The sequence below is a fragment of the Rhizobium sp. CB3171 genome, from assembly GCF_029714265.1.
Taxonomy (GTDB): Bacteria; Pseudomonadota; Alphaproteobacteria; order Rhizobiales; family Rhizobiaceae; genus Rhizobium.
In genome coordinates this window covers 345,038-460,380 of sequence record NZ_CP121654.1, presented here as the reverse complement: position 1 = coordinate 460,380, position 115,343 = coordinate 345,038, and the positions used below count along the sequence as shown (strand labels likewise).

At 57.5% G+C, this 115,343-nt stretch carries 80 protein-coding genes and 14 pseudogenes (2 of these 94 running past the window's edge); 40 read left to right on the top strand and 54 right to left on the bottom strand.

Annotated elements, in window-relative coordinates; translation table 11 throughout:
* Positions 1–603: the 5' portion of a hypothetical protein gene (locus QA648_RS34085; RefSeq protein WP_283054465.1), read on the bottom strand. The gene continues 276 nt to the left of window position 1, outside the view; only the first 603 of its 879 coding nucleotides appear in the window; it begins with the start codon at positions 601–603; its stop codon lies beyond the left edge, outside the window.
* 253 nt (positions 604–856) lie between these two features.
* Here QA648_RS34085 and QA648_RS34080 point away from each other — a divergent pair, with 253 nt between their 5' ends.
* The 3 genes from QA648_RS34080 to QA648_RS34070 all read left to right on the top strand — a co-directional run bounded on the left by QA648_RS34080 (position 857) and on the right by QA648_RS34070 (position 2,361).
* On the top strand, positions 857–1,114 hold the full coding sequence (locus tag QA648_RS34080) for a hypothetical protein (RefSeq protein WP_283054464.1): 258 nt from the start codon (positions 857–859) through the stop codon (positions 1,112–1,114).
* 59 nt (positions 1,115–1,173) lie between these two features.
* Positions 1,174–1,356 (top strand): hypothetical protein, encoded by a 183-nt coding sequence (locus QA648_RS34075; RefSeq protein ID WP_283054463.1) that lies wholly within the window; start codon positions 1,174–1,176, stop codon positions 1,354–1,356.
* 564 nt (positions 1,357–1,920) lie between these two features.
* Complete coding sequence (locus QA648_RS34070) at positions 1,921–2,361, top strand: hypothetical protein (RefSeq protein ID WP_283054462.1); 441 nt, start codon at positions 1,921–1,923, stop codon at positions 2,359–2,361.
* Positions 2,362–2,414: 53 nt separating this feature from the next.
* Here QA648_RS34070 and QA648_RS37100 read toward each other — a convergent pair whose 3' ends face one another.
* Complete coding sequence (locus QA648_RS37100; protein ID WP_349254331.1) at positions 2,415–3,059, bottom strand: hypothetical protein; 645 nt, start codon at positions 3,057–3,059, stop codon at positions 2,415–2,417.
* A 21-nt stretch (positions 3,060–3,080) separates the two neighbouring features.
* Here QA648_RS37100 and QA648_RS37095 point away from each other — a divergent pair, with 21 nt between their 5' ends.
* Both QA648_RS37095 and QA648_RS34060 read left to right on the top strand, forming a co-directional pair.
* Positions 3,081–3,677 (top strand): ImmA/IrrE family metallo-endopeptidase, encoded by a 597-nt coding sequence (locus tag QA648_RS37095; RefSeq protein WP_349254330.1) that lies wholly within the window; start codon positions 3,081–3,083, stop codon positions 3,675–3,677.
* A gap of 9 nt (positions 3,678–3,686) precedes the next feature.
* A complete protein-coding gene (locus QA648_RS34060) occupies positions 3,687–4,184 on the top strand; it encodes a DUF4411 family protein (RefSeq protein WP_283054460.1) in 498 nt (165 codons plus the stop codon).
* A 622-nt stretch (positions 4,185–4,806) separates the two neighbouring features.
* Here the strand turns inward: QA648_RS34060 and QA648_RS34055 are convergent.
* Positions 4,807–5,019 (bottom strand): annotated as a pseudogene (locus QA648_RS34055) (CopG family transcriptional regulator); the annotation flags it as partial.
* 405 nt (positions 5,020–5,424) lie between these two features.
* Between QA648_RS34055 and QA648_RS34050 the strand changes: the two are divergent.
* Positions 5,425–5,769, top strand: coding sequence for a hypothetical protein (locus tag QA648_RS34050; RefSeq protein ID WP_283054459.1), 345 nt, complete (start codon positions 5,425–5,427; stop codon positions 5,767–5,769).
* A 501-nt stretch (positions 5,770–6,270) separates the two neighbouring features.
* Here QA648_RS34050 and QA648_RS34040 read toward each other — a convergent pair.
* The 4 genes from QA648_RS34040 to QA648_RS34025 all read right to left on the bottom strand — a co-directional run bounded on the left by QA648_RS34040 (position 6,271) and on the right by QA648_RS34025 (position 8,295).
* The gene (locus QA648_RS34040; RefSeq protein ID WP_283054458.1) at positions 6,271–6,762 is read right to left on the bottom strand and encodes a hypothetical protein; all 492 of its coding nucleotides are present in this window, start codon (positions 6,760–6,762) and stop codon (positions 6,271–6,273) included.
* A gap of 388 nt (positions 6,763–7,150) precedes the next feature.
* On the bottom strand, positions 7,151–7,468 hold the full coding sequence (locus QA648_RS34035) for a signal recognition particle (protein ID WP_283054457.1): 318 nt from the start codon (positions 7,466–7,468) through the stop codon (positions 7,151–7,153).
* Positions 7,469–7,524: 56 nt separating this feature from the next.
* Complete coding sequence (locus tag QA648_RS34030; protein ID WP_349254329.1) at positions 7,525–7,800, bottom strand: hypothetical protein; 276 nt, start codon at positions 7,798–7,800, stop codon at positions 7,525–7,527.
* Between the two features lie 90 nt (positions 7,801–7,890).
* Complete coding sequence (locus QA648_RS34025) at positions 7,891–8,295, bottom strand: hypothetical protein (protein WP_283054456.1); 405 nt, start codon at positions 8,293–8,295, stop codon at positions 7,891–7,893.
* Positions 8,296–8,885: 590 nt separating this feature from the next.
* Between QA648_RS34025 and QA648_RS34020 the strand changes: the two genes are divergently transcribed.
* On the top strand, positions 8,886–9,101 hold the full coding sequence (locus QA648_RS34020) for a 4-oxalocrotonate tautomerase family protein (protein ID WP_283054455.1): 216 nt from the start codon (positions 8,886–8,888) through the stop codon (positions 9,099–9,101).
* 36 nt (positions 9,102–9,137) lie between these two features.
* On the opposite strand, the gene QA648_RS34015 is transcribed toward QA648_RS34020, so the two are convergent.
* Positions 9,138–10,694: an IS66 family transposase gene (locus QA648_RS34015; RefSeq protein ID WP_283054454.1), complete on the bottom strand. Its 1,557-nt coding sequence runs from the start codon at positions 10,692–10,694 to the stop codon at positions 9,138–9,140.
* Between the two features lie 69 nt (positions 10,695–10,763).
* Complete coding sequence (gene tnpB / locus QA648_RS34010; protein WP_283054453.1) at positions 10,764–10,997, bottom strand: IS66 family insertion sequence element accessory protein TnpB; 234 nt, start codon at positions 10,995–10,997, stop codon at positions 10,764–10,766.
* A gap of 498 nt (positions 10,998–11,495) precedes the next feature.
* Between tnpB (QA648_RS34010) and QA648_RS34005 the strand changes: the two genes are divergently transcribed.
* Together QA648_RS34005 and QA648_RS34000 are read left to right on the top strand one after the other, a co-directional pair.
* The gene (locus tag QA648_RS34005; protein WP_283054452.1) at positions 11,496–12,170 is read left to right on the top strand and encodes a helix-turn-helix domain-containing protein; all 675 of its coding nucleotides are present in this window, start codon (positions 11,496–11,498) and stop codon (positions 12,168–12,170) included.
* Positions 12,167–14,284, top strand: coding sequence for a recombinase family protein (locus tag QA648_RS34000; protein WP_283047264.1), 2,118 nt, complete (start codon positions 12,167–12,169; stop codon positions 14,282–14,284). The genes QA648_RS34005 and QA648_RS34000 overlap by 4 nt, the downstream gene beginning before the upstream one ends.
* Positions 14,285–14,302: 18 nt before the next feature.
* Here QA648_RS34000 and tnpB (QA648_RS33995) read toward each other — a convergent pair.
* Together tnpB (QA648_RS33995) and QA648_RS33990 are read right to left on the bottom strand one after the other, a co-directional pair.
* Positions 14,303–14,500 (bottom strand): annotated as a pseudogene (tnpB, locus tag QA648_RS33995) (IS66 family insertion sequence element accessory protein TnpB); the annotation flags it as partial.
* On the bottom strand, positions 14,497–14,886 hold the full coding sequence (locus QA648_RS33990; protein WP_283054451.1) for a transposase: 390 nt from the start codon (positions 14,884–14,886) through the stop codon (positions 14,497–14,499). The pseudogene tnpB (QA648_RS33995) and the gene QA648_RS33990, both read right to left, overlap by 4 nt.
* Before the next feature lie 1,072 nt (positions 14,887–15,958).
* Between QA648_RS33990 and QA648_RS33985 the strand changes: the two genes are divergently transcribed.
* A complete protein-coding gene (locus tag QA648_RS33985; protein ID WP_283054450.1) occupies positions 15,959–16,129 on the top strand; it encodes a hypothetical protein in 171 nt (56 codons plus the stop codon).
* A gap of 345 nt (positions 16,130–16,474) precedes the next feature.
* Here QA648_RS33985 and QA648_RS33980 read toward each other — a convergent pair whose 3' ends face one another.
* Together QA648_RS33980 and QA648_RS33975 are read right to left on the bottom strand one after the other, a co-directional pair.
* On the bottom strand, positions 16,475–18,310 hold the full coding sequence (locus QA648_RS33980) for a heme peroxidase family protein (RefSeq protein ID WP_283054449.1): 1,836 nt from the start codon (positions 18,308–18,310) through the stop codon (positions 16,475–16,477).
* A 242-nt stretch (positions 18,311–18,552) separates the two neighbouring features.
* Entirely contained in the window at positions 18,553–22,371 is a 3,819-nt protein-coding gene (locus tag QA648_RS33975; RefSeq protein WP_283054448.1) for an adenylate/guanylate cyclase domain-containing protein, read from the bottom strand.
* A gap of 198 nt (positions 22,372–22,569) precedes the next feature.
* Here QA648_RS33975 and QA648_RS33970 point away from each other — a divergent pair, with 198 nt between their 5' ends.
* The 4 genes from QA648_RS33970 (at position 22,570) to QA648_RS33955 (ending at position 27,963) form a co-directional block, all read left to right on the top strand.
* Complete coding sequence (locus QA648_RS33970) at positions 22,570–24,171, top strand: ABC transporter substrate-binding protein (RefSeq protein ID WP_283054447.1); 1,602 nt, start codon at positions 22,570–22,572, stop codon at positions 24,169–24,171.
* 140 nt (positions 24,172–24,311) lie between these two features.
* Entirely contained in the window at positions 24,312–25,277 is a 966-nt protein-coding gene (locus QA648_RS33965; protein WP_283054446.1) for an ABC transporter permease, read from the top strand.
* Positions 25,274–26,116, top strand: coding sequence for an ABC transporter permease (locus tag QA648_RS33960; RefSeq protein ID WP_283054445.1), 843 nt, complete (start codon positions 25,274–25,276; stop codon positions 26,114–26,116). Before QA648_RS33965 ends, QA648_RS33960 begins: the two co-directional genes overlap by 4 nt.
* Complete coding sequence (locus tag QA648_RS33955) at positions 26,113–27,963, top strand: ABC transporter ATP-binding protein (RefSeq protein ID WP_283054444.1); 1,851 nt, start codon at positions 26,113–26,115, stop codon at positions 27,961–27,963. The genes QA648_RS33960 and QA648_RS33955 overlap by 4 nt, the downstream gene beginning before the upstream one ends.
* A 307-nt stretch (positions 27,964–28,270) precedes the next feature.
* Here the strand turns inward: QA648_RS33955 and QA648_RS33950 are convergent, their stop codons facing one another.
* The 5 genes and pseudogenes from QA648_RS33950 to QA648_RS33930 form a co-directional block, all read right to left on the bottom strand.
* The gene (locus tag QA648_RS33950; RefSeq protein ID WP_283054443.1) at positions 28,271–29,479 is read right to left on the bottom strand and encodes a hypothetical protein; all 1,209 of its coding nucleotides are present in this window, start codon (positions 29,477–29,479) and stop codon (positions 28,271–28,273) included.
* Between the two features lie 825 nt (positions 29,480–30,304).
* Positions 30,305–31,666: a radical SAM protein gene (locus tag QA648_RS33945; protein ID WP_283054442.1), complete on the bottom strand. Its 1,362-nt coding sequence runs from the start codon at positions 31,664–31,666 to the stop codon at positions 30,305–30,307.
* Positions 31,667–31,682: 16 nt separating this feature from the next.
* On the bottom strand, positions 31,683–33,185 hold the full coding sequence (locus QA648_RS33940; protein WP_283054441.1) for a radical SAM protein: 1,503 nt from the start codon (positions 33,183–33,185) through the stop codon (positions 31,683–31,685).
* A 93-nt stretch (positions 33,186–33,278) separates the two neighbouring features.
* Positions 33,279–33,512 carry a hypothetical protein gene (locus QA648_RS33935; RefSeq protein WP_283054440.1) on the bottom strand — a complete coding sequence of 78 codons (234 nt, stop codon included), beginning with the start codon at positions 33,510–33,512 and terminating at the stop codon, positions 33,279–33,281.
* Positions 33,513–33,930: 418 nt separating this feature from the next.
* A pseudogene (locus tag QA648_RS33930) lies at positions 33,931–34,310 on the bottom strand (ISL3 family transposase); the annotation flags it as partial.
* Positions 34,311–35,285: 975 nt separating this feature from the next.
* Between QA648_RS33930 and QA648_RS33925 the strand changes: the two are divergent.
* Complete coding sequence (locus tag QA648_RS33925) at positions 35,286–36,662, top strand: radical SAM protein (protein ID WP_283054439.1); 1,377 nt, start codon at positions 35,286–35,288, stop codon at positions 36,660–36,662.
* Between the two features lie 34 nt (positions 36,663–36,696).
* On the opposite strand, the gene QA648_RS33920 is transcribed toward QA648_RS33925, so the two are convergent.
* Positions 36,697–36,849 (bottom strand): hypothetical protein, encoded by a 153-nt coding sequence (locus QA648_RS33920; RefSeq protein ID WP_283054438.1) that lies wholly within the window; start codon positions 36,847–36,849, stop codon positions 36,697–36,699.
* Positions 36,850–36,903: 54 nt separating this feature from the next.
* Positions 36,904–37,617: pseudogene (locus QA648_RS33915) on the bottom strand (IS6 family transposase).
* Between the two features lie 838 nt (positions 37,618–38,455).
* Here QA648_RS33915 and QA648_RS33910 point away from each other — a divergent pair.
* Complete coding sequence (locus QA648_RS33910; RefSeq protein WP_283054436.1) at positions 38,456–39,025, top strand: hypothetical protein; 570 nt, start codon at positions 38,456–38,458, stop codon at positions 39,023–39,025.
* Positions 39,026–39,086: 61 nt separating this feature from the next.
* Positions 39,087–40,043, top strand: coding sequence for a S8/S53 family peptidase (locus tag QA648_RS33905; protein ID WP_283054435.1), 957 nt, complete (start codon positions 39,087–39,089; stop codon positions 40,041–40,043).
* A 366-nt stretch (positions 40,044–40,409) separates the two neighbouring features.
* On the opposite strand, the gene istB is transcribed toward QA648_RS33905, so the two are convergent.
* A complete protein-coding gene (gene istB / locus QA648_RS33900; protein ID WP_283052121.1) occupies positions 40,410–41,186 on the bottom strand; it encodes an IS21-like element ISRsp2 family helper ATPase IstB in 777 nt (258 codons plus the stop codon).
* Positions 41,187–41,197: 11 nt separating this feature from the next.
* Positions 41,198–42,750, bottom strand: a pseudogene (gene istA / locus QA648_RS33895) (IS21 family transposase).
* A 161-nt stretch (positions 42,751–42,911) separates the two neighbouring features.
* On the opposite strand from istA, the pseudogene QA648_RS33890 reads away from it, so the two are divergent.
* Positions 42,912–43,118: pseudogene (locus QA648_RS33890) on the top strand (IS6 family transposase); the annotation flags it as partial.
* A 306-nt stretch (positions 43,119–43,424) separates the two neighbouring features.
* Positions 43,425–43,604 (top strand): annotated as a pseudogene (locus QA648_RS33885) (isopentenyl transferase family protein); the annotation flags it as partial.
* Between the two features lie 157 nt (positions 43,605–43,761).
* On the opposite strand, the pseudogene QA648_RS33880 reads toward QA648_RS33885, so the two are convergent.
* The 8 genes and pseudogenes from QA648_RS33880 to QA648_RS33845 all read right to left on the bottom strand — a co-directional run.
* Positions 43,762–43,968: pseudogene (locus QA648_RS33880) on the bottom strand (MbtH family protein); the annotation flags it as partial.
* Positions 43,969–43,978: 10 nt separating this feature from the next.
* A complete protein-coding gene (locus QA648_RS33875) occupies positions 43,979–52,315 on the bottom strand; it encodes a non-ribosomal peptide synthetase (RefSeq protein ID WP_283054434.1) in 8,337 nt (2,778 codons plus the stop codon).
* Entirely contained in the window at positions 52,312–54,387 is a 2,076-nt protein-coding gene (locus tag QA648_RS33870) for a condensation domain-containing protein (RefSeq protein WP_283054433.1), read from the bottom strand. Before QA648_RS33870 ends, QA648_RS33875 begins: the two co-directional genes overlap by 4 nt.
* A 599-nt stretch (positions 54,388–54,986) precedes the next feature.
* Positions 54,987–55,448 (bottom strand): annotated as a pseudogene (locus tag QA648_RS33865) (DDE-type integrase/transposase/recombinase); the annotation flags it as partial.
* A pseudogene (locus tag QA648_RS33860) lies at positions 55,447–55,672 on the bottom strand (ATP-binding protein); the annotation flags it as partial. The pseudogenes QA648_RS33860 and QA648_RS33865, both read right to left, overlap by 2 nt.
* A gap of 143 nt (positions 55,673–55,815) precedes the next feature.
* Positions 55,816–56,517, bottom strand: coding sequence for a 4'-phosphopantetheinyl transferase superfamily protein (locus QA648_RS33855; RefSeq protein ID WP_283054432.1), 702 nt, complete (start codon positions 56,515–56,517; stop codon positions 55,816–55,818).
* Positions 56,518–56,689: 172 nt separating this feature from the next.
* Positions 56,690–58,099, bottom strand: coding sequence for an MATE family efflux transporter (locus tag QA648_RS33850; RefSeq protein WP_283054431.1), 1,410 nt, complete (start codon positions 58,097–58,099; stop codon positions 56,690–56,692).
* Entirely contained in the window at positions 58,096–64,560 is a 6,465-nt protein-coding gene (locus tag QA648_RS33845) for a non-ribosomal peptide synthetase (RefSeq protein ID WP_283054430.1), read from the bottom strand. The genes QA648_RS33850 and QA648_RS33845 overlap by 4 nt, the downstream gene beginning before the upstream one ends.
* A 421-nt stretch (positions 64,561–64,981) precedes the next feature.
* On the opposite strand from QA648_RS33845, the gene QA648_RS33840 reads away from it, so the two are divergent.
* On the top strand, positions 64,982–67,099 hold the full coding sequence (locus QA648_RS33840) for a recombinase family protein (protein ID WP_283054429.1): 2,118 nt from the start codon (positions 64,982–64,984) through the stop codon (positions 67,097–67,099).
* Here the strand turns inward: QA648_RS33840 and tnpB (QA648_RS33835) are convergent.
* The 3 genes and pseudogenes from tnpB (QA648_RS33835) to QA648_RS33825 all read right to left on the bottom strand — a co-directional run.
* Complete coding sequence (gene tnpB, locus QA648_RS33835; protein WP_283054428.1) at positions 67,070–67,315, bottom strand: IS66 family insertion sequence element accessory protein TnpB; 246 nt, start codon at positions 67,313–67,315, stop codon at positions 67,070–67,072. The two genes, QA648_RS33840 and tnpB (QA648_RS33835), sit on opposite strands and share 30 nt — an antisense overlap.
* Positions 67,312–67,701, bottom strand: coding sequence for a transposase (locus tag QA648_RS33830; protein ID WP_283054427.1), 390 nt, complete (start codon positions 67,699–67,701; stop codon positions 67,312–67,314). Before QA648_RS33830 ends, tnpB (QA648_RS33835) begins: the two co-directional genes overlap by 4 nt.
* A 279-nt stretch (positions 67,702–67,980) precedes the next feature.
* Positions 67,981–68,080 (bottom strand): annotated as a pseudogene (locus QA648_RS33825) (IS5/IS1182 family transposase); the annotation flags it as partial.
* Between the two features lie 448 nt (positions 68,081–68,528).
* On the opposite strand from QA648_RS33825, the gene QA648_RS33820 reads away from it, so the two are divergent.
* Positions 68,529–68,732 carry a cold-shock protein gene (locus QA648_RS33820; RefSeq protein WP_120709063.1) on the top strand — a complete coding sequence of 68 codons (204 nt, stop codon included), beginning with the start codon at positions 68,529–68,531 and terminating at the stop codon, positions 68,730–68,732.
* Positions 68,733–68,930: 198 nt separating this feature from the next.
* Here QA648_RS33820 and QA648_RS33815 read toward each other — a convergent pair whose 3' ends face one another.
* The 12 genes from QA648_RS33815 to QA648_RS33760 all read right to left on the bottom strand — a co-directional run bounded on the left by QA648_RS33815 (position 68,931) and on the right by QA648_RS33760 (position 81,637).
* Positions 68,931–69,368: a RidA family protein gene (locus QA648_RS33815; protein ID WP_120709062.1), complete on the bottom strand. Its 438-nt coding sequence runs from the start codon at positions 69,366–69,368 to the stop codon at positions 68,931–68,933.
* Positions 69,369–69,479: 111 nt separating this feature from the next.
* Positions 69,480–70,415: a bifunctional methylenetetrahydrofolate dehydrogenase/methenyltetrahydrofolate cyclohydrolase gene (locus QA648_RS33810; protein ID WP_283054426.1), complete on the bottom strand. Its 936-nt coding sequence runs from the start codon at positions 70,413–70,415 to the stop codon at positions 69,480–69,482.
* Positions 70,412–71,296 (bottom strand): formyltetrahydrofolate deformylase, encoded by an 885-nt coding sequence (gene purU, locus QA648_RS33805; protein ID WP_283054425.1) that lies wholly within the window; start codon positions 71,294–71,296, stop codon positions 70,412–70,414. Before purU ends, QA648_RS33810 begins: the two co-directional genes overlap by 4 nt.
* 135 nt (positions 71,297–71,431) lie before the next feature.
* Positions 71,432–72,397 carry a threonine/serine dehydratase gene (locus tag QA648_RS33800; RefSeq protein ID WP_283054424.1) on the bottom strand — a complete coding sequence of 322 codons (966 nt, stop codon included), beginning with the start codon at positions 72,395–72,397 and terminating at the stop codon, positions 71,432–71,434.
* A 49-nt stretch (positions 72,398–72,446) separates the two neighbouring features.
* A complete protein-coding gene (locus QA648_RS33795) occupies positions 72,447–73,568 on the bottom strand; it encodes a beta-eliminating lyase-related protein (protein ID WP_283054423.1) in 1,122 nt (373 codons plus the stop codon).
* Complete coding sequence (locus QA648_RS33790; protein ID WP_283054422.1) at positions 73,540–74,163, bottom strand: hypothetical protein; 624 nt, start codon at positions 74,161–74,163, stop codon at positions 73,540–73,542. Before QA648_RS33790 ends, QA648_RS33795 begins: the two co-directional genes overlap by 29 nt.
* A gap of 2 nt (positions 74,164–74,165) precedes the next feature.
* A complete protein-coding gene (locus QA648_RS33785) occupies positions 74,166–77,051 on the bottom strand; it encodes a 2Fe-2S iron-sulfur cluster-binding protein (RefSeq protein WP_283054421.1) in 2,886 nt (961 codons plus the stop codon).
* Positions 77,048–77,323: a sarcosine oxidase subunit delta gene (locus QA648_RS33780; RefSeq protein ID WP_283054420.1), complete on the bottom strand. Its 276-nt coding sequence runs from the start codon at positions 77,321–77,323 to the stop codon at positions 77,048–77,050. The genes QA648_RS33785 and QA648_RS33780 overlap by 4 nt, the downstream gene beginning before the upstream one ends.
* A gap of 11 nt (positions 77,324–77,334) precedes the next feature.
* Entirely contained in the window at positions 77,335–78,573 is a 1,239-nt protein-coding gene (locus QA648_RS33775) for an FAD-dependent oxidoreductase (RefSeq protein WP_283054419.1), read from the bottom strand.
* A 225-nt stretch (positions 78,574–78,798) separates the two neighbouring features.
* Positions 78,799–80,205, bottom strand: coding sequence for an amidase (locus QA648_RS33770; RefSeq protein ID WP_283054418.1), 1,407 nt, complete (start codon positions 80,203–80,205; stop codon positions 78,799–78,801).
* Positions 80,198–80,413, bottom strand: coding sequence for a hypothetical protein (locus tag QA648_RS33765; protein WP_283054417.1), 216 nt, complete (start codon positions 80,411–80,413; stop codon positions 80,198–80,200). The genes QA648_RS33770 and QA648_RS33765 overlap by 8 nt, the downstream gene beginning before the upstream one ends.
* A gap of 66 nt (positions 80,414–80,479) precedes the next feature.
* Entirely contained in the window at positions 80,480–81,637 is a 1,158-nt protein-coding gene (locus QA648_RS33760; protein WP_283054416.1) for a Xaa-Pro peptidase family protein, read from the bottom strand.
* Positions 81,638–81,854: 217 nt separating this feature from the next.
* On the opposite strand from QA648_RS33760, the gene ehuB reads away from it, so the two are divergent.
* From ehuB to QA648_RS33710, 10 genes are all read left to right on the top strand, one after another.
* Entirely contained in the window at positions 81,855–82,700 is an 846-nt protein-coding gene (gene ehuB / locus QA648_RS33755; protein WP_349254328.1) for an ectoine/hydroxyectoine ABC transporter substrate-binding protein EhuB, read from the top strand.
* Between the two features lie 62 nt (positions 82,701–82,762).
* Positions 82,763–83,428, top strand: a complete 666-nt coding sequence (gene ehuC, locus QA648_RS33750; RefSeq protein ID WP_283054415.1) for an ectoine/hydroxyectoine ABC transporter permease subunit EhuC — start codon at positions 82,763–82,765, stop codon at positions 83,426–83,428.
* Positions 83,429–83,431: 3 nt separating this feature from the next.
* Positions 83,432–84,097, top strand: a complete 666-nt coding sequence (gene ehuD, locus QA648_RS33745) for an ectoine/hydroxyectoine ABC transporter permease subunit EhuD (RefSeq protein ID WP_283054414.1) — start codon at positions 83,432–83,434, stop codon at positions 84,095–84,097.
* On the top strand, positions 84,097–84,912 hold the full coding sequence (ehuA, locus tag QA648_RS33740; protein ID WP_283054413.1) for an ectoine/hydroxyectoine ABC transporter ATP-binding protein EhuA: 816 nt from the start codon (positions 84,097–84,099) through the stop codon (positions 84,910–84,912). Before ehuD ends, ehuA begins: the two co-directional genes overlap by 1 nt.
* A 13-nt stretch (positions 84,913–84,925) precedes the next feature.
* A complete protein-coding gene (locus tag QA648_RS33735) occupies positions 84,926–85,729 on the top strand; it encodes an aspartate dehydrogenase (RefSeq protein WP_283054412.1) in 804 nt (267 codons plus the stop codon).
* Between the two features lie 40 nt (positions 85,730–85,769).
* Entirely contained in the window at positions 85,770–86,519 is a 750-nt protein-coding gene (locus QA648_RS33730; RefSeq protein WP_283054411.1) for a GntR family transcriptional regulator, read from the top strand.
* 109 nt (positions 86,520–86,628) lie between these two features.
* Positions 86,629–87,444, top strand: coding sequence for an NAD(P)-binding domain-containing protein (locus QA648_RS33725; protein WP_283054410.1), 816 nt, complete (start codon positions 86,629–86,631; stop codon positions 87,442–87,444).
* 328 nt (positions 87,445–87,772) lie between these two features.
* On the top strand, positions 87,773–87,925 hold the full coding sequence (locus tag QA648_RS33720; RefSeq protein ID WP_283054409.1) for a hypothetical protein: 153 nt from the start codon (positions 87,773–87,775) through the stop codon (positions 87,923–87,925).
* Positions 87,926–88,096: 171 nt separating this feature from the next.
* Positions 88,097–88,444, top strand: coding sequence for a helix-turn-helix transcriptional regulator (locus tag QA648_RS33715; protein WP_104825811.1), 348 nt, complete (start codon positions 88,097–88,099; stop codon positions 88,442–88,444).
* Positions 88,444–89,733: a type II toxin-antitoxin system HipA family toxin gene (locus tag QA648_RS33710; RefSeq protein ID WP_283054408.1), complete on the top strand. Its 1,290-nt coding sequence runs from the start codon at positions 88,444–88,446 to the stop codon at positions 89,731–89,733. Before QA648_RS33715 ends, QA648_RS33710 begins: the two co-directional genes overlap by 1 nt.
* Before the next feature lie 170 nt (positions 89,734–89,903).
* On the opposite strand, the gene QA648_RS33705 is transcribed toward QA648_RS33710, so the two are convergent.
* Entirely contained in the window at positions 89,904–90,905 is a 1,002-nt protein-coding gene (locus QA648_RS33705) for an IS30 family transposase (RefSeq protein WP_283051097.1), read from the bottom strand.
* Positions 90,906–92,344: 1,439 nt separating this feature from the next.
* On the opposite strand from QA648_RS33705, the gene QA648_RS33700 reads away from it, so the two are divergent.
* From QA648_RS33700 to QA648_RS33690, 3 genes are read left to right on the top strand one after another with little or no spacing between them, the layout of a single operon-like run.
* Positions 92,345–93,025: a VWA domain-containing protein gene (locus tag QA648_RS33700; RefSeq protein WP_104825809.1), complete on the top strand. Its 681-nt coding sequence runs from the start codon at positions 92,345–92,347 to the stop codon at positions 93,023–93,025.
* Complete coding sequence (locus QA648_RS33695) at positions 93,022–93,792, top strand: PP2C family serine/threonine-protein phosphatase (RefSeq protein WP_283054406.1); 771 nt, start codon at positions 93,022–93,024, stop codon at positions 93,790–93,792. The genes QA648_RS33700 and QA648_RS33695 overlap by 4 nt, the downstream gene beginning before the upstream one ends.
* Entirely contained in the window at positions 93,789–95,699 is a 1,911-nt protein-coding gene (locus QA648_RS33690; RefSeq protein ID WP_283054405.1) for a protein kinase domain-containing protein, read from the top strand. The genes QA648_RS33695 and QA648_RS33690 overlap by 4 nt, the downstream gene beginning before the upstream one ends.
* A gap of 762 nt (positions 95,700–96,461) precedes the next feature.
* Here QA648_RS33690 and QA648_RS33685 read toward each other — a convergent pair.
* Genes QA648_RS33685 through hxsB form a run of 4 tightly spaced genes read right to left on the bottom strand, consistent with a single transcriptional unit; the run spans position 96,462 to position 100,761 of the window.
* Positions 96,462–97,613: a hypothetical protein gene (locus tag QA648_RS33685; protein ID WP_283054404.1), complete on the bottom strand. Its 1,152-nt coding sequence runs from the start codon at positions 97,611–97,613 to the stop codon at positions 96,462–96,464.
* A gap of 39 nt (positions 97,614–97,652) precedes the next feature.
* Positions 97,653–98,279: a His-Xaa-Ser repeat protein HxsA gene (gene hxsA / locus QA648_RS33680; protein ID WP_283054403.1), complete on the bottom strand. Its 627-nt coding sequence runs from the start codon at positions 98,277–98,279 to the stop codon at positions 97,653–97,655.
* Entirely contained in the window at positions 98,276–99,358 is a 1,083-nt protein-coding gene (gene hxsC / locus QA648_RS33675) for a His-Xaa-Ser system radical SAM maturase HxsC (RefSeq protein ID WP_283054402.1), read from the bottom strand. The genes hxsA and hxsC overlap by 4 nt, the downstream gene beginning before the upstream one ends.
* Entirely contained in the window at positions 99,355–100,761 is a 1,407-nt protein-coding gene (gene hxsB, locus QA648_RS33670) for a His-Xaa-Ser system radical SAM maturase HxsB (protein ID WP_283054401.1), read from the bottom strand. Before hxsB ends, hxsC begins: the two co-directional genes overlap by 4 nt.
* 363 nt (positions 100,762–101,124) lie before the next feature.
* On the opposite strand from hxsB, the pseudogene QA648_RS33665 reads away from it, so the two are divergent.
* The 3 genes and pseudogenes from QA648_RS33665 to QA648_RS33655 all read left to right on the top strand — a co-directional run bounded on the left by QA648_RS33665 (position 101,125) and on the right by QA648_RS33655 (position 103,630).
* Positions 101,125–101,567, top strand: a pseudogene (locus QA648_RS33665) (transposase).
* Positions 101,564–101,917: an IS66 family insertion sequence element accessory protein TnpB gene (gene tnpB / locus QA648_RS33660; RefSeq protein WP_283054400.1), complete on the top strand. Its 354-nt coding sequence runs from the start codon at positions 101,564–101,566 to the stop codon at positions 101,915–101,917. Before QA648_RS33665 ends, tnpB (QA648_RS33660) begins: the two are co-directional and overlap by 4 nt.
* A gap of 62 nt (positions 101,918–101,979) precedes the next feature.
* A pseudogene (locus QA648_RS33655) lies at positions 101,980–103,630 on the top strand (IS66 family transposase).
* Between the two features lie 1,044 nt (positions 103,631–104,674).
* Here QA648_RS33655 and QA648_RS33650 read toward each other — a convergent pair.
* The 4 genes and pseudogenes from QA648_RS33650 to QA648_RS33635 form a co-directional block, all read right to left on the bottom strand.
* Positions 104,675–104,845, bottom strand: coding sequence for an entericidin (locus QA648_RS33650; RefSeq protein WP_283054399.1), 171 nt, complete (start codon positions 104,843–104,845; stop codon positions 104,675–104,677).
* Between the two features lie 122 nt (positions 104,846–104,967).
* Positions 104,968–108,786 (bottom strand): AAA family ATPase, encoded by a 3,819-nt coding sequence (locus QA648_RS33645; protein ID WP_283054398.1) that lies wholly within the window; start codon positions 108,784–108,786, stop codon positions 104,968–104,970.
* A gap of 288 nt (positions 108,787–109,074) precedes the next feature.
* Positions 109,075–110,718 carry an MFS transporter gene (locus tag QA648_RS33640; protein WP_283054397.1) on the bottom strand — a complete coding sequence of 548 codons (1,644 nt, stop codon included), beginning with the start codon at positions 110,716–110,718 and terminating at the stop codon, positions 109,075–109,077.
* A 517-nt stretch (positions 110,719–111,235) separates the two neighbouring features.
* Positions 111,236–112,634, bottom strand: a pseudogene (locus tag QA648_RS33635) (short-chain fatty acyl-CoA regulator family protein).
* A gap of 124 nt (positions 112,635–112,758) precedes the next feature.
* On the opposite strand from QA648_RS33635, the gene QA648_RS33630 reads away from it, so the two are divergent.
* The 3 genes from QA648_RS33630 to gltA form a co-directional block, all read left to right on the top strand.
* Positions 112,759–114,351: an isocitrate lyase gene (locus QA648_RS33630; RefSeq protein WP_283054396.1), complete on the top strand. Its 1,593-nt coding sequence runs from the start codon at positions 112,759–112,761 to the stop codon at positions 114,349–114,351.
* A 64-nt stretch (positions 114,352–114,415) separates the two neighbouring features.
* On the top strand, positions 114,416–114,595 hold the full coding sequence (locus QA648_RS33625) for a hypothetical protein (RefSeq protein WP_104825794.1): 180 nt from the start codon (positions 114,416–114,418) through the stop codon (positions 114,593–114,595).
* Between the two features lie 144 nt (positions 114,596–114,739).
* On the top strand, positions 114,740–115,343 hold the 5' portion of the coding sequence (gltA, locus tag QA648_RS33620; RefSeq protein WP_283054395.1) for a citrate synthase. It continues 686 nt past the right edge of the window; only the first 604 of its 1,290 coding nucleotides appear in the window; its start codon is at positions 114,740–114,742; its stop codon lies off the right edge, out of view.

Genomic DNA, 115,343 nt, shown 5'->3' with positions numbered 1-115,343 from the left:
TATGTTGCTGCCGGATTCCGACTTGACGAAGAGCGTGATGCTTTCGGGAGGGCTATACCAGTCTGGGTGATGGAAGAGGCGACGCGCGATTTGCGGTTGGGCGCGAAATAGTATCGTTGGATCGGCTTTGGACCATTGATATCGATTGCCTGCATCTATGCTGTCAAGCGAGCGCAGATGTCCGTCGAGCCATTGCCGGATCAGCTGTTCCGTATGGGCTGCAGCCTGCATGGCGTTGGTGCGCCGGTCCGCATTTTCTGCCGGCTCGAATAGCTTATAGTGCGCCATCTCCTTCAGATGCGCGATCGCTGTATTGTGACTGGCAACATGGTTCTCGACCAAGAATTTTCTCAGATTGGAGACCGTCACTGGCGGGCAGCTCGGATTGAGCTTGTGCTCAAAATGCATTGCCAAGGTCGCCTGGCTGAGCAGCCACTTCTGCAGATCGGCGACATAACGCACCACTCTCGGGGCCGTGCGATGGATTGCCAGCAACTCCAATGCGGCATCGCGAAGAGCGGCGGCAAAAGAGGTATTCGCCAGCAGATCGTCGACGCTGAAAGAGCGGCACCCGTCTCGCAATTCGGCTGAATTTGCTTGCATTGGCATTTTGATGGGCGCGAATCTTTATAAAAATGCGAGGAGTCATAGGGAAGGAAATATAGAAACTATCCAGATGGATAGGCGCTGTCGGCATGTTTGGCAACTCTCTCCTCGAATACAGATACCGCCAAGCGAACTGTGAAGGCGAGTTTTGTATCCTGGTGATGAACCTCGTTCCGCTGGGAGGCGTCGAGGCGTCGGCGGGAACCGACCGATGTCCTGCGGGTTACCTCGTCAACGAAAGGAGCCGACCATGCCGTTTCCATCACCACGATCCCAGGATTTGCAGCAGCGCTTCGAGGAATTGAAGGCGGCGGCCAGATATTCTCTGGAAGAAGTTATCGCTTCAGCCAACGAAGCGGGGTGGGGCACGCGAGAGGTACTCGGCGCCCTCGTCGAGGCGGCCCACTCTCTCGAGGACGCCAACAGTGCGGACCCGGACCCAGCGGATGATCCGCCAATTGGCGATGCGGTTCGCGAACAGATCGGCCACGGTGAACAATTCGATTGAGGGGCGGCGCCGACAATCATTGTTCTTTTAGGCAGATGCCAAGTTTGATGGAGAAGACGATGAGCACCAACGATACGAATGCGACGCCCGAGCAGCGACGCCCCAAGGACGTAAATCCGGTACCGGAAAAGCCTGAAAAGGCTGACAAAGAATCACTCGCGCCGTCAACGGTCCAGCCTGCGGGCAGCAAGGACGAGAGTGAGCGACCAATCGTCAATCCGATAACTGGCGTGGCCCTCTGACTTTTCGGAATGATTGAGGTGACGAACTCCGGCGGCAAGGCGATTTCCTCGCTGCGGCGTCCGAAGCCGATCCGAAGACTACAGACCTCAAGTCGTTGGCGGTGCAACTCTGGGCGAACTTCTTTGAAGTCAGCGGCGGAGAAATGGAGGGACAAGCTAAAGGACGGCAACCGCGGACCGCCGTTTCGACAATAAGCTGAATGCCGACCGTTGGCCTAGCCGTTGTTCCGACGGCTCCCCATCTCCTTGACCGACCTTGAACTGGAGCCTCGAATGGACGACCCGCCGGCCGAAGCGCTTTCCTTTCAATCCAATCGAAATCCTGCCACCCGAGCGATGCGATAGGGTAGGCGAGGGAGCAACGCTATGCCTCTCCTGCGGCCAACCGGTTACATCAGTGGATGGATGATGACGGCTGCGGGATATGTGGCGACGGTTCTTCGACGTATCATCAGACTTCTCCGGGCTTGCCAATGGTGAGGGAGACCTCAAGCTGTTCACATTGGCGATGAGGCGGTGCTATCAATCTCGACATGCTTTACTCTGGAACAAAAGGATTTCGAGATGACCCAGGAGCAATTTGACTATGCGGATTTGTTGTTGCCGCATAATTATCTGGGACGTGCGCACGATTTCTATGCTGCGAGCAGGATGCTTCCGAATTTTCATCCCGGTTTTATGCCTATGTGGCCGCAGCTTGCGCTATTTGGGCTCGCGATTGAACTCGTCCTCAAGGGTTTTCTGCTTTCAAAGGGAGAGACTGCCGAGAAATTAAAAAAAAGCTACGGACACAATCTTCAAAAGCTGCACTCGCAATCGATCGAACTCGGTTTGCCGGAGAACCCACGCAGCGAGCGGATGATCTCTTTTATTAATGATACGTATGCGATTCACATGCCACGTCATCCGGATCCGCAAACAAGGCATCGCCCTGTCGCTACGGTGCCGCAGTTCTTTGAGGATTATGATCGTTTGGTACAGAGCGTCACGGAGATGATTGCGTAAAGTGGTAGTTCGCGCAGTCCGCTGCCAAAACGAGAGTTTGACGACCTTAATCTTCATGCATACCTATATGTTGGTAACGATTGCATGCTCAAATCAAACCGAGTATCGGCTTGTCCGAACAGAGGTGTGGAGTGCCCAAGGTTAACCCAGTGATCCTGCGTTGGGCTCGCGAGACGGCGGGACTGAACGTAGAGGAAGCCGCTGAGAAAATCGGCCTCAACGCTGCCCGTGGAGTGGCGGGCAGCGATCGGTTGACCATGCTCGAAGCTGGCAAGGTTGAGCCCTCGCGGCCGCTTCTTCTGAAAATGGCTGGCCTCTATCGCCGGCCTATATTGACATTTTACCTCGCCAATCCGCCTGTCGCGGCAGCTCGCGGGGAAGATTTTCGGACCCTCCCGGCTGGATTCGCTCAGCGTGATGCGGCTTTGGTCGATACACTTCTTCGCGAGGTGCGAGCGCGTCAAGACATGGTTCGAGCTGTACTTGAAGCGGAAGATGAGGCTGACCGGCTGGGCTTTGTCGGATCCCTTGAAGGGCAGCGCGATCCTCAGGTAATCGCAGCCGCGATCCAGCGGGCGCTTGGGTTCGATCTGCAGACATTTCGCCATGGCAATCAGCGCAAGGGCTTCGCGTACCTTAGGGGCTGCGCGGAAGCAGCCGGGATCTTCGTCCTTTTGATAGGCAACCTTGGCAGCCATCACAGCGCACTGAATGTGGAATTGTTCAGGGGATTTGCTCTCGCCGATCCCATCGCGCCCTTCGTCGTGATCAATGACCAGGACAGCGAGCAAGCGTGGTCGTTCACGTTGTTGCATGAGCTGGCCCACATATGGCTCGGACAAACAGGCCTGAGCGGCGGTCGGCTGAATAACGCGATCGAGACCCTCTGCAACGACGTCGCGGGGCGTATTCTGCTGCCCACAGGCGAGATAACCACCGAAACTTCACTCGTAGGTGCTTCGCAAGACCGCGTCGTCGCTCGCATTTCCGCCATCGCGGAAACGCGGCAGGTCAGCCATTCTATGGTTGCCTACAAGCTATACCGAGAGGGCATTATCGATGAGAACATGTGGTCCTCGGTCACCGCGCTCTTCCGCCAGCAATGGCTGAGGAGCAAGGCTGTGCAGCGCGATCGCGCTCGTGAAGCCGAGGGCGGTCCCAGCTATTATGTCGTGCGGCGTCACAAGCTTGGAAATCGCTTGGTCGAACTCGCAAAACGCATGCTTGCCGATGGTGCGCTATCGCCCTCAAAGGCGGCCGCCATTCTTGGGGTTAAGCCGAGCAACGTCTATCCCCTTACCAACAGCGCGGCCTGAGGACATATTGTGCATCTTCTCGACGCAAACGTCCTGATTACAGCGCACAATCTATACTATCCGATCAATCGGGTGCCCGAGTTCTGGGAATGGTTAGTCCATATGGGCAGCATGGGTCGCCTGAAGATCCCTGTTGAAATTCTGGAGGAGATCACCGAGAAGTCTCCGATTGGCCAATGGTTGAAGGAGGGGGACAATGGCGCCAGCCTTCAGCTGGATGAAGATGTCGATCCCGAACTGGTGCAAGCTGTGATTGCGGCCTATGCTACAGATCTCAACGATGCCGAAATAATCGAAATCGGTCGTGATCCCTTCTTGATCGCATACGCGATGGCCAATCCGACGGAGCGCGTCGTCGTGACCGTCGAAGCATCCAAGCCAAAGACCCAGCGGGCAAATCGACGAGTTCCGGATGTGTGCAACGATCTTGGGGTCACCTGGTGTGATAGTTTCCAGATGATGTCTTCTCTGGATTTTACAACGGCCTGGCGCTCGGCGCTCAGCTAGAGCGACTACCCTGCGCTTCCAGCAGCAGCTCATATTTCGGTGCCTGGGACAAACGGCCATTTCGACACCAAATCGCCATCGGACTACACGAAAGACGAAATCGCGGATGTAATGCAATAACGGTCATTGATTAGCCCGCGATGATAGTGCCGAGTAAGCTTAACATCGTGCTGCCCTTCCATGATCCTTTTGCGCGCGCGCCTGGCATGGCAGATCGAAGTAGCCGTTCCAGACACCGCGATCAGCGGCCATCACCTCATAATGAGCTTCCAGATAGCGGCCGTGCGAATTTTGGGCCAATCCACCGCGTAGCCGTTCCGCACCAACCAGAGGTTCACTTCGGCGCCGTCGGCGCGAAAGCAAGTGGCAACGGCGCGCCGATAGGGGTCATGGCCTGTAACCACGCACCTGGTAGGTCGAGATTGCGCACCATGCGTCCAGGGCGACGGCAACCGCGGCTCGCCCCTATCGAGTATTTTGTCCAATTCTCGCGCGATTTGACGCGCCGTCGACCACTGCTCTCCTTCAATCGTGCGAGCCCACGATGGTGTTCGATTTTGAAATCGTTTTGGCAAGGGGAGGCGTTCAGTGAAATCGCTAGCGGAAAAACGTCCTCCATTTATCGGTTGATGTAGCGGATCATGTCGTTGCGCGTCTTGCCGAGTTCGTCGGCGATGCTGTCTATCGCTTCCTCGACCTGTTCATCAAGGGCGATCGAACCCGCATTCCGGAGCATCAGTGCGGCCCGGCGCAACATGATCTGCAAGTCGGGTTACGGGACGTCCGCGATCCGGTCCGCGGCGTCTTCAAGGAAGCTGACATAATCAGTTTTCATTCCAATCCTCGCGGTTAGACCTATCGCTCGTCTCTTCGATCACTGCGGCTTCTCCCTCTTCGTCCTCCGGAGGTCTCGCCCAATCGCGCAGCATCCTTAAGCCCGCCCACATGGGAACGGCAAAAGCCAAAATTCCGAAGTAGCAGGCGTAATAGACGTGGGAAAATGGGCCCTGAACCCGCATGATCATTTCGCCGTTCATACACCTGTGAGCATCACTCAATGTTCTAAGGTCCTGACAGCGGGTATGATAAAATATCAGCGTCAAACCATCCCAGAGAACCAGCAAAGCCGTCCCGCCCAAGAGCCCCCTTGCGGAGTGACTGAAGATCGATTTGTGACCGAATTTCCACGTTGCGGATAGGATCCATACCGATTTGGACCTTTCGCAGGAAGAAAACCAGCATGATGCATATGATTGCTGACGACAGTTGCGCAAGCAAGAGCGTCAACAGTGGCCCAGTCGGAGGCGCCCAGAAATATACCGTCCCCGCAACGACAAAGGCCGCAAGACCCACGCAACTGAACAACGATCCCGCTGTGAGCCCTCTGCGTGTGACCAGGGAGCGCAGGAAAGAAATCGTCGCCGCGATTGTCGCCAACCAGGCCGCCGGGCCGATTACCCAAGGCAAAGACAGATCATTCGCCCAATGGCTGGGAATTAGGAATATCGCCAGCGCGAGGGGAACAATAAATGGAAAGATATCTCTCCAGGTGATCGGTGCTTGGCGTACTGCGTTCTTTTTGTGAGGTTTGCTGTGCGGCTTCCGCGTTTTGGACCTTGTTGGGCGCGGCATGCTTATTGCACAATCCTATTGTGAAGAGCGGTATCTATAAACGCTTTCATTTGGCTCTCTTGTACCGTTGCAATGCATTTATTTGCGAAGATAGCTTTTTCGACCGTCGTCGGTAAGGCAGAAGTGACCGCCGCGTGGCCCGACACAATACGATCCGCCGCGGCACGAGCAATCTGACGAGGCCGTCGGCTCCATGTCCGCTGGCGTCGAGCCGAGCAGCGCCGCGCCACCCATATACGCATCGCATGACTTCTTGCTGGCGCTAACAGATCCGTCGTTGCAGATGAAGGTCGATCCTTGGCAACGGTCGATGCCGCCTTTATGCCCGCTGCAAGGAGTGTTGGTCGCCCAGCATGCCGTCGGCATCAATATCAACACCATTCCGACGATAGCCGCCCAAGCTTTCATCAATCTAGCCCTCATGCACCACAGATTAGCCGTTGCGGGTGAAGCATCAGTTTATTCTCAGACCAAGCTTTTGCTGTGGGGAAATTACGAACATCGGCTTACGACGAAGGGCAACGGCGGAGTTACACCAACCCTTCAGCCATCTTTTCACGCTTTCCTCAGGCAACTCGTTGGCGATGACGTCGATCGATCTCCCAAGGATATCGATCCTCCTTCCCATGAAGCCAATGTCATCCGGGCTTCTACCGAACTTGGAGGGACCAAAGTCCGCTGTCCATCGCACACGATGCGGAAATGGGCGATCAGGCCCATTTGCAAAGAAAGCCCAGACGTCGATGTCCTTGAGGCCGTTGGTGCCGTTTTCAAAGTGCAGCGCGCCACCCTGCGCAAGAACGAGCAGCAGAAGTCTCTCACGATAAAGCGATGCAACAGGAGCTCTGTCGAAGACTTCGGTCAACTTTGACCAAGATGCTTCCGCAAAAAGCTTTAGATCTTCCCTTTGTATCGGCGCAAATGATCTCCGTGCGATCTCTTCCATAGGCGTCTCCGCGACATCATCTCACTCCTCAAACTTGAGGTCCTAGAGCTGCCTACCGTAGCGAGAGCGGGATGTCGCGTGACAGGTAGCGTGATACTTGTTTTTTGGGTTCGCGGTCACTAGCTCAGTAAGGTTGCAGAACGAGGAAGCGCCATGCACTCGGAATTTACAGTGACGATCGATCCATTTCATGGAAACTGGAACGGACAGGGCGATCGCCCTATCTGGCATTCGCTTGTATGGGCGTCATCCTCGAGCGAAGCGGTAGCGATCGGAAAACTCGCTCGGGATGCGATGGGGCGCCCGTTACCACATACAGCGAAAGTAACTGCCTAACCTCGATTCATGTGAGCGTCGGGAAATCGGCATACGCTAAGAGTAGGCGGAATCACTGAACAAATCCCAGCTTTTTAGCCGCGCGCCGCTGCTGGATGCAGAATGCCGATTTTGAGCTATCAGACATTTGTTCTATTTGGACTTGCTGGCCTTTGACCATCAGGGGCAGCATGCTCGCAAAGTTCAAATCGTCCGCAGCGACTTTTTTCTCAATGTAGCGTTGGATAGCGTCCTTGTCATAACTCATGCTACACGCGTCCTCCGCAGCGAGGAGCGCCCCTAGTTGCGTCGTCACGATCATACTATCTTCAGCATAGGAACTGCATGGGAAAAAGGCGGCTAGCGCCATAGCCCAAATGATAGATTTCATAGGCACTCTCCAAGCATGAGATCTAAACGGGTCGAATATACTTTCGCCATCTCTGTTTATTCATCGTCGATCTCATCGCCATTATCATCAGAGTCAGCACCGCGGGACGGCTCCTGGACATATTTCTGGCAACCCTCATCGAAGGACGTTGAATTTCCAGAACAGTCAGACTCATCCGTCACACCGTTTCTCTCTGCCCATTCGTAGCCCGCTTTATGCCCCGAGCAATCATCAGTGCAATCATTGTCGCCGAATGTCCGGGCGTCGGCGACATGCATATCAGAGCACAAGGCCGCCACCAGGAAGGTGGCTGCTGCCAACCAATTTCGCATCCGTCTCTCCCAATAGCGTCTTAACAACCATCAATTGCCGCAATAATTATCGCAAAACTCTAGAATGTCGATGATTGATTCATCCTTAGGTTACTTCGTTTCTCGTCCAATTTGCGCGGCGCTATGCAGGCGCCGTAGTCGGCCTCGGGGCATTCGCGTTTTGTGGCTATCGGCGTTGCTCGCGCGACTAACAATCGCTTTGACGCTTTGAACTTTGCTCTTTGAGCTTCCGCTTTTCCCTGATCGCCTGACGTAACTTTTCTCCCATGCTCTGAGGGCTTCAGTTGTTCCGAGTTTAATCGCTCGGTCCAGGTCATCACGATACCAGAACTTGCGGCGCGTCGTATCGACCACCCACGGTGCCGGATACGTCCTTCCGACGCGCTCTAGGAAATCTTCGACGTGCTTTTCACCGCAATATCCCGCCGCCATGTCTGCCATCATGCGGGGCGGCCAACTGCCAGCAGGGATGGCTACCGGACGTCGCTGCGTCATGCAATTCTCCTGAAGTGGTTTTATCGGGCCACCAAGGATTGATTGACATATTCGCAAGGGAAGGGCGACTCATTTGCCATCATGATCCGGCGGATGCCTTTTGAGGGACAGGGCCACCCCTTGTTCTGCCTCTCAGCAAGATAGGTTGCGGGATCGATCCGTCGTACTTCCGACGCGGCGCCAAATGTCCCAAATTGTACTCGCGATAGGCGCGGTTTCCGGCGGGGGTCGAATTTGGCGGACGCGATATCCCTGACCCATTCTGGCGCCTTGCTTGCGTTGCGCTTCATCTGCTTTTTGGAGCTGCATCCTGATTTACTTTTCACCAAGTGGCACCTTGTCGATCGTACGTGTTTTTAGAGCGTTCTCGGAGCGGTCGGATCGTTCGAACTTCGCGGTGATCTGATAAATGTTTTCGATTGCCGCGCGTCGAATTAGTGTAAGCGATGTGCCGCTTCCACCTTGACGTAGCGGCCTCTGCTGTGACGATTGCCAGACCTGTAAGGGTGTGGCGGCTTTCGGCCAAAACGGCCATGATCAGAACCTCACTTGAGATAACAGAACAGGTCAGAGAACACGGAGGTTAGCCAGTGCCGTACGTCAAGGTTGAGATCGCAAAAGGAATCGCCACCGTCGATCAAAAGCGCGCCGTCATCAAAAGAATGACGGAAGTGCTTGTCGAAGAGTTGGGTCGCAATCCCGAATATGTCTTTGTGGTGATTGATGAGGTAGATACCGACAATTGGGGTAGAAAGGGTGTGACGCTGACTGATCTTTGGCAGCAGGCAAAGACGGACACGCCTTAGCTCTTGATTTTTCGGCCAAGGCAGCCGCCAGAACCGTTAGCTGGCGTGGCAATTCCAAGGCAGCAACTCACCGATCCGGCTCTGCTTATGGCCGTTGACGATGGCGGTGAGCGTGACGGTCAAATAGGCCAGCGGATGGACGGTATTAAGTTTGCAGGTTTCGATCAGTGAGGCGATGGTAGCCCAGTTCTCTGCTCCGGCATCGTGTCCGGCGAAGAGAGCATTCTTACGATTGAGGGCTATCGGCCGGATGGTGCGTTCGACGCTGTTGTTGTCGATCTCGATGCGACCGTCGGTCAGGAAGAGCCTCAGGCCATCCCAGTATTTGGCGATGTAGGCCAAGGCCTCGCCGAGTGGGGACTTCGTCGCGACACGGGCACGGTGATGGACCAGCCAGGTCTGCATGTCGGCGATCAGTGGCGCTGACCGTTCCTGTCGACCGGCAAGACGAGCCTGCGGATCAAGGCCGCGCAGTGCGGCTTCGATCCGGTACAGTTCACCGATCCGTTTGACGCCATCTTCGGCAATCGGCGCTGTTCCGTTGCGCGCGATCTCGATCAGCTTTCGGCGAGCGTGGGCCCAACAATAGGCAAGCCGAATGTCCGGACCAGCACGATCAGGCGCAATCAGTCTGTTGTATCCGGCATAGCCATCGACTTGCAGGATTCCGGAGAAGCCCTGCAATATCTGTTCGGCATGGAGCCCGCCGCGGCCGGGCGCATAGGTGAAAGCTACGCCGGGCGGAGCACCTCCGCCCCATGGGCGATCATCCCGCGCCAGCGCCCAGAAGTATCCCGTCTTGGTTTTACGGGAGCCAGGATCGAGAACCGGTGCACGGGTCTCATCCATGAAGAGCTTGGTAGACCGCTTCAGATCGGCCATCAGCGCGTCGAAGACGGGACGCAGCTCATGGGCTGCGCGTCCGACCCAGTCTGCGAGCGTGGAGCGGTCGAGATCAACGCCCTGGCGGCTCATGATCTGGGCCTGCCGATAGAGCGGAAGATGATCGGCATATTTGGAAACCAGCACATGGGCGACAGTCGCTTCGGTCGGCAGCCCTGCCTGGATCAACCGAGCGGGAGCCGGGGCCTGAACGACGCCGTCGGTGCAGGCGCGACAAGCATATTTGGGGCGACGGGTGACAATCACGCGGAACTGCGCCGGGACCACGTCCAACCTCTCGGAGATATCCTCGCCAATGCAATGCAGGCAACCGCCGCAGGCACAGATCAGGCTTTCCGGCTCAATCACCTCTTCGACACGAGGAAGATGTTTTGGAAGGGAGCCGCGATTGGTCGCGCGGGGCTTGGTGACCCTGTTCCCGGCATGAGCGTCCGCCTCATCCTCGGCATGGATTGCGGCCATGGCCGTTTCCAGGTCTTCCAGCGCGAGATCGAATTGATCGGGATCGGCCTTCTCGGACTTGCGCCCGAAGGCCGCTTGCTTGAAGGCCGCGACCAGCTTCTCAAGCCGTTCGATCCGTTCATCCTTGCGGGCGATCTGAGCAACCTTATCCGCTTCGCGTGCCTGCGCCGCAATCAGCATAGCCTTCAGGGCGGCAACATCATCGGGTAGATCGGCGGCGTCCAACATCGTTGGAACCTAGCAAAATCCGGCCCGCGTTGCGTTCGGAATATGTCGTGCTGAGTCATCGTGCCGCAGCTATTCGATGGTCTCCGGCACTCTCGTCTCGACAGAACGAACTCGCCGCCAATCGAGGCCCGCAAACAAGGCTTCGAACTGAGCGTGGGTCAGTGTCATCAGGCCATCCTTGATCCCGGGCCAGGTGAACGTGTGCTCTTCCAGCCTCTTGTACCTCACAACAGAATGCAGCCACTGCCAACGCAGATACGCAGTTAGTGCGGGTGACGCATCCGTTTCATCCTTTATTCCCACGGCAGTTGCCGTGCGTCGGCAAGCGCTACAACCGGCATGGTGAACGCCTTTTGCTGCAGACCGAGGACACCACTGTTTGGTCGGTTCCTCCGCAATGGACTGATCTTGTGAGCTTGGATCCTGAGGTCGTCATGAGCAACGGGCGATCGCTCTTGCGGGTAGTCGACTTAATGGAGTTGGCCACTCTGGTGAAGCGCCTTTCGAGCAAATCGGGGCCGGGCTGACGTGCGGAAGTGTAAGGATAAATATGCCGCATTTGTAAAGTGGATTATGCCGCAAGAGGTCGCTTTTATGAGAGGTTACGCCTGCAAATACAAGATATCTCGTCAAATAGACCATAAGCATCGTCTTGACGAGGCAGCAAAATGCGTCATAATTAGCATTACGCTAACACCGCTTCATGTCCTCGGAGCCATCGATGTCTGCGAAGTACGACAGCAAGCGCACAAAGACGGATGGCCTCATCGAAGAGGGCACGTTCAATCCCACCCCGAGAAGGTGCGCGATCCAAAGTTTCGGGGCAGCGAGTTCTTCGATCCGCACGACGCCGTGCAGGTCAAATACGAGATGCTGCGTCGCGTCTCCATCGACAAGGTGTCGGTGACGGAGGCCTCCGACGAGTACGGTGTTTCCAGGCCAACCTACTACCAGGCCAAGGTGAACTTCGATATGGCCGGCATTGCCGGACTGGTGCCGACGAAGCCGGGGCCCCGCGGTCCCCACAAGATCGACGACAAAGTCCTGGCATTTCTGCAGGCGCAGCTCGCCCCAGGAGAACCCGTTCGCGCCCGGGAACTGGCCAAGCTGCTCCGCCAGGAACTCGATATCGAGCTTCATCCCAGATCGATCGAGCGGGTTCTAAAAAAGCGGCACGTAAACATTGCCGCGACGGCGGCATGCCCGATCCAACCGTCGACCATCGCGTCCCAGTACGAGGTATTGCGCAAGGCAGCCCTCGGCGCAGCGCTGCCGCTTATGGCCCGTAGCGGCCTGATGCTCTTTCTGCGCCGGGGGATGTGGGGATGGGTTCAGGCGCTGACCGCAGCAGCAAGCACTCCGCGAGAGCAGAATTACCCATCGTCATTTGCTTGTCCGCTGCACGGCGGACACAGCGCCGTCGTTCACGTCCTTGCGACAATCGCCATGAGCACCAACGATCGGAGGTCACCATGAATGTACATCTCAAAGTCCAGCCTCATCACCTCGAACGCGGCGCCTACCTCTACATCCGCCAGTCTTCCATGCGGCAAGTCGTTGAGAACGTTGAGAGCGCCAGGCGGCAATATGCGCTTCGGGGACGCGCTGTCGCCCTCGGCTGGCGCGACGAGCAGATTATCGTCATCGACAACGATCAAGGAGAGTCCGGTGCATCGGCGGCGTGGCGCGAGGGGTTTCAGCGGCTGGTCAGCGATGTCGGCATGGGGCATGCCGGGATCGTCATGGGCCTGGAGGTCTCCCGTCTGGCGCGCAACAATGCCGACTGGCAGCGTCTGCTGGAGATCTGTGCCCTTGCCGACACCCTGATCCTCGACGAGGACGGCGTCTATGATCCGGCAAGTTTCAACGACCGGCTCCTGCTCGGCCTGAAGGGAACAATGAGTGAGGCCGAGCTGCATGTGATCAAAGCCCGGCTGCGCGGCGGCATTCTCAATAAGGTGCGGCGCGGCGAGTTTCGTTGCCTCCTACCGACCGGGCTGGTCTATGACCATTTCGGCAATGTGACTCTTGATCCAGACATGCAAGTCAGAGAAACGATCATTCATTTCTTTGAGATGTTCTCTCGCCTCGGGTCCGCCTCCCAGACCGTCAAGGTCTTTCGCAATGAAGGCCTATTGTTTCCATCGCGCCTACACAACGGCGGCACGCTATTTCGGCCGCTGACCGCATCGACGGCGATGCGTGTCCTGAACAATCCGCGCTACGCTGGCGCCTATACCTATGGCCGACGACAGTTTCGACGCACCATCGACGGCAAAAAGACTCTGCGTGCGCGCGACATTGATGACTGGCCGGCCTGCATTCCCGATGCTCATCCCGGCTATATCAGCTGGGAGCGACATCAGGAGAATCTGAAGATCCTCAAGGCGAATGGCCGTGGATTTGAAGCGGCACGAGCTTCAATCCCAAGGGAGGGACCGGCACTGCTGCAAGGCCGGGCCGTGTGTGGGCAGTGCGGCAGCCATCTTAGGGTTCGCTATGCGGCGCGACGTGGCCGGCAGGAAGCCTGGTACATTTGTAATCGTGCCCGCATTTATCGTGCGGAGCCTATGTGTCAGTCGATCGCTGGGCCTCCCGTCGATGAAGCCATCGGTATGCTGATTGCCGAGCAGATGACGCCGGCGGCCGTCGAACTCGCTCTCGAAGTCCGCAAGGAGATCCAAGCCCGGCATGAAGAAGCAGACCGGCTGCGCTGTCGCGCAATCGAACGCGCCCAAACGGAAGCCGAGCTCGCTCAGCGCCGCTTCATGCTTGTCGATCCTAGTAACCGCCTCGTCGCCGACACGCTCGAAGGTGAATGGAACGAGAAGCTTCGCACGCTGGCCAGTGCCCGCGAAGAGCGCGAACGTGGCCGAGAGCACGATCAATTCATCCTCGATAAAGCTGTCCACGAACGGTTAGTCGCGATGACGGCCGACTTCAACCAGCTCTGGAAAGATCCGGATACCCCAAGCCGCGAACGCAAGCGATTGCTGGCCCACATCATTGAGGATGTCACTCTCTTAAAGTTGCCAGCGGAAGGAACCACTAAGCTTCACGTTCGCTTCAAGGGCGGCAAAATCCAGACGCTCACCACCATGAACCCAAAATCCTCTCCTCAGCAGATCAAGACAAAGCCCAGCATCATTGAACTGGTCGATAGGCTTCTCGACGATTACATTTATCCCGAGATCGCCGAGATTCTAAACGAGCAGGGGCATCGCCCAGGTGGAACCGCACGTCGCGGCTGCCAGGACGCCCGCTTTACACCCCTCAAAGTCGCCTATCTCATCCACGAATATAAGCTGCGATCACGATATGATCGACTGCGACAGCGGGGAATGCTGACAAGACAGGAAGCGGCAGTGCATCTCAATATCAGCGAGCAAACCGTCGCCAGATGGGCCAAATTTGGCCTCATCACCAGACATGCCTATAACGGGCACTATAGCCTGTACGAAATCGCCGATGGAGACCTGCCGCAAAAGCAATGCAGTCGATGGAATCCACTCGAAGATCGCGCTGCTGCGTATCGACAAATGCAAACCGAGCCAAGAACATCAACTGGCGAGGAAAGAGGTGTAGTATGAACGCCGATCGTTGTAAGCCAGCACGATCCCGCTCCCATCCCAGTAGATCAGCTTCAACCGGTCGGCCTTGCGTGACCGGAACACGAAGACCGTGCCGGTGAACGGGTCCTTATGCAGCTCGTTCTTCACCAGTGCCGCCAATCCGTCATGACCCTTACGGAAGTCTACCGGTTTGGTCGCCACCATGATCCGGACGCGGTTCGATGGAAAGATCATGTCGCCGCCGCCAAGGCGCGTGCGATGGCGGCGATCCGGGCCGTTGACGCCCCTTCCTCAAGGCGGATTGTGACTGGACCGATGACAATCTCGGCGCGGGAAATTGCTTTGACAGTCGGCAGCTCCGATTCGGGCGTCTCGACAACCATGGCAGCAAATTCGACGGCGTCCTCCGGCGCAGGCAAAACCAGCTTCCCCTGCCGCGCCAGTGTTCGCCAGGACGACAGGTGGTTGGCCTTCAGCCCGTAGCGCCCCGCGACCTCGTTCACCGTCACGCCCGGTCGCAAGCTCTCCGACACGATCCGTGCCTTGACCTCGTCCGGCCATTGGCGATTGACGTCACGACGCCCGCGACGTGTTGTGAGAACCTCCAACGTAGTCTCCATGGAGAACCTCCTTGCCGCTCATCCATGGAACTGGATCACAGGTCAGGCGACTGCGGGCAACGTGGGGGCAGAACACCGGTTACGAATTAGTGAGGGAAGCGCATGTGATGTTCGACGGCTGTTGTCTGCCCAAATGAAAAGATTCTGCTGAGTCATGCCGCAAACACCTTGATGGCGTCTGGAGTGAGACGCTGCTCCGCAAGCAAGCGCGGTGCTTCCGCAACACGTGATTTGTCGGCGCGGGCAAGGCTGTCAGCATCGTCTTTCCATTTGGGATGACCCAGCATTCACGACGGTAATGGACGAGCTCTGCCTTCAGCACCAGGTCGCGAACGTAGAAGCTTCTGTATCCCTTGAAGCGCGATCCGGCCGGAGCATCGACGCGCAGGATCTCCTGTCGGCTCACCCGCTTGACATCCAACTTTGCGCCGCGCGGCTTCTTCTTGCTCGCCGGCAAGATATCGGCCGCACCGCGACACCTACTATTGGTTAAATTGTCTCACCTTTTAAAATGGGCTATGCCATTTCCATCGAAGGGGGAACCATCGGATACTATCCACACAAGGTTTATCCTTGTCGTTTTTTAGAGAAAATAGGATCCGGCAAGTTCCGTTTCATCTCTTGTTCATGGTTGCGGGCGAGGCGAGCCCCGCCGGCAACGATTGGAGATATGTGTCATGCCGGCAAATTGGGCACCATTTCAGAAGCTTTCGAACGGTCGAGTCGAGTGGCCGACGGGTCCGATGACAGGCCTTCACGCAAACTTTGAGCCCACATGGGTCGAGGCCTGGGTTGTGCAGGGGACCGGCACGAACCAAGCTGATATGATTTGGAGTGGCCCCAGTCAAAGCACCACCCAGAGTTCTTGGACAGGCTTCGTGTTGGGCCAGTGGACTGCAGCCGAGCCTGGGTGGAAAAGCGGAACCTTCTATGCCGGCCCGGCATTGGGGATCACGCTCCTAGCAATGCGCAATAAAGTCACAGGGGATCATGAGTTCGATTGGTGGTTTGATCCAATCATTCTATTTTAGAGCTCGGTAACCGTCGAGCGACGCATAGATTGGAGGATGAAATGGTCATCGATGAAGCGTTTGTCAAAAAATTCGAGATGCAGATCGAAGTCCTCAAGACTTTGCAAAAGAGGGTCGGGGAGGCGATCGACAGTGCGCAATCAAAAATTGAAAGGCTGAAGCAGGGGATGACCGAAGGGAAATCCGTAGAGGAGGTGTTGAAGGAAAAGTAATATGCGACTGTTCAGAACCGGTGGTTAGAATCGGTCGGTAGAAGGGCCCCGAAGACATTAGCTCCGACGGGAGCGCCGCGGTTGGGCTCGGGACTACCAATTTGGGTACTGCACAGACATGGTGCACCGCTGTTGTGGAAAGCAGCGGGACTTGAATTCATAACGCTAGCCGTCTCGTTTGATGCCCGATGTTACCGGTTTCTGCCGCTGGCATGGTCGGAGCGCAGGACCGTGAAGTTGCGGCGATACTTACTTGAGGGGCAGGAGAGGTAAACTGGTTTGGGACCGGAGCGAAGCTGAGTTAACGCTGCTGAAGGTCACTGCATTGGCGTTCGCACGCAATCTCTACGGTTGTGTCACCCCGGCGAAGGCCAACAAATCCGCCACCGTGAAGTCCCCAGCAGTGGACGAAGGCAGGATAGGCGTGAACCCGCCGGCAACGTTGAGGTATGATGAGGCGTCGCGCTTCAGAATCCTCACAAACGTCTCTGCCACGATCCTGCCGCCGACCGGACCCAACTGATTTCCACTGTGGAGGACCGCAGCCTCGCGCAGGGTGTAATACCACAGGGGCGTCTTGGTCAGAAGTATACCGCCGCTGGAATTCAGCACAGCCACTTCGGCCGCCGGCAACCCAGATGTCAATTGCTCCGTGGTCATGGGTGCGATGCCGAATGCGTTGGCCATGCCTTGTCCGCTCGGCAGGCCGAGAGCTAAGGCGCGCCGGAGGTTTCGCGTTGCCAGGATCGCCATCATTCCTGAGAAGCCGGGTAGCGATTCCAATCCGTTCGCCATGAAACTATCGATTTTCCGAGCCTTGTTGTGAACCGGCACTGGTACTCCAGTATCAAAGAAGGCGTTGAAGTCGACGACCCAGTTTGAAAAGACCGGCAGCCGTGGATTGCGATTGAACTCGAACACCTTTCCGAGTGTGGCATTCGGGAAGTTGAAATTTACCCAATATGTATCGCGGACCATGCTGTGGCCGAACCTAAATGCTGCCACCGCGAACTCGACTGGCATTTGGAACGGACTGCCGGTGGGAGCGGTAATGCTCGTCATCGCGTTGTTCACAGCAGCCGATCCGCAGATTCTTTCCAGAAAGTCATGCACCACGACCCATTGGTAGTGATGAGTCACGATTCGCTTGGCCTCTGCGAAGATGTCCCCCGCGAATGCAACAGCCAGCAGGAGGTCAACGACGGCATTGTGGAAGCGCAGCATAGCGTGCTGGAACTGTACGATGATCAGATTTTCGTCATTGCGCGGATCACCAATTACGGCAGTGTTCGTACCCTGCATGCGGGGCACATCCCAGCTCGCCTGCGGGACCATGCCCGATGGGTTACCGTTGTTGCTAGGACCGCCTGACCCATTAGGAGTGTTCGTGCCCCTGTGCAGCTTGATTGCGGTCGCTGGACCGGACGCAGGAAAATCGTAGAGAAACGGATCCAAGCCAGGCCCGCGGCCGTAAACAGAATCTAAATCGAGTGCCGGGCTGCGCATGTTATTGATCGTATTCGCATCAGTATCGGCGTCGAGAGTCGACGAGACGTCGAACGTGATATCATGGTCCACAAACTGACCAAAATAAGTGAAGCCTGCCGGTATCGAAGATACGCCCGCGTCAGCAGGATTGTCAGACGCAGGATTGGGATCACGGCCGGCGTCTCCCATCATGATACCGAGCTGGCCGAGGAGTGCTTGCGTCGCGACATTGAATGGCAACTTCGTCGCCGCACGGGTGGCTGGTGACGACATGTACCCAAAACGATCTGCACAGGGAGAACTCAGCCACGGGAACGGGAACCAGTAGAGCGGAATTTTAACTCCGTGAAGACGTCGAATTCCCGGCTTGAGCGCAGGGATAGACTCTTTGATGTCTTCCGGAAAATTCTTCACAGGAAGGGTCGCCGGCTCGATGCGGTTTGCGCTGGCCAAGAGTTGCTCTATCGAAACGGTTGGCCTCAGATCCAGTTCGATCAGGCGCTTTTGCAACTCGGCCTGCGCTATCGGCTTAGTGCTAACGTATCCCTTGGAAATTGATGTTTGTTTGAGAAAGTCGCGGACTGGTTCGGGAATTTGGGACGTTGCCGCGGCGTTAGCTTCTTCGAGTTTCTGTCTCGTGGCTTTCGTCGCTTTGGAAACCTGTTTCGGTGGGGCATTCTTTTTCGTGACCATACTTGACCTCTTCGAAAGTAATTTCAAGAAGTAGCATCCCACGCGGTGGGAAAGGGATTCAATAAGTCGGATTATCCGTACCTGCTAGATATGAGAGAGGGGACGAAAACGTTCGGAGAGTTGCCGGCGGGTAAGGTTAGCGACTTACCAGCTTAGAATTTGCGGGCGCTGACGAAACGCACTGAGCGAAGATTTCCAGCAGCCCCCTCTGCCACCTTCCTTCTTGCCGCCTCCCTAGAGTGTCACTTTTTGATGAGTTTGCCTAGCCGGAGCCGTGTCGCGGCCGCAGCGACCACGTTTCCCTTCAGCTCGTACAGACGCCGCGCCTCGGACGCCGCGGCGACCGCGTCGTCGCGGCGGCCCGAAGTTTCGAGCACATGAGATAGGTCGACGAGTGCGTCCGCATGGTCGTTGACGAAGTCGGTCGATTCGGCGATCGCCAATGCCTCCCGCGCCAGCGCCTCGGCGGCGTGGATATCCGCCCGCCGTGCGAGCACGCGCGCGCTCACGCGGCGCCAACGGACCTGCGTAACCAAGTCCCCGCTCGAAGCCAGCTGTGAACTGAGCCTAGCAAATTCCTCGGCCTCCTCGTCGCGTCCCTGTTCTAGGACTATGACGGCAAGGGATGCGGCCATCGTCGAGCGGAATGCCCGTTCGCCCATCTCCTCAAGCGCGTGATAAGCCGCGTGCGCGCTTTTCTCGGCTGCAGCTGGATTCCCGGCGAGCAGTTCGACTACGGCCTCGTGCTCGGATGAAGCCACGTAGAGCGTTAGGCCGAGGTCGGCGTAGGTAGCATTGCTCATAGCGATCAGCGCTCGGGCTTCCGCAAAGCGGCCGACAATCGCGTTGAGACATGCGAGTTGGCGGAGGATCGCTGCCTCGGACTGGGGGCTTTCGCACACTTCCGAGCGCATCGCCTCACAACGGCGGATGCCTTCGGAGGCCGGGGTAGGCCCAAACCAGAGCGAGGACGCAATCCATGTGAGAATCTCGTAATATTCATGTTGATCGCTTGCCCGTCGCGCATGGGTCGCCGCACGCTCCCACGCCGCCGCGGCCGCCTCGCCGCGTGCCCCGTTAAAACATAGCCACGCCTCGAGCCTTCTAGCGCGACACAAGCCGAGGTTATCTTCTAGGCGCTCAAAAACTGGAATTGCAGAGGCCACAGCTTGTGTCGCCTTCTCCACCGCGCCCTCCTCTCCGCGGAGAAGCTGCAGGAACTGTCGCTGGACCAGGATACGTGCCACCAAGCGCTGTTCTTCGGCAATGGCCGCCAGCCGCTCCGCCTCGTCTAGCATGTCCCCAGCGTCCTCCAGCCGGCCACTTTCGATCAGAGCGCCGCTCAGCTCTCCGAGCAGCGCAATCCGATGTGAATCATCTGTGGGAAGCATCCGGGAAACCCGATCGAGCAGACCAATTGCCGTTGGAAGATCGCCGCGGACAAGCGCTCGCCGCCCGGCTGCCTCGAGCCGTTCACTAGCCCGGGCGGCAAGCGAAGTCGCGTGCACGTCGCGCGGGCCGAGCGAGATTCGGTACTGAAATGCCTGTTCGAGGTGATAGCCGACAAACTCCTCGAACTCCCGCAACCGGTCCGCTGCCGTTAGTTCAAGCCAGGCCGCGAAGCGCTCATGCAAGTCAGCACGCGAGTTCTTCGGCAGGGAGCGGTATGCGGCATCACGTATCAGGACGTGACGGAAACGATACGCCTTCTCTCCTGCGAATGTCGGCGTCTCCGGGCGGATTAGATCGCGGCGGACGAGCGCGAGTAAGCTATTGTCTAGTGTGTCAAGCACAGGGCAGGCGAGTTCTCTGATGGCACTTCGATGGAATGATGAGCCCTCGACCGCCGCTGCCGTCAGGATGACTCGCTCGAGGGCTGGTAGGCCTTCAAGACGTGCAGCGAGAAGCGCATTGATCGACGAAGGAACCGGTATCTCCGCGAGGTCCGACACAGGGACCCAGCCATCGGGCTCGCGGCGGATCACCGCGTCATCTACGAGCATCGCGACTAATTCCTCGGCGAAGAGTGCATTGCCCTCGGCCGCGTTTGTGATTCTCGACTCGGCCGCCGCCGGCAGAGGTGCGCGGCCAAGTAGGTTGTAGATCAGCTCGCGGCATTCCGTATCGCTGAGCGGCTCCAGAAAGATCGATGTCGCGTTGCGCTTGCCCGCCCCCCATCCGGCATGCTCATCGAGAAGCTCCGGCCGCGCGATGCAGATGAGCAGGATTGGCAAATCGCGCGAGAATTCGGCGACGTGCTCGATTAATTCGAGGAACGTCGACTCCGCCCAATGTACATCGTCCACTACAATAACGAGCGGATGCTCTCGCGCGATTGCCTCAAACAGCTTGCGGGCGGCCCAGGCGGTCTCTTCGGTCGTCCCTTGTACCGCGCCGCCAAGTCCGATCGCGCCGGCCACGCGCTCGGCAATCAGCCCGGCTTTCTCTTCCCCTATCAGCTGATCTCCAATCGCAGCTGCGAGTTGGTCACCGGAGTCTAATCTCTCCGCGCGCGTGAGCTCTCTGATGATCTCGGCCAGGGGCCAATAGGTGATTCCCTCGCCATAGGCCGGACAACTGCCGTGCAAAACCGTGACCTCTTCGGAAAGGTCGTTTTCAAACTCCCGCACGAGCCGCGACTTTCCCACGCCCGCGTCGCCAAGAATGCTGACCAGATGGCAGGTCCTGTCGCCTACCGCATTCCGGAAGACGGTTTCAAGCAAGGCTCGTTGGCGTTGCCGCCCGACGAAAGGTGAGTCGAAGCGGCGCGCAAGACCGGGTGCGTTAGCGAGGACTTCTACCACGACAAGAGCGGAGATGGTTTCTCCATGCTTGAGCTCGCGCGGTCCGCTCGGCCCAACAATAACCGCATCGCGCACGAGCCTATGCGTTGGCTCTCCTATTAAGATCTCATTCGGGGCCGCTGCCTCCTCAAGGCGCTTTGCGACATTGACGACATCTCCGGCGACTGACAAGTATCCCTGCATGTTGTTGCGGGCTATCACCTCGCCAGTGTTGATGCCGGATCGGTTCACAAGGCGGACACCCCAACCGGCTGCAAGTTCCTTGTTGAGGACGGCAAGTCTTTCGCGCATCTCCGATGCCGCCCGCACCGCGCGTAGCGCGTCGTCTTCGTGGAGCGGCACGCCAAACACAGCCATGATTGCGTCCCCGCTGTATCTTTCTACGATTCCACCGTGCCGTTGAACAATAGCGTCCAGCTCGCCGAAGTAGCGGGTGAACACATTCCTGAGCGCTTCCGGATCGAGCGAGAGGCCAAGTCGTGAGGAATCGACAATGTCAGTAAAGAGTACCGTAACCGTCTTGCGGACGTCCGGGCTCCACTCCGGCGCTTTAGGCTTGGCCGGAGCCGAGGACCCGACCATCTGATAGAGTTTCACGGGCCGGGCGATGTTCTTGAGCTTCTGTTCGCTCACATACTTGAAATGGACGTCGATTTTTCCCACAAGTTGCTCGTAAGCGGAGCCTGTGATCAAGACGCTTCCTGGCGGGCAGAGTTGTTCTAGACGAGCCGCTACGTTGATGCTATCGCCCAGCAGATCTTCGCCGTCGACCACCACGTCTCCGAGGTTCACGCCAATACGCAAGACGATCCGGCGTTCGGAACTCACGGGTTTCTGCCAGTCGGAAACCTGTTCTTGCATCGCCGCGGCGCAGGCTACCGCATCGACGATGGAGCCGAACTCTGCGAATAGACCATCACCCATAAGGTTGACGATCCGGCCGCGGTGTTCTGCAAGCAGAGGCTCCACGAAAAATTGCCGCAGATGTTTCAGGGCCGCGATCGTCCCGGCTTCGTCGGCCTCGACGAGGCCCGAGTAACCCACGACATCCGCAACCAGTATTGCCGCGAGTTTTCGCCCAACCCGAGCCAATGTCATGTATCGGCCTCCGCGCGGGAACCTTTCCCTGTCACCAGTCATTCCCGAATGAAATGATAACTCATTGCCGCGAATGCGACGACCAGAATCGGACTCGAGCAACGGTTCGTCATCTGAACGTCGCGTCGCTATCAACAATGTGCGGATGATGACTGACAACAGGGCTTCTCATATGTCAAAGCCATTTGCCCAATCATGCCGCCGAGACCCTCTCAAAATCACGTCCGCCCGACCCATGCCCGGGGTCACAAATGCCGTTCAGCCCACGCGGCTACGGACAATCTCTTGAGGCTCGACTTGTAGGAGCGTACATTAGATCAACCTTGCATCTATATTTTGCAAACAATGGGGGAGCAAATGGACAAGGGGTTGACGCGACGTCTCGCTATGCGCAACGGGTTGGTGCTCACCGCTGCCGTCGTCACGATGGGGCCACTCTCAATAGCATCTGCCGCCACGGCAGAGGAGCAAATTGAATCGATCACGTGGGCTTTGCCAAGCCTCCCAGAAAGGCTGTTCGTTCCGCGTGACTGGACGACCTATGTCGGCGCGATCATGTCACTTGTCCAGGAAGGACTGCTAACTTTCGGAGACAAATTTTCGCTTGAACCGGCATTGGCTGATCGACGGGAGCAGATGAATCCGACGACACTCCAGTATCACCTGCGGAGCGGGGTCAAATTCGGCGACGGTAGCCCGCTGACGGCTGACGATGTTGTCGCCACATTCAAATATCACATGAGCCCGGGTTCCCAGTCACTGCTTGCCAGCTTCTATAATTCAGTGGAGAGCATCGACGCGACTGCTCCCGATGAGGTGACCGTAAAATTGAAGGCCCCTAATGTACAGTTCGCCTTTACGCCCGCCCACATGGCCGGTTTCGTGTTCAAGAAGGAACAGTTCCTGGACAGGAACATCGGAACGCCCCAGGCTCTGCCACTAGGAACCGGCCCGTACAAGCTTGTCGAATTCGCTCCGACAGAGAAGGTCATCCTCGAGGCGCGCGACGACTACTGGGGACCGAAGCCAGTCGTCAAAAGGATCATCTTGAAGGCGATCTCAGACCGCCCGGCTCGACTTCTCGCCATGCAGCAAGGCGAGATCGACGGTGCCTTCGATCTTGCCATCTCCGACATCGAGCAGTGGAAAAAGCTAGGCAACGTCGACATCAAGACCGCGCCATCGCTGGGAGTCTACACGCTAACTCTCGACCATTCGAGGTCGCCGTTCGACGATATCCATGTGCGTCGTGCGGTTGCCTATTCGGTGGATCGGAAAGGGCTGGTCAAGGCCCTCCTCAAAGGTTATGGCGAGCCGGCGACAGCGTTGAACCCGCCTGAAATGTGGTCAGGAGTGCTGCCTGCTGCCGAGGTTCGCGCATTCTACGCTACGTTGTCGAACTATCCGTTCGATTTGGGCAAGGCGAAAGCGGAGCTTGCACAATCAAGCCATCCGGACGGCTTTGAAGTCACGATCCCCACACCGAACGCCGATCCATATATGACTGACATCATGCAGTCAGTGGTGGAGAACCTGAAGCAGATAGGTATACGGGCAAGCATCAAGCCGATCGACAACAACGCCTGGATTACGAACTACACCGACCACGGCGAACTAGGCATGCAAATAATGGCGTACTATCCGGATTTCGCCGATGCGGCAAACTATCCATCGCTTTTTTTCTCGGGAGATCAGGCCAAGAAGGGTGGCATGAACGGGTCGAACTTCAAGAACGACCAGGTCGATGCGTCACTGAAGATCGCCAACGAGAACGCCGAGCCGACGACGCGTGCCCGTGAGCTCAAGAGCGTGTTCGAGATAGCCGACAAGGAAGTCGCCGTTGTGCCGATCTTCTGGCCAGACACGGCAATGGCGATCAATAACAAGTACGAGTTCAACGGCTACACCGCATTCTGGTATAGTGTCCCGTGGGCGATCCGGGGTTTCGGTCGAAAATAAGTGGTTCCCGCGCTGGTTGGCCACGGTAATTTTCATAGCTTCGTCCGCATGAACCGCCCCCGATTATCCCAAAGGTGTCTACAAATGGGCCTTTTTGAAGCGAATCTCCGCCGGTTCGACCGCTATATCGGATCGCCCCGGTGACGGGCTTGAGTCTCATCGTCTTCGTCACGCGACGAATCGCCGTGGTGGTCCCACTGCTCCTCGTAATCTCCTTCGGCTGCTTCGCGCTGGTCCACATCGCGCCAGGCGATCCGGTGCGCTCCCTAATAGGCGCACACGCATCAGACCCGGTAGCGCTCGCGGCCATCCGCGCGCATTACCACCTGGACGATCCGTTCCTCGTCCAGTACTGGAAGTGGTTGTCGCAAGTCGTCCGAGGTGATCTCGGCGTGTCCATCCAGGGTAACCAAGCGGTGACAAGCGTCATCGCGGATCGCCTCGGCGTCACGGTCTTCCTCAGCTTGATGAGCATTGTTCTTGTTCTCGGCTTCGGCATCTTGCTCGGCGCGGTCGCGGCCTTCCACCATGACACCTGGCTCGACCGGCTGGTCGTCGCGTTCGGTATTTTCGGCGTTAGCGCCCCCACCTTCGTCACGGGCATATTCCTTCTCTATGTCTTCGGCGTCATGCTGCACTGGTTTCCGATCTTCGGTCCCGGAAGCGGCTTCCTCGACCGTGCCTGGCACCTGACGCTTCCGGCATTTGCGCTCGCCATATCGGTCATGGCCATTGTCGTTAAAATCACACGCGCGGCGATGATTGAGGAGCTGTCCCGAGACTACGTCATGTTTGCGCGGGCGCGCGGACTGAGTTCGCGTCGTATTTTGTTTGCCTATGTGCTCAGGAACTCTCTCATTCCCGTGGTCACGGCCGCCGGGCTTATCGTCGTCGGCATCGTCGCCGGCGCGATCTATGTCGAGGTCACCTTTTCGCTGCCAGGTCTCGGTGCCTTGGCGATCGATGCAATCCTGAAACGCGACATTCCGACGATTCAAGGGACCACCTTGCTTTTCTCTGCCTTCGTGGTGCTGACCAACCTCGTGGTCGACGTGATCTATGCGCTGATCGACCCGCGCATCCATTTCGGTAGGGTAGGGTCATGAGCATCCCAGCCGTCGGCGAGATACGAGGGAGGAATCGACCATTGCGCGTCCCAATTGTGATTCTCATTGCTGCGCTAATTGTCGCGGCGGTGACGGTCTGCGCCATCCTTGGGGAGAGGATTGCACCCGAATCGCCCTTCCTTCAACGTCTCGGGGTCGCCGATACGCTGCCTTCCCCAGTTCACATTGCCGGGACGGATTTACTTGGCCGCGATGTGCTGTCGCGGGTGATCTACGGTGCGCGAACGGCCTTGGTCGGCCCGGTTGTTATCGCGACCGGCGCTTTCGCGATTGCGACCTTGCTTGGTCTTCTTTCGGGTTATCTCGGAGGGCTGGTCGATTCGGCGATCACACGCTGGGTGGACCTCATGTTAGCGTTGCCGGCACCGCTCGTAGCGATCGTCATCGTCGGCGTAGTGGGAGGCGGATACTGGACCGCCACCCTCGTCTTGATCGTCCTTTTTACTGCCCCCGATACACGGATTGTACGGAGCGCGGTCCTTGAGCAACGACCGCGTCCCTATATCGACGCCGCGCGTTCCCTCGGTATCTCGAAGACACGCATTCTGTTCGTGCACATTCTTCCCAACATTGCGCCGATCATTCTCGCGTATGTAGTCCTCGACTTTGGCTTCGCGCTGGTCAATCTCGTCGGTCTGTCTTTCCTTGGCCTCGGTGTGGAGCCCGGAACCCCTGACTGGGGTAGAATGCTTTTCGAGAACCGCAATATCCTCTTCTCCAATCCAGTTGCGCTGCTCTTGCCTGCAGGAATGATCATTCTTACCGCGGTCAGCATGAACCTCATCGGCGACTGGCTGTTAGAATGGTTTGTAAAGTGAATACGGGCAAGGCGCGCGAAATTCAGGACCGTCCGCTCCTCGAGGTCAGGGGGCTAGCGATCTCACATGGAGCAATGCCTATTACGACGCCCCTGGACATCGTGTTGGGGCGCGGCGAAACCATCGCGATCGTCGGCGAATCTGGGTCTGGCAAGTCGCTGACGGCACGGGCAATTGCCGCCATATTGCCGCCTGGCATAAGCGCCACAGGCGCCATAGTACTCGACGGCATGCCCCTAGCGCGTCTTGCCGAGAGGGAACTCCAAAAAATTCGTGGCTTTCGCGTGTCGATGCTTATGCAAGATCCGTTTACGATGCTGAATCCACTCATGCGAGGCAGCGACCACATTGACGAAATGCTGCGCCACCGGCGCGAATTTGCGTCTCGCGCTGCAAGAGCGGAAGAGGTGAAAAGACGCCTCGCAGAAGTCGGCATAGTGAATGAGGATGCAGCTCGCCGCATGCCATTCCAGCTGTCGGGGGGCATGTGCCAGCGCATTGCACTTGCCGCCGCCCTTGCTCGCGATCCGGAACTGCTTATTGCCGATGAGCCCTCGACTGCGCTCGACGTAACGACTCAGGCAGAGATCATCAAGCTCCTTCGGCGTGTCCAGCGCGAGCGACATATGAGCCTCATTCTCATTACGCACAACCTGCGGCTCGCGTTCTCGATTTGCCAGCGGATCTATGTGCTGTACGCCGGCTCAATGCTCGAACTTGGTGACGCCGCAGCTGTCGAGAGTCAGCCGTTTCATCCATACACTTTGGGACTTCTGCTCTCGGAACCGCCCGTTAACGTTCGCGTGCCTCGGCTTCTCGCGATCCGGGGCTCAGTGCCGCGCGCTGGCGATGTTGTCTCTAGTTGTGCCTTCGCAGAGCGGTGCGACTGGGTAAAGCAGATTTGCCGGGCCGGTAAGCCGCCGCTCGCCGCTCGCGGTGCGGGCCGGTTCACAGCGTGCATCCGCCAGCACGAGATTCAGGGCGAACTCGACGTTATACGCACGGCGGCGGCCCTCTCGGAGACGCAGATGACACCGCCTCGAGGAGAAACCGCGGGCGCGCTCGTTCGCGTCGACTCGCTCGTCAAAACATTCCCGGGCGGACGGTGCCGTCCGATCTACGCTGTAAAGGATGTATCGCTACACGTTTTGACTGGGGAAAGCGTCGGCCTTGTCGGCGAATCTGGCTCGGGCAAGAGCACGCTGGGGCGCTGCCTCGTCGGCCTCGAAACCCCGACTGCTGGCAAGATTCTCATTGACGGAATTGCGGCAGCAGATTTCGGCGCCTTGGCGAAGGCCGACCGCGCCCGCGTTCGGCGGACAATTCAGATGGTCTTCCAAGACCCGTATTCGACACTAAATCCCATGCATAGTGTCGGGCAAGTCCTCAGGGAGGCGCTCGGGGCGTCGGCGAATGGTACGAGCGCAGCGACATCGGAACGGGTCGCGTCGCTGCTGGCCGAGGTCGGCTTGTCTCCCGTGTATGCCACCCGCCGTCCAGTGTCGCTTTCGGGTGGCGAGCGCCAGCGAGTCGCCATCGCACGCGCACTTGCCGTCAATCCGGCAATCCTCGTTTGTGACGAACCAGTATCTGCGCTCGACGTCTCGGTGCAGGCACAGATGCTCAACCTATTCAGGCGCCTGCAAGTTGAGCACCAGCTCTCATATCTCTTCATCACACACGACCTCGCTGTCGTCCGCCAGATCACTGAGCGCATTTATGTCCTCTATCTCGGCGAGATCGTCGAGGAGGGGCCGACGGAGAGGGTCATCGGAAACCCGCAGCACCCATATACACGTCGGCTCGTTGAATCGATCCCGCGCTCGGCTATACAACTTGGCCCCTGACGCAACTCTCCGGGAGGGAAAGCGAAAGCAAAGATGGCTTCGACGTCCATGGAGAAGCTCACCCAAGTGCATGACGCCGGCGTTTAGACCAGATGAGCGATTTGCGGCGAAAACGCCGGTAGGTTTTCCTTGTCGAACATATTCAGTTTGGAAAGGAAAATGATCATGGAGAGAGTGATTTACGTTGGGCTGGATGTTCATGCCGAGACGATTGCTGTTGCGACAGCTGATAACAGGCGGAGCGGAGAATTTCGGTTTGCTCGGCAAACTGGTCACGCGCGACATGCAGCTCCGCTGCGTTGCTCTTTCACTCCGGCGAGCGCCGGCTGGCTGGAGGGGGGAAGTCCAAGAGCAACATAGTGTCATGCGCGCGGAGGCCATGCAAAAAGTACGCTCTGCGAACCGACCGTTGGTACCCGTGATCCAGATCCAGCCGGTGGCCACCTCGAACCAATAAGAATCGTGCTTTGGGATAGGCTGAAGCGATAGCTTTGCCCATCGCCGGAGAAAATATGACATCGTCCCCCGCTGCGATAACCAACATCTCCCCCTGATAACGGCTCCGATCCAACTGAAGATTCGGTAGCGGCGCACGCTGACCTAAAAAATCCTTTAAGACTTCAGCGGACCACACATAGAGTGGGAGGTTATATCCGAAAGAGGGCCCCGCGCTTTGCAAATCGTTTCCAAACAATTCATACATCCGCACTTTGGCGGCATCGGCGCTAGGTTGACTTAGCAGTGTGCGGTCGAGCGTCCATCTCAGGTTCAGGCGCAGTTCGTACCAAGCATATAGCAAGGGATTGTGGGTTAGCATTCCTCGAACGATCTTACGAATCGTTGCCAACCCCGATTCTCCCTGCCGGCCCAGTTGAAAGAGCATATAGGCCAAGCTTGGCCGACTGCCATTTTCGACACTTGCAATCTTGGACAGGTCGGCAGCGGTCCCTGGATCGACCTCAGCGAAGTTCCTGGTGCCCGTCCAGCCATATAGACACGCTAAGTCCGGCGCCCCTGTCGTGACAAGCAACGTTCGGATTACGTGTTCTCCATATCGGTGCAGGTACTGTTGAGCAAGCATGCCCGCGCCTGAAGCTGCAAAGATCATGATGCGCCCGTCTGGTGGCAGCAGATTTGCGGAAACCATGTCCTGTCGCACGCGTTCTATGTCTTCAACGCGCTGCCAGGAGCCATAAAGGTTCATTGCTTGGCGCAGTTCCAGTTTGCCGCCAGGGTACACTTCTGGAAAAAGCGTGGGGCTATGACCGCGATGGCCGATCAGAACATAAGACATCCCCGGAAGCTGCTCATCAAAGAATGAGAAATCTATCCCGGGAGATACCAATTCCATTTGCCCGTCAGTCAGAAAGAAAATCACAGGACCTTTGGGTCTAAAACCAGGGCTGAGCAAATAGAACGCGCGATAGGACTCGCTGCTTTCGTCTGCATAGTCTATCGGGAGGTTAAGATATCGATGGTGTGCGTCCGGCGGCATCTTTGGGTAGTGCGCATCCAACGCAAGCCGCCCATTCGGTACTCCTCGTGCGTCGAAACCTCGTTTCCTAATTCCCGCGCCAGCCACCAAAAGTGTGATAAATGCGGTCCAAATCCTTAGACGCGAATTTCTCATGGTCGAACATGGCTCTGGTGAGATCAGGGGAGTACAGTTCCATCTTTAGTTGTCCAGCTAACAATGTACCATGATGGAAATCAATAAGAGCGCGCTTTAGCTCCGAATGGGCCAGCCAACTGCCAACTTTTCTGACGCCAAGTCTGATTTATGGCGAAATCTATTCAGCGGTGGCTCTGCGTGCGGGTCTGCTATGGGCGGTAATATTCGTCTTTGTCTGCCAGCTTAATTCTAAAATCCCGAGGGATTCGTGCATATTTGCGCCGGCGATCGCGTCACTTCCGGCAGACCGGAAATTCGCATTCCATTTCCGTTCGCGCTGCAAGCTTGGCCACCTCGAAGCTACCAAAATGCCTATGTGCTGTGGCGAAGTGACACCAGGCTGAGCGAGGTTGAACTATCGGAAGCGCAACCATCATCGTCGTGCGGCGATGTGATGCTGGCCGTTTAGCGCTATACGTTTGAGGTTCCTCCCAGGCCGCAGCTGTCAGTCGTGCGTGCCCGCGCCTCGTAAAAGGCCAGATGGCCGCGATCACCCGGCGCGATGGAATGCCACCTTAAGAGCTGCACCTAGCGAGCGTCGAACTTGATCGCCTCAGTCGTCTCAGGCATCGCCTGCATGCTCTCCGACACATTCGCAGCTCAACGACACGTCTTGAAGAACGTAAACCCACACGATGGCCGGCAATACCACTTCCTGTTATCTTCGCACTAGGCTTGGGCTTGATTATCGAGCCCTCGATGAAAGCTATGATAAAAGGCAATCTTGTCAGCGAGGCCCTCTTGCATGCTGCAGGCCATGACGCGTCTCCCTTCGGCATGGTGCTTGGGGCACGAGCCCAAGCATGCTGGCAGCATGCGGCAGCCGCGGCATCCTTCGCTACTGAACGGATTGAAGCGCTCAAATGGCATCTCTGCTGTCTCTACGTCTCGCATTGTTCTATCCATATCGTCTGGCAGAATGAGCGCGAAACTTGATTGCGGAGTGCCCATAGTGGGGACACACTTACCGAGATTGCCATTTGGATCAATCGTAAACGAGTTGCGCACGACTGCGGTGCATGGGTAGAGTTTTCGACGTGGCATGCCGTATACCATGCAGCCTTCAGACTCAAGAAATCGGCGGAATGCCACCTCCTGCTGAGCGAACTCAGTGTTCGTGAAACAGTCGTGCGGCACGCAATCCACCAGACCTCGGCTGGTGTTAATGAAACCGAGACGGAAATCGATGCGGCGATCGACGAAGCCGTGCCTCTTGAAACGGCGAACAACGTATTTGGCCTCTTCGATGTTCTCCCGATCCACGTTGATGCGTATGGTCACAGACCCTGTCGCCTCGACAATATCCTGCAAGTGTTCAGTCAGGTAGTGGTAGTGGGCCTCCGCCTTCGTAATTGGGACTTGGCGCCGCGCAGAATAGGTCTCGGGCGTGCCGTCGAGAGAAATCTGCAGCGCTTTGACGCAGAGCTGGGATAAGGCAGCCACCCTTTTCGGGGTCAGCAGAACGCCATTGGTCAGCATCTCTGCATAGTAGTGAACGCCGAGTTCGGCGCAGATTGCCTTGAAGGCACGCGTCATGAAGGTTATCGCAGCGTAGGCGACCAGTGGCTCGCCGCCGAACCACTGAACGACTAGGTGACGGCTATTACCGATCTTGCGACGGACGAACTCGATGGTTGCCTGCTGCATACGTGCCGACATGATCCTCGTCTTGGGGGTATTTTGCTGGAAGCAGTAACTGCAGTGCTGGTTGCAGGCCATCGTCGGCGCAATGGTTATAAAAAGACGTGAATCATCCAACTTGCTGTGATGCAGCCGCTCCTCCTCTTCCCTGAACTCGTCCAGGTCGGCGGGGACGACGAAGCCAAGCGTCGCAAGACAGCTCACTAGCTCGCGATCCGGCGCGGGGTCCTTATGTTCAAGGCTGTCAAAACATCTTTGGATGGCGGCCCACTCAGTCCTATCAAATTCAAGCGTCTGGCCACTTCTCGTGTTAAACAGCAGCGTCATGTTGTTGGATCGTCCGAGGGGCACATTGAAGCTCGACTGCTTCCAATTTCGCGTCAAAGTCATAAGCGTGGCGCTCCCCTTAACTGAGCCGTATGCCTGGGTTGTCGTTAGAAGGACAAAGGGGCGGCGTTGTGTGAACGGAGCCATAGGAGAAATAAGCGTCTCGGTAACACCGGCCCTTCTCCCACATGCACTTTTCGAAGGACGGGCAAGTCTCGCAAGAGGACCCGGTAAACTGCCGGCGGCTGGGATGGATAAAATCCAGCAGTCTGGACCCGTCCCAAATTTCGCGCAATGATTGCCAGCGGGCGTCGCCTACGAGGTAAGGCTTCTCGTAGGCCATCTGTTCGCAGAGGAAGGCCCCCCCATCTGGGCCAATACCGAGCGCGTGCCACCCTCCGCCACAGCCAATTCGCTGGCTCCAGATCTGCCGTCTACGCTCAGGCGTTAGCTCTTCAGCCCGCGCGGGAGCCTTCGACAGATTTTCAATTAGCTTGATGTCGGGATACTTGGCTCGGATTGCCTCGAACTGATTGGCAAGCGTTGCACTATGTGCTTTGGTAATAAAAAGGTCGTCATTGTGGCGGTGGAATGAGCGGGCATAGCGCACGAAGCTGAAAGTTCGAGCACCACAAGGATAAAACAGATCAACGATTTTTTTCGGCTGATCAACGTTTAATCCGGTAATTACGGCCTTGATGATAGGCTGTATGTCGAAAGCCATAAAGCTCTCAAAAGTTCGAGTTGCCATTTCCGTGCGGGGCTTCTTGACGTTTAGGACGCGCATATTAACGTCCTCGTCGGCAGCGTCGAAACTCAGCTGCACGGGCCGCTCTATCACACCGTTGATCTTCTTCTTGAAACCAGCGTCGACTAGCCGCTCTACCGCCTCGCGATCGAGAAACGCTTTCGTCGACAGGAGAAACAGCATCTCGTGCTCGACCAAGAGATTGAGAAAGTCGATTCCATCCCGCCGAACGAAGGTGTCACCATTGTCAGGTGAGCACATCCGCACCCCCATGCCGGCTGCCTCTTCTATGAGCTCGCGCCAACGTTCAAGCCCCATTTCCTGGTTCCTTTTTATGGGTCGATCAGCGTAGCAATAAAGGCAATCGGTTTGACAACGATGCGTGAATACCGTGTAGAGGTTGATTGGCGCCTCTAGACGGAATCGCGTTTTGACGCCCTGCACCATGCGAGAATAGGCCCGCGGGTCAATGACAAAGCAACGCGGGTCAAAACGGATCGCTTCGGAGATTGGGGCGTCGGCTATTTCCACAATGCCGTGGGCACCAAGACCCGCCGGCGATACCGTCGCCCGCACCAGAGCATCGACGCTGGAGAGCGTTTCGAGGAGGCTGCCGGCTGCGGCCTCCGGGAAGAGGCGATGGAAGAAGATGTCGATCTCGGAAAAGGGCGAGACACCATCCATTAGCGACAGCGCCAATCCCTGGATCGGCGTTAAAAAATGGATGTGCGTGTTAATATAGTCGAGGGGGTACAGAATTGGCCGATCGCCGTCTTTAGCGAAGACAAATTCGCGGCGCAATGCGACAAACTGATTTGGTTCTATGGACAACATCCTCGTCATCCCGCTACCACGCTTGCACACGAAGCTGATGGGGTGCCATCCGATCGCAACGGCGTCCGGACGGCACCTAACTCCTAGCTCGGGCTACCAACAGATCATGCAGGGACAGACGGTGCAGCTGTCGCAACCCGCCGCAGTCAAAGGCTCAGCCAACGCGCGCCCATCCTGCGGGATCAGGTCGATTTTGAGCCCCTTTTTCTTAATCAAAGTCTGCATTTCCTGGATCAACTTTGCCGATTCATACTGCTTAAGCAGCGCTGCCGGATCAGCATTTTCGCTCTTGCCGCCAAAAGCTTGGGGCGCTTCGATCGTTTTCACTTCCACATCCTCCATTAGAATATGTGAATGAACTACGTCTGCGGAACAAACTATAATAATAATTCGGCTGAGAAGCTTTGATACAGAACAATTTTTTCAATTATTGTTCTAGGCGCGCCCAAGCCGATGATGAGCTTCCTGAATCAGATCATGTGATCAATGAATCGATCATAGGTATTCAACATCCACGTTAAAGAGGTGGATGATGGCACGAGCACTGAGCGATTCTCTTCGATTGTGTATATTGAAAGCGTCTACGGCGGGAAGTTTGCGCAGAAAGCTGCTGCCCGTTCGGAACGGCAGCTCGCGCCACTACTTTGGCGCTTCGAACTGGCGCGAACTTACGGCATTATTCTCTGGGAACACTCTTGGGTGAGGCAATACGAATTTCACCTTGTTTGTCGCCGCGCAGACGTTCTTGTAGCCATGCTTTTGCGCTCTCGACGCTACGGTCCTCCAGAACCTCGACCACCGAATGATGCTCGAGATCAACCATGATCGTGCCGTAGCGCGAGGAATGCGGCCAGCTCCAATCATCAATGCCCAGAATTCGAATAGTGTCTTTTTGCACGGACGCCGGATTCTTGCGCTTCAATGTCCGCAAGATCGTGTCGTCGCTGACCGGCATGCGGAGCCGATGCATCAAATATTCACCCGGGCGACCGCCCATCTTGTGGCCAATCAAGCCTACATCTCAGCCATCCGTTCAGTTCGTCGCATGTAAGGTGAAGCAACCTCGGGCAACCAGTCGGTGAAGGTTCGTCGCGCGCATTTCCTGTGTCTACACTGCCACCGATTCCCGCGTTCCTTCGCATTTTGAGCAACTGATGATTAATGGCGATCGCGTCGGCACCATCATGCACTGCCCCCACATTTAACTCGGCAGGGACGAGATCAGAAATCCGAAACTGGGCTCGCATGGTGCTGTTTCTCCTTCGAGAACAAGGCCAGTCGAATCCAAAATATCAGCGAGACTGAGTCAGCCTCCTTATTCCATGCCTAATCACAGGTCATCGGGCGGCAGCGTGAGCTTTTGTTTGGTGGGGTGCCTTCTCCAGGCCATGATCGTGCCGGCACGTCTCGCCGGGGCCTGCTCATACGTCCCCGAGATCTCGATAAGACTCGATCAGACAAAGCTGTCGCCCATCCGACAAATTCTACCCCGGTCGAACAATCCGAAACTCCGACATATAAGGATGCCAGTGTACCCACTTGAAAAAAGGTGAGCAAATGCCGGACATTCACGGCGTGGAGCCGCACTTGCGGCCGACGCGGCATGACGCTTGCTTCCCGTTTTTTGCAAACTTTATGGCACACTTCAACTCAGGAGATTGACTAATGACGGACCACCAAACCTCGGGATACGTGCACACACCAGATACCCTAAAGATCCTGGTTGCGCAGCTCCGTGAAGAGGCTATTCGAACAGAGATACGGGCGCTACCCGTGCAAGGGGCAGCCGAAATCGCAGTCCGCCGGCCAGACTGGCCGGGCTGCTGGAATACCAAACCTATCTCGATCAACTGCACTGAACATTGATCCTCGATCGACGTCCACCGGGTAACATAGCTCAAATCCGGATCGGCACTTTACCAGCGTCGGCATCTTTTGGGGTGCAGAGCGGGGCAGAGTGGAGGATTTGAGGAGTGCGGCTATCGCCGCGCGAGCTTTTGGAGAGGCCCGGCCCCCTCTTCAGAGCAATGGAGCTGGCTGCGGTCGTGGCCAGCTTCCAGCTCGTCGGCGTACCTTGATCGGAAATCCGGATTAACGACCATGGACCATACCAAGTTGTTCCCTCAGCTCAAGGAAACGGTTTGCCTAAAGCCGATGGCGGGGTACGCCTTGGCTCATGGTCACCATCCTTCCCAGATCCAAATGCTTGACCCTTCTCACGCGTTCTTTCTGTCGCTGTGTGACAAAGGTCTCCTCCCTTCACAAATCGCCTTTATCTATGGCCAAACTTTCGACCTTGAGGGTGTTGATGCTCACTCACAAGTTGATCAGTTGTTGAGCAAGTATCAGCATTTTCTTAATTTCGACACGACGGCAAACCCAAGAGAGCGATTTAGTCCGCAAAAATTCCTCTACCGGGTTGATTCCTCCGCGCTTGACCTCGCAACTTTTGGCAAATGGCCCGTTCCTGCGGGTATCAGCATCACTCTTACGTTCAATTGCAACTTCAGCTGTTCCTACTGCTATCAAGATAGTCGCCAGAGGAGCGACCCGCGCTGGAGCTCGAGCAAGTGCCTTGCGTTGCTGGATGAGGCGGCGGACTGGGGCGTGGTGTTTGCAGGATTCACTGGTGGCGAGCCTACCATCTTTGATGGTTGGCTCGAGTTGCTAGAGCGAACGCTCACACGGGGTATGATCCCGGTCTTCACTAGCAACGGAACGGTAATCGGGACTGATCCTGACATTGCCGTCCGGTTGAAAGATGCAGGCATGAAAGAAGTGACGATCAGTTTGGACGCCTGCTCGCCGCAGCTGCATGATCAGGTGACCCGGACCAGCGGGCATTTTCCCAAGGTGGTCGATGCGATTCGTTTTTTACGCGCAGCCGGAATCCGAGTGCGTGTCAAGAGCGTGCTGACGCCAATGACCCAGCATGCGGTGGAGGAAACCATAGACTTTCTGGTCGATTTGGGAGTTGAAGGTATCGACATTTCCTATATGGAGAGCGGGGCAATCAACTCCGCCGCCAATGGTGCTCCGAACGTTACTGCGGAAGAGCTGTCACGTGCCCGAGATCGGATCATACAAAAACGTGAACAGTATTCACATCTCTGTAATATAGAACCGCCCGACGATACCAACAAATTGTGGATAGAGACGGACTGGCATCCCTGTGGCGGCATGCAGTCTGGCATGTCGATATTTCCGAGCGGCGACGTGTCCGTATGCGACAAGATGCACGGGGTGAAGGCTTTTACTTTTGGCAATGTTTTCGATGCTGGCCTCAAAGAGATTTGGAACAGTGATACATTCGCGCTACTTTGTAAGCGAGCGACAGATCCAGAGGTCGTTGATTCGGCCTGCGCCATCTGCAGCAAGCTGCACCTTTGCCGGACGTCCTGTTTTGTGGATTCTTTCAACGTGACGGGCTGCTACTTCGGCAAAGATCCGTCTTGCGGCGGTCCGTTCTTGAACTAGCGGCATTCAGCACCACGCCGAGCCGAATTCCGCATCAATTCCTCTCGGCGCCATCTATCCGAGCATCTTTACCGCCATCGACAGCAAGCGCCAGTTCTTCCTCAAGCTTGAAGACACGCTGCGCAAGAGCGTCTCTCTCAGCCTTCAGCGCGGCGTTCTCGGCAGCATTCGCCGCCAGAAGCGCCATCGGTAGCATCGCCTTAACGGCATTTGGTTTGGGAGCAGGGCTCCGAGATGAATTTCAAGCCTCGATCGACGAGGCGATTTCACGCCAGGTCACCATGGCGCGTGCTCGAAGCTGGTGATGATCGGCGGCAGTCAGGTTTTTCGGTGAAGAAGAAAAAGATTGGCGATCTGGCCATGGACTGAGACGAAGCGCTGGCATTGCCGTGCCGACTTGAAGCGCATCATACGTCGCTCCCGTCGTCGCACGGAAAGGTGCGAATTCTCGGCCCGGTTGTTGAGCACTTTGTGCGAGCGATGCTCGACACCGGGCATCAATTCCGCCTTTGCGGCAGAGTAGGAAACGCAGTTTGTCGGTCACCACTACCCGCGGGATGGTGCCCTGGCCCCTGAGCAGCTTGCGCATCAGACGCAGAGCTGCTCCCTTGTTCCTGTAGCTTTGCAGCAGGGTATCGAGGACACAACCGTTTGCGTCGACGGCGCGCCACAGCCCGTATTTCTTTCCCTTGATCGTCACCACCATCTCATCGAGATGCCACTTGTCGGCGAAGTGGCCGCGCGAGCGCCGCCGGAGCTGATCAGCGAACTTCAGGCCGAATTTCGCCACCCATTCCGAGACCATCTGGAACGAGACGTCAATGCCGCGCTCGGCCAGCAGGTCTTCGACGTCGCGGAAGCTCAGCGGAAACCGATAATAGAGCCATATCGTATGGGCAATGACCTCAGCTGGAAAGCGATGGCGTTTGTAGCGGGTCTGCGGCTCGGCGGTCATGCCCGTCGCTTATCATTTCTCTCTGCGCAATTCGTTAAGGCGACGCCACCGCGGCAAGTTCTGGAACGCTCCCACCGAGCCATTCAGAATGAGATTCTGAATGTTCAGCGTAAGCTGCTGCGCTGAAGCAACTTAACCGTGCACAGGGTCCGCATCTTGCACTTTTCTGTGAAGATGCCGTCGTGGGGTATTCTCGATTGTCGCCGACGACGAGCCGCATCTTCTATCCGATATCTATCCTCATATTATGAACGGGAAGGCGTGGCCCCGCTCACCGGAAATTTATGTGTGGACCCGATGCGTCGCGAGGGCGCTGTTCTTATTAATCAGATGCCCGCCTCACTCGTCTTGATGACCAGAGTGATGGAGTTCTGCATCTTCCGCAATACAACAGCCTAGGTAGAATCGGGTCGCGCATTTTCATCTCGAAGGAGGGGATCAATGAAAAAACCGGCTGACGGACGTTGCACAAAATAGAGTTCGCTCGCGCTCAACATCATCGACACCAATTATGTCGGTTTGTCGACTTTACGACAGAACTTCGTTTAGCAGGTCCTTGCCGTTCTTTGCTAAGCTACTGAAAGAAAAACAGAAGCTTCCTGAACTAATGTCCCCATTCAAATTTGGCATGATTTTTGATGCTAATCACCGAGACGCAGCGAGACCCGTTTGCTTGGGAAGCGCCGCGAGATGTCTCAATAAGACTGAACGACTGGAGATAAGCGATTTTGCCGAGAATGATTGCGTTGCCCGTTTCCGCCCATGTTTTGGCGGATATTGCCCTTGAGCGTTTGTCAAAGAAGTGCCATCCAACAACAGTGCACCTATCGATCGTGCAATGAATTCGTGGTGCCAAAATTATCTGTTGTGGGCGGGTTTGACACCGTTGGCGATGGCATTTTTCGCAGTGACTGCGAATGGACAAGAAACCAGCCTTGTCGGCATTAACCGGGGTTCAGAACTAACCACCATCGCCCGTCGCCTTGAACGCGGCGGATACGAGCTGACGAATGGCACGTGGGTGCCGTTAAGCAAGATGTATCATAGCAACTGGGTCGACATGCAATTCGCAATGTTGACACAGCTGTCCGACGATTTCGGTCTGCTGTGGGGCGCAGGTACCGGTCAGCGTGCCGAAAAAGCCCGAATCGACCCAAATGTGCAACTCGGCTTCATTCTGCAAAAGCGTCCGACGCCGTCTACGACGCTTACTTTCACGGTCAATTCGATCTTGGGCGGTGACCTGACGGAGCAACCTTGCACTGCCAGCTACCGCCTTGGCGGCGTTCAGAAGGTAAATTGCCGCTTGGCGGCATCGGAACTACCGGTAGCGGACACCCTCAAATTTCTAGTGAAAGTCCATCCGAGCCGACTGAAACTCAGTCTCTGGTTCAGAGGTCAATTCTAGCCATGATGAAAGGTGCGGGCGGCACATTGGCAACGAAGAACAATGCAGACAGGAGGTTAGTATGCAGAAAACACAATTGTTCCCGATAGCGATCCTTAGCGGTCTCGTCATGTGCCTGTTGGCGGCAACAGGTTTTGCGGGCGAGCATGGTGCGCATGTCAAAGGAAGCGCCGATGCACCAACAATGGAAAGCAGCGCCTCGAGGTGCGCACAAAATGCCGACGACACCTTTTGCTGGATGGGTCCGGATATCGGGCAAGCTTGGGCGTCAGGCTATACCGGTTCAGGCGTATCGATAACGATCGTAGATGATTTCAGATCCTCGGAAGTGATAGATGGTGATCTCGGCCTAGGCCCACAAAGGCAACGGCATGGCGAATGGGTCTTTGACGCAGCCGGCATGGTGGCACCTGGTGCAAACATGTTCCGGAATGAATACGCCCAACCGACTTCGATCGCGCTGCAGGATGGACTCAATGTCTTTAACTTGAGCTACGCCCATCTAGAGCCAGTAGCCCGGTCTTCACTTCAGCAGTCGATTGTCGATGCAGCTCTGGCCGGCGACGCGGTCTTCACAAAGGCCGCCGGCAACGACGCGGCTCCAGTCGGTACCGTAAACAGCGCAGGGGATTTTGATTATCTAGCTGCCAGCCTGATGGGGGCGCCATCAACGATCTTTGTGGGTGCCCTCGAACACAATGGCACTCCGGAGAATAAGGCATCACTGGCCTCCTATTCGAATTACCCCGGCTCGAATAGGGAGGTACAGAACCAGTTTCTGACGGTGGGTGTCGAAGGTGACAAAACTGGACTGTTCGGAACATCTCTTGGAGCACCGGTGATTTCGGGTTATTCCGCTATCCTTGGCAGCAAGTTCCCGTCGGCGACACCGACACAGATCGCCAATCAGTTGCTTGATACAGCCAGGACCGACACACTCGTCAACTATAACTCAAGGACCTACGGCCGCGGCGAGGCTAGCCTTTCGAGGGCACTGGCACCCGACTGGATCAGGTAAACAAAGAGCTAAAGTTGCCTGCGAGGCGTCAAGTGCCATCAAATCGCCTCGCAAACTTCACCTTAGAAACTAGGCAGCTCGTATTGTTCCAATTGCGGGTCAAAGAAATGTCCACCATGGCCTTGAATATTTCAGCGATCGATCGCCCAAAAAATTCTTGGCAGGCGCTTGAGACAGGGCGGCCCTGTTACAAAAATTCTGGCGATGCCCGAGAGAGCGCAGAAGATTTTCGGCGAGATTTTTGATGAGCGATTTCAAGTTGCGCGCTTCGCAAAAGGTGGACAGGATTTCCGCCAATTCCCGGACAGCAGTTTCACTAAAGTCCGGACAGTTTGACGAGGTTGGTCCTCGGCAGCCTGGTTTCTGTCAGGGCTGATTGATTTCGCCGTTTTCGGCACCCGTCAAGAGGGGCGCGCTTTTTTGCTTTCGCATACTCTCGCCCCGCAGCGTGATGCGATGGGCATTGTGCACGATGCGGTCGAGTATGGCGTCGGCAACCGTGCTGTCGGCAATTAGGTCATGCCAGCTTGCCACGGGGACTTGGGCTGTGATCAGGGTGGACTTTCTCTGATAGCGTTCCTCGACGATTTCGAAGAGGTGGAAGCGCTGCTGATCGGAGAGCGTATGGGTTCCAAAATCGTCAAGGATGAGGAGCTGGACGCGGGTGAGCTTGTCGATGAGGCGGGGAAAAGAGCCATCGAGGCGAGCAAGGGCGAGATCCTCAAACATACGCGGCACGCGCACGTAGAGCACGGAGTGACCGAGCCTTGCCGCTTGCCTGCCGAAGGCACAGGCCAACCATGATTTGCCGGTGCCGGTGTGGCCGGTGATGATCAGTCCCTCATGGGCGGTGAGCCATTGTCCTTGGGCCAGCGCCATGGTGTTGCGCCGGTCGAGACCACGGGCAGCGGCGAAGTCGATATCTTCAATGCAGGCCTGGGCGAAGCGCAGCTTGGCGGAGGCGAGCCGGTTGCGGATGCGCTTGTCGGCACGCAGGGTAACTTCGCGATCGAGCATCAGGCCGAGCCACTCATCGCGGCTAAGTTCATTGGTGCTGGACTGCTCGGTCAATTCGCGCCAGGCGGCGGCCATGCCGGTGAGCCCGAGGGCCTGCATCTGGTCGAGGGTGGGGTTTGTCAGCATTCTTGCTTCCTTCACTGATAGTAGGATCGGCCACGGATATTGGTATGCGCAGGGGCGTGGCGGCCGCGTGTTCAGCCTGCGGTCTTTCCCGGTCGAGGCCGGATTTGAGGATGGAGGCGACGGAGGAATAGGTGATTGCATTGATGGTGAGCGCCCGCTCACAGGCCGCATCGAGGCGCTGCGATCCATAGCGCGGCGCCAGCGACAGAATGCCCATGGCCGAGCGGTATCCCTGTTCCGGATGGGGCCTGTCGCGCATCATGCGTTCGACCAGGATGGCGGCATTGGGGCCGATCTGGGTCGCACGGCCGATCAGATTGGCTGGCGTGGTGTTGGCATAGCGCTGGTGCGCCTTCGGCATATGGTCGTTGACAGTGACGTGGCCGGAACGCTGGGAGCGGCGAACATGGCTGGCGACACGCTGATGATCGTGGAAGATCTCGACCACCCGGTGGGTGAGCCGCACCTGCAGGGTGCATCCGATCAACCGATGCGGCACCGAGTAGAAGGTCTTGTCGACCTCGACATGATAGTCCGGATGAACCTTCGCCGACTTCCATTCCGCATATTCGAACGGCATCACCGGCAGGGGCTTCAAGGTTGGCCGCTCGATCTCCTCAAACAGTTCGCGGCGGCTTTTGCCGACATGGCGCATCGGCCGGTTGTTCAGGTCTTCGAGCAAATCGGCAATCGCCGTGTTGAGGGCGGCAAGCGAGAAGAAGGTACGGTTCCGGAGCCGAGCCAGGATCCAACGCTCAACAATCAATACCGCTCCTTCGACCCGGCCTTTGTCACGCGGTTTCCTGCTGCGGGTCGGCAGAATCGTGGTGTCGTAATGCTCCGCCATGGCGGCGAACGTCGCAGTCAACGTCGGTTCGAACCAAAGGGCCTTGGCCACCCCTGATTTGAGGTTGTCGCACACGATTGCCTTGGTGACCCCACCATAGAAGGTCAGAGCACGCACTTGGCCGTCGATCCAGTCCGGCAACTGCTGGCTAAAGCTGGCATGGGCGAAGGTCAGGTTGGAGGCGCCCAGCACCGCGACAAAGATCTGGGCTGGATGAATGATGCCGGTCGCCGGATCAATCACCGGCACCGTCGGCCCGGCATAGTCGGTCTGCATCACGGCGCCCGCCGCGTGCCGATTGCGGAACGCTACACTCGCGCGCTGCCGAAAGGTGGCGACCTTCTCGCAAAACCACGTGAAGCCGTAGCCATCGGGATGACTGGCGCGGTATTCCTGCCATAGAAGCGTCAGCGTCACGCCTTTGCGCTTCAGCTCCCGAACCACCAGCGCCCAGTCCGGCTCACTGAGATCCCGCGGTGGTCGACCGGCGCGGCCGAACAGCCGCCGCTCCAGTTTTGCATCCTCGTCCGAGCCGATCGGCAAGGGCCACGAAAGCCCGGCTTCCCGAGCTCGCAGCAAATAGGTCGATACCGAGCTCTTGCCGATCTTCAGCCGCTCGGCAATCTCGCGCACCGAAAGACCCTCTTCATGGGTCAGGCGCAGAATTGTCCGGATATCCCTCACGGTCGTTCGTCTTGCTTGCTTCCGTCTCGGCATCGGCCCCTCTCAACGTTGTCGTGAGAAGCCTAATGGTCAAAACGGCGCTGCTCGAACCAACCCTCAAACCGCCGCCGGAAACTGTCCGGGATTTAGCGGAATCACTGTCCGGGAATTACTGAAAACTTTGTCCGGAGATTACCGGAAACCCTGTCCGGACTTTGCCGAAACCCGCATTCAAGTGGCGTCATTTTCAGGGCGAAGTGATTTTGTGGGCGGTGCGTTGGTACTGCCGCTATGGTGTTAGCTATCGCGATCTTGAGCAAATGATGGGAGAGCGGGGCGTGCTCGTGGATCATTCCACGATTTATCGCTGGGTTCAGAAGTACGCGCCGGAGATCGAAAAGCGGCTGCGTTGGCACTGGCGCCGGCCGCAGCCGCTGGCACACGAAGTCGGCGTGGGCAGCTAGCTTGCCGCCGGCGGTGCCATGGCCTTGCCGTCGCGGCTCGAGCGAACCCCTTTCGGCGCAGCTTCATCAGATCGTTCACGAACTTTGGCGAAACCCGGAAATCGACGCCTCACGGTTGCTGTTGCCCTCGGCCACAAACGCCGCAACACGCTTACGCAACGCCATCGGTAACGGCTTGCCCATCAGGGTTCTCCCTTCCACCGCAATGAATCATCAAACCGTCTTTCAGGGAATCCCGAATCCTTTAAAGGGCGACGTGCTTTTAGGATCAACGAGTTGTTGCAACTCGATCCGGAGCGGGAACGGGAACTCATAGTGTCGATTGCCGAGGAATACCTTGAACACATGCGCTGGCAGGAGCGCGACTTTCCTGACTGGCAGGAAGGTGAGTATGTTGGCCTCTCTTCGCCGCTGATCGGCAACAGACGACCTAATGGCCGCTAGATTGCTGGTGGCTTCAGGCCGGTCGCGCTCGCCTTCGACGCGATGGAGTGGAAGTGGCGACGTTGCCAAACAGCGCCACGCGCCATTGGTGGCGCCGCACCGTATTCTCCGTTCCGATCTCCGCAACCACCGATGTGATGGCCCCATACGGGGCCTCTGCTTCGATGGCAGCCTTAAGGCTGTTGGGCCGCATGTCGGTCCAGCGCGTCTCGATTTGATCGAGGCACGCGTGGCGGGTGGCGGGTCCGAAGCCGGTGTGCCAGCCAGCAGGGACGTCTACAAATTCGGGCCACAGAGAGTGCTGACCCTCGTCATTGACCAGCACCAGGAAGGTAGCATGGGGATCGTCGAAGGGGTTAGTCATGGTGGATCCTTTATAGGGAGGCAGATCGTGTTTGCGATGCTCGCTCAAGGGCCCTGGCTAAGAGCGGGCCGATGGCAGCAAGCGTGGCAGGGCGCATCATTTTCTCGTGCCGGCAGACAATGTCGTGGATACTGATGCGGCCGGTGACATAGCGCTGCCAGTCCTCCGGCTGCGATTCCTTGGCGGTCAGCGTCGCCCGGAAGAACAACAGATCCCCTTGGAAGGTTCTTGGTCTGAATTCTCGCATTAAGCGCGGGGCGTCACGAAAATTCCTGAAGATACTCTCAACAAGTCGGTCGTCGAGGGTGGCCAACGCGTCAGTCTTTGCAAGGAGCCCCCGGATTTGCGCGGGAGATGGCACCGCATCCCCGAACTCGACCGGTCGGTCCGAGAACACATCGAGCAGCACCTCCATCAAATCCCGAATAGTCGGTTCAGGAGCAACTGCATCGGGCGCGTTACGCATCGGGTAGCCGTCGAGGTATGCGAGCAGGGAGACCTGCTCCCCCTTGTCCTGCAGGCGATTTGCGATTGCGTGGGCGACATGACAGCCGAAGGACCAGCCGAGCAAGTGATAGGGGCCACAAGGTTGCACTGAGTGTATCTCGTGGAGATAGTCTTCGGCCATTGCCTCAATCGATAATTCCGAAGTCTCCCCGTCGACGAAACCCAAGGCCTGCACGCCGTAGAGGGGGCGGCCCTTTAGGTGCTGTAAGAGACCGGCATACGGCCAAGCGAGGCCGCCGGCAGGGTGGATGCAGAAAAGCGGTGGACGGCTACCTTGGGTGCGCAACGGCAGGAGCACATGGAGGGAGGCGGAGGCGGCCGCCTGCTCGTGATCGGCCTCGGCGAGACCAGCGGCGAGCTGGGCGGGGGTGGGCGCGTCGAATAGGGCCCGGATCGGCAGCTCGACGGCGAGGGCGGCGCGGATGCGGCCAACCAGGCGAGTGGCGAGCAGCGAGTGACCGCCGAGCTCAAAGAAGTTGTCCTCGGGGCCGACACGTTCCAGCCCCAGCAGATCGGCGTAGAGCTTGCATAGCAGCGCCTCCTCTGGCGTCTGCGGCGCCCGCGTGCTGCGGCCCGCCATGACGGGCGCCGGCAGCGCCTTGCGGTCGAGCTTGCCGTTCGGGGTGAGGGGCAGGGCTTCGAGCCCGACGATCGCCGACGGCACCATGTGTTCGGGCAGCCGCGCCGCCGCATGCGCTCGTAGCGCCTGGGCGTCGAGGTCTTGGCCTGCCACCGCCACGACATAGCCGACCAGCTGCTGGCCCCCTGGGCCGTCCGCGCGCGCCACCACCGCTGCCTGTGCGACCGCCGGATGGGCGCTCAGTGCCGCCGCCACCTCTGCCGGCTCGATCCGAACGCCGCGTATTTTGACCTGGTCGTCGACCCGGCCGAGAAAGTCGAGCATGCCGTCCGCCCGCCATCGCGCCAGATCGCCGGTGCGATACATCCGCTCTCCCGGCTCGCCGAACGGGCATGCCACGAACCGTTCCGCCGTCAGGCTCGGGCGCCCGCAATACCCTCGCGCCAGACCCGTCCCCGCAATGTACAGCTCACCCGCCACACCTGCCGGCACCGGACGCAGACTGCCGTCGAGCACGTACACACGAGTGTTCCAGATCGGTCGGCCGATCGGAGGAGGTTCCGGCGCCGTCAGCGGACCACTCATTGTCGCGAAGACCGTCGTCTCGGTCGGACCGTAGACGTTGATCATCCGGCGCTCAGCCGACCATCGCGCCACGAGGTCCGGCGAACAAGCCTCGCCTCCGACCAACAGAGTGGGCAAGACGGTCGAGACGTTGGCATCGCTGCTGGCCAGCGCGGACGGCGGAATCAGGGCATGGGTGATAGAACGGCGGCGCAAGGTGGCGGCGAGTTGGCTGCCGAGCAGTGGGCCGGGGGGCGGCAGCACCAGGCAGGCACCCCCTGCGAAGGCTGTCAATAGCTCCCAAACAGCGGCATCGAAGCTCACCGAGGCGAATTGTAGCACGCGGGAGGCGCTCGTGACGCCTAAGCGCTCGATCTGGCTTTCCGCCAAGCCGGCGAGGCCGCAATGCGAAACGGCGACGCCCTTGGGTGTTCCGGTGGAGCCTGAGGTGTAGATGACGTAGGCGAGGTCGCGAATATCGAGCCGGCGGACGCGGTCGGCGTCAGTGGGAGCGGTGGCAGGAGCAGCGGCGATGGTGGCCCGCAACTGCGGCTCGTCGAGCAGCAGGCGGACGGGGCCGGCCGCAGGCAGGCGGGCGGCCAGTGCGGAGGTGGTGACCAGCGCCGCCGGGCCGGCGTCGTCGAGCATGAAGCTCAGTCGAGCCTCGGGATAGCCGGGATCGAGCGGCAGGTAGGCCGCTCCCGCCTTGAGGATGGCCAGCAGCGCAACGACCATCTCCGGCGAGCGCTCCAGGCAGATCGCCACCACCTGATCGGGCCCGATTCCCAGCCCGATCAGGTGATGCGCCAGCCGGTTAGCGCGGGCGTCAAGTTCGGCATAGCTGAGTTCCTGATCCTCGAAGATGAGCGCCGTGGCCGCAGGACTGCGGCACACCTGCTGCTCGAACAGCGCCGGCAAGGTGGTCTCAGGCACCGGCCGGGCAGTGGCATTCCACTCCTCCACGATCTGCCGGCGCTCGGCGGGTGAAATAATTTCAAAGCGCTGTATCGGTATATCGGGCCATACCTCCAAAGCTTCTACCAGTTGTTCTAGTGCATTGGTCATATAGGTGCAGATCCGATCGACTTCGCTCGTCGACGCCATCTGCACCGTGAGGCGGAAAGTGTCTCCCAGATCGTCCACCGAGAAAGTGAGGGGATAGTTGGACCGCTCCTCAAAACCGAGAAACTCAATTCCCTGCTCGGCGCGATCCAATTCACCAGAAATCTGTGGTTGGTCGCGTTGCTGACGGTAGTTCAGCAGGGCACTGAACAATGGCGCCGGCGCCAAGACCCGGCTACAACGCTGCGCTAAGAGGAGCGGCGCGTGCTCATGGCTCACCAACCGTGCTAGCAGGCCATGCGTCAGCCTTACGCCATCTCGCGGGCTCAGACCGCCAATCCTGATGCGGATCGGTAGCGTGTTGATGAATGGTCCCTGTGCTCGATCCGCGCCAATGCCGGCTTGGAGGCGGCCGGTCAGCACGGTCCCGAACACGACGTCATCTCGTCCTGACACTGCTGCCAGCACGTGCGCCCACGCTAGGTGAAACAGGCTGGCCGCACCGGCTCCGACTGCTTGCGCGGCTGCCTGCAGCCGCCCAGCGAAACGGGAATCCAGCGTCCGGCTTGCCTCCACGATCGCCGTCCCATCCTGTTGGACATCGAGCAAACCGAACGGCGCCGTCGGCTCATCGACATCACCCAGCATTTCCCGGAAAAACATTTCGTGCTTCTCGTCGGTCAGGCCGAGCCGAGCTCGTGCCACGAACTCACGGAACGGCTGCGCCACTGGAAGATGGTCGGCCCGGTTCGCTAGATGCGCCCGGATTTCCCCAAACAGCAGCCTCAAGGACGTAGCATCGTCCACCATATGATGGAAGAGCAACTGCAGGACCCAGCGATTGTTAGACGGATCCTGTGCTATATGGGCCCTTAGCAGCGGCGCCTGTGTGAGATCCAAGCGAAAATGTCGGGGGTTGAACTGCACGCGGAGCTGGTCCGCGATATCACCTGCATGCGGATCGAGACTGATCTCTTCGACCGCGAGATGCGCCTGTCGCCATACCACCTGCACCGGCTCTACCAAGTCCTGCCAAAGCACGGCGGAACGCAGGACATCATTTCGGTGGATCGCTGCCCGTAGTGCTTGCAACAAGTTGTCCACGCGCGGCCGGCTGTCAACGCCCACCGTCACCTGCGACAGGTAGGGATCGCCCGCAGTTGTCGTCAGATGATGGAACAGCATTCCCTCTTGCAGGGGTGTCAGTGGGTAGATGTCCTGGATATTCGCCGCTCCGCCGGGCACATGTTCGACGATCCGAGCGATCTCCCGCTCGCTCAGCTGCACCAGCGGCAGCATGGCTGGCGTTATCACTTCGCACTGCGGCGGAATGCGGTTTTCAGGAACCTCGATGAGGTTACTGCGGCAAGATGTCACTGCTGCCGCTAAGGCAGCCAGTGTGGGTGCTTCAAAAATCGTGCGCACATCGGCGTGAAAGCCTGCCTGGCCTGAGAGTGCAATCAACTTTGGTACCAGCAGCGAATGGCCGCCTAGCGCAAAGAAATTGTCGTGTCGACCGACACGCTCAAGCTGCAGCACCTCAGCCCAGATCGCTGCCAGGAGCTGTTCTGTATACCCCTCAGGCGGCACATAGTCATCTTTGGCCGTCGCCATGACGGGCGCCGGCAGCGCCTTGCGGTCGAGCTTGCCGTTCGGGGTGAGGGGCAGGGCTTCGAGCCCGACGATCGCCGACGGCACCATGTGTTCGGGCAGCCGCGCCGCCGCATGCGCTCGTAGCGCCTGGGCGTCGAGGTCTTGGCCTGCCACCGCCACGACATAGCCGACCAGCTGCTGGCCCCCTGGGCCGTCCGCGCGCGCCACCACCGCTGCCTGTGCGACCGCCGGATGGGCGCTCAGTGCCGCCGCCACCTCTGCCGGCTCGATCCGAACGCCGCGTATTTTGACCTGGTCGTCGACCCGGCCGAGAAAGTCGAGCATGCCGTCCGCCCGCCATCGCGCCAGATCGCCGGTGCGATACATCCGCTCTCCCGGCTCGCCGAACGGGCATGCCACGAACCGTTCCGCCGTCAGGCTCGGGCGCCCGCAATACCCTCGCGCCAGACCCGTCCCCGCAATGTACAGCTCACCCGCCACACCTGCCGGCACCGGACGCAGACTGCCGTCGAGCACGTACACACGAGTGTTCCAGATCGGTCGGCCGATCGACACGGAGGCCTTGTCGCGGTCGCGGCTACACTCCGACGCTGTGACGTCGATAGCGGCTTCCGTAGGCCCGTAGAGATTGTGTAGCGCTACATCCAAACTGGCGAAGAAGAGGGCCTGCAACGTCGCCGGCAGCGCCTCGCCGCTGCAGATCACGCGCCGTAGACCCCGATAGTCACCGGATGCTTGCTCCTGTATAAAAGCCCGAAGCATGGAGGGCACGAAGTGCACCGTGGTAACGCCGTAGCCAGCGATGGTCGCGGCCAGATAGGCCGGATCCTGGTGCCCGCCTGGCCGGGCAAGCACCAGCGCGGCGCCTCCGATTAGCGGCCAGAAGAACTCCCACACCGAGACGTCGAAGCCGGACGGGGTCTTCTGCAGGACTCTGTCGCTGCCGTCGAGGCAATATTCGGCCTGCATCCACAGCAGGCGATTGACGATCGCCTGATCGGAAACGGCGACGCCCTTGGGTGTTCCGGTGGAGCCTGAGGTGTAGATGACGTAGGCGAGGTCGCGAATATCGAGCCGGCGGACGCGGTCGGCGTCAGTGGGAGCGGTGGCAGGAGCAGCGGCGATGGTGGCCCGCAACTGCGGCTCGTCGAGCAGCAGGCGGACGGGGCCGGCCGCAGGCAGGCGGGCGGCCAGTGCGGAGGTGGTGACCAGCGCCGCCGGGCCGGCGTCGTCGAGCATGAAGCTCAGTCGAGCCTCGGGATAGCCGGGATCGAGCGGCAGGTAGGCCGCTCCCGCCTTGAGGATGGCCAGCAGTGCAACGACCATCTCCGGCGAGCGCTCCAGGCAGATCGCCACCACCTGATCGGGCCCGATTCCCAGCCCGATCAGGTGATGCGCCAGCCGGTTAGCGCGGGCGTCAAGTTCGGCATAGCTGAGTTCCTGATCCTCGAAGATGAGCGCCGTGGCCGCAGGGCTGCGGCACACCTGCTGCTCGAACAGCGCCGGCAAGGTGGTCTCAGGCACCGGCCGGGCAGTGGCATTCCACTCCTCCACGATCTGCCGGCGCTCGGCGGGCGCGAGCAGCTCAAACGAACTGATCGGCCGCCCGGGCGCCGCCGCGGCCTCCGCGAGCAGCCGGGTCAGGCGCTCGGCTAGTGCTTCTGCGGTCGCCCCATCGTAGAGGTCAGAGGCGTATTCGAGGGCGGCATCCAGCCCCTGGCACACACCGGTGGCCCCGCTCCGCTCAGCAAAGCTGAAGGTCAGGTCGAACTTGGTGGTGCGCGTGGCGATCGTTTCTGGCGTGACGCTCAGGCCGGCGAGCGCGATGGATGGCGCCGCGGTGTTTTGCAGCACCAGCATGACCTGGAATAGCGGATGGCGTGCCAGGGAGCGCGCTGGATTGAGCTGCTCGATCAGGCGCTCAAATGGCACGTCCTGATGCTGATAAGCGGCGAGGTCGGTCTCGCGTGCCTGGGCCAGGAGATCGGCGAAACTTGGGTCGCCGCGGGTGTCGGTCCTGAGAACCAGGGTATTGACGAAGAAACCCACCAGTCGGTCCAGAGCGGCGTCACCGCGGCCGGCAATAGGAGTACCCAGCGGGATGTCGTCTCCGGCACCCAGGCGCGAGAGGAGCGCCGCCACACCGGCATGCAACACCATGAACAGGCTGGCGCCGTGAGTGCGTGCCAGCTCTAGGAGCTGTGCGTGCAGCACCGCGTTGAGGGAGAAGGCAATCTGGTTGCCGCGGCCGCTCTGCACCGGTGGACGCGGCCGGTCGGCCGGAAGAGCGAGCTCCTCGGGCAGATCGGCCAATGCCGCTTGCCAATAGGCGAGCTGGTTGCCCAGCGGACTGTCGGCGTCGGCCTCGGCACCCAGGAGCTCGTGCTGCCACAACGTGTAGTCGGCATATTGCACCGGCAAGGGCAACCATGCCGGGGCCTCCCCCCCACGGCGGGAGGCATAGGCTTGGCTGAGATCCTCCAGAAGTGGCGCGAGCGACCAGCCATCACAGGCGCTATGATGCAACACTAGCAGCAGCACCTGCCGCTCTGGGGCGAGGCGGAACAAGGTGGCGCGTAGCGGCGGCTCACCCGCGAGATCGAAAGGTTGCGCCGCCGCTTGCTCAAGGGTGAGTGCAAGCTCCTGCTCTTCGATCGCGGCGACGGCGAGGGCAGGTCGGGCAGCTTCGGTCTCGAGGATGTGCTGTGCCGGCACGCCATCGGCCTCCACCAGCAGCGTGCGTAGACACTCGTGCCGCGCCACCACATCTGCGAGCGCGGCCTCCAGCGCCGCGACATCGAGTCGACCCTCGAGCCGCAGCGCCAGCGGGATGGTGTAAGCTGAGCTCGACCCTTCCAGGCGGTCGAGTAACCACAGCCGGGCCTGGGCGAAGGACATCGGGATCACCGCTGGCCGTTGTCGCGGTGAAAGGGCGGGGCGCGGTACCCCCGACCGGCGGGCCTCGGCGAGACCAGCGGCGAGCTGGGCGGGGGTGGGCGCGTCGAATAGGGCCCGGATCGGCAGCTCGACGGCGAGGGCGGCGCGGATGCGGCCAACCAGGCGAGTGGCGAGCAGCGAGTGACCGCCGAGCTCAAAGAAGTTGTCCTCGGGGCCGACACGTTCCAGCCCCAGCAGATCGGCGTAGAGCTTGCATAGCAGCGCCTCCTCTGGCGTCTGCGGCGCCCGCGTGCTGCGGCCCGCCATGACGGGCGCCGGCAGCGCCTTGCGGTCGAGCTTGCCGTTCGGGGTGAGGGGCAGGGCTTCGAGCCCGACGATCGCCGACGGCACCATGTGTTCGGGCAGCCGCGCCGCCGCATGCGCTCGTAGCGCCTGGGCGTCGAGGTCTTGGCCTGCCACCGCCACGACATAGCCGACCAGCTGCTGGCCCCCTGGGCCGTCCGCGCGCGCCACCACCGCTGCCTGTGCGACCGCCGGATGGGCGCTCAGCGCCGCCGCCACCTCTGCCGGCTCGATCCGAACGCCACGTATTTTGACCTGGTCGTCGACCCGGCCGAGAAAGTCGAGCATGCCGTCCGCCCGCCATCGCGCCAGATCGCCGGTGCGATACATCCGCTCCCCCGGCTCGCCGAACGGGCATGCCACGAACCGTTCCGCCGTCAGGCTCGGGCGCCCGCAATACCCTCGCGCCAGACCCGTCCCCGCAATGTACAGCTCACCCGCCACACCTGCCGGCACCGGACGCAGACTGCCGTCGAGCACGTACACACGAGTGTTCCAGATCGGTCGGCCGATCGGAGGAGGTTTGTGCCGATCGTGTTCATCGAGCGTGCATAATGCATATAAGCTGTCGCCGGTGGCTTCCGATGCGCCATAGAAGTTGAAGAACCGCGCCTCCGGCAGGCGCGCATTCAGAGCGGCGACATGGCTTCCGAGCAGCGCTTCACCGCTGGCCAGCCAAGCTCTGCACGAGATCAGGCTGTGCAAACCGGTCTGATCGAGCACGGCATTGAGCAAGCTCGGTACAAGGGTGACCCCAGAGACGCCTCGCAACTCGATCAAGTTTGCGATCTTGGCAGGGTCCCTAGCATAGCACATGGTGCCAGCACGACCGAACTCTTATGGACCAGTGCCCCAAGGAGTTCGGTTGAGCCGTCAATGAAGCTGATGGAGCTTTTCGCAAGCACCGGCCCCTGTCCGTAGACCTGCAGCTCTCCAATCCAGCTCAAACGATTGACAAGGCCGGCATGAAGTCCGGCGACGCCCTTGGGTGTTCCGGTGGAGCCTGAGGTGTAGATGACGTAGGCGAGGTCGCGAATATCGAGCCGGCGGACGCGGTCGGCGTCAGTGGGAGCGGTGGCAGGAGCAGCGGCGATGGTGGCCCGCAACTGCGGCTCGTCGAGCAGCAGGCGGACGGGGCCGGCCGCAGGCAGGCGGGCGGCCAGTGCGGAGGTGGTGACCAGCGCCGCCGGGCCGGCGTCGTCGAGCATGAAGCTCAGTCGAGCCTCGGGATAGCCGGGATCGAGCGGCAGGTAGGCCGCTCCCGCCTTGAGGATGGCCAGCAGCGCAACGACCATCTCCGGCGAGCGCTCCAGGCAGATCGCCACCACCTGATCGGGCCCGATTCCCAGCCCGATCAGGTGATGCGCCAGCCGGTTAGCGCGGGCGTCAAGTTCGGCATAGCTGAGTTCCTGATCCTCGAAGATGAGCGCCGTGGCCGCAGGGCTGCGGCACACCTGCTGCTCGAACAGCGCCGGCAAGGTGGTCTCAGGCACCGGCCGGGCAGTGGCATTCCACTCCTCCACGATCTGCCGGCGCTCGGCGGGTGCGAGCAGCTCAAACGAACTGATCGGCCGCCCGGGCGCGGCAAGCACAGCCTCAAACAACAGCTCCAGTCGCGCCTGGTATGCGGCCAGATCGGCGGACGCGTAGACCGTCGCATTGGCATCGAGAGCAATCTCCAAGGGCGCGTCGGCACCGCGATCGAAGACGTAAAGGTCGAGGTCCCGGACCGGGCCGTTGGCCAAGTTTCGCGCCGCCGCAACATGACCCCCAAAGCTGAGCGCGTAGTCGAACGGCTCAATGTTGATCGCGGTGGTGAACAGATGCTGCCGATTGGCCGCGAGGCCGAGGTCACGGCGCAGGTCCTCATACCGATACCTCTGATGGCGCAGCGCTTGGCGTACCTCCCGGCCAACCTGGCCGATCAGGTCCATGAGGCTTGTGCCTGGCGTCACCGCCAAGCGCAGCGGCACCACATTCGAGACCATGCTCGGAATTTGCCGCAACGTCCGGCCCGCGCGCGCCGTGACCGGGCAGCCGATGACCAGGTCCGCTTGGTCGTGCATTCGATGGAGATAAGCGACCCCCAGCGCGATCATCAGTTGTGGCAGGGTGGCGCCGGCCCTCCGTGCCAGATCCCGCAACGCTTCTCCTGTCTCAACCGGTAGATGTGCCCGATGACGCAGGACGTCGCCGCCCGTCGATCGCCACCCAAGGGCACCCGCCGGTTCAGGCCGGTCTGCAAAGCGCTTGGTCCAATACGCTCGATCCCGCAGGAAAGCTTCTGTCTGGCGGTACTCGGCATCCGACGCAAGCAATTCCGCAAATGTGGGGAACGGGGAACGCTCCGGCACCCGGCCTGCGGCCAACGCCGTGTACACATCGGCCAAACGGCGCGCCAGCAGCGCCGCGCCGTAACCGTCCATGACTATGTGGTGATAATGTTGGAACCAGAAGGCACGGTCGGGCCCCGCCTGGAACAGGGCGTAGGCGAAGAGCGGCCCGTGCACCAGATCGGCCGGCCGGGCGAGGTCCGCCTGCATCCAGGCCTCTGCCGCAGCGCGTGGATCGGCTTCGGCACTGACGTCGATCACCGGGAAGGACCAGTCGGTCCGGCGGCGACGGATTTGCCGCGGCCCCTCGTCACCATCGAAGAAACTAACGTGCAAGCTCTCTGCCTCGCACACCGTCTGGCGTAGCGCCCTCTCGAACAAAATTTGATCGACCGGCCCCTGGATTTCCAGATATTCGGCGATGTTATAGCGCGCGGTCCCCGGCGTGAGTTGCTCGGCCAGCCAGATTTCCGTCTGCGGCGCAGTGAGCCGATGAACGTTCTGCTGCATGCCATTCATGGCTCGCCGCTCCCTGGCTCAACACGGTACGGTGCAGAGGCCATCGGTGAGCTTGCATCGATTCTCTGCCAGCGGAGGTAACTGTCGCAGATCGGCTGCGGCACGGCATCCTGAAGCCGCCGGCCGATCAGAGCCTGCAGGGAAACCTGGAGCATTCTGCTCATTTGTTGCAAGGCGATCAGAATCGGCCGGACAGTCATGCTAGCGTGGCGCATACACCCACGATGACCCGTCGACTGGCAGGGCACCTCCGAGACAGCGGGAAGCCTTCCGGCCCTGCGCGAGACGAACCAGGTGGCGAGCGCCTGTTCAGCGAACCTGTTCACAGTGAGCTTCCTTGTCGGTTCGTGCCGCAGCGTGGTTGCTGATGGCTAAGCAACCGTCGTACCAAGTCAGAAAACTCCTCAAAACAATGCTACTCTGGAGACCGAGCTGCGCTTTATGTCCGACATTGTCAGCAATACGACATTACGGGGAGAACAAGCCTCAAGCAGGTGTCATGCTCCGACGTCGATTCCCATAATATATGGCGATATCCTCGAGGGGGGCTCTGTTGCAAAAACTCCGGTGGGTTGGATAGATCCTTGTCTTGCCTGCCGTTACGCGGCCGGAGCGTCGAGATTTGAGGTGAGCAGAGTTATGGCTTCCGTCAAGGCGCTCGGTCCGATACCGAAAGCCCGCTCGACAATGCGGGCTTCTCCGCGGATGTCGCGCGTCAGGTTGAAAACAGCAGCCTGTCCTTTGCGTAGAGCCCGCATGACCTCGAAACCCTTGATCGTTGCGTAGGCGGTTTTCAACGTGTCGAACCCTTTCACCGGTCTGATCAACTGTTTTAGCTTGCCATGATCGGCCTCAACGACATTGTTCAAATATTTGACCTGCCGATGCACGAGATTTCCTCGGCATTTGCGTTCGGCCTTCAGTTCCGAAATCGCGATCCCGTAAGTCGGCGCCTTGTCGGTGTTGATGACCGTTGGCTTTTCCCAATCCTTCAGACCGTTCAAAGCCTTGCCGAGGAAGCGCTTGGCCGCTTTGCCATTCCGTGTCGGAGACAGATAGAAGCCTTGGAAGGCGGTGATAGGCGACGGAGAAGTCCTCGCGGCATGCCTTGTTTCCGAGCGCGCAGGCAAGCCAGCTCTTTCCGACGCCGGCGGGTCCGATCAACAGCAGGCTATGGCGCTGAGAGATCCAGTCGCAACCGGCGAGCTTCATGAATAGATTGCGGTCCAGGCCTCGGGGGGGCGCGGAAGTCAGCGTTCTCGATCTGGGCGTCATGACGCAGCTTTCCACCCCAGGCGCCTGAAGATAAGGAATCCTTGCCGGTCCGGGCATTGATTGGCTCTTGTAGATTTGGAGCGGAATGCCAAGGCATCACGAAATTGCCGGACCATTCACGATCGCTTTAAATGCAAATCAAAACCTCGTGCTTCACGAAGAAAGGGTTTCGGATGATACAGATCGCCGTTGACACGCCTCAATAAATACTGCCGTTAGTATTAGGCCATTTGAAATAGTGAAGCGGCCGCGAAGCTCTCGTGGACAATCGGCTGCCGGCACACACGTGTGTGGAAGCTGAACAATAAATGAGCCATCTTCTGGAATGATAGTCACCACGGCATCCTGGAAGCCCAGCCATTCACGCGTGAGCGGAAACCACGCCTTGAAGATACTCTCCTTAGCGCTGAAGAGCAGCCGTTCCCAATTGATATGCTCGGATGCGTTCGCGATCCAACGGCGTTCCTCATGGCTCGATATGAGCGACAACACGCCTGAGGGCAGCTCCTCGTCAACTTCGGCATCGATTCCAAGCGCAATGTAGTCCTTCTGCATGGCCACCGCCGCAGCATAGAATCCGGCGCAATGTGTTATGCTGCCAACGATGCCAGACGGCCAAAGCGGTTCCCTGTTAGGTCCGCTTGGGATCGGACAAGACGGAAAGCCAAGTTTGCACAATGCCGCCCTGGCACAGGCCCGCCCGATCGAAAATTCATGCCTTCTGCTCTTGACCGCTGTCGCAATTGCACTCTCTTCTCCGGCCATCACTTGGATTTCGGGGACTTCATTTGCTCGAGATGTTTGCACGGCAACGTTCGGTGGGAGCAGCTTTTCTAGCATCAGATTTCCGCTCATTCGAGCACGTCCTATTTGATCGGGAACTCGTGCAAGATCACGCTGGATCGGTGCATTCTCGCTCGGCGTTAAAATCAATTGCCATGCGTAAGTATGACCTCGTTTTTTTGGATTGGCTGGTCAATCCCAAGCGAATCCGTAATCATCGCCACGTTCGCATCAACTCTCAGTCTTAACCAGCCGCTCGCGGAGAAACGAGCATTCCTTTGAGATCGCCGAACTGCCTGACTATTACAAATACAGCAAGCAGCCCGGCCAGAAGCTCAGCAGTTGCCTGGCTGATTAATAGTCCTTTGAAGCCCCAAATGTCGGGCAACAGCAGTATCGTTGGTACGAATAGATATCCTTGCCTCGCGAATGAAACGACTGCACTCAGACGGGCCTTCCCGAATGACTGAAGCATTGTGATCGCTACATACTGAACACCAAAAAGCCCGAAAAAGAGATGAAACATGATGCAAGTGGAGACAGCGATTTCAGTCATGTCCTCGCTGTCGCTGAAAAGTCGGACGATTGGCCGGGCGAAAATCACAACCACAGCAGAAAAGCTGGCTGAAAATGCAACGGCTATAGAGAGCATGAATTTGGCGGCCCTCTGTACCCGAGCGAAATCCTGTGCTCCCCAGCTGAAACCGAGAACCGCCTGGGAGCCTATGCATAGGCCAGTGATTGGGAGTGCCCCGATCGTCAACAATCGTGCAGCTATGCCCACCGCGGCAACGGAATTGTCGCCGAATTGCGCAGCGGCCCTGTTCAAGAGCACGAACGCAACAGCAGACAAAATGCCAGTGATGGTTGCAGGGGCTCCAATGGCGGCGAGTTGCTGTACGCGCTCACCCCTCCAAGTTATGTAAGAGGGCCGGACACGGACAATTCCCCATTGCTTCACGAAATATAGAAGGTAGAGGCTGGCGGCGGCGAGCTGCGCCGAAAAGGTTGCGAGCGCCGCCCCGCGAATTCCGAGGTGCAGGGAAAAAATCAGAATCGGATCGAGCACGGCATTCAGCACAAAAGCCGTGATCATGGTCCACATGCTGAAGCGTGTATTACCCTCAGCCCTCACTATAAACCCGTTGACCATATTCAATAACATCAGAGTGTAACCAAATAGGAGCGTCGATGCGTAGTCGAGTGCGGCTGGCATTATGGTCGGACTGGCGCCGAGCAACGCGAGAACGTCGCGCAAACCGAAAAGCAGAGCGCCGGTAAGTGCCACTCCGATCGGAGCCGCTAGAGCGAGCGCCAAGCTCGCGCCTCGATTCGCCTCCAAAGAGTTGCCAGCGCCAAGATTGCGCGACACGAACGACGCCGCGCCGACGCCAACCCCCTGCCCAACTGCCGTGAGCAGGACGATCAAGGGTAACGTTATGCTGACTGCTGCGATAGCCTGTGCGCCGAGCCTGCCAACAAAGATTGCATTCACGAACTGTTGAAGCGCATTGATTGACAAACCGATCACGGAGGGAATGGCAAGCCGTATGACGAGGCCGGAAACCTTCCCCTTCAACAAACTGGTATGCTCCGCCGGTGAAGCCATGCGCTCATCTATGCCCTTCATCATCAGTTGCTGTGCCGGTCTCATGCGTAATTGACCCGCTGTGCAGCCTCGCCAAATGCATCGACAGTCCGCAGGAGTTCCTCGCGGAACATCGTACAGAGATTGCGGGTGGTTTCGTAGCCGACTTGTCGTGGATCATATCTCACTTCGATACGCAGTTCGCCCGATTCGCATCCGATGCGAAACCAGAAAAGGTAGTTCATAACGGACTGATCCATATCTTCGCCGATCCACAATCGGTGTGGATCTCTGCATAGCAGACGGCGCGGATAATGATGTTGGAGTCTAGCTCGATAGTTTAGCCCGATGCGGGGTAACGGCAGACGATCGATCCGCTCGCGCACAGCGGGATTCTGGTTCAAGAACTTCAGAGCACGGAAACCTATGCCTTGGCGCGGCAGCGAGCTGCGCTGCCGATATATGGAGCGGGCGCGGTCCAGACGAGACTCCGTTCCGGTAAGGAATAACGGAAGCGGCACCAGTTCACCGACATAACCGATGATTTGAGACGGGTCGATATCGTCGAATAGATGTCCCCTCGTCGAGGTGAGGCTGTCAATCCAGAGGGAGTAATTTCCAAAAGCGCGGCCAAATGCCCCCGAAATAGCCGCGAGCATGAGATCAAAATCCTCGCAATGCGCAGACCTCGCCGCAACCTTGAGAAGTTTCCCGGTTGTCTCCTCATCGATCCTTAAATGATATGTTGCCTGGTCTTTCCAGAGTGGCGCGCAGAATTCTTCATCGATCTGCTTCTCAGAGCCAATGTGGTGGAGCCGTTTGGCCGTTTCGGTTGAAAAACCGGCCGCAGACGAGCCGGCGTCGCTTACCCGCATGTCAAACCGTTCATATGGAAGGCCTTCCCAGTGCTCGAGCTCCGTTTCGGCTTCGCCATTCGCGTATCCGTCCAAACGCTTCAGCCATTGGGTCAGGGTCGTGGTCTCTGTAACCGCTGCGGTTTGGCCCGCAGCGAACGAATTGTAAGCTGCGTCCAGTGCATTCAGGAACAATCTGTATCCGACCCCGTCTGCTACAAAATGATGCAGCAGAAGGAGCAAATAGTAATCGCCGCTTTCCGACGTCCGGAAAGCTGAGACCCTGATAAGAGATGTCAGACCGTCAAATCGAAACGAGCGCTGACGCTCCGCACAGGAGCGCTCAATGACTGCGAGTTGTTCCGATGTGTCTAGACCGACGAGGTCTATTTCCTCTATGAGGGGATGGGGTATCGATCCGATTACCTGCGAGAGGCCGCCCTTAGTTTGCACAATGCGGAGCCTAAGTCCTTCCTCCCGGCCGGCGACATGCGCAAGCGCATGTTCAAGAGTAGAGACGTTTAAGAGGCCGCCGGGCATGAAGAAGAGATCGCCGATATTGTAGTGCTCGCCGATTCCGACACGACTATTCCAATGTGAGACCGCAGGGGTCATTTTCAGCGGTTCATCGGAAATGGGCTCGGCACAGGTCATGGCCGAGGTCTGGTGCGTTGCCAGCGCGCGGATTGTTGGTGTCCGATGCAGTTGGCTAACTGTCAAGTTCAGTCCCGCCTTACGAGCCAGTGTAACGCACCGCACGCTGAGGAGCGAATTTCCACCGATATCAAAGAAGCTATCATCGATGCCGACAGATTTGGCATCCAACAGCTTGTGCCAGATATCGGCAAGGAGCCGCTCGCTCTCCGTCCGCGGCCTAGCGGATTTGGTCCTTCGCATCTTGCGGGACGAGACGGAAGAGAGACGAGCCCGATCTATCTTCCCGCTTGCAGTGAGCGGTATACGGTGCACGATCCGAACATCTGACGGAATCATGTAGGAGGGCAGTGTCTGCCGCAGATGGTTCACAATGGCTCCAGAGGTCAGGCCGTCGAGAGCTGGGACCACAAGCGAAACCAGTCGCCGATCATCGTCTTCGCCCTGAACAAATGCGGCGGCCTGCGCAACACTGGAATGAGCGACGAGCGCCGCTTCAAGTTCCTCCAGCTCAATTCGGAATCCCCGAAGCTGAATTTGGTTATCTGCTCGACCGCAAATTTCCAGAAGGCCTTTGGCGGAGATGCGGGCAATATCACCGCTGCGATAGAGGATGCTGTATTGACCTTCGCCGTACGAATTTGGAACGAAATGGTGCTTTGTTCGCTCTGGGTCCTTCCAATACCTGGTGCTCACGCAGCGTCCGGCAACGCAGAGCTCACCTGCGACTCCGGCAGGAACCTGCTTCAATTGTGTGTCAAGGACGTAAACTTTTACATTGTCGATCGGGCGCCCGACCGGCACAGCTGAAGAGCCGTCGTCGGCGATCGATGTTTGGTACACGGCTGCATTAGACGCGCACTCGGTCGTGCCGTAAAAATTCCATAGCGGCACATCTGGAAAGCACTCTCGCCAGCGAATGGGAAGCGACGGCGGCATCAGTTCAGCGCTGCTTGTGACCAGTCGCAAGTTGGTTGTTTCCGGATGTCGCTTTTGAGAAGCGATTAAACCGGACAGAATGGGCGGAGAGGCAAACAACCGCGTGACGCGATGTCGTCCCAATGCCCTCAATAAGAGGTCGGGGTCGAGCACCTGCTCCTGCGTCAGGATCAGCGTGGGCACTCCCTTCAGCAACCCTCCAAAATACTCCCATACCGCGGCAACGAGTGTTGCTGACTTCTGTGCCACCATCACGTCGACGCCATCGAAGGGGAAGCATCGCCACATCCAGTTCAGTCGGTTGAGTATCGCAGATTCGGGTATGAGTACGCCCTTCGCCTTCCCCGTTGAGGATGAAGTGTAAATTAGGCTGGCCGCGTCCTGAGTGGGCAACTCGACAGTTCGGTGGCAGATCCGGCCAGGGCCGGATCCAGCTTGGAGGACAGCCAGGTCGACGCACGGCACGCCGAAATCGGCCTCTGCGTCCATGCCGGTATGAATAAGGAGCCTCGCGCCGCTATTTCTTACGATGTGGCTGACCCGTTCCCTTGGGTAATCAGGCGAGATCGGCACAATCGTTGCCTGCAAATCCCTGATTGCCAAACTTGTTGCCGCTACATCCGGCGACCGGTCGACCAGCATGGCAACGATGTCGCCCGCTCCCACCCCGCAAGTTCGCAGAAGCGACTGGATTGTAGCCATTCGGTCGCGCAGTTGGCCGAAGGTGATTTCTCCGAACTCGCCGAAGTACGCCACCCGATCGCTGTTTGAAGCGCTTACCTGATTGAACGCCTCCGTAAGCGAAGGCTGGTCCTCATACGACTGCTCGTCGCCCTTGAGCGAGTTTAGGATGGCGATTTCCGACGGGCTGGGGGCGCTCAGGGCGACAATCGACTCGTCAGACCTCTCAACACAGACAGTAATGAGGTGGCGAAGATTATCGGCCATGCGAGCGATCACATCGCTTGAGAATGTGTCTTGCGCATAAGCCAGCTGCATTGCAATTTCATCGCCTTCATCTTGTGCATAAAGGGTAAGGTCGAACTTCACATAACCCGTGTCGTATTCGCGAAATGTCAGTTGCAGATCGCGTTTGCCCGATGGCTCCGGCGGCTCGGAGTACATGTTGAACATGACTTGGAAGATCGGCGATCGACCATGCTCGCGCAGGAACCTGGTATCTCTGACCATCCAGCTGAATGGATAGTCCGAATTCGCGATGGCATCGCTCATGAGGTCCTGCACATGAGCCGCGTGAGCCGCGAAAGACTGATTGATGTCGATCTTCGTTCGGATTGGCAGCATGTTGAGGAAAAAGCCTACGATTTCCTCGGTGCCTGGTTGGCTACGCACGACGTGCGGCATACCAACGACAACGTCGTCTTGGCCGCTATACATACGCAACAGCAGCTTGAAGCATGCCAAGAGGACAGCCGAAGTCGTGCACCTGTGCCGGCGCGCAAAATTTCGCACGTGGTCAGACAGCTCGCCGCCAAGAAGAACCGCATGCGAGTTCCCGCGGTAGGAGCCCACTTTCGGCCGCACTCGATCGCTCCCGAGCGAAAGTACGGGAGGATTGTCGCCTATTTGCCGGCGCCAATAGTGGCGCTGGCCCTCCAGCGACTCCGGCGTAACATTTTCATTTTCCCAGAGCGCATAAGTCGAGAGTGATGGGCGATCCGTCGGAGAGACGGCAGCGTCTTGGGAGTATCTCGTTTGCAAATTTCTGAGCAGGATCGAAACTGACCATGCATCTATGATAATTTCGTGCGCGGTTATCAGCATGAGATGATCGTCCGCGCCAAGACGGATCAGCCGTGGTCGAAACAAATGCCCTTGGCTGAGATCAAAAGGGCTGGCGAGCTCCTTCAGTCGCAGTTCCGTCACAAGTTCCTCGGCCTGCTGTTCACTTAGATCGGTGGCATCTATCAACTCCAGATCGGCGCTAGGCGGATCATCAAAAATCTGAACCGGCCAGTCTTCGTCGATGAAGCGCGCGCAAAGCGCGTCATGCGCCTGAACAACGTCGCGCCAGGCTTTATTGAACGCGATCAGATCGATAGCACCCCGGATACGCACGCCGCCCTGAATCATGTAGTTTTTCGCGGTCGGATCAAGCTGCCAGAGAAACCAAAGGTGTTCTTGCACCCGCGTCAGGGGTGATCGCCTGAGGTTCCCGCAGGCTGGCAGTATCGTCTGCATCGTGTCGGATGGGCTCGATATTGACGCAGCAAGCGACCTGACGGTCCCATTCAGGACAATCCTGAAGTCCACCTTAGTCCCGAGCTGCCTTTGAACCTGAACCAATATAAGCATCGCTCGGAGCGAGTCGCCACCGAGGTCGATAAATTGGTCGCTGACGCCGATATCCTTGATCCGAAGAACGCTTGACCAAATATCCCGTAGCGTCCGTTCGAGTTCGGTCTTTGGTTCCTCGAATGGATTCGGCAGCTCGGGTCGAATGGTCGTCGAATCCGGCAAGGCGGTAAGATCCACTTTTCCGTTTCGGGTAACCGGAAGCCGGTCGACGCGAATGATGCGTTCCGGCAGCATGTAGGCAGGAAGCGCTTCGGCAACGAAGCTTCTGAGTTCTCGTTCTGAAAGTTCGGCAGGAGCCGACACATAGGCGACAATTCGCCGTGGTCCTGTTTGCCGGTCGGTGTTGTTTATGTCCCGAGCCGTGAGCTTCACGCTCTCGGCGACGGGTGCAACCGCGGCGGCGGCATTTACCAGAGGGTGAGCGCAGAGGCGAGACTCGATCTCTCCAAGTTCGATCCGATGCCCGCGGATCTTGATCTGACGATCTCGTCGGCCAAGACATACCAGCAGGCCATCCGCCCCGAGGCGTCCGAGATCGCCCGTTTTGTAGAGCTGCCGATAAGATGAATGGTCCGAAAAGGGATTTGACGAAAAGGATTCCTCGGTCCGCGCCTTATCGTTGACGTAACCGTCAGCGACACCTGCTCCACTAACACAAATTTCCCCAACTTCTCCCGTCTTGCACAGACGCAACCCGTTAGCGACGTAAACCTTAAGGTTGGCAATCGGCTTACCGATGGGGACATAGGCGTCAGCTGTGCTGGGCGGGAGAGATATCAAATGATGCGTAACTCCATCCGCACATTCAGTCGGGCCGTAGTGATTGAGAATTGGTATTTGAGGATAGAGTGTCAGCCAGCTGCGCGCCAATGCGGGCGTCAGCGGCTCGCCGACCGTGGACACCATGCGTAGGGCGCCGAGAAGCCGCCCGTCGGCCGAAAGGGCCTGCAGATATTCGACGAATACCGCAAGCACCGATGGGACGAATTGGACGATTGTTGCGCGATGTGCGTGCAAGGCCTCAAGAAGGGCCATCGGAGATTTCACGGTCGCATCATCTATGAGCGCGACGCAACTGCCGACACATAACCCTGCCAAAAGCTGCCACAGTGAGATATCAAAGCCGTGCGAAGCAGTTTGTGCGACACAGTCCCTATCGCTGAGCTCGAGTGCATCTATCTTGGCCATCAAATGGTTGTTTAAGCCAGCGCGCTTGACCATCACTCCTTTAGGTTTGCCCGTCGAGCCGGACGTAAAAAGAATGTAGGCAAGACGGCTTTCAATCGAAGTAGGCACTGCAGCAGAGGCACGGCCGCCGAGTAGCGCCGTCTGCACCGTCAAAAATTCTGGGCTGCAGTTGCCGCTTTCCTGAAACAGACCAAGCGCTTTCGGTCTTTCCGGCCCAATGATCAGGGTGCATTCACTCTGCTCAATCATGAAAGAAATGCGGGAGGCCGGCAAGGATGGATCAAGCGGCAAATAAGTTGAGCCGCTTTTTAGAATCGCGATTACAGTGGTTGCCCAATGAAGGTTTCGTTCACCACAATAGCCAACGACCATGCCCTGCGCCTTGCGCTCTCGCAGCGCTCTCGCAATTCGATCCGACTGCACTCGCAGGTCACCATATGTGAGTTCTTCCGCGCCATGCTTAATCGCTATCTTGTCCGGGAACGACACCGCGATTTCATCTATAGCGGCGACTAAATCGATAGGCTGACTTCCGACAAATTCGGACTTCGCAGTCTGGCCTTCGTTGAGCATAAGTTTCCTCGTAGGTTGGGGCGGTTAGTAGGTCCCAGCTGCCAATTTTTCCCTGTCGGATCCAGTAAGCTCCAAAAGTCATGCCAGTTACGCGAAGAGCGCTACCGCAAATTATACCGTTACGTTTCAGTAGTTTAACGGCGCGCCAGCAGATTGCGTCGGACCGGCGCGTGTCGCGAAATCGACGAACCCGACAATAGAGGAGCCCACTTGTGTTTTCTTGGGATATGGCCCGTAGCGGCCTGCTGCTCTTTTTGCGCCGGGGCATGTGGGGATGGGCTCAGGTGCTGGCCGAACCAGCAATCACCCCGCGAGAGCAGAATTACCCATCATCAATTGCTTGTCCGCTGCACGGCGGACACAGCGCCGTCGTTCACGTCCTTGCGACAATCGCCATGAGCACCAACGATCGGAGGTCACCATGAATGTACATCTCAAAGTCCAGCCTCATCACCTCGAACGCGGCGCCTACCTCTACATCCGCCAGTCTTCCATGCGGCAAGTCGTTGAGAACGTTGAGAGCGCCAGGCGGCAATATGCGCTTCGGGGACGCGCTGTCGCCCTCGGCTGGCGCGACGAGCAGATTATCGTCATCGACAACGATCAAGGAGAGTCCGGTGCATCGGCGGCGTGGCGCGAGGGGTTTCAGCGGCTGGTCAGCGATGTCGGCATGGGGCATGCCGGGATCGTCATGGGCCTGGAGGTCTCCCGTCTGGCGCGCAACAATGCCGACTGGCAGCGTCTGCTGGAGATCTGTGCCCTTGCCGACACCCTGATCCTCGACGAGGACGGCGTCTATGATCCGGCAAGTTTCAACGACCGGCTCCTGCTCGGCCTGAAGGGAACAATGAGTGAGGCCGAGCTGCATGTGATCAAAGCCCGGCTGCGCGGCGGCATTCTCAATAAGGTGCGGCGCGGCGAGTTTCGTTGCCTCCTACCGACCGGGCTGGTCTATGACCATTTCGGCAATGTGACTCTTGATCCAGACATGCAAGTCAGAGAAACGATCATTCATTTCTTTGAGATGTTCTCTCGCCTCGGGTCCGCCTCCCAGACCGTCAAGGTCTTTCGCAATGAAGGCCTATTGTTTCCATCGCGCCTACACAACGGCGGCACGCTATTTCGGCCGCTGACCGCATCGACGGCGATGCGTGTCCTGAACAATCCGCGCTACGCTGGCGCCTATACCTATGGCCGACGACAGTTTCGACGCACCATCGACGGCAAAAAGACTCTGCGTGCGCGCGACATTGATGACTGGCCGGCCTGCATTCCCGATGCTCATCCCGGCTATATCAGCTGGGAGCGACATCAGGAGAATCTGAAGATCCTCAAGGCGAATGGCCGTGGATTTGAAGCGGCACGAGCTTCAATCCCAAGGGAGGGACCGGCACTGCTGCAAGGCCGGGCCGTGTGTGGGCAGTGCGGCAGCCATCTTAGGGTTCGCTATGCGGCGCGACGTGGCCGGCAGGAAGCCTGGTACATTTGTAATCGTGCCCGCATTTATCGTGCGGAGCCTATGTGTCAGTCGATCGCTGGGCCTCCCGTCGATGAAGCCATCGGTATGCTGATTGCCGAGCAGATGACGCCGGCGGCCGTCGAACTCGCTCTCGAAGTCCGCAAGGAGATCCAAGCCCGGCATGAAGAAGCAGACCGGCTGCGCTGTCGCGCAATCGAACGCGCCCAAACGGAAGCCGAGCTCGCTCAGCGCCGCTTCATGCTTGTCGATCCTAGTAACCGCCTCGTCGCCGACACGCTCGAAGGTGAATGGAACGAGAAGCTTCGCACGCTGGCCAGTGCCCGCGAAGAGCGCGAACGTGGCCGAGAGCACGATCAATTCATCCTCGATAAAGCTGTCCACGAACGGTTAGTCGCGATGACGGCCGACTTCAACCAGCTCTGGAAAGATCCGGATACCCCAAGCCGCGAACGCAAGCGATTGCTGGCCCACATCATCGAGGACGTCACTCTCTTAAAGCTGCCGGCGGAAGGAACCACCAAGCTTCACGTTCGCTTCAAGGGGGGGGAAATCCAGACGGTCACTACCATGAACCCAAAATCCTCCGCTCAGCAGATCAAGACAAAGCCCAGTATCGTTGAACTGATCGATAAGCTTCTCGATGATTACATTTATCCCGAGATCGCCGAGATTCTGAACGAGCAGGGTCATCGCCCAGGTGGAACGGCACGCCGAGGCTGCCATAACGCCCGCATTACACCTCTCAAAGTCGCCTATCTCATCCACGAATATAAGCTGCGATCACGATATGATCGGCTGCGACAGCGGGGAATGCTGACAAGACAGGAAGCGGCAGTGCACCTCAAGATCAGCGAGCAAACCGCCGCCAGATGGGCCAAGTATGGCCTCGTTACCAGACATGCCTACAATGGGCACTATAGCCTGTACGAAATCCCCGATGGAGACCTGCCGCAAAAGCAATGCAGCCGTTGGAACCAACTTCAAGATCGCGCTGCTGCGCGCCGACAAACGCAAACTGAGCCAAGAACATCAACTGGCGAGGAAAGAGGTGTAGTATGAACGCCGATCGTTGTAGTAGAGGCAGAACCCCTGGCCATCCCAAAACAAAAGCTTGATGCGATCACCGCGACGGCCTCGGAACGCAAACACCGAACCGGACGCGGGCTTCTGGCGAAGCGACGACTGCACCAGCGCCATCCGCCCATCGATCCCCTTGCGCATGTCCGTCACGCCGCAGGCGAGATAGACGCGCGCATTTGCGCCTGGCGCAATCATGCGTCTTCCACCGAGCGGATCAGCGCTTTCAGGACGTCAGGCGCTATATTGGCCTCGACCTTCAAGACACGGCCGCCCTTGCAGCCGATCTCGATCCGCATGGGACGTGCCGACCGCTTTGCCGTAGGCTTGTTCACCGGAGCCGCTCGCTCGGCTTCGTCGCTCGATTCCGGGGCGATCAATGCGACCGGCAGGAAAGAAACCAGCGGCTCAGCCTGCTCCGCCGCGAACTTCCGCCGCCAGGTATAAATCTGCTGGGGTTTGATATCGTGCCGCCGAGCGACGTCGGCGATCCTGGCATCTGGGTCCGCCGCTTCTACCAATATCGAAAGCTTCTCGTCGTCGGACCAATCACGCCGACGCTCGACGCCTGTCAAAATCTCCATGCGGCCCATAGTTCATCCCTGATGACGTCTCTAATGACGGAATTAGTGACGTAACTTCAGGTGTTCGCGGGAAATCTCAAAGACGGCCTCACCGGACGCTTACGCTCGAGGTTCATCTGTACGCTGAAAGAAGTCGCCGGCATGATCGGCGAGAACCTCGAATAATCGAGGAGGTGACCGCCAACTCGGACAATATCGCCGAGGGCGAATTGGTATATGTCCGCGATGGCAGTGAAGATGAAAAGGCCTGACCGAAAATGGAATTGACGACCTTCGAGATCTCCTGGCCGACATACGGACGTGGGATGGTGGAATCCGCCAGTTCCTCGTCGATGAGCAATGCGATCCCGAGATGATCGAGCGGCGTTATGACAGATGAGCTAAGCCGCAAGTCCTAAACCGCGCCTCGTAGACGCAAAAAATGCATTCGCCGGACGCTCACCGCGAAACTGTCCGGAGTCCGGCGGCGCCATCTTTGCGAGGGGCTGGGGACCGACGTGATAGCTGTGTCCCGCGGGATGTCGCACGGGGGTGCGGCTGCCGATCCGGCAGATAAGCATAACCCGGAAAATCTCTATGCGGTAACAGTCGAGGACGTTTCAAAGCGGGAGCCATAGCATGGCAGCACGCGAATGATCATCGTCTCATATGAGGCTGCTGCCAAGCGATTTGAATACATCGCGAGGTTCCGGCGGCCGCTGGCCAAGTGTTGAATTTGCCGCGACAGTGACAAAACATGATGAGGGCAAACCGATTGCGAAGAAAACTCCGTCGCCTTAAAGCTTTCTGAAGCGGCAATCAGCCGTGATAGCTTCGAGGATTTGTTCATGGCCACTGGTACCGTTAAGTTTTTCAATGGAGACAAAGGGTTTGGCTTCATTACCCCAGACAATGGTGGGGCTGACGTGTTTGTGCACGTGTCTGCCTTGCAGGGTGGTAGCTCTCTCAGTGAGGGACAGAAGGTAAGCTACGAAGTCGGCCAGGATCGCAAGACCGGCAAGTCGAAGGCTGAAAACGTGCGGCTGATTTAATTGAGATCTACAGAAACTGGGTCGATGTGTTGGCGGATCGATCCACGTCGTAGACGCATGCGGACATGATCGACCTTCGGGCACGGCGCCGCCAACCTTCCTATACCACTCTTTAATCGAAGGCCCGCTTCCGGTTACAATTGTTGCCGGGACGGCCAGACAATGTACGCAAATCAATTCGCCGTCCGGCAGCAGCTGCTAATTTCCGATAACGGCGGTCATCTGAATTTCGACGACAGCCCCTCCAGGCAACGAGGTCACGCCCACTGCCGCCCTCGTGCCAATCGCACCGGGTCCGATCTCTTCCAACAGGTGGTCCGAAGCAAAATCGGCAATCTGCGAATGTTTCTTGAAACCCGGGTTTGCTGCGATGAAAACAGTCAAGGTCAAGACACCCGCGATCTGTTCCCCTTCGGTGAGGACCGTTCGCGCTGCGGCAAGGGCATTTGAAGCCGCGAGTTCAACCGCATCCTTGTAGTCATCGATCGCATCCTCGCTGTCCACCGTCCCGACATGGACGATCACGCCTTTTGATCGCGGAGTCATGCCCGAGGTGAACACCAAGTCCCGATGCCGCTTTGCGATAAGATAATTGCCATTGGCAATTGGCGTGTTGAAATGGCCCGTTCTTTTCATGCGCCAGCATTCCTGTGGTAATGAAGGTTCTTCTGGGTGACTCACGGAGCGTTGCCGATGACGCTGCTCGATTGGATGCGCACCTCAATTCAATGCAACTCGATGGCCCAATTAGCTGCGATTTTGGCCGGGCCATAACTCCAGCTTCTGGTCGAGGTTTCTGCCAACCGAACGGTAAGCCGCGATAACTGTGTTTGCCATCAGCATTGCGATCGTCATGGGACCTACGCCGCCGGGCACAGGTGTGATCGTCCCGGCAACCTCGGCCACTTCGCTGAAAGCAACGTCTCCGACCAGACGTGTCTTTCCCACGCCGCTTTCTGGCGCGGCGACGCGGTTGATGCCGACATCAATCACGGTGGCGCCCTCCTTCACCCAACTGGCCTTGACCATTCCGGCACGGCCGACGGCCGCCACGAGGATATCGGCTTGGCGGCAGATGTCGGGAAGGTTTTTTGTACGCGAATGAGCCGTCGTTACCGTCGCATTGGCATTGAGCAGCAGTTGAGCCATCGGCTTGCCGAACAAATTCGAGCGGCCGATAACGACCGCGGTAAGGCCGGAGAGATCCTCACCATGGATACGCCGAACAAAAACCATCGCACCGGCCGGTGTGCACGAAACGAGCCCGGTCTTGAGGTCTCCGGTTGCAAGCTTGCCGGCGTTGACGACGCTCAAGCCATCAACGTCCTTTTCCGGCTGGATCGCCTGGATGATTGCTTCGCTATCGAGATGCGTGGGCAGCGGCAATTGGACCAATATACCGTGAACGGTGCTGTCCGCATTGAGCGTGTTCACCAAGGCGGCGAGATCGCCCTGGCTCGTATGTGTCGGCAGCGTGTGCTGAACTGATTTGAAGCCGCACTCCTTGGCCATGCGGCTCTTGGAGGTCACATAGGTGTGGCTTGCCGGATCATCGCCGACAATAATGACGGCTAGGCCAATCGTGCCGCCGTCCTGCTGCTCCAAGGCCGCAGCCGCGGTCTTCACCACGTCGATTACCGAGGCCGCGACCGCTTTTCCGTCGATGATCGTTGCACGCCTCATCCCATACGCTCCGACGCGTAGCTGCCAGGGCTGGCCGGAAAAACGACTGTTCGATTGCCGTTCAAGAAGACACGATGGTGGATGTGCGCGTGAATGGCGCGCGCAAGCACTTGGCTTTCGACGTCGCGACCTATCGAGACATAGTCTTCGGCGCTTTGCGCATGGTTGATCCGGACAGTATCCTGCTCGATAATCGGCCCCTCGTCGAGATCGGCAGTGACATAGTGTGCCGTCGCGCCGATCAGCTTCACGCCGCGCTCATAGGCCTGCTTGTAGGGGTTGGCACCCTTGAAGCTCGGCAGGAAGGAGTGATGAATATTGATGATCTTGCCGGACATTTTTCGGCACATCGCGTCCGACAAGACCTGCATATAGCGTGCAAGCACGACGAGCTCGGTGCCGGTCTGCTCCACAAGGTCCAAAAGCTGCGCTTCGGCCTGCGGCTTATTTTCCTTCGTCACCTTGATATGGTGGAAGGGAATATCGTGGTTCACCACGACCTTCTGGTAGTCAAAGTGGTTCGAGACCACCCCGACGATGTCGATCGGCAGTGCCCCGATACGCCAGCGGTAAAGGAGGTCGTTTAGGCAGTGCCCAAACCGGGATACCATCAGGAGGACTTTCATTCTTTGCGTTTGAAGATGTAGCTCCGCCTCCATGCGGAACTTCTCGGCGATTGGCTTGAGACCCTCGGTGAGTGCTTCGGCGCCGATCCCTTCTTCCGAGACGAAAGAGACACGCATGAAAAATCGGCCGGTACTAAGGTCATCGAACTGCGAGCTATCGACGATATTGCAGCCCATTTCGCAGAGAAATCCGGAGATGGCAGCTACAATTCCTCTCGCAGACTGGCACGTTGCGGTAAGGACATAAGTGGTCATAGGTAGCCTTTACAAGGTTGCAGGAATTCGTCCGCTTTCTGGAAAAGCGGGCAACTTAAGCGAAAGCTGGTATTCGAGTTGGCGCGAGCGACGGTAAAAGACAGGAGCCACACTTCAGTGGCGTCAGTCAGCCGGTCAAGTCAGATAGCCGCGCCAGGTATCGAGATCGACATTCCCTCCGGACACGATCGCAACAACCGTTTTGCCTCTCCACCTCTCTCGGTCCCGCAGAACGGCGGCAACAGCGGCGGCGCCGCCCGGTTCGGCAACAATTTTCAGATCGTCCGCAAGGGTCTGCATCGCAACGATGACATCGGCCTCTGAAACCGAATACCCCTCGGCAACCAGTTTCTGGTTGATCGGGAAGGTGTTTTCGCCAGGAATTTGCGTCACGATGGAATCGCAGATCGAACTGTGACCTGGCTCGTTTCCGATGCGTTTTCCCGCCAGCAGCGAGCGCTTGGTATCGTCGAAGTGTTCTGGTTCGGCAGCATAAACTTTGGTGCCGGGAGAAGCTTGTGCCATCGCGGTCGCTATTCCCGCGATCAGCCCGCCGCCGCCCACCGGGCACACGAGAGCGTCTGCGGACGTTTTCAGCTTCCCCAGTTGATCCGCAACTTCGAGACCGATTGTGCCTTGCCCCGACATCAAAACATAATCGTCGTATGGAGGGATCAAGGTTGCACCCGTTTCGGCCGCTATGTCTCGTGCAATCTTCGCGCGGTCTCCTGTCAAACGATCATAGGTAATGACTTTTGCGCCATATTCCGCGGTATTGCGCAACTTCACTGCAGGTGCGTCCTCCGGCATGACGATTGTCGCGGGAACCCCCATCTCGGTGGCCGCGGCCGCAACGCCTTGTGCATGGTTTCCTGAGGAGAAGGCCACCACGCCCGCGGCGCGCTCTTCGTTGCTCAACGAAGCGATCTTGACGTAGGCGCCGCGGATTTTGAATGACCCCGTGCGCTGCAAGCATTCTGCTTTGACAAGCAGACGGAAGCCGAGTTTGCAGTTAAGCAGTTCAGATTCAAGTAAGGGCGTGACCCGGGTGACGCCCGCAAGGACCTGGGAAGCCTTTAGGATCATGGAGTATTCAAGCATGGCACGGCTTTCCTTCGAAAATGCATTGTAATTCGCGTGGCGTTCGCGATCAGTTCATTCGAACGCCGGCGTTATCGGGATCCAGTGGCCGTCGAGAAGGGAGCACTGAACCGCAAGCTTCCTCGAACAGCCGGATGTCGTCGGCGCTGTCGCAATAGGACATCACCAAGCGATATCCTTGGCCCGCGCCTTTCAGGTTCCACGGCCGCAACTGAATCGCCCTTTGGCGGAGAGCCTCCGTCAGGGTGGGCGGCAGCATGGCGAACACTTCATTGATCTGTACTGGATGCGCCACCTGGACATCGGCGCACTGCTTTAAAGCATTCAAGACCCGCGCCGCATTCCGGTTCGCCTGCGAAGCATTTCGATGCCACAAATCCCCCTCCAGGTAACTGAGGAGTTGAGCCGACATGTAGCGCATCTTCGAAAACAGGTGGCCCGCACGCTTGTGCATGAATGTCAGCCGGCGGGCGATTTCCGGATCGAAAGTAATGACAGCTTCCGCATTCATTGTTCCATTCTTGGTTGTTCCGAAAGTCAGAACATCGACCCCTGATTTCCAGGTTGCCTCCGCAGGGGAGACACCGAGATGGACTATCGCATTTGCCAAACGCGCTCCGTCCAGATGGACCTTCAATCCAGCCTTATGGGCGATCGCGGTCAATTCCTGCATTTCGACCGGCTCGTAGACGACACCCGCCTCCGTTGCCTGAGTGAGGCTGATCGCACTTGCGGCCATGTGATGCACATTGCCGATGCCGTGCTGTTGCAGGGCCTCAGCCAACGTCTCGGCCGATATCTTATGATGGTCGCCAGAGAGCAAAGTCATCCGGCCACCACCACTGTAGAACTCGGGCGCTCCGGCCTCCGTCGTCACGATGTGCGCGGCCTGGTGGCAGAAGATGGTGCCGTAGGGCGGGGTAATGGCGCCGAGTGCTAACCCATTTCCGGCGGTGCCTGTGGGAACCGGAAAAACAAACGCTTCGCGCTCAAAGAAATCGGAGAAGGCAGGTCCTACTCGCGCTGTATATTGGTCGGCACCGTAGGCAGTCTCAATACCATGGTTGCAGCTTATTAGCGCCGTCATCACCTGTTCGCAGACCGGAACGCCGTTGTCCGAATTGAAATGATACGTTGCTATTTTACGTCCTCCCGCTTCCGGCGAAGCCACCGTTGAATTCGGCGCAAGCGTCTTCCAGCACATCCCAGAGGTAGTCGGCCGAGGCGAAATCCGTCAGCATGTGGAGCCCGTAGGAACCCTCGTGCGTTTGACGGATCAAGACTGCGCCGATCCGTGCAACAACCGTTTGCGCCACCTCTCCTGGTTCGAATTTGCCATCACGCAGATCGACCCCGCAGATCTTCGACATCATCGGTGCGACAGAGTTTCCCTTCAGATAAAGCCAGCTGTGGCTGTCAGCGCGGGGGAGCGGGTAGCCGATCCGGGTAGCGCCCTGCGCGCTGTCAGCATTCCAGGCGACCTCCAGGTCGCTGCAGAACTCGCTTCCTGCAACTTTTTGATCGAGGATGAGATATTCCTCTTTTCCCAAACGCGCGATCAAAGTGCTGTCATCAGAAGCGACAGCCCTGTTCGGCCGATCTGGTAGGATGCGGACTTTCGCCGTCAGCCATTCCGTCGCGCCCGCACCCTTGAAGCCTGTTCGCCCAAACCCGGAAAAATCGTGGATGATAACCCCTTTGTCGTCTCGGACCGGGGGCGCCTTCTCGAACCGGTGGCCGAACGGGCTTTTTGCAACAGCGCCCATGTTCACATCTCCTGCCGCAGGTTTTCGGGATCGTAAAAATGAGAAGAAACGACTTCGGCCTGATGCTCGGTGCCGTCGCTCGACCGCAGGGAGATTCGGCTTCCAAGGCTCGCCTCAAGCCTGTCGGCGTAGGCCATTCCAATGACCTTTCCCAAAGTTGGAGAATAAGCAATCGACGTTATGAACCCAACGATCGACCCATTTTTCACGACAAGGTTTGATTCCTGGAGCGCAGAAGCGGGCATCCGGTCAATCGCGAATCCGACGAGCTTTCTGCTCGACAGCGTCTTGCCACGGAGCTCCAGGCTGCGCTTTCCAATGAAGAAGGGCTTCGAATTGGCCACCGCCCAGCTCATGTCAAGTTCCTCCGGCGTTGTCATGCCGTCGGTGTCCTGGCCAATGATCACATGCCCTTTCTCGAGCCGCATCAATCTCTGCGCTTCAAGACCGAATGGACGAATTCCGAGGGATTGTCCCGCTTCCCCTATTGCTCGCCAAAGCTCTGCGCCGAAGCGGGAAGGGACGTGGATCTCGTAGCCGAGTTCTCCGATGAAGCCGACGCGGAATACGCGTGCCGGAATGCCGGCCACCTTTCCTTCCCGATAGGCGAGATACGGGAAGTCCTGTGGCAAGAGGGCAATGTCATCGGTCAACCTTTCCAGGACCCTGCGCGCATTGGGGCCGGCTAGGTTGACGCCCGCGTAAGCGGCCGTGACGTTTGCGATATCGACGTCGAGGCGCCACTGCGCATTCCACCAGAGCATATTGCGGTAGATCCGATCGACACCCGTCGTGGTCGCAGTGACGTAGAAGTATTGTTCTGCGCGACGGCAAGCGACACCGTCATCGATCACGGTACCCGCTTCATTCGTCATCAGGAGATAGCGTGTCTTGCCAACGGGTAGCTTGACGTAGGCAAACGTGTACATCCGGTTCAGAAACTCTGCCGCATCAGGACCGCGAATATCCAGACCGCCCAAAGTGGACACATCGATCATGCCGACATTGTTTCTGACATTCAGCGCCTCATCGGCGATGAGCGTTTTGTCGTCTCGTCCGCGGCCGTAAAATGCTGGTCGCATCCAATTGCCGGCCAGGAGCCACGATGCCCCTTGGGCCGCATGCTGTTCATGCATTGGTGTTCGGCGCATCGGCGTGAATTTCCGTCCCGCGAGCGTTGCGATCTTCTCCGTGGTAACGGGAGGACGCGCGGTCGTGACGCCGACGTCGCTGACGGAGCGCTTGGTCTCTTTCGCGACGATCATAGCTGTCGCCAAGGCGGCATGGCGGCCTTGGCTCGGTCCCATGCCAACCGTCGAAAAGCGTTTTACCAGCTCGAGTTCACGGTATCCGTCTGCGACCGCATTCTTGATATCCTTGACTTGCAGGTCCTCGTCGAAATCAACGAAATCCTTGCCCTCCGGATGGGGAAAGATCGGCCAGGGATGGTTGGGAGAACCTGGACGACGCGTTGGCAGAGCGGGCAGATCTTTGATCTCGTATCCACGTTTGGTTGCCGCCAAGGCGCCTTGCGCCGCCCCGTGAGCAACGCAATCTTCCGTGTCAAAATAGCCGTCGACCGATCCAGCAAGAAGGACGGCGCCGTCCTGGCCGGAAATTTTAAATTGCGCGGCCGCGCTGTCGTAAGCCAACCTACCACCTGATTGGAGCGGCAACTGATAGGCGGGAACGTAGCCGACAGACATGCAGACCAGATCACAATCAATCTTTCGGCGCTTGTTACCAGCGTTACCCTGAGCATCGATCTCTGCAACTTCGACAGCGCGAACGTGAACGTAATCCTTTTCAGGCTGCGCTTCCCAGACGCACCAACCATCAAGTACCTCGACCCGTCGCGCCACGACCTCTGAGCGGTTCGGCCCGCTATGGCCATTCTTCCGCAAATCGCAGATCGCAGCCAGTTTCACGCCCGCGTCCAAGAGGTCGAGCGCCACGCCATAGGCTTCATCATTACTGGCGAGAATGACTGCACGATTGCCAGGCTTGACGCCGTAAAGCCGTATCAGCCGCTGAGCGGCGGAGCCCTGCATAATTCCGGGCAGGTCATTGTTACGGAACTGAGATGGCTGCTCGATCAGCCCGGTTGCGAAAACAACCTGCTTTGCGCGCAGCTTGTGCAGCCGGTTCCCGCGAATAACCGGAAGCCAGTTATCGGAATACCAGGCATTGCAGGTCGCATCGGTCCAGATTTCGATGTTGCGATGAGCCTCGACTTCGCTGATGAGGTCCCGCTCGATTTTCAAGCGTGCGTAGTTGAGTGCCCCGCCGATGATAGGGTTCTCATCCACGATGAGCACGGATGCCCCAGCATCGGCCGCAGCGATCGCAGCGGCTAGGCCCGCCGGACCTGCGCCGACAACGATGACGTCGTACCAGCCATAGGCCTTGTCGTAGTAGCCTTCGGTCGGCTTGCTGATATCGAGCTTGCCCAAGCCCGCCTTGGCCCGGATGCGGGGCTCCCAGATTCGTTCCCAAACACCCTTGGGCTTAAAGAAGGTCCGATAGTAGAAGCCGACCGGCATGAACCGCGATAGCCGGTTCATTGCAAAGCCGCTATCCTTGCGCGCTGATTTGCTGACGTTTTGCGCCCGAACCGCCAAACCGTTCGAGATCGGATGACGATCCGCGAAAACACTCACCTCGTTTCCGATTTGGACGAGCGTGTTGGCATCCTGTGCCGCCATCGTGAGAACGCCACGGGGCCGGTGATACTTGAAGGATCGTGACAGGATCCATTCGCCATTGGCCGCGAGCGCCGAGGCGATCGTATCTCCCGCAACCCCTTCATACTCGCGGTCGTCGAAGGTGAATTTGATCGTCTCTGATGCGTCGATAAGCAGCCCCTGCCGCTGTGTCGATTTATTCATAACACCTCTCCCAGAGGTCCATCTGCCGGTACGGGGAACGTGGCCAAAATTTCATCGGTCATCGTGTTGCGTTCTGCCAGGAACCAAAAATTTGTAGGTGTGTGACACCACCACTCGCGTACGACCCCCGCCGTATTGTTGGACATCCAGATATAGGCTGCCCATTCTTTGTCGCCCGTGGTCGCGGGATCCGGTTGCCGATGGACCTCGCCGTGGCACTGAAATTCTGTGATGTTGCGCGGCCCGTTCAGAGGGCATGTCATGATTTTCATGTATCAGCTCCTCAATGGCTCGCGGCCGTAGCGCCCATCTCATTGACCAGATCGAACCGCTCGAACCGATCCAGTTGGAATGGCTGGATCTCCTCAGGAATGCGATTGTCCGAAATAGCTTTGGCGAGGAAGAACCCGCTGGCGGGCGTTGCCTTGAAGCCCCAGGTGCCCCAACCGGCGTCAAGCCAGTAGTTCGAGAGCGGGCTTCGACCCATGATCGGGCTATAGTCCGGCGTCATGTCGGTAACGCCGGCCCACTGGCGCAACACCTTCAGTTCGCCAATAAACGGGAACATTTCGAGAGCCGAGGCTGCTAGGCTCTCTTTGAGTTCGAGCGTCGAACGTGTGTTGTAGAGTTCGTAAGGGTCAGAGCCGCCCCCGATGACGAGCTCGCCTCGCGCGGATTGCGAAATGTAGCAATGAAGCGCGGTGGAGGAGACCATCGGATCAAGAAATGGCTTGATAGGATGGGTGACCATTGCCTGAAGCGGGAAGCTGCGGATCGGCAGCTTCAATCCGACCATCTTCGCGACGACCGATGAATATCCGGCGACACATTGGACCACGATCCCTGCCGAGACGTCGCCACGATTGGTACGAACGCGCGTCACCTTGTCGCCGACGACGTCCATCCCGACAACCTCGGTCCGCTGGTGAAGTTCAACGCCACGCTCACACGCGCGGATGGCATATCCCCAGACCACGGCGTCATGGCGCGCTATGGCCGCATTCGGATGCCAAAGGCCGCCGAGGATCGGCATCCCTTTGATGTCGAGGTTCAGGGATGGCACAAGGTCCTTGATCTGCTTGCGATCGATGATCTCGTTTGCTTCGCCGCAGAAATTGCCGGCATCTGCGCGAAGTCGCAGCGAGCGCGACACTCCATCGGAGTGAGACAGCGTGAGTTGGCCCCGCCGGGAATACATCATGTTGTAGTCGAGTTCGTTGGAGAGCGCTTCGTACAGCCTGAGCGACCTCGCGTAGAACCTGATCGAGCGCTGATCAGTGTAATTCGACCGGATGACGGTGGTGTTTCGCGCGGTATTGCCGCCTCCGAGATAGCCTTTCTCAAGAATGGCGATGTTCTTGATGCCATGGTGTTTTGCCAAGTGGTAAGCCAGCGAGGCGCCATGCCCCCCGCCGCCCACAATCACGACATCGTAATGCGACTTTAGATCCGGCGTTCGTGGAATCTCCTCACGTGCCGGATAGGCTTTCGAAAGACCATATTTTAGGAGCGCGAATACCATTTGAACCCTCCCTACGGGCGGTCTGAGAAGGGTTGGCTCTGCTCCATTGCGCGCGCAATGTCCAAAACCAACGCCTCGTTGAAGCGGGGACCCACCAGGAGTAGGGCGGCAGGAAGGCCTTCGCCCGCAGCCAACGACTGAGAGGCCGTCACGCTGCGATTGCCCCTCAATACGCTCGCCGAAAAGAGCCGCGAAAAACCTCGTCTTAGAAAGGCGCCTGGCATATCACCTGTCCACGTTAGGTCGCGGGATTGAGAACCTTTCGCTGCGCTCGATTGCGTGCGCGGTCCGCAAGACCGTCTTTTCGTCGAAGTAGCGGCCGACGAGTTGCAATGCGATCGGAAGGCCTTCCGTGTGCATCCCGCATGGCATGGTCAGCGCTGGGTGCCCGGTCATGTTGAAGAAGGTGGTATATCGGGTTATGGCGTTGCCCACTGCCTCATCGATACCGTTCCTTCTTACCGTTACGGTGCCGATCTTCTGCGCGATCTCCGGCGTTGCTGGAGTAAGGATCAGGTCGACCTCGTCGAAGAGTTTGTTCGTCTCTTGGCGGTAAACTTCGACAAATCGCTTCGCTTTGACGTAGTGCTCCGCAAGGATGCATTGCCCTAGCGCCAGACCGGCCCGGAAATCGGCGCCGTAGAGCTCGCCCCGCTCCTGCAGATAGGCCGAGTGAGCGCTGAGCGCCTCGGGCATTTGCACGGTGAGAGAAACGGTGCGGCTATGCTCCATGTCCGGGAAGGTCACCGGCACCAACTGAGCGCCGCACGAGACGAGATACTCTTTGACTCGCTCAAGGGCGGCAAGGATCTCGTCGTCGGCTCTGTCATAGTAGAAATTGAGGGGAATGCCGACACGCAAGCCGGCGATTTCTTGATTGAGTGCCTCTGCGTAATTGTCGACCGGACGGTTGACCGACGCGGAGTCGTTTGCATCGTAGCCGGCAACGATACCGAGTAGGTCCGCACAGTCAGCGATCGTCCGGGTCATCAATCCGACGTGGTCGAGGGTCCAGCAATAGGGAACGACCCCTGAAGTCGGGACCCGCCCGATCGTTGGCTTGAGCCCAACCAGTCCGTTGAGTGCTGCCGGGGCACGAACTGATCCGCCGGTATCGGTTCCAAGCGCCGCCGGAACGAGGCCGAAAGCGACTGCAGCCGCCGAACCGCTCGACGACCCCCCAGCAAGACGCATCGGGTCGTATGCGTTGACGGACGTGCCGTAGACCTCGTTTTCACCTGTCGCGCCGTAGGCGAATTCGTGCAGGTTGGTCTTGCCCAAGCTGATCGCCTGAGCCGAGCGTAGCTTGGCGACTGCATAGGCGTCGGCCTTGGCGACCCGATCATGGAAGACCTTGGACCCCGCGGTTGTCAATACGCCCTCGACGTCAAACAAATCCTTGGAGGCGTAAGGTATTCCAGCAAACGGCGAACGATCCAGGTCACCGCGCGACACGGTCGCTGCCTCTTTGCGCGCGGCATCGATCGTGGTCGTGATGAACGCTTTTGACAGCCCGTTATGTCGCTCGATGCGTTCAGCGAAGGTGCCTACCAATTCCGATGGCGTTATCTGTCCGCCCCGAATCATCGACTTCAGGCTGCGTACATCTTGGAATGCGATATTGTCAGTCATGCCTGTCTGCACCTTGAACGCTCATTGCAGGGGGCGTAGTCCCAAGATCGATTTTTCGGAGCTGTTCGAGCTCGTTGAGCAAATCTTGGAAGCCTGTGATTATTCCCAATTGAGGATCAACCAGCTCGTTGATTTCAGCGTCAGACCAGCTATGCGATGCCATTTGCGCGCAGATGCCGGTCAACGTGTCTTTGGTCAGTTTCTGCATCATGCCCTCCTTATCGTTGTGAAGAGCGTGCGCTGAAGCGTTTCCTCGAAGCGCACGCACCGATATTCAACGTACGATCAAAGTCTCGGGCGTTTTGTTCGTCAGGATCTCGCCGCCGTTCTCGGTCACCATGACGGTGTTGGAAATGAAATAGTCAGCGACCTTGGTGTTGGTGAACCAGGAGTGGGCATGCACGACCATGCCGACTTCGATCTTGCGGGTAGACTTAGGGAACAGGCTGGTGACCATCGAGCCGCCTGTCCAGCTTGGCGGGAAGCCGATCCCGACAAGGTAGCCGCAGTGATGGCGATGATAATCGACAAGGCCTGCACTGGCTGCTACCTCATGCCAGGCCTCGTAGGCATCACCGGCTTCCGCGCCCGGCTTAAGCGCGTCACAAATTGCCTTCATGCCTCGGATGGCCAACTCGGCGGACTCTTCAACACCCTTGGGCGCACTCCCCACATAAACCAGTCGGCCCATCGGCGACTGGTATTTGCGATAGGCAGCACACGTCTCAAGGAAGACGGCATCGCCGTTCCGGAATATCTCACCACGCCATGTCGTGTGCTCCTCCCCGAGGCGGCTCGTCGGACGGATGAACGGACCGAAGCCTGGATATTCGCTGCCCTCAAGGATCATCTTATGATGATAAGCCGCGGCGACCTCGTAGTCCGACGCGCCGTCCCGAACCGCCTCGACAGCTGCCAACGTTCCAAGGTCGACGGCGTGAGCGGCCTTTCGGGTATATTCCATTTCAAGCGGGGACTTGATGAGGCGGATGTCGTCGAGGATGCCGGAGGCGTCGACCCAGACAATGCCCGTGCCGTCGGCCTGGATGCGTTCAGCATGCCGCGCAGTAAGGAAGAGGCTGCGCTTTTCGATACCCACGCGCGCGCCGGCAAGCCCCAGATCCTTCATCGCCTGATGAACGTAGTCGGAGAGTTCTTCATGGTCCTTGTGGCCGTAGAACTTCGCGTTCGTCACCTGGTTTTCGACGGTGATCCTTTCCATGGCGCGGCAGCTCAGTGCCATTTCGCCGTTCCGGTTCAGCACAAGGACGTGCGCTGCGAAGAAGCCCCAGTGATCCAATCCGGTCAAATAGTAAATGTTTTCCGGGACGGAAATCACGACGCCATCAAGGTTGTTTTCCACCAAAGCCCTTTTCGCTTTGGCGAGGCGGCGATCAAGTTCGTCCTGGGGAAAGGGTGATTGGTACGTCATGAGTGTTCCTCGGCTGAAATGTTCGGGGATTGGTTAGAGGTATACCTTTAGTAATCTCGCCGCGAGGAAACTGCAAGCCAATTTTTTGCAGAGTCCGCGATTTTGCCTGCATTTTAGGAATATTCGGCCGATCTTAAAGATTCTCTTGCAATGATCGCCCTGTCAATGGTACACCAATAGAGCAATTCTGCAACAAGCCCGATAAAAGGGGGAACAAATGAGAATGACAAACATCTTCACCGCAATCGCTGCCGCGAGCGCTCTCTTTGTCGGTGTCTCTCACGCCAATGCCGATGATCTCACCGACCGCGCCAAAGCCGGAAAATCGATCCGGATTGGCTTTGCTCACGAAATTCCCTGGGCCTACCCGGGCGACAAAAATGAGCCGTTGGGCTTCGCGAACGCTCTCGCCCTCGGCGTCCTGAAATCTATGGGCTACACCAACATCGAGCCGGTGGTGACCGACTGGGGCGGCTTGATCCCGGGCCTGCAGGCGGGTCGCTTCGATATCATTACCGGCGGCATGTACATCACCGGCAAACGCTGCGCCAACGTGAGCTTTGCAGAGCCGATGGGCAAGTTCGGCGACTCCTTCGTCGTCAAGAAGGGTAACCCGAAGCACATCGAAACATATCAGGACATCAAGAAGAACGACTCGGCGATGGCAACCGTCGCGGGCTTCGTGAACGTCGATGCGGCGCTCAAGGAAGGGATCGCCGAAGACAAGATCATGCAGCTTCCGAGCCTCACGGAAGTTCTTGCGGCCGTCAAAGCTGGTCGTGCTGACGCCGGCGCCGGCAACGACTTCGCGATGAAGGATCTCGTCAAAAGTGCTCCCGATGACATCGAAGTGACAGACTCATCCGCCCTTCCCGAATGGACTTTCAACTGGGTCGCGATCGCGTTCAAGAAGGAAGACAAGGACTTCCTCAAAGCCTACAATGAAGCCCAGGCCAAATATCTCGGCACTCCCGAGATGCTCGAGTCTGTGGGCAAGTTTCAGTACACGAAGGCTCAGCTTCCGGGGGACGCTAAGACCGATTGGGTTTGCTCAAACCGATAACCTCCCAAGGTTAGGCGGGCTGCATTACGCGCAGCTCGCCTATATTGTTGAAGTGAGCTTCAATGGCATATATCTCGTTCCTCTCCGAGTACGGCGGCCGGTTCATTGACGGCGCGCTCGTCACCGGACTGCTGTTTCTATGTTCTTTGGCACTGGCGACTGTGCTCGCGCATGTTTTCGGCCTTATGCTGTTGTCATCGCAACTCGCTGTGAAGGCCGCGGCCGTCGTCTATGTCGAGTTTTTTCGCGGTACGTCGCTCCTCGTTCAGCTTTTCTGGCTGTTTTTTGTGCTGCCGCTCTTTGGGGTGACTCTGGACCCCTTTCTCACGGGTTTCCTGGCAGTCGGGCTCAATCTCGGCGCCTACGGCGCCCAACTTGTCCGGGGCGCGATCCAGTCGGTACCCCGCGGCCAATGGGAGGCGTCCTACGCATTGTCGATGTCTCCCGCAAAGCGCATGCGGCGGATCATAATCCCCCAGGCGCTGGCCATCATGCTGCCGGCATGGGGCAACCTCGTAATCGAACTGCTGAAAAGTACCGCTCTCGTCGCTCTGATCGCGGTACCGGATCTCATGTTCGAAGCGCGACAGCTCAATAACTCTACCTATCTATCCACGTGGACTTTCGGGACCGCTCTCATCATCTATTACATCTTCGCTCGGTTCCTGATCACGCCGTTCATGCGTTTGATGGAACGGGTCATGGCACGTCGACTGGGAAGGACTTGAGCCATGCAATGGAACTGGGAATTCACAGCTGAGATCCTTCCCCGCATGCTTTGGGCTACGCTGAACACATTGATGGCAGCGGGCATCGGCTACGCGATTGCGGCAGTGCTTGGTCTGGTATTGGCGGTCGCCCAACGCACACCGTTTCGCCCCCTGATGCTTACAATACGGGAGATGGTGGAGTTTCTGCGCTCGACCCCTCTCGTGCTGCAGATCTTTTTCGTCTACTTCGTCGGCCCGGAATATGGGATCTCACTTAGCCCTTGGGTGGCAGGCATGATCGCTATCGGCCTCCATTACGCTGCATACCTTTCTGAGGTCTATAGAGGCGGGATTGAAGCCGTTCCTAAAGGCCAATGGGAAGCCTGCACAGCCATCAATCTGTCAACCGTGCAGACTTACAGGCGCGTGATTTTGCCACAAGCGCTCCCGCCGTCGGTAGCCGGAATGGGCAATTATCTCGTCGGGATATTCAAAGATACGCCCATGCTTTCGGTCATCGGCGTTGCTGAGCTCATGCAGACGGCAAACGCGATAGGGGGACAAAACTACCGCTATCTCGAGCCTTACACGATTGTAGGCATCATCTTTCTAGTCATCTCGCTGGTCTCGGCTAGCGCGATCCGTGGCTTCGAAGCCTGGGTCCGTCGCAAATTAGGAATGTACTGATGGAAGACCTCTCCTCCTTTCCGCTTGAACTCACCGGCCCGGACATCCCGATGGTGCGTTTCATGAACGTAAGAAAAACTTACGGTGACTTCGTCGTGCTCGACAATCTCAACCTCGATGTGGCGCCGAGCGAGCTGGTCACTGTGATCGGACCGTCAGGATCGGGCAAAACGACTGTTCTGCGTATGCTGATGACGCTCGAGAAGATCAATGGCGGCGTGATCTACGTTGACGGAAAGCCGCTGACCCATATGCCAAAAAATGGCGTTCTGGTCCCCGCGGACGCCAGGTATCTCCGCAAGGCCCGGTCATCAATCGGGATGTGCTTTCAACACTTCAATTTGTTCCCGCACATGACGGCGCTCCAGAATTGTATGGAGGGACCTGTGCAGGTGCTGGGGCTGTCACGCCAGGATGCCCGAGAACGGGCGGAAGAGCTTCTCTCCTTGGTGGGTATGATCGACAAGAAGGATCAGCACCCCGCTCGTCTTTCCGGCGGCCAGCAACAACGCGTCGCGATAGCCCGTGCCTTGGCGATGAGGCCGAAGGTCATGTTGTTCGATGAGGTGACGTCGGCTCTCGATCCGGAAGTCATCGGCGAGGTGACGAATGTCATCAAGGACTTGGTACCGAAGCATAAATTGACGATGCTGATGGTGACCCACCAGATGGGATTTGCACGAGACATATCGGACCGGATTTGCTTTTTCTATGCCGGCAAGATCGAGGAGCAAAACTCGCCCGATGAGCTGTTCACCAATCCTCAAAGCAAACGAACGCAGCAATTTTTGAGTGCGGTCAAGGCAGCGGATTGACGTTGGAGCGGCGATGATAGTTGGAATAGCGGGCATCGGGGCCATCGGGTCGTCAGTAGCAAAGGCGCTGGATCGGGGAGACATAGAGGGGTGCCGGCTGGGCGCTATTTCAGCGCGCAATGCGGACCGTGCTGAAAACTTCGTCGGCGATTTGACGGTACGCGTTCCAAATTTGTCGTTGCATGAGTTGGCGTGCGAGTGCGACATCGTGCTCGAGGCTCTGCCTCCGCAGATGTTTGAGCAGGTTGCGCTTCCGGTCCTGAACGCAGGCAAGACGCTGATCGCAATGTCCGCGAGCCAACTTCTCGAAAGAAATGACTTTGCAGAGCTGGCTCGTTCCTCGGGAGCGCGGATTGTTATCCCATCTGGCGCTATGTTGGGGTTGGATGCAATCAAGGCGGTTGCAGTTGGAAAGATCCATGAGGTGAGGATCGTCACCAGGAAGCCTCCGGCAAGCCTATTGGCTGCTCCCTATATTGTACGAAACGGGGTGAACCTTGAGAACCTTGAGAACGCGGTTTGCATCCTGCAGGGAACAGTGAGCGAAGTTGCCCGGGAATTTCCTGCAAACGTCAACGTAGCAGCGGCGGTCAGCTTGGCTGGGGTTGGACCGGATCGCACCAAGATGGAAATCTGGGCAGACCCTGACCTGCACGTTAACACCCACACGGTCAGCGTTCGATCCGACAGTTCTGATTTTTCGATGTCGATCCAGAATCGGCCGAGTGACGAAAACCCGGCCACTGGCCGGATAACGTCGCAAAGCGTTATAGCATATATGCGTCAGCTCAATGCTGTATTAAGCATCGGAACGTGATGAAGCGCGGCGGACCAAGGGGGTCGCAAGGAAGATCATTATGACGAGTAGCGAAGTCCCACTCTCCAACGGCATCGGCGCCGTCTCCTTGAACGAAGCTCATGATGGACCCTCGGAAGAAGAGAGGTCCGCCGGCAAAATGAGTAAGCAGGAAATATACCTGGAACTGAGACGGCGAATTTGCCTCCTCGATTATCAGCCGGGTAGCCGGCTCAATGAGCGGGAGCTCGCGTCGGAGTTCGGTGTCAGCCGAACGCCGCTGCGCACCGTTTTGCAACGTCTGGAGTATGACGGACTGATCGTAAGCCAGCACGGTAACGGAACTGAGGTCACCTCGATCGACCTCAGTTCGATGCGAGACATCTATATCGTGCGCATGCGACTGATGGACGCGATGGCGGAATCGTCACCCCTTCCGGTAACTGACGACATCCTCGACGAAACTCAGGAGTTGGAACAATCCTGCCGCCAGCTATTGGATGGCAAAGATAAACGGCAGTTCGCCGAAATCATTATCTGCCTGCATAAGATCCTGCACGGCTTGAGCAGCAACGGACCGCTCAGGGACTTCAACGATATTTTGTTCTTTCAATCGGCAAGGTTCTGGTTTTTGCTTCTTGAAAAGATGAACTTTCGTCAGCAGGTCGAAGACCTTCTGGATGAGCTACGAATGATCCGCCGAAGCCTCGAACTGAGAGATGTTCGCTTGGTGGCCACGGTTCACAAATCACACCTTGCGATGGTGTTGTCCCGGCTCGATGCGATGGAGGCTGACAGTCAGCTCGTTTAACCCACGAGGTCCCTACGGCCACTGTGCGATCACAAGCAGCTTGCTGTTCGCCGGAGTCGTTCGTCAGGGCCAGGGCCTGGCGTTTTAGAGCATAGAATGGGGTCAGGAGATGACGACTATAGGCGTTATCGGCACAGGGGATTTCTCCGCGTATCTGATTGCCGCCTTAAGACGGGGTGGCCATACAGGGCGGATCATCCTCTCGCCGCACAATCGCATAAAGGCTGAGGACCTCTCGGCGCGTTATGGCTGCACCGTTGCGGTGGATCAACTGAGTTTGATAGAGGAGGCCGACTGGATCCTGCTTGCAGTGCGACCAGAGCAGCTCGCTTCAGCGTTGCCTACGCTAGCGCTACGGCCGGGCCAGACGCTAATTTCAGCTGTCGCCGGCATCGCTGCTGCCGAACTACGTGTCGCAACAGGTGGCAGCATCCGGGTCGTGCGCATCATGCCGTCGAGTTACATCGAGGCGATTGGTGACGGCCTCATTCCGATGTTTCCCGCGTGCCCGGAAGTGGAAGCCGTTTTGGCTGCCGCGGGAAAAGTTCTGGTTCTGAACCATGAGGACCAACTCGACCTCGCGATGATCGGAGCCTGCCTGGCGGGCTGGACGTATCGCTTTATCGCTGAGCTCGAAAACTGGTTTGTCGAGCGTGGACTCGAGCCAAACCAGGCCCGGGCGCTGGTTGCGGGAAATATAGCCGGAGCAGCCGCCTATGCAACGGTACTGCAGGATGTCTCTCTCAATGCGATTTCTGACGCTATCGCAACACCGGGAACTTTCACGAAGACCGGCCTAGACCATCTCGCGCGGACAAACGCGGCTGTCCCTTGGGTCGAAGCTCTGGAAATCGTTCATCGCGACTTGCCCGCATCCCGCACTGGTCAATCGAATATACAGATGCGCTCAAAGGAAACACGGTAGGAACTTTCACGCGTGTCAACGTGCGCCTCGTCACGGCGCGCATCGGATCGATGTCGGCCGCGGCGAAGCCTCCCTTCGGACTGCCGCTCGCTAGCCGCAGGCCGAAGGCAATGCCTCGGCTCAATGCCAAGGCGTGTACTCATAGACGATTTCAAGGTCGTCCTCGGCGTCGATTTCTTCGGAAGGGCGCATATTCTTGTGGCTGGGTGGTCGCCTCGTCAGTCAAACCTGAGTATTGAAGCGGAGGACAGCCGCACTCAGGCTTAAGACATTGGCGCGGCTGCGTTCCCGGGTGTTCGGGCTGCCGATTGGATGGATGGAGTTAGTCATGTCGATCGAAGTTCGCGCGCGATTGTCGAAAGGGCGTTTGGCCGGGCCCAAAAGATGGGGGCTTCCCATCGAAAGGTCCGAAGAGTTTGAGCGCTGGGTCGATGAATGGACAAGAGGCGAGATCGAGATCGCCACGCTGCGCCAACGCTAGATCGAATTGCTGAAAAGGCGGGAGCAGCCTTGGCGCAACCGCTGAGGTCAGCGACAAACCAGATGCGCTATTCCGCTCCTTATGGATCAGTGTTGCAGAATTCCGCATTCTAGTTTATCTTCTGGCCGTACGATATTCCGTACATCAACCTTTATATGAGCGATATTCCGCATGACTACCACGATTTTCAACGCTCTTGGCGAACAACTCTTGGCCGCCCGTAAACGGCGAGGTCTCAGTCAGCCCGCGCTTGCGACAAGGCTCGGCCGGGACCGGGCGCGAATATCGGAACTCGAACGGGACCTTGCGACGGATCGGCGGGGTAGGGACCGACTGACCCTGTTTGCCGAAATCTGCGATGCACTCGACCTTATGCCGGTCCTGCTGCCGAAGTCCCGGGTCGGGGAAGTGAGGGCGCTGATTGGCGATAAGGGGGAACAGCCGAATAGAAGTGCGGCGGCCAGCGCATTCGAGGAACTTTTTGTCGATCTCGATGAAGACGACAAAGGGGAGCCGTGATGGCGAAATCTTCGGCGATCCTCGGCGTCCATCTTCTGGATCAGACACAAGGGAAGGTTAGGGTAGGCACCCTGACGCGCGACAGTGACGGCGCAGTCGCGTTTGTCGTTGCGGAAACATTCCTACGGGATCCAAAGCGGCCAATTCTGAGCCTGGGTTGGTTCGATCCTGACGATGACGAGGGCACACGCAATCATCTGGCGCGGCGCGGTGACAAAATTGGGCTTCACGGCACATTGCCACCATGGTTTTCAGGGCTGCTTCCGGAGGGCGCCCTTAGGGATCTCGTGTTGAACGAAATGGGGCCGGGCGATCACGACGAATTCGACGTTCTGAGCCGCCTGGGTGGCGATCTCCCCGGCGCAATTCTCGTCGTACCGGAAACAGCGATCCCAGCGTCAGCCGGCCCGATCACCATCGAAAAGGTACATGGCGTGGATGTCGCGCTGCCTGACGGCGCGGTCAAATTCTCGCTCGCAGGTGTCCAGCTCAAGTTCACAGCCAACGTCGAGGGCGAGCGACTGACGGTTCCCGGTCGCGGTAACACCGGCCGTTGCATCATCAAGGTCGCAAGCGAGCGATTCCCGGGTTTGCCCGAGGCTGAATACGCGGCCATGCATATGGCAAAAATGATTGGCGTGCGAACCGCAAATTGCCGGCTTGTCTCCAGCGATGTCATCAGCGGCGTTCCAGCGGAACTCTTGGCCCACGGAAAACGCGTTCTCGTCGTCGATCGCTTCGACCGTGCCGACGATGATCGTCGCATTCACATCGAAGACGCAGCCCAAATTCTGGGAGCGATAGGCGATCGCAAATACACGATGGCGACGACTGAAACCATCATCAACATGGTGCGCCGCTTCAGTACCGATCATCGCGATGACATATTGGAATCCATCCGCAGGGTTGTTGCAGACGTGCTTTTGGGCAATGGCGACAACCATCTTAAGAACTGGTCTTTTCGCTTTCCGGCACCCGGCGAAATCCGATTGTCGCCTGCCTACGATATCGTCCCGACCGTACTTTACATTCCATCCGACACTATGGCGTTGAGGTTCGTCAAAACCCACAGCTTCGAAAACGTGAACCTTCATCGCTTTGAGAGGGTCGCAAGTTTTCTTCGCCTAGACGAGAAGCTGATCATCCGCGAGGTCGTGGCGACAGTCAGTCGTGCGCTGGAGCATTGGCCGACATTGGCGCCCGAATTGCTCGGAGAAAAGAAAGCAAAGCAGCTTCTCGATCGCCTCGAGACTCTGACCCTGGTGGACGAAGTACACCGTCAACCGTAGTCTTCGACCGTGCCGGATCGGCTTGAGCTCCGGGTCTTTGACGCTGGCGAACTTCATCTATGGCTTTCGCAGTACGTCGCAAAACGAAGTGCGGGGACCACTTTTTTACCTTTTATTTTCAATTGGAGAAGCTCATCCAAGTGCATCATGCCGGTGTTTAGGGTAGGGGATCACCCCTCCTCATGCAAATGCGCCAGGAACACTTCCGCTGGCGTTTTGTAGCCGAGGCATTTCCGCGGCTGGTCGTTGAGATGGCGGGCAAGGTGGATCAAGTCGCGCTGAGAGACGGCTGCAAGATCAGTATCGCCTGGCATGAAGCGACGAATGCGCTTGTTGGCATTTTCGACGGCTCCCTTCTGCCAGGGTGCACTGGGATCGCAGAACCAGCTGCGCGCGCCAATCCCATCTTCCAAAGCCCTGAATCCGGCAAACTCGGTGCCGCGGTCGAAGGTGAAGCTCTGGCGTGCGAAGGCTGGCAAAGGAGAGAATGTTGCGATGATCTTGTCCATGATCGGACGGGAGTGTCGGCTTTGGTTCTTGATCATCACGGTGTAGCGGCTTTTGCGCTCGACCAATGAGGTGAGGTTGGCATGACCGAGCTCGCGTTCGAAGATCAAAAGGTCGCCTTCCCAGTGACCGAACCTCGTCCGATTGCCAATAAAATCAGGTCGTTGCGATATCCGATGACTGGCGGGAAACACGCTATTTCGTGGCTTTCTGGAGCCACGGGGGCGGCGCTTGCGGCGCGCCTCCGGCAGATAGCGATAAAGCCCCAGCCCGTAATCCTCCTTGCCGTAGATGAAGCGGTAGATCGTCTCCTTGCAAATGCGAACAAGGCTCAGGCCGTCCAACAGCAGACGGCCGGCGATTTGCTCCGGTGACCAGTAGGCCTCCAGCTTCTCAATCACCATACGACGCAGATGCGGATGGCGTCTAAGCTTTCGCAAGCGCCGTCGTCGCTCCTTGGCAATGTCATCGGCAACCGTCGAGAAGTAGCCGCTGTATTCGGGAAGCTCGCGGTCATGGAACGTGTTGCGCCTGATCTCACGATAGATGGTCGAGCGGTGACGACCGAGCTGGCGGGCCATCTCGTTGATCGGCACCTTGCGCTCGACAAGATGATGAAGGCGACGACGATCGGCGAGGGTCAATTGCTGATAGCATCGGGACATGCCAAAATCTCCAAAGTGAAGCCATTGAAATCATTGGCATGTCGCACTTGGAAATAGAATGTACCAATGTGATACAGAACATCAGATAATAGGAATTATGGAACTCATAGACGGTTTGTCGGCTGTTACTCAGATGAAGGCAGCGCAATGTGTTTTGCAAGACACCCCGACCACTTGAGCGCGGGATCGAGACGCTCAGAGAAATTACAGGCGCCCATGATAAAGATGCCCTCGTTTTTCTCGCCGCCATCGATCATTTCCAAGAGTGCCGAAACGAGAGAGCGTCCAACGCTCCTTTGCTCTGCCAAGCAGCCAACGAGGTCGGGATGAAATGCGCATCGAGCGTTTTTGCCAGAATGCGCGCGAATGCGGTCTTTCCGCACCTCCCGCTGCCCACTAAAGAGCAACCGGCTATCGATATTGGACCATCTCAGCTTACCTGTACGCCACTCGGCAACTTCACCAACGAGCGTTGACGCCCAATCGCGGGCTGCGCGGTAGCCTCTTACACTACTCAGGTCCAGTACCACCTCGCCCGGCTAACGTTGGCTGCATTCGCAGCCAACGCAAACGCCCCAATGTCTCATCGAAACTGCGACCCTTTCGAACGGTCTTCCAAAATAGGCCAGGCGCAATGGCCACTGCTTCCGCAACATCCTCCTCTGGAGGCGTTGGACGATACACGAGGCGCGTAATGCATCCCTTGTCAGCTTAAGGTTCGGAGCCTCCAGATCAGCGTAAATGTCGGAGATCGTCGCCCATTCGTTCGGCACTTCCACGGCATGATCAAAAAGGAGCAGCACACGCTTGGAAGTGTCGATGGCGTCCTCCGTCTGATTCACCGCCCTGCGGTCGCCAACGACCAATACGAACCCAGGTGGGAAGAAGATTGCTGCCAGCAACACCCTTGAGCCAAGTCGAAGATCATGACGTGATTGTATAATGTCTGCGTGAGAAAAACCCTGGGTAGCTTCTCCCGGAGACTCGTATATGCTGCCTAAGGAATCTTAGTCCGCAGGCAACGAGATCGCGATGGCAATGCACCAGGTCCCCTCACCACAAAGCGGCTCGAGCACTCGGCCGCGACTCTGGTGGATGGTATTTCTATTTCCTGGGAAGGCCATCTTATGGTTTCAGTATCACTTTCCTAAATTCGGCAATGTCATTGCTACTGGCCGCCGCTACCGCAGCCGCACTTGCGAAATACTGTATTCGGCCGTGTTTTGGGTCCTAGCCGTCGCCTGGCTGTTTGCACTTTTGCACGGCGCACTTAGGTAGCATTCGTTGCGCCTCCATGCTGCCATATCGAGCCCAGAGTTGCCGTTCCGGTGTCTTTCCAAAATGCCACACCCGGCCAAAAAAAATCTTTGAGCGCTCTTTTGTAAATGCAGCGCCGGCGAGAGCTGCTATGCATTGTTCACAAGCTTGAGGAGAACCGCATGCCGAATCCATTTGAGCAAATCCCCTTTGATGGCGCCGAGTTCGTGGACAATCCCGAACCGCGCTGCCCCTGCCTCCTGTTGCTGGACGTCTCAGGTTCAATGCGAGGACGCCCACTGAGAGAGCTCAATGAAGGTCTTGTTCAGTTTAAGGATGAGCTCTATGCGGACTCTCTCGCATCCAAGCGCGTTGAGATAGGCCTCGTCTCCTTCGGCCCAGTCAGCATTGTGAACGACTTTACAAGCGTGCATAATTGGATCGTTCCCGAGCTGGCAGCGCAGGGAGATACGCCAATGGGCCACGCAATCGAGGAAGGCCTTCGGCTCCTGCGCGACCGGAAGAGCTCCTATCGCCAAAACGGAATCTCGTACTATCGCCCGTGGGTTTTCCTGATTACGGACGGAGCTCCGACAGACACGTGGCAAAATGCGGCCGCCCAGATCAAGGCTGGCGAAGCTGAAAAGGCCTTCAGCTTTTTTGCCGTCGGCGTCGACGGCGCGAATTTCGAAACGCTTTCCCAGATCTGCGTGCGCCAGCCTTTGGCTCTGAAGGAACTCAGGTTCCGCGATCTGTTCCAGTGGCTTTCCAGCTCTCTAAGCTCCGTCTCGCAATCCAATCCCGGCGACGCCGTTCCTCTCTCCAATCCTGCAACACCAGACGGATGGGCCTCAATCGCATGACCTATGGCTGGCGTTGGGCCGCGGCACGTGCGCGTGGCACCTCTCATGTGAAGACAGGTTTGCCATGTCAGGATTTTGCGCTCAGTGAGGCTGTAGCCAGCCTCGATGAAACGGTCATGACAGTGATCGTTTCAGATGGTGCGGGAAGCGCAAAACTGGCGGAGATTGGTTCAAAATCAGTCTGCATTGGTCTGCTTCGGCTCATCCGTGGATATCTTGCAAGTCACTCCCTGTCCCAGCTTCGTGAAGAAATGGTTTGGGACTGGATAGATGATATCCGCGAATACATCAGCGCAAAGGCTAGTCGATCTGGAACACAGCGTCGCGATTTCGCGGCCACAACCGTTGCTGCTCTCATGTCTGAAAACGGCACTGTGATCTTCCACATCGGCGACGGCGCAGCCGTCGTACGCTACGAAGGAGACGACGCATGGGATGTGCCGTCTTGGCCGTATCAAGGCGAATATGCATCGACAACCAGCTTCATCACCGATGATCCTTATCCGCGTCTGACTTTTGTTCGAAATGACCGTCGTGTCGATCGATTTGCAGTATTCTCCGACGGCATTGAGCGCCTAGTCCTCAATAGCGTAGATCGTTCGGCCCATGAGCCATTCTTCAATCGGATAGTGACGCCGCTAGCTTTTTCGGAGGAAGCCGGCAGGAACGTTTCTCTGTCGATAGCCCTCCGAGACTATCTTGAAAGCCCTTCCATTTGCGAACGGACAGATGACGACAAGACGCTAGTACTCGGTGTGCGCAAATGAGCACTACCGTATTCGGATCGGATGGAAAGAAGCTCACGCTTGGTACGATGCTGGGAAAGGGTGGCGAGGGCACGGTCTACCACATCCACAAGGCGGGCGATTTGGCGGTGAAGATCTACAATCCCGGCAAAGCCTCCGAGAGGAAAGCAAAAATCCTTGCCATGACGTCGGCGGCGCTCCACAAGACAACCGACATAGTCGCCTTCCCAATCGACACTGTAAGCGACAAGAACGGAACGTTCATGGGTTTTTCCATGAAGAAGGTCGCAGGTTTTAAGAACATCCACGAGCTCTATGGGCCGGGCAGCAGGCGGACGGAATTTCCTTCTGCCGACGCCCGGTTCCTGGTGCGCAGTGCGTTCAATCTCGCGAACGCTTTTGCTGCAATCCACAATACAGGCTGCGTAGTCGGCGACGTGAACCACTCCGGCATCCTCGTTTCAAACCAGGCTATGGTAACTCTCATCGACAGTGACTCCTTTCAGTTCAATAAGGGGCCAGAGGTCTATCGCTGCACGGTAGGCGTGCCGGATTATACGCCACCTGAGCTCAGAGGTGCGGACTTCGAAAAAATGGTTCGAACGGCAAACCACGACAACTTCGGTCTGGCCGTCCTCATCTTTCAGCTGCTTTTTCTTGGGAGACATCCGTTTGCCGGCAAGCATCTGGGTCTTGGAGACATAGACATACCGACCGCTATCGGCGACCACCGTTTCGCCTATAGCGCACGTAGGGCTGAGACGCGCATGGAACCCCCGCCGCTAACACCAGCGCTCAGTGACTTTGGCAATGAAGTTTCTGACGCCTTCGAGTCAGCCTTCAGCAAGAATGGTGATCGTCCGGGCGGTCGGCCCAACGCGGCATCGTGGGTCCAAATCCTCGGCAAGCTCGAGCAGGGTCTGGTGGAGTGCTCTGCAGACAAATCACATGCGTACTTTCGGGGTGGCGCGTCGTGCCCCTGGTGCCGCCTCGAGAAATCGATGGGCCGGAACCTATTCGCCGCAAAGATTTCAAGCACTGTTTCCACACTGAACATCGGTGACCTCATTGCTCTAATCAACCGTCCCGCTCCACCAAGCCAACCGCCTGCCCCTGAAAGCATCATCGCGGTTCCGTCTCTTACCCGCAGTCCTGCGGCGGCAGCCGCATCACATGGAAAGCAACTGACGCTTTTTGCGTCGGTTGCCGGACTGCTGATAGGCTTTCTCCTTGCCAATCAGTTGAATGGCTTCTGGGGTACCGCTCTGGTTATTGCATCAATCATAATGATGATCCGAGCCCGCCGTCCTGGGGAAGAATTTCGGGTCGAACTGCAGGCGGCGACTGCAGCATGGGAAGAGAAGAAGAAAATTTGGGAAGAGCACGCCGGGCCTGCCGTGTTCCTGAAACGAAAAAGCCACTATCTGTCCTTGGCCTCGGCTCATGCCAAACTTCCGGAACAGGAACGCGAACGGCTCCTCGAGCTCGAGCGGAAGAAAAGGGACCTTCAATTCAGGAGCCACATGCAGGGGCACTTGATCTCCCGCGCAAAAATCGGTGGGATTGGACAGAGCAGGACGGTAACGCTCTCGTCGTTTGGTTTTGACAGCGCGTGGGACGTGAAGACTCGCTCGGTTTTGGCCGTTCCTGGCATTGGTCCGAAAAAAGCCGACGCCCTTGCGAATTGGTCGTCGTCCGTTGAGAAGAAATTTGTATTCAATAGTCATATTGCCACCGATCCGCAGGCTATCAATGAGGTCAAAACGGACATAGCGCGTCAGAGGGCTGACTTGGAAGGAGAGCTGAGGCGCGCTCCGGATGAGCTCAAGGAACTTCTGGATACTGCCTCCGACCTACGAAGGAACCCGCCCCCGCAATTAGTTGAAGCGTATGTACGGCTTAAGCAAGTTCAAATGGACATAGGGTAACGGTGGCGCGCGTGGCGGGACCATACCGAGACTTCTGGATAATGCTCACAATGATCGGGGTCGCTGTCTTCGCGGCGAATGCAACGTCGAAGCCTGGAACCGTATCTCCGGTCCCGGCGTCGTTACCTACTGCCTCACGCAATCAGATCGTGACCGCGCCGGTAAGTAGTCCTACCCTCACTCAGGAGAAAGTGCTTCCTGCGCCTCAGACTTCGGTGGCAACCGCAACTGGTGCCAGTGCAGACCCGCCGTCGCCCGCGTCTTCCAGCACTGGGAATGCAACATCCGTTTCGGAAACGGCTCCGTCTGCTCCCATGGCCGCGCCTCAAAGCACCGCGACGAGTTCCGCCATTACGATCACGGAGCCAATCACGAGCACCGCTTCAGAACCAAACCCCGAAGTTTTCGATGGATTGATTGCCTCCATCGAGCAATCGCAGGCGACCACCGTGGCCGCTGTTGATCCTTCCAAAACAGCCGGCCCGATCTCTGCTGCGAAATTCGCTTACATGCGGGTACCTCTTGAACTTAGAGACGGACCTAGTCCCAAATACATCGTCGTCGGTAGCCTTGGTCAAAACGCTCTTGTCTCTGTCATGGAGCAAGAAGCGGGTTGGACCCACGTCAGCGGTGGCCCGGACGCGATTGGATGGGTACCCTCTGGCACGATTTCTTCCAGTCCCGTGCTCAATGTTGCCCGGAAATCGGTTCCCAACATGCGGACAGTCGAAACTCCACGTCGCGAGGGGGGCCGCTAATCGATCATGGGCCGCCGCACTGCCTCCAGCCCAATCCCTGCCGATTGCACCACCCAGAATTATTCAAATCGGTCTCCAGGATCGAGCGCGATTTGCATACTTCAGCGTCGACAGCGTTCGCAGTCGAGCAGGCGGTAGCGTCGAGAATCCAACGGCGAATGATCCGATCGGGGATGGCGACCGCTTTGTCGGTCTCGATGACCTTGCCCGTTTCTCCGATTATTTTCCGAGCGACCGGGTCCCAAGTCAGCGCGAAGTTCACTGCGCCAGAAGCTCCCTTTTTTCTGGTTGCACTGAAGGCGTACCAATCGACAATGCCGAAGACAGAACACCTGTCTGCGCAGAGCACATGAACCGAACCTGGCCGCGCTGCGTAGATTCGTGTCGGCCATCGGTCCACGAAAGCACTTTTCTCTTTAAGTACATCTTCTCGCGAAAGATCTTTTCCGTAGTACTGGAGGCGGTCGGCATAGACGTTGCGAAGGAAGGCGGCCGCCTCGCTACTTGAGCCCGACCACACCCGTTGGAACTCGTTGAACACTTCCACTGCCCCTGCTTGGTCAGTAGGCTGCGCGCCCTGCACTATATCCGTCCAGGTGCCTGAACCACTGGGCTGAGCCGTTACCAGCTGATAACCCGCCATATCTACAAGGTTCAATTCTTTCGATTGCCCAAGCTGCATCGACAGTGCTGCGTCCAGAAGCGAAGCGCTGATACCCATCGTGCTGAGGTAGTCTTTGATGGCGGCTGAAACTGAGGGATCGAGACGCCCCCCAGATTCCGCAGACGTGGCAAACGTCTCTACAGATATGCTGACGCTCTCATCTTCGGCATAGCGACTGGCGCCACCCATAAATGCCAAAAGGCAGGTGTTGAGACAAGGCGAGCCTTTGGTCTGGAGCGTTGGAAGGCCGGTCTTGCGAATTGCTTTCCCGAAAGCCATCGCGATTGATCGATCGCCACCCGCCGAATTAAATGCGATGTATTTGGCCGGGCTCGCTGTAAGTTCCAAGGCGACGCGTTGTGGATCATCGCCGGTCTCGAAGCTGCCCTCGACAAGGAGGATCGTCGTCCCATTCGTCGTGGAGAGATGGCGATAGGAAACCGCGGCTGTCGCTGCGCCCACCGGAGCCGAAGCAGCCAAAACAATCGTCATAGCGGTATAAAGGAGACGCCGTTTCATTTGCGTGATGGCTTAGTTTGTCGCGATTCCCAGGGCCGACAGGACCTGCGGAGTGATGGTGCCGGTGACTTTGAGCCCGTACGCATCCTGCATTTTATTAAGTCCGCCCCTCGTCGCGGCATCGACCTGCCCTGTTAGCGGGCCGCCGAAATAGCCAAAGGCAATCAGAGCGGTCTGGACCTGTATGACGATGCGGCGAAATTTGTCCGAGTTGCCTGGCAGCGTTTTCAGCGGCTGTGGCTGCGCGTTTGTCGGGGAGGACTGCGGCGAATAGGCGCCGCCAGTTGAAGTCGTGGCAGGTATGTTGGGAGTGGTCGGGGAACTTCTGATGACGGGACCTGGGTTGGGCGAATACTGCGGTGTCGGGTCGGGCAATGGATAAGCGGTGTCATAATCGCCCCGTGGGATGTAGCCGCCTCCAGCTGAGGATGCGTGGCTCGCGTGACTGGCATGACTTGCGTGGCTCGAATGCGAGCTATGGCCCGCAAGGGTGTAGACCTGTTTAACCCGCAGCCGCTCGAACAGGGTGGTTACGGGCTTCTTTTCGGTAATGCCGGTGATCGGCGCTGCATCACTTTTCGACGGCATGAATCCGGCGGCGATTAACGACGGCACCAGGTAGATCTTGCGCTTTTTCATTGTGGTGAGAGTCCCCCAAACCCCTGATCAGCTTTATACCATTCAAAAAATCCACCACAAGTAGAGCGCAGCGAGCATCCGCTGCACTCTACCAAAAATTTGTTCTTCCAATCTGAAATCGTGCCCGGCGCCAAATGCCGGTACTGTGGAGGAACCGTACAAAGAGGGAAATTATAAAGAAGAGCTTGGATACCGCGCCCCATCGCGAGGTTGATGGCTCTGCGCAGTTGTCCGAAATCCAGCGACGTATCCTTGAACGAATGCGCCCAGTTCATTCTGCCGTAGCCGATATTCTCTAGCTGCATGATTGCCCAGACATCGATGAACGGCAGCCTGGTGGAGACGTAGCTCGCAAGCTCAGGCAACGCGCCCCAGTTCTGCTGAAGGACAACAGTGCGAAGCTCGACTACCGCACCCATCCTCATCAGCGTCGCCAAGTTCGATGACAGCATGTCAAAGGCACCGGACTTTCCAACGATGCTGTCGTGAAGTTCGGCGCAAGGCGCATACAGCGGAATGCCCCATAAGACGCGATCTCTTCCGATCTCATCAATTATCGTGCTGTCGCCTGGCTCGAAAAACTGGCCGTTGGTCAGAACATGGAATGAGATATCCGACCGTGCTTTCGCGGCGGCCAGAAGAAATTGAAACAGTCTTCGTTTGTGCAGCAGCGGTTCGCCGCCAGATATCGTGATCCGAGCGTTTTCCGGCGCTAAAATGGCAGCGACTGTGAACTGGTCGAAGAGGTCGGCGTGATGTTTCTTTGGAGGCTGCGAGCACATGACACAGAGCTGATCGCATTGCTCGGTGACCAGGAAGGTATTGTGTCTCGACCGTGATCGCACTAATCGATGCGCTGACTTTCGCCCAGGAACTATAAGCAGCACGTCACCATTGAGATCAGTTTCGGCACCGCAGTGGACGCGAAGCGAGTAGCCTGCGAGATCGAAGGTTTGACTTTCCTGATCTCTGTCGATCAGGAGTGCATCATATTCACCATCCACCCCGTCCGTGCGCAAGCGAACGATAATTGGATTGTCGATTGGAACGTCATCGATCTTGAGCCGCAGATCGATCATGTGTGTACCGGCGACAGTGACGGATCGAGTTCTGGAATTCCGGCCCACACGGCGAGGCTCTTTTGGACTTTCTCGTCGTCCGAATAGAGCAGCTCGAAGATCTTGTCGAAGATTGCGGTATGACGGCGACAGAAGGCTGTGTCGGCCTTCGGCAGATCGATGCGCCCGTAACGCGATAGATCGTCAACGACGTCTGCGCCGCAAGCGGCCTGGTACGGACAATGAATGCAATCGGGATGGAATGAATTGGAAGATTCTTCGTTCAGTACGTCTAGTTTCGACTGGTCGATACCATTCCATAGATCGCCAATGCTAAGATCGACCTGTCCGACCCTCGTGACCATCCTGGCTTCGTCCGTCGGATAGAAGGTGCCGTCGTAGTCAATAACGATGTAGTCTCGCCCGAGGATATTCGGATTACGAAGGTCGACGTGCTGATTGTGGCCGCCACGCAGAACCCGGCGCAGGCAGTGAGTGAAATAAAACTCCTCGACCGGCTGAGCGGCGGTCCAATTGTGCTCGATCAGCGCATCGATAAAATCGGCGTGATAAGCACTCCATTTGTCTTCGAGACCGGTGGTCTGAAATCTTTTTCTAGCAAAACCTTGATGATTGACAGGCCGAAGGAAAATGGACCGAAATCCGAACCGACCAAACGTATTAATGATCTCGGAAGCGCTCGGCAACTTGTTGATGTCTAGCGTCGGGAGAGCCGAGACTTTTCCCTGACCCAAGCGCTCGATGGCATAGCTGAGGTTCGATACAAATTGCTGCGTATCGTGGGCATTTGCGGTTCGTTGTCGCTCATGCGTCGAGAGTTCGCCGTCGAGTGACGTACTCACGAAGACGTCCGGGGCATCCAGAAAATCCCAAGCTTCTTCCGAGACCGATTGCAAATTGGTGCATACCGTAAAGGAAACTTCTTGGAACTTGCGGCGAGCGAAAGCGCGAACCTTCTCCAATAAGTCTAATCGGAGCAGTGGCTCGCCACCCTGGAACTCGATTTTGACGCTCGCGGAAGTCATGGCGTCGAGAAATCGAAGAACGCGCTCAAGCGTCTCATCCGTCCAATCAAAGCCTAAAGTGCTCTCGTTCACCCGAGACACCTGACAGTAGGCACACGCCAAATTGCAACGGAGGGTCGGAACCAGAATGACGTAATTCAGCTCTTGAGGACGATGCAATCGTTGGGCCCATCGGTAGGCAAATCCCATATAGGCCGGGTCGCCTATCTCATTGAACGCATGACCATTCGCTTCAAGAAAATCCCTATCCACGGCCATTAGCTTTCCGGTCGCATAGCGATTGAGAAAGCGGACATCGGCTTTGAAGTAACCGCCCGCATCATCCGCAAAAAGATAGCCGGCCCCGAACGGTTTGAATTTAAGGGGAAATACGGTCATCGCCCGAGGACACCGTCGAGGAGAGCACGCCTAAGCGGAAGTGTCTCGGCATAAATTTTCTCCCGATACAGACAATGATGAAATTCTCGAACTAACAGATCGACCGAAGCTGCGCCGTCGTCCAACAGGCTGATCGTCTGAGATATTTCGATTTCTGTACCTGGATGCAACGCACTGAACCGAACAATAGCCACTGCGAGATATGGACGGAATGTCGGATCGAGCTCGATCGCACTGCGGCGAGTCTTCTTTGGGGACAAGGTGCGAGAGTTTTGTAAGCGCCGTCTCCGCCCCATTGAATTGGCTGTATTTTGAGGCTTGCCGCGTGTGCGAGAAGGTTTCCAGGACTATCTGGAGATTTGCATGGCAGATGATGGATTTGTTGGGCGCTACGAAGTTGTCGAGCCGCGCCGCGGAAACCGGCGTTGGCCGGATGATGTGAAGGCGCGGATCGTGGCGGAAAGCCTTGAGCCTGGTGTTCGTGTTGTTGATGTCGCGCGCCGTCATGACGTTGTTGCGCACCAGCTTTCCTTGTGGCGCCGGCAAGTGCGCGAGGGCATTCTGGCGTTGCCTTTTGAGACTATGTCGGGCCAGTCGGAGAGCGGCGATGCCGAGCCTGCATTTGTGCCTTTGGCGATTGCGCAGAGCCGAGCGCGGCTGTGAATGTTTTGGCGCCGCCGCTGCCGGCGGCGGTTTCGTCGGTCTTGACGTTGGAGATCGGCCCGGATGTTGTGATGCGGGTTCCCGGCGATGTGCCGGTTGAACGTGTGGCGGCTCTGGTGCGAGCCATGCGAGGGACGGCATGATCGTCGCGGGCCAACGACTGCCGATCCTGATTGCAACGCGGCCGGTGGACTTCCGCTGTGGGCATCAGGCGCTGGCTCTGATGGTGCAGACCGAGTTGAAGCTCGATCCGCATTCCGGGGTGACGGTGATCTTCCGGTCGAAGCGCGGTGATCGCCTGAAAATCCTGGTATGGGATGGCACCGGAATGGTGCTAACCTACAAAATTCTTGAACATGGAAACTTTGCCTGGCCCAAGGTTCAGGATGGGACGATGCGTCTTTCCAGGGCTCAATATGAGGCTTTGTTCGAAGGTCTTGACTGGCGACGGGTCATGGCGCAACGGGTGATCGCGCCGTCGGCGGCAGGGTGAATATCCGGCCGTCTTTGCATTGTTTTATTTGGCTTTTTTGTGCTGCCTTGCTATAAGGCCGCATGTCGTCGCCCCTTGATCTCAGCCTGTTTCCGGACCTTCCGCCCGAGGTGGTCAAAGCCTTTGCGGCGATGCAGTTCGAACTGTCGGTCGAGCGTGCTGCACGTCAGCATGAGCAGGCTGTGGTGGCCGAAAAGGACGCCTTCATCGCCGAGTTGAAGGAACTGATCGAGAAGCTTGAGTGTCAGGTTCACGACTATCGGCGCACCAAGTTCGGGCCGAAATCGGAAAAGCTCGATCCGGCGCAGATGGAACTGGCGCTGGAAGACCTTGAAACGGCGATTGCCGAAACACAGGCGCGGATCGCCGCCGTCGAGAAAAAGATCGAAGCCAGCGCATCCGATCCGGACAAGGCCGCCCCTCGCAAGGAGCGTAAGGCCCGTGCACTGCCCGAACACCTGCCGCGGGTCGAGAGAGTGATCGAGCCCGAGAGCATCGTTTGCCCCTGCGGTTGCGGCAACATGGTCCGGATCGGCGAAGACCGGACGGAACGGCTCGACCGGATTCCGGCACGCTACGAGGTGATCGTCACGATCCGCCCGAAATACGCCTGCCCCAAGGGTCGAACGGGCGTCGTCAGGCCAGAGCGCCGGCGCATCTCTTGGAAGGGAGCTGGCCGACGGAAGCCCTTCTGGCTGAGATTGCCGTCTCCAAGCATTCCGAACATATGCCGCTCAACCGGCAGGCCGAGGTCATGGCGCGACACGGGGTGCCGATCGACCGCACGGTCCTTTCCGATTGGCTTGGGCGCACGGGCAGCGAAATCGCACCGGTGGTCGACCACATGGCCGAAAGGCTGCTGTTTGAAAGCACGCGGCTCTATGTCGACGAGACAACAGCTCCGGTTCTTGATCCGGGGCGAGGCAAGACGAAGACCGGCTATCTCTGGGCCGTGTTGCGTGACGACCGCGGCTGGAACGGTTCTGCGCCGCCGGGCGTGGTGTTCCATTATCGGCCCGGGCGTAAAGGCGAATATGCCGCTGAAATCCTCGACGGGTTCAACGGGACAATCCAGGTGGATGCCTACGGTGGTTACTCTCACTCGCCACGTCGGACCGGATGGGTGGCGATCCATTGAAGCTGGCTTTCTGTTGGGCGCACGGGCGCAGAAAGCTGATCAAGGCCACGCCAAAGAGTGGATCGCCGATCGTCGACGAGGCGCTGGTGCGGATCGCCGCGCTCTACAAGATCGAAGGCCGTATCCGGGGTTGCGATCACGAGCATCGCCGGGCAGTTCGACAGGACCTGTCCCTCCCGCTGGTGGACGAGTTCTTCACCTGGCTGGCAGCGCAAGCCAAGCGCGTCTCACGCAAGTCTGACCTCGGAAAAGCCCTGGCCTATATGCTGACGCGACAGGCCGGATTCCGGCTGTTCCTGGACGACGGCCACGTCGATATCGACTCCAACCTGGTGGAAAACGCGATCCGCCGACCCGCCATGAATCGCCGCAATGCGCTCTTTGCGGGGCACGATGAAGGGGGCCGCAACTGGGCCCGGTTTGCCAGCCTGATCGGCACTTGTAAAATGAACAGCGTTGAACCCTACGCCTATCTGTGCGACCTCTTCACCCGCCTCGCAAACGGCCACCTCGCCGAAGACATCGATGCCCTGATGCCATGGGCCCATGCCGCCCGCACCAAGCCCTCACAATGAGCTCGTCAGGTACTCTTCGGTGAGCTCATTTGACGGCCGAAAATCGGCCTCAGGTTGCCGCAACTGAAAAATCGATGGGGCGTGGACGCCGCATACAGAGTTTTGCGGTTTCACGTCAGTGCAGCGTCCCCATTGCGTATGATTGAGATTGTAGCAATGCTGGCATTTAAACACCATAGGATTGCGCTGAGCTTTCGCTTTCAAGCTCCTAGCTCACTACGTCCCAAACCAACGTATCCATCCCGACCAGGCTTTCAATTACCACATTTCATTCCAGTGAGTGCTTTCATGATTTGCCCTCTTGCTGAAGCAGGAATCGCTCGTGATTCCTTGTCTGGCACCGAATCGCAGAGGAGCGGTGCCATGGAGGCGCGGTTTGATTACGAGCTTGCCGGTTACGGCGAACACTTTGCCGATGTGAATCCTTCTCGTTCGCAATATTCGAAATGCCGTTGACGCCTCACAAAGGAAGGGCCGCCTCGAAGGGGCGATATGGCGGCCCAAAGGTGACTGCGCCTGCAGCCACTTTGGGGAATGAAAGGAAAATTCGCCTAAGCCATAGTAGAATTTCAATTTTGATACTGCATCGCTCACTTTTAAATAATTGCATTATGACATTCTCACCAGCGGATGAGTGCTCCCCTCTCGCTTCGCGTTGGGCATCATCCGGTGCCGAACTGTACCATGCGTGTTGGCTGCTGCGAAATGATATACCCTGCCGACAGCTGACGTCGAGCCGCGGACAATCGGGACTTCGGCGCTATTGAGGAACGGCGCTGCGCCGACAGCCACACGGCGATTACGGCAAAACTATCGGATGAAACATGAGCATCCAAGCGCAACAGTAAAAATTCCGAATGGCCATGCAAGCACCAGCGCGGCACTGATCCATTCGCGTTCGGAAGTCGGTTGATGTTCGTTGTCGTTCGCTGCTCTCATCCTGTCTTTCCCCGTTAGGAGACCAGCATAGCCAGCATTTTAGCTTTGTCTCATCAAAGATGTTTTCGCCCCGTAACGGGTGATCACGCTCAGGCCATCACATGGTTATTGCGCGGCCTTGTTTCCGCTGGCACCCGCTTTCAGGACCGTATGCGTACTTGAATCCATTGCCTGTCCAGTTTCTTTCGCGTCCTTCGCCATTCCTTTGGCAGTGTTTGCGCAAGACGACAGGGTGAGAAACACCGAGATTGCGGTCGCGAGCGAGATTCTGAGCATGGGAAATACCCCTGGTTACACTCGCCCAATAACGGCGGCGCGATAATTTAGTTCCCCGACGCGGGAGCCGCAAGTTCACGTAAAAATTCTAAAGACATATGGGGTCAACCAGATCTAGCATCTCAATTTGGAAGTTCAAAAAGCACTCCCGCTACCGGCCAAACTCTACGAAGGCTATTTCCCTCGAAGCCCGGCGCAGCCAGCGCGATTGGACCATGATCCCCCCCGCTATCTAAACTTTCCAAGACCAATGTTGAGGCGTCATTAGTAAAGCGCAGCCTTTTGAAGTAATAGTTATCATCGGCGTCGCAGGCGACGACAGGGCGACCGTCGAGCTGCGACAGAGATGCCAGCGACTGCAGTTCCGGCAAGATCATCAGATGTTGCTTGTCTAGCGCAAAAGGCTCGGCACTTTGTCCGACCACCTCGATCAATCCAATAGTTTCCTCAGCAATCTGATCGATAGCCGATGTCCCACCACAGTCGGAAACCTCGTGATCGCTGCCTTGAAAAACCCAGTTGAAGCGCTGATAAAGCACACCGACCACTTTGTGGAGCGTCAAAGTAGCCTTTTTAGCAATTATTGGCGGCGCTATATTTCGAGGGTTAATAGCCTGCGCTGTCAAAACCGCAACGTCGCTGTGATTGTCCGCAATCTCAAATCTACGAGCCAAAAGTTTGCCGCCGCTTATCGCAATGACGAGCGATTTCGCGGATGGCTCGGCAGCATCCTTTACAAGAACAATGTCACCGACCTTTGCAACAGGCTCCAGAGTTGAGGAGACACACCGATAGGCTGCGTGTTGTGCCAAGACGATCTTTTTAGACGTGGCGGAGTCGAACCCAGATGATTGAAACATCCCATCCGCTGCTCGTCCACCGCTAAGCGCCGCGGCGCGTCCAATAATCTCAAGCTTCATTTTCCGAACAGAAGACTTATAGCCATTAGGCAAAGATATGCTTGGTGGTGGGCTGAACAGCGCCGTGTACGGAGCATGCAGGAGTCGGTACTCACGGGATATTGCGCTGCAAGCTTCGATTGCTGGTCGAAGCTCTTTCCTCCAATGCTTCTCGACGTCTTCAGCCTCCGCGATACCAAGCGCAAGTCCACTTGCATGATGGGCCATTTCCATGTGCTTGATGGATGTCAGGTTCTGATGCAGCGACTTCGTAAGCGCTTTAAATTCACTTCTGTCCCAAGGGGCGAAACCCTTTGCATGGAGATGCTCGATCTTACTTCGGGCGTCACCGATAGTGAATCCTCTGCCTACAGCGGAGACATTTGCGTCCTCAGCGCGTAGCATAATACGCAGCAGGCCTTCGACGTGTTCACGAACTTTGCCGATGTAATCTCGACCGCCTAGTGGCGTTGGGTGGCTCTTAAAATCATCCCAGCGTCTTGCGAGTGCATCACCCTCGATGATTGCAAGATAACCTATGTCTTTATGCGCCGAGGCAATCATCGCTTCGCGACCAGTCACGCCTCCAATTTTTATCAATTCCACAAAATGCGGGTCGTGGGTCGCGAGTATAACTTGCATGTCACGTGGTGCTTGCTGCATCGCTGCGACATGCTGGCACCATCTATGGCGATGGTCGGGGTCAAATGTCGTCTGCGGATCGTCAAAGAGAAATAGCGGCAGTCCATCTTTTCCTAGCTGTTCAAGCGCTTCTTCGCGCAGTGCAAAAATAAAAGCCCACAAAACTGCACGTAGCCAAGACGTATTCGCCACGAGCGTTGCGTCAATCCGATAGTCGCTGACAAGGTTCCCAAATACTGTCAGTCCATCCTTCTTGCGAAGGCTTGTATCCTTGAACTTTAGGTTCTCAGCCAAATGGATGCGATCTAAAGTCGCTGCAATACGACCAGATAAATCATTAATTGCATCCCGGGCCACGGATTCGGCTAATGAGGAAAGGTCTTTCAGTGGGCCGATCTCGTTCGAAACCGCTTTTCGCCTCTCTTGCTCGTCCTCTATTTCCGACACTACGAGCCCAGCTGACCAGGCATCACGCATGGCGACCGCTGCCTTTCTATAAGGCTCGGCTTCACGCAAAGCATCAGCCAACCTTCCTAGATATTCTCCGAGGGTCTCAACCGCCTCTGGCGATGTGGTGGGCCTCGGCAAGGCATTTCTGTTCCACCAACCTAGCCAATCAGCAGCATTATCCCGGTACCATTTCGCTAGAGCTATAAAACGACGTAACGTTTCAATTTTACGATTCACCGATGGCGTTGCAGCATCTTCGACAGGTTGTTCTACGGCATAGTCAAAGTTGCTCTGTGGGATGCTTTTCAGCGCCTCGCCCGCTAGTCTTTTGAATCCATGCAAGATTTCAGAGACATTAGGTGCATCTATGTATTTTTTAGTGAAATCTCGCGCCAATGCAAAACTAGGCCCCGAAGCCAAGAAATTTTCACCAAAGCGCCTGAAGGTAGAAGGCACGGCTCTATCTAATTCGCCAGCAATAAGGTTCATATTGTCTTCGAATTGACGCGTCGCAAGTTCACCTAAGGCGCGGAATCCTTCCAGCTCCTTTTTCAATTCTGGAGACTGCAGGACTCGTTGGCAAAGTGGGCAATCGTCGATTGGTCCGATTGCATGGTCAACATGCCACCGGGCGGCCATCGCCTTTAGCCGAAAACGATTATCAACCTGACTTCTAGCCAACAGCCCAACTGCATCTTTCGTCGCAGCAATAGCAATATCGATCGCGACTTCAATGGCCGTAACTGTTTCATCATCCAAAGCGCCGTGAACGGTCTCAAGATCATTCCAACTCGCAAGAGACTGAAGGCCTTTTCCGAGCTCGCTTCGGGTTGCCTCAAGTGCCGCCGAAACTTGGGTCTGAACTGCCAGCTTACTAAGCTCGAGGTCCGGCGATAAATCGTCGCGAACCGCTTCCGTAAGTTCCGCCGCTTTGGCAACAAGTTCCTTTCCAAATGCCTTCGCTTTGCTCTCCGAACGTTTGGTATCTGATGGAGCAAAACCGGGGATCGTAACGTCGATTGACTTCAGAGACGCTTCACAATCTACCAAAGCACGATCAAATTTAACCCGCTCCAACGCGAGTTCTTTCTTTCGATATGAAAGGTATTCTCGGCCGCCATTGCAAAGTCCAGACACTAACGCTCCTAACGCGATTAGGTCATCGAGTCCGGTAAGCTTCTGGACAGCCGACGTGAGTTGACCAGCACCTTCATCTAATCTGAGGAGAGGCAATCGAGACGGCATCAGTAAGCTTGTCTCGATAAGCACATCGGGCAAGTACAGCAACGGGTCGGCATTCACGCTGATGTCGCCGTTTTCTAACCGCCGCTCAACGCGAGCAATCTCTCCGTTCTCATTCTCAAATACCAACTCAACTCTTACTTTCGGAGAGCGGGTTAGGTCAATTTCGGTCGGGGGATAGGTCGCGATTGGGGGCCAGCTTCCAATAGGCTTTTGATTTTCTCCAAACACCGGCTGAAGGGCATGTGGCAGGCTCTTGGGCTGATCCCGCAGCCGCTCCCCTGAGAGGGTCCAGAGTATGGCACCGATTAACGACGACTTTCCACTACCGTTCGGCCCTTCGATAAGTAAGCTTTGTCGATCGAAACTGTATTCAAACGGGGCACCCGCCCAAACATTTATGCCTCCAAACCCTTCTGTAAGAATCGACTTTAGTTTCCAGCTGAAAAGACCAAGATTTTCCCCTGCTTCTCCATGGGTATCGGCTGGGTCGTATTCGCCACTGATTTCGCCTTGCAGGCCATCGATGAAGACGTTAGGCAATTCTGTAGGCAATCGAACATCGGATCTTAAAAGAAACTGGAAAAGGCGGCGTGCAGCTGGGGTCTCGAGTTTTATCGAGTTGCTTTTACCTGCAGAGTCTTTCCAACTAAGCGATAATCCCGATAGGAGCCGCCTTTCGATCTCCAACTTCGTAAGCCTGCTCACGAAATCCTCCCGACGCATGTCGCAAACACAACCTGCATTAGAAAAAATGAAGTTTCAATATCCACCTGCTCGGCACTCCAAATTTTTTGACTGCAGGCATGGAATTCGACATTGGCTCGAATCGCGTAGCTTTCCATAACTGCTACATCACCCCGTTGCTGCTGCTTCGCAGCAGATCGAACTTAACATATTGATTTTTCTAAAAAGTGCGGCTGACTTGAGGAAATTCAAATTTCTCGTGCCGCTTTCTCCGGAGTGCCATCAATTTACCCTCCCTTCCGAGGACGCTCACTTCTGCGAGACATAGGGAACTGTCGGATAAGACTTGCGGACCGCTCCGGTCGGTCGCTCAATCAGAATGGTTGTTCGCGAAGGACATCCGTCTGTGCTCAGCCTGAGGAGTTCCTGATCCAACTGCGTGTCAGCCGACGTGTAGCGATGATGAAGCCTGCGATAGTCGGTCCACGTGGGAGTTCGATATGTCTCTATCCACCGCGATGTCTGCCCAACGTCGCGGGTGAGTGTCCAATGACGAGCACCAACGCGGCTTTGGGCGTGCCGCCGTTCACGCATGATCTCAAGGAACAGATCGATGTTCTGCTCGGGTATGGAGTATTCAGTGATAATCAGGATGGGGCCGCTTCTCGGCTTTAGATCAAGGGCGACCGTGGGAGCACTGAAGTTTCCAGATGGTTCAAGCTCCGATTCAGAACGGTTGCTGATCGGCAACTTCAATCCGAGCGCCGCCACCATCAGTATGGCGCCCGTGGAGCAGCCAAATGCGACCGAGAGCGAGTGGCTCTGTGCAACCGTCCCCCAAAGCCAGCTGCCGGCTGCAATACCTCCATTCGTCAACGCGCTGTAAATGGAGATGGTCCGGCCCGTGATCCAGCGCGGACTGGCCAACTGGACGTTTACACCAAGCCCCGACCAGGCGGTAACCCACCCAGCGCCGCCGAAGGCGAGCGCAATCGTTGCGAAGGTAAGGGACGAGGTGAAGGTGAGCAAAAACGAACACGTTGCCAATGCTATGCAGGCAAGCGTAATCAGCATCTCTTGCGTCAGCATTTGCCTGAACCAAGGGTTTGAGATCCCGCCAAGAAAGGCGCCTGCCCCGAAACCACCCATGAGGACGCCAAATCCGACTGCATCGGTATGCAACTGATCGCGGGCGACCAGCGGCAGTAGCGCCAAGATGGACGTGCTTGCCAAACCGAACAATGCGCCTCGGGCGATGGTGGCCTTAATTTCTGACGACATAGCGGTGAAGCGCAAGCCATCATAGATAGCCGTGAACATCGCCTCACGCGGCAAGGATGAGGAAAGCGTTTTCCATTTATTTTGCCACAAGGTGATCAGCGGAACTGCAAAACCAAATGTCGCAATCCCAAAGGCAAAAAGGGGCCCCGCTGAGGCAACGACGACCCCTCCCAGTGCGGGACCGACACTGCGAACGGTATTGAACCCGACAGAAATAAGCGTGACCGCTGCCGGCAGCTGGGGCCGTTCGACGATATCGCCGACGGATGCCTGCCAGGCGGGATCGTGGAGAGCAATGCCGCAGCCAGCCAGAAAGCTGAAACCGAGGATGATCCAGGGCTCAGTTACGCCGAAAGCAATGGAAAGCGTGAGCATGGCGGACGCGGTCATCATAAGGCTTCGGCCAATGATCATCACCTTACGTCGGCTAAAGTTGTCAGCGATCGCCCCGACGAAAATGGCCATAAAGAATGCAGGTGAGGTTGAAGAGGCCTGGACCAATGCGACCATCACATCCGAGGTCGAAATGGTCGCCATCAGCCAACTGATCGCGACCGCTTGCATTAACCAGCCGAGACTGGAGAACTGATTGGCGATCCAGATTGCGCGAAACGTAGGATTTGTCAGCGGCGCCGACAACGTTGATGAAGCAGTATTATCTTTCGACGACATTCGCGAATTGTCTCGTGTTAGCCATCACGCCGACCAGCGGTCGGGCGGTTGGTTGCGGTTCACCCCAGCGCTCAGGATGGCTATCCGTTGCATACGGGTGGCCAACAGCTGTACTTTAGCCCGCATCTATCCGTTGAACTGCTGAATCCAGCCCGCTTTTCAGCACAAAGGGCTTCGCCTCTGACGTCGATAATAGAGTCCTGCGGTCCTTCGAAGCATTTCATCGAAATCTTTCTTTATGCGATTGCTTTGTATTGCCGTTGCTCACCCGGCAATAGTGTGGACCACATTACCCATTCGCTTATTGCAAAGGGCGGCGTATCACAGCCTGATCATGCAGAAAACCTGCGTTAATCGAGAGCTTGACGACGCTATTTAGCGGGAAGCTTTTGGGATAAGAGAGTGTCACTTTGGGAGTGACGTACCTCTGCTGCCCGATTGAGCGGCGGAGTCAATCCGAAGTCGTTCCACCTTGGCGCCAGTACAACAGAGGGCGCACTTCCTGCGGCCGTCGCCCTCAGTCGGAAAACCCAAATGGCGCGTCCGTGCGACGGTAATGATCAGGCAAGATCTGTCGGCCGATTGGTGGTTCGGACCGGGATGTGCAACTATCGCGTTGGCAAAGACGACAGGTAATGCCGATGGGCGTCGGCACAACGGACTTAGCGTCCTTATGATAGACGAGACGTTGGACGTGGCTGGCTTCGCAAACCAGCGCCACGGCCCGATCGACGCGCGGAAGTCCAAAGGCACCTCCCCCGGAACTTACAGTTCGAGCGATCGAAAAAAATAGTTGGCCATCCGGCAACTCTAGCCACTGCGTTACCACCGTCCTCGGCGTTGTAAAAACCTGGTGCAACGTCCAAAGGGGGCAACCCCCGCCATGTCGGGCGAAGGGAAAATTTGCGCTGTCAAGGCGCTTGGACACGTTGCCTGCGGAATCCACACGGATAAAGAAGAACGGGATCCGCTCTTGTCCGGGCTTCTGTAGTGTCGTCAGCCGATGTGCCGTCTGTTCGAAACTGGTGCCAAATTGACGCGAGAGCGCTTCGACATCATAGCGGCGCGCTTCAACCGCTTTGGCAAATTGCGTGTAGGGCATGACGACAGCTGCTGCAACGTAGCCGGCGAGGGCCCGGTGGGCTAATCGTTGCGCACTCTCTGTCGCGAGATTGCCTTCTTGAACGAATTTTTGAATGTCGCCGTCGAATTCGAGATAGGCGAGTTGCTGTGCAAGTTGAAAATTTTGGCTTGCTAGATCCAAGCAGTCGTCAAGCAGAACCTCATGCCTGTGTCGGTCCAGTCGGCGGACCGATCCTGACATGATCTCGGTTGGTAATCGTCTCACTCGAAGATTGTGACGTTGCGCGAGATAGGATGGAAGGCCGCCGGCCTCCGTCACCGCAGTCGCCAACTTTTCTGCCGCGACATCGAGGGCCGGGGAAGCAATTGCGTCGAGCAGCGAGGAACCGTCGCACGCCCGCAACCGGATCGGCTCCTTCATCGATCCCGCGGTCCAATGCGGCCTGTCGTTGATCTGCAAGAACAACCTGTTCTTCCTTATACGAGGTGTAGAGACGCAGCATCGCTTCTGCAAACCCAGGAAAGCTGCTGAGCACGTCTGCGACTTCGAGCGGTGATATCTCTATACCGCTGAAAATCGGGTCCTTCATGGTCGATTGTAGTCGCGCAAGGACCTCAGGCGTGCCGTCGTCGGCAAAGAGCGACATGTCGAGCTTGTAGGTCTTCGCAAGTCGCAGAAGAATCTCGGCCGTAACTGGTCGCTGGTTTCCCTCCATGAGCGCGACATAAGAAGGGGAGACCTCCAGGTCAGATGCCATGTCGGCTTGAGTGAGGCCGAGATTTTTCCGCAACCGTCGAAGGCGCGGGCCGAGATAAACGCCGTGCTTTTCCATACACAGATTACAGCATTACAAACTAATCTTGTAAAGTTTGACAACATCACAAGGCGCAGGCTGAAAAGAAACCGGCGACCCGCTATTGCAGTGCACACAACTGGCCGACGCCTTGGAGGAGTGAATGTCGTATTCAGATAGTATCGAAGGAGCCAAAACCTTGATTGCCGAGAACCACGCATGGTCCGGCCTCACGGCCGAAGCTGTCGCTCGCATGCGCCTTCAGAACAGATTCAGAACCGGTCTGGACATTGCACGCTATACCGCTGCGATCATGCGTCGTGACATGGCCGCCTACGATCAGGACCCGAGCAAATATACGCAGTCGCTTGGATGCTGGCATGGATTTATTGCCCAGCAGAAAGTCATCTCGCTGAAAAAGCATTTCGGCACGACGGAGCGCCGTTACATCTATCTCTCAGGCTGGATGGTTGCGGCACTCCGATCGCAGTTCGGGCCGCTTCCCGACCAGTCCATGCATGAAAAAACGAGCGTGCCGGCCCTCGTCGAGGAGATCTACACCTTCTTGCGCCAGGCAGACGCGCGCGAACTCGGCATGTTGTTCAGGGAAATCGACAAAGCCCGAGCGGAGGGTGACCAAGCGCGGGAACAGCAGCTGGTTCAGGCGGTCGACAATCATCAAACCCACGTCATTCCGATCATTGCCGATATCGATGCAGGTTTCGGAAATGCCGAAGCAACCTACCTTCTGGCGAAAAAAATGATCGAAGCCGGCGCCTGCGCAGTGCAGATCGAGAACCAGGTCTCCGATGAAAAGCAGTGCGGCCATCAGGACGGAAAGGTGACCATTCCGCACGAGGAATTCGTCGCCAAGATCCGCGCATGCCGCTACGCGTTTCTTGAGCTCGGCATCGACGACGGCATCATCGTCGCCCGCACCGATTCACTCGGCGCAGGCCTTACGAAGCAGATTGCCTTCAGCGCCAGCGAAGGCGACATCGGCGACCAGTACAACGACTTTCTGGATTGCGACGACGTCAGCGGCGAGCCACTCAATAACGGCGACGTCCTGATCACACGCGGCTCGAAGCTCTTGCGGCCGAAGCGGCTGCGCTCCAATCTTTATCAGTTTCGTGAAGGCACCGGCGCCGACCGCTGCGTCCTCGACTGTATCAATGCCCTTAACAACGGCGCCGACCTGCTGTGGATCGAGACCGAGAAGCCACACGTCGAGCAAATCGCGGGCATGATGGACCGCATCCGGCAGGTCATCCCCAATGCCAAGCTAGTCTATAATAATTCACCCTCTTTTAACTGGACGCTGAATTTCAGACAGCAGGTCTTTGATGATTGGCAGAGCGAAGGAAGGGACGTCTCCGGCTTCGATCGTGCGAAGCTGATGAGCGAACAATATGACGACAGCGATTTGGCGCGCGAAGCAGACGAAAAAATCAGGACCTTCCAGCATGACGCCTCCAAACGCGCCGGCATTTTCCATCACCTGATTACGCTGCCAACCTATCACACCGCGGCGCTCTCGACTGACAATCTCACCAAGGAGTACTTCGGCGAACAGGGCATGCTCGGCTATGTGGCGAACGTTCAGCGAAAGGAGATTCGCCAGGGCATTGCCTGCGTGAAGCACCAGAACATGGCTGGTTCCGATATGGGCGACGACCATAAAGAGTATTTTGCTGGCGAGGCGGCGCTTAAGGCCGGCGGAGCGAGTAATACCATGAACCAGTTTGCGGCCTGATGCAGACCTACCTGGCTAGGGATCCGCGGCAGGCCTGCGTTCCCTTGCCTTACCGGAGGACGAGATGTCGAACGACGAAGAGAAAAAGAAACCGATCTTGCTGGAGCGACCGCGGGCTGTCTTTTCACAAGAGGACTTTGAGCTCATCCGAGTGGCTGTCGCCCACTATCTGCAGGTGGTGAAAAACGAGCCTGTGGCAGTAAAATACTCAAACCTTCATCACCGGCTCGGCCGCATAACGTAAGATCGCGACTTATCGGTAAGCGCGTGGCGATTGGGATCGAAGAACTGCATATCACGGCCCGTCTGCGCAACCATATTCGACAACACCGATCCGTTCATTCGGCAGCTGTCCGATCCCGGCTAGCGAGCCCTGAGGAAAGATATCATGGATAACAACAATGCTTGTGTTGTAGTCGGTGGCCATAGTGCCGAATTGAAACTTCGATCAAGCACGATCGGTCCGAGCGTACTCGACATTGGATCGCTCTACGAGCAGACGAAGATGTTTACCTACGATCCTGGCTTCACGTCGACTGCGTCGTGCGAATCCAGCATCACCTTTATTGATGGCGACGAAGGCGTTCTGCTGCATCGCGGTTATCCGATCGAACAGCTTGCCGAACACGGCGACTTCCTCGAAGTCTGTTACCTGCTGCTCTACGGCGAATTGCCGACCGCAGCCCAGAAGAAGGACTTCGACTACCGGGTCGTGCACCACACCATGGTGCATGAACAGATGTCTCGCTTCTTCACCGGCTTCCGTCGCGATGCGCATCCGATGGCCGTCATGTGCGGCTGCGTCGGCGCTCTGTCGGCCTTCTATCACGACTCCACCGACATCACCGATCCGCACCAGCGCATGGTCGCAAGCCTGCGCATGATCGCCAAGATGCCGACGCTTGCCGCCATGGCTTACAAGTACCATATTGGCCAGCCCTTCGTTTACCCGAAGAACGACCTCGATTATGCGTCGAACTTCCTGCGCATGT

Excerpts from the sequence above, each read along its gene's own strand:
- QA648_RS33735 (WP_283054412.1), top strand. The coding sequence starts at position 84,926 with ATGATAGTTGGAATAGCGGGCATCGGGGCCATCGGGTCGTCAGTAGCA.
- QA648_RS33685 (WP_283054404.1), bottom strand. The coding sequence starts at position 97,613 with ATGACGATTGTTTTGGCTGCTTCGGCTCCGGTGGGCGCAGCGACAGCC.
- QA648_RS33715 (WP_104825811.1), top strand. The coding sequence starts at position 88,097 with ATGACTACCACGATTTTCAACGCTCTTGGCGAACAACTCTTGGCCGCC.
- hxsA (WP_283054403.1), bottom strand. The coding sequence starts at position 98,279 with ATGAAAAAGCGCAAGATCTACCTGGTGCCGTCGTTAATCGCCGCCGGA.
- QA648_RS33905 (WP_283054435.1), top strand. The coding sequence starts at position 39,087 with ATGCAGAAAACACAATTGTTCCCGATAGCGATCCTTAGCGGTCTCGTC.
- QA648_RS34080 (WP_283054464.1), top strand. The coding sequence starts at position 857 with ATGCCGTTTCCATCACCACGATCCCAGGATTTGCAGCAGCGCTTCGAG.
- ehuD (WP_283054414.1), top strand. The coding sequence starts at position 83,432 with ATGCAATGGAACTGGGAATTCACAGCTGAGATCCTTCCCCGCATGCTT.
- QA648_RS33850 (WP_283054431.1), bottom strand. The coding sequence starts at position 58,099 with ATGAGACCGGCACAGCAACTGATGATGAAGGGCATAGATGAGCGCATG.
- QA648_RS33970 (WP_283054447.1), top strand. The coding sequence starts at position 22,570 with ATGGACAAGGGGTTGACGCGACGTCTCGCTATGCGCAACGGGTTGGTG.
- ehuA (WP_283054413.1), top strand. The coding sequence starts at position 84,097 with ATGGAAGACCTCTCCTCCTTTCCGCTTGAACTCACCGGCCCGGACATC.
- QA648_RS33960 (WP_283054445.1), top strand. The coding sequence starts at position 25,274 with ATGAGCATCCCAGCCGTCGGCGAGATACGAGGGAGGAATCGACCATTG.
- QA648_RS33695 (WP_283054406.1), top strand. The coding sequence starts at position 93,022 with ATGACCTATGGCTGGCGTTGGGCCGCGGCACGTGCGCGTGGCACCTCT.
- tnpB (WP_283054428.1), bottom strand. The coding sequence starts at position 67,315 with ATGATTGCGCCAGGCGCAAATGCGCGCGTCTATCTCGCCTGCGGCGTG.
- ehuC (WP_283054415.1), top strand. The coding sequence starts at position 82,763 with ATGGCATATATCTCGTTCCTCTCCGAGTACGGCGGCCGGTTCATTGAC.
- QA648_RS33985 (WP_283054450.1), top strand. The coding sequence starts at position 15,959 with ATGGTCATCGATGAAGCGTTTGTCAAAAAATTCGAGATGCAGATCGAA.
- QA648_RS33845 (WP_283054430.1), bottom strand. The coding sequence starts at position 64,560 with ATGCTCAACGAAGGCCAGACTGCGAAGTCCGAATTTGTCGGAAGTCAG.
- QA648_RS33725 (WP_283054410.1), top strand. The coding sequence starts at position 86,629 with ATGACGACTATAGGCGTTATCGGCACAGGGGATTTCTCCGCGTATCTG.
- QA648_RS33720 (WP_283054409.1), top strand. The coding sequence starts at position 87,773 with ATGTCGATCGAAGTTCGCGCGCGATTGTCGAAAGGGCGTTTGGCCGGG.
- tnpB (WP_283054400.1), top strand. The coding sequence starts at position 101,564 with ATGATCGTCGCGGGCCAACGACTGCCGATCCTGATTGCAACGCGGCCG.
- QA648_RS33855 (WP_283054432.1), bottom strand. The coding sequence starts at position 56,517 with ATGAGCGGAAATCTGATGCTAGAAAAGCTGCTCCCACCGAACGTTGCC.
- QA648_RS34070 (WP_283054462.1), top strand. The coding sequence starts at position 1,921 with ATGACCCAGGAGCAATTTGACTATGCGGATTTGTTGTTGCCGCATAAT.
- QA648_RS33760 (WP_283054416.1), bottom strand. The coding sequence starts at position 81,637 with ATGACGTACCAATCACCCTTTCCCCAGGACGAACTTGATCGCCGCCTC.
- QA648_RS33820 (WP_120709063.1), top strand. The coding sequence starts at position 68,529 with ATGGCCACTGGTACCGTTAAGTTTTTCAATGGAGACAAAGGGTTTGGC.
- QA648_RS34030 (WP_349254329.1), bottom strand. The coding sequence starts at position 7,800 with ATGCGAAATTGGTTGGCAGCAGCCACCTTCCTGGTGGCGGCCTTGTGC.
- QA648_RS33800 (WP_283054424.1), bottom strand. The coding sequence starts at position 72,397 with ATGCTTGAATACTCCATGATCCTAAAGGCTTCCCAGGTCCTTGCGGGC.
- QA648_RS33770 (WP_283054418.1), bottom strand. The coding sequence starts at position 80,205 with ATGACTGACAATATCGCATTCCAAGATGTACGCAGCCTGAAGTCGATG.
- QA648_RS33945 (WP_283054442.1), bottom strand. The coding sequence starts at position 31,666 with ATGACTTTGACGCGAAATTGGAAGCAGTCGAGCTTCAATGTGCCCCTC.
- QA648_RS33700 (WP_104825809.1), top strand. The coding sequence starts at position 92,345 with ATGCCGAATCCATTTGAGCAAATCCCCTTTGATGGCGCCGAGTTCGTG.
- QA648_RS33650 (WP_283054399.1), bottom strand. The coding sequence starts at position 104,845 with ATGCTCAGAATCTCGCTCGCGACCGCAATCTCGGTGTTTCTCACCCTG.
- istB (WP_283052121.1), bottom strand. The coding sequence starts at position 41,186 with ATGCTGACAAACCCCACCCTCGACCAGATGCAGGCCCTCGGGCTCACC.
- QA648_RS34025 (WP_283054456.1), bottom strand. The coding sequence starts at position 8,295 with ATGACGCAGCGACGTCCGGTAGCCATCCCTGCTGGCAGTTGGCCGCCC.
- QA648_RS33710 (WP_283054408.1), top strand. The coding sequence starts at position 88,444 with ATGGCGAAATCTTCGGCGATCCTCGGCGTCCATCTTCTGGATCAGACA.
- QA648_RS33705 (WP_283051097.1), bottom strand. The coding sequence starts at position 90,905 with ATGTCCCGATGCTATCAGCAATTGACCCTCGCCGATCGTCGTCGCCTT.
- QA648_RS34050 (WP_283054459.1), top strand. The coding sequence starts at position 5,425 with ATGATGCATATGATTGCTGACGACAGTTGCGCAAGCAAGAGCGTCAAC.
- ehuB (WP_349254328.1), top strand. The coding sequence starts at position 81,855 with ATGAGAATGACAAACATCTTCACCGCAATCGCTGCCGCGAGCGCTCTC.
- QA648_RS37100 (WP_349254331.1), bottom strand. The coding sequence starts at position 3,059 with ATGGCTGCCAAGGTTGCCTATCAAAAGGACGAAGATCCCGGCTGCTTC.
- QA648_RS33640 (WP_283054397.1), bottom strand. The coding sequence starts at position 110,718 with ATGTCGTCGAAAGATAATACTGCTTCATCAACGTTGTCGGCGCCGCTG.
- QA648_RS33925 (WP_283054439.1), top strand. The coding sequence starts at position 35,286 with ATGGACCATACCAAGTTGTTCCCTCAGCTCAAGGAAACGGTTTGCCTA.
- hxsC (WP_283054402.1), bottom strand. The coding sequence starts at position 99,358 with ATGATCGATCTGCGGCTCAAGATCGATGACGTTCCAATCGACAATCCA.
- QA648_RS33815 (WP_120709062.1), bottom strand. The coding sequence starts at position 69,368 with ATGAAAAGAACGGGCCATTTCAACACGCCAATTGCCAATGGCAATTAT.
- QA648_RS34075 (WP_283054463.1), top strand. The coding sequence starts at position 1,174 with ATGAGCACCAACGATACGAATGCGACGCCCGAGCAGCGACGCCCCAAG.
- QA648_RS33730 (WP_283054411.1), top strand. The coding sequence starts at position 85,770 with ATGACGAGTAGCGAAGTCCCACTCTCCAACGGCATCGGCGCCGTCTCC.
- QA648_RS34015 (WP_283054454.1), bottom strand. The coding sequence starts at position 10,694 with ATGTTGGACGCCGCCGATCTACCCGATGATGTTGCCGCCCTGAAGGCT.
- purU (WP_283054425.1), bottom strand. The coding sequence starts at position 71,296 with ATGACCACTTATGTCCTTACCGCAACGTGCCAGTCTGCGAGAGGAATT.
- QA648_RS34000 (WP_283047264.1), top strand. The coding sequence starts at position 12,167 with ATGAATGTACATCTCAAAGTCCAGCCTCATCACCTCGAACGCGGCGCC.
- QA648_RS33765 (WP_283054417.1), bottom strand. The coding sequence starts at position 80,413 with ATGCAGAAACTGACCAAAGACACGTTGACCGGCATCTGCGCGCAAATG.
- QA648_RS33910 (WP_283054436.1), top strand. The coding sequence starts at position 38,456 with ATGAATTCGTGGTGCCAAAATTATCTGTTGTGGGCGGGTTTGACACCG.
- QA648_RS33785 (WP_283054421.1), bottom strand. The coding sequence starts at position 77,051 with ATGAATAAATCGACACAGCGGCAGGGGCTGCTTATCGACGCATCAGAG.
- QA648_RS33630 (WP_283054396.1), top strand. The coding sequence starts at position 112,759 with ATGTCGTATTCAGATAGTATCGAAGGAGCCAAAACCTTGATTGCCGAG.
- QA648_RS33690 (WP_283054405.1), top strand. The coding sequence starts at position 93,789 with ATGAGCACTACCGTATTCGGATCGGATGGAAAGAAGCTCACGCTTGGT.
- QA648_RS33920 (WP_283054438.1), bottom strand. The coding sequence starts at position 36,849 with ATGGCGCTTCTGGCGGCGAATGCTGCCGAGAACGCCGCGCTGAAGGCT.
- QA648_RS34040 (WP_283054458.1), bottom strand. The coding sequence starts at position 6,762 with ATGGAAGAGATCGCACGGAGATCATTTGCGCCGATACAAAGGGAAGAT.
- QA648_RS33780 (WP_283054420.1), bottom strand. The coding sequence starts at position 77,323 with ATGAAAATCATGACATGCCCTCTGAACGGGCCGCGCAACATCACAGAA.
- QA648_RS33775 (WP_283054419.1), bottom strand. The coding sequence starts at position 78,573 with ATGGTATTCGCGCTCCTAAAATATGGTCTTTCGAAAGCCTATCCGGCA.
- QA648_RS33940 (WP_283054441.1), bottom strand. The coding sequence starts at position 33,185 with ATGTTGTCCATAGAACCAAATCAGTTTGTCGCATTGCGCCGCGAATTT.
- QA648_RS33870 (WP_283054433.1), bottom strand. The coding sequence starts at position 54,387 with ATGAATGGCATGCAGCAGAACGTTCATCGGCTCACTGCGCCGCAGACG.
- QA648_RS33810 (WP_283054426.1), bottom strand. The coding sequence starts at position 70,415 with ATGAGGCGTGCAACGATCATCGACGGAAAAGCGGTCGCGGCCTCGGTA.
- QA648_RS33980 (WP_283054449.1), bottom strand. The coding sequence starts at position 18,310 with ATGGTCACGAAAAAGAATGCCCCACCGAAACAGGTTTCCAAAGCGACG.
- QA648_RS33840 (WP_283054429.1), top strand. The coding sequence starts at position 64,982 with ATGAATGTACATCTCAAAGTCCAGCCTCATCACCTCGAACGCGGCGCC.
- QA648_RS34035 (WP_283054457.1), bottom strand. The coding sequence starts at position 7,468 with ATGAAATCTATCATTTGGGCTATGGCGCTAGCCGCCTTTTTCCCATGC.
- QA648_RS33790 (WP_283054422.1), bottom strand. The coding sequence starts at position 74,163 with ATGGGCGCTGTTGCAAAAAGCCCGTTCGGCCACCGGTTCGAGAAGGCG.
- hxsB (WP_283054401.1), bottom strand. The coding sequence starts at position 100,761 with ATGACCGTATTTCCCCTTAAATTCAAACCGTTCGGGGCCGGCTATCTT.
- QA648_RS33990 (WP_283054451.1), bottom strand. The coding sequence starts at position 14,886 with ATGGAGACTACGTTGGAGGTTCTCACAACACGTCGCGGGCGTCGTGAC.
- QA648_RS33830 (WP_283054427.1), bottom strand. The coding sequence starts at position 67,701 with ATGGAGATTTTGACAGGCGTCGAGCGTCGGCGTGATTGGTCCGACGAC.
- QA648_RS33625 (WP_104825794.1), top strand. The coding sequence starts at position 114,416 with ATGTCGAACGACGAAGAGAAAAAGAAACCGATCTTGCTGGAGCGACCG.